112 protein-coding genes and 3 tRNA genes (1 of these 115 only partly in view) are annotated in these 109,890 nt (G+C 70.5%); 45 read left to right on the top strand and 70 right to left on the bottom strand.

The window, feature by feature from the left end; translation table 11 throughout:
* Nucleotides 1-454, bottom strand: partial view of a carbon-nitrogen hydrolase family protein gene (locus Q9G87_RS23720; protein ID WP_305918639.1) — the 5' portion only. 416 nt of this gene lie to the left of the window's left edge; the window shows 454 of its 870 coding nt (coding positions 1-454); its start codon is at nt 452-454; its stop codon lies off the left edge, out of view.
* 161 nt (nt 455-615) lie between these two features.
* Between Q9G87_RS23720 and Q9G87_RS23715 the strand changes: the two genes are divergently transcribed.
* Complete coding sequence (locus tag Q9G87_RS23715; protein ID WP_305918638.1) at nt 616-1,719, top strand: epoxide hydrolase family protein; 1,104 nt, start codon at nt 616-618, stop codon at nt 1,717-1,719.
* 98 nt (nt 1,720-1,817) lie between these two features.
* Here the strand turns inward: Q9G87_RS23715 and Q9G87_RS23710 are convergent, their stop codons facing one another.
* Together Q9G87_RS23710 and Q9G87_RS23705 are read right to left on the bottom strand one after the other, a co-directional pair.
* Complete coding sequence (locus Q9G87_RS23710) at nt 1,818-2,567, bottom strand: MFS transporter (RefSeq protein WP_305918637.1); 750 nt, start codon at nt 2,565-2,567, stop codon at nt 1,818-1,820.
* Between the two features lie 48 nt (nt 2,568-2,615).
* Complete coding sequence (locus Q9G87_RS23705; RefSeq protein WP_305918636.1) at nt 2,616-3,932, bottom strand: RNA-guided endonuclease InsQ/TnpB family protein; 1,317 nt, start codon at nt 3,930-3,932, stop codon at nt 2,616-2,618.
* Nucleotides 3,933-3,956: 24 nt separating this feature from the next.
* Between Q9G87_RS23705 and tnpA the strand changes: the two genes are divergently transcribed.
* Nucleotides 3,957-4,388: an IS200/IS605 family transposase gene (tnpA, locus tag Q9G87_RS23700; RefSeq protein ID WP_305918635.1), complete on the top strand. Its 432-nt coding sequence runs from the start codon at nt 3,957-3,959 to the stop codon at nt 4,386-4,388.
* Between the two features lie 52 nt (nt 4,389-4,440).
* On the opposite strand, the gene Q9G87_RS23695 is transcribed toward tnpA, so the two are convergent.
* Entirely contained in the window at nt 4,441-4,590 is a 150-nt protein-coding gene (locus tag Q9G87_RS23695) for a hypothetical protein (protein ID WP_305918634.1), read from the bottom strand.
* 183 nt (nt 4,591-4,773) lie between these two features.
* On the opposite strand from Q9G87_RS23695, the gene Q9G87_RS23690 reads away from it, so the two are divergent.
* Nucleotides 4,774-5,232: a nitroreductase family deazaflavin-dependent oxidoreductase gene (locus Q9G87_RS23690; protein ID WP_305918633.1), complete on the top strand. Its 459-nt coding sequence runs from the start codon at nt 4,774-4,776 to the stop codon at nt 5,230-5,232.
* Nucleotides 5,233-5,335: 103 nt separating this feature from the next.
* On the opposite strand, the gene Q9G87_RS23685 is transcribed toward Q9G87_RS23690, so the two are convergent.
* The 3 genes from Q9G87_RS23685 to Q9G87_RS23675 are packed head-to-tail and all read right to left on the bottom strand — an operon-like array spanning nt 5,336 to nt 7,672.
* A complete protein-coding gene (locus Q9G87_RS23685; RefSeq protein WP_305918632.1) occupies nt 5,336-5,980 on the bottom strand; it encodes a response regulator transcription factor in 645 nt (214 codons plus the stop codon).
* The gene (locus tag Q9G87_RS23680) at nt 5,971-7,071 is read right to left on the bottom strand and encodes a sensor histidine kinase (protein WP_305918631.1); all 1,101 of its coding nucleotides are present in this window, start codon (nt 7,069-7,071) and stop codon (nt 5,971-5,973) included. Before Q9G87_RS23680 ends, Q9G87_RS23685 begins: the two co-directional genes overlap by 10 nt.
* Nucleotides 7,055-7,672 carry a DedA family protein gene (locus Q9G87_RS23675; protein ID WP_305918630.1) on the bottom strand — a complete coding sequence of 206 codons (618 nt, stop codon included), beginning with the start codon at nt 7,670-7,672 and terminating at the stop codon, nt 7,055-7,057. The genes Q9G87_RS23680 and Q9G87_RS23675 overlap by 17 nt, the downstream gene beginning before the upstream one ends.
* A 101-nt stretch (nt 7,673-7,773) precedes the next feature.
* On the opposite strand from Q9G87_RS23675, the gene Q9G87_RS23670 reads away from it, so the two are divergent.
* The gene (locus Q9G87_RS23670; protein ID WP_305918629.1) at nt 7,774-10,536 is read left to right on the top strand and encodes a DEAD/DEAH box helicase; all 2,763 of its coding nucleotides are present in this window, start codon (nt 7,774-7,776) and stop codon (nt 10,534-10,536) included.
* Nucleotides 10,533-11,660 carry an SWIM zinc finger family protein gene (locus Q9G87_RS23665; RefSeq protein ID WP_305918628.1) on the top strand — a complete coding sequence of 376 codons (1,128 nt, stop codon included), beginning with the start codon at nt 10,533-10,535 and terminating at the stop codon, nt 11,658-11,660. Before Q9G87_RS23670 ends, Q9G87_RS23665 begins: the two co-directional genes overlap by 4 nt.
* Here the strand turns inward: Q9G87_RS23665 and Q9G87_RS23660 are convergent.
* Nucleotides 11,648-12,592, bottom strand: coding sequence for a helix-turn-helix transcriptional regulator (locus Q9G87_RS23660; protein ID WP_305918627.1), 945 nt, complete (start codon nt 12,590-12,592; stop codon nt 11,648-11,650). The two genes, Q9G87_RS23665 and Q9G87_RS23660, sit on opposite strands and share 13 nt — an antisense overlap.
* A gap of 62 nt (nt 12,593-12,654) precedes the next feature.
* Between Q9G87_RS23660 and Q9G87_RS23655 the strand changes: the two genes are divergently transcribed.
* Both Q9G87_RS23655 and Q9G87_RS23650 read left to right on the top strand, forming a co-directional pair.
* A complete protein-coding gene (locus Q9G87_RS23655; RefSeq protein WP_305918626.1) occupies nt 12,655-13,029 on the top strand; it encodes a YdeI/OmpD-associated family protein in 375 nt (124 codons plus the stop codon).
* Nucleotides 13,030-13,050: 21 nt separating this feature from the next.
* Nucleotides 13,051-13,383, top strand: coding sequence for a YnfA family protein (locus Q9G87_RS23650; protein ID WP_305918625.1), 333 nt, complete (start codon nt 13,051-13,053; stop codon nt 13,381-13,383).
* A gap of 6 nt (nt 13,384-13,389) precedes the next feature.
* Here Q9G87_RS23650 and Q9G87_RS23645 read toward each other — a convergent pair whose 3' ends face one another.
* From Q9G87_RS23645 to thrC, 9 genes are all read right to left on the bottom strand, one after another.
* Nucleotides 13,390-14,028: an NAD(P)-dependent oxidoreductase gene (locus Q9G87_RS23645; RefSeq protein ID WP_305918624.1), complete on the bottom strand. Its 639-nt coding sequence runs from the start codon at nt 14,026-14,028 to the stop codon at nt 13,390-13,392.
* A gap of 126 nt (nt 14,029-14,154) precedes the next feature.
* Nucleotides 14,155-14,772 (bottom strand): SRPBCC family protein, encoded by a 618-nt coding sequence (locus tag Q9G87_RS23640; RefSeq protein WP_305918623.1) that lies wholly within the window; start codon nt 14,770-14,772, stop codon nt 14,155-14,157.
* Nucleotides 14,772-15,122 (bottom strand): ArsR/SmtB family transcription factor, encoded by a 351-nt coding sequence (locus Q9G87_RS23635; protein ID WP_305918622.1) that lies wholly within the window; start codon nt 15,120-15,122, stop codon nt 14,772-14,774. Before Q9G87_RS23635 ends, Q9G87_RS23640 begins: the two co-directional genes overlap by 1 nt.
* A gap of 51 nt (nt 15,123-15,173) precedes the next feature.
* A complete protein-coding gene (locus tag Q9G87_RS23630) occupies nt 15,174-15,779 on the bottom strand; it encodes an energy-coupling factor transporter transmembrane component T family protein (RefSeq protein WP_305918621.1) in 606 nt (201 codons plus the stop codon).
* Nucleotides 15,776-16,450: an energy-coupling factor ABC transporter ATP-binding protein gene (locus Q9G87_RS23625; protein WP_305918620.1), complete on the bottom strand. Its 675-nt coding sequence runs from the start codon at nt 16,448-16,450 to the stop codon at nt 15,776-15,778. Before Q9G87_RS23625 ends, Q9G87_RS23630 begins: the two co-directional genes overlap by 4 nt.
* Before the next feature lie 113 nt (nt 16,451-16,563).
* Nucleotides 16,564-17,727 carry a thiolase family protein gene (locus tag Q9G87_RS23620; RefSeq protein ID WP_305918619.1) on the bottom strand — a complete coding sequence of 388 codons (1,164 nt, stop codon included), beginning with the start codon at nt 17,725-17,727 and terminating at the stop codon, nt 16,564-16,566.
* A 1-nt stretch (nt 17,728) separates the two neighbouring features.
* Nucleotides 17,729-19,096: a class I adenylate-forming enzyme family protein gene (locus Q9G87_RS23615; RefSeq protein ID WP_305918618.1), complete on the bottom strand. Its 1,368-nt coding sequence runs from the start codon at nt 19,094-19,096 to the stop codon at nt 17,729-17,731.
* Nucleotides 19,097-19,163: 67 nt separating this feature from the next.
* On the bottom strand, nt 19,164-19,772 hold the full coding sequence (locus tag Q9G87_RS23610) for a biotin transporter BioY (protein ID WP_305918617.1): 609 nt from the start codon (nt 19,770-19,772) through the stop codon (nt 19,164-19,166).
* Nucleotides 19,773-19,801: 29 nt separating this feature from the next.
* On the bottom strand, nt 19,802-20,935 hold the full coding sequence (thrC, locus tag Q9G87_RS23605; protein WP_305918616.1) for a threonine synthase: 1,134 nt from the start codon (nt 20,933-20,935) through the stop codon (nt 19,802-19,804).
* A 65-nt stretch (nt 20,936-21,000) separates the two neighbouring features.
* On the opposite strand from thrC, the gene Q9G87_RS23600 reads away from it, so the two are divergent.
* Nucleotides 21,001-21,888 carry a MurR/RpiR family transcriptional regulator gene (locus Q9G87_RS23600; protein ID WP_305918615.1) on the top strand — a complete coding sequence of 296 codons (888 nt, stop codon included), beginning with the start codon at nt 21,001-21,003 and terminating at the stop codon, nt 21,886-21,888.
* Here the strand turns inward: Q9G87_RS23600 and Q9G87_RS23595 are convergent.
* The 6 genes from Q9G87_RS23595 to Q9G87_RS23570 form a co-directional block, all read right to left on the bottom strand.
* Nucleotides 21,869-22,399, bottom strand: a complete 531-nt coding sequence (locus Q9G87_RS23595) for a GNAT family N-acetyltransferase (protein WP_305918614.1) — start codon at nt 22,397-22,399, stop codon at nt 21,869-21,871. The two genes, Q9G87_RS23600 and Q9G87_RS23595, sit on opposite strands and share 20 nt — an antisense overlap.
* A 41-nt stretch (nt 22,400-22,440) precedes the next feature.
* The gene (locus Q9G87_RS23590) at nt 22,441-23,007 is read right to left on the bottom strand and encodes a helix-turn-helix domain-containing protein (protein WP_305918613.1); all 567 of its coding nucleotides are present in this window, start codon (nt 23,005-23,007) and stop codon (nt 22,441-22,443) included.
* 51 nt (nt 23,008-23,058) lie between these two features.
* On the bottom strand, nt 23,059-23,883 hold the full coding sequence (locus Q9G87_RS23585; RefSeq protein WP_305918612.1) for a nitroreductase/quinone reductase family protein: 825 nt from the start codon (nt 23,881-23,883) through the stop codon (nt 23,059-23,061).
* Nucleotides 23,884-24,139: 256 nt separating this feature from the next.
* Nucleotides 24,140-24,212, bottom strand: a tRNA-Glu gene (locus Q9G87_RS23580).
* A 10-nt stretch (nt 24,213-24,222) separates the two neighbouring features.
* Nucleotides 24,223-24,295, bottom strand: a tRNA-Leu gene (locus tag Q9G87_RS23575).
* A gap of 14 nt (nt 24,296-24,309) precedes the next feature.
* Nucleotides 24,310-24,380 (bottom strand) — tRNA-Ala (locus tag Q9G87_RS23570).
* 369 nt (nt 24,381-24,749) lie between these two features.
* Between Q9G87_RS23570 and Q9G87_RS23565 the strand changes: the two genes are divergently transcribed.
* From Q9G87_RS23565 to Q9G87_RS23545, 5 genes are all read left to right on the top strand, one after another.
* Nucleotides 24,750-25,643: an MIP/aquaporin family protein gene (locus Q9G87_RS23565; protein WP_305918611.1), complete on the top strand. Its 894-nt coding sequence runs from the start codon at nt 24,750-24,752 to the stop codon at nt 25,641-25,643.
* Nucleotides 25,644-25,700: 57 nt separating this feature from the next.
* Nucleotides 25,701-26,924 carry a formaldehyde dehydrogenase, glutathione-independent gene (fdhA, locus tag Q9G87_RS23560; protein WP_305918610.1) on the top strand — a complete coding sequence of 408 codons (1,224 nt, stop codon included), beginning with the start codon at nt 25,701-25,703 and terminating at the stop codon, nt 26,922-26,924.
* A gap of 97 nt (nt 26,925-27,021) precedes the next feature.
* The gene (locus Q9G87_RS23555) at nt 27,022-27,621 is read left to right on the top strand and encodes a TetR/AcrR family transcriptional regulator (protein ID WP_305918609.1); all 600 of its coding nucleotides are present in this window, start codon (nt 27,022-27,024) and stop codon (nt 27,619-27,621) included.
* A 33-nt stretch (nt 27,622-27,654) separates the two neighbouring features.
* Complete coding sequence (locus Q9G87_RS23550) at nt 27,655-28,413, top strand: MerR family transcriptional regulator (protein WP_305918608.1); 759 nt, start codon at nt 27,655-27,657, stop codon at nt 28,411-28,413.
* A gap of 59 nt (nt 28,414-28,472) precedes the next feature.
* The gene (locus Q9G87_RS23545; protein WP_305918607.1) at nt 28,473-31,238 is read left to right on the top strand and encodes a heparinase II/III family protein; all 2,766 of its coding nucleotides are present in this window, start codon (nt 28,473-28,475) and stop codon (nt 31,236-31,238) included.
* Nucleotides 31,239-31,414: 176 nt separating this feature from the next.
* Here Q9G87_RS23545 and secD read toward each other — a convergent pair whose 3' ends face one another.
* From secD to Q9G87_RS23530, 3 genes are all read right to left on the bottom strand, one after another.
* A complete protein-coding gene (gene secD / locus Q9G87_RS23540; protein ID WP_305918606.1) occupies nt 31,415-33,637 on the bottom strand; it encodes a protein translocase subunit SecD in 2,223 nt (740 codons plus the stop codon).
* 38 nt (nt 33,638-33,675) lie between these two features.
* On the bottom strand, nt 33,676-34,026 hold the full coding sequence (locus Q9G87_RS23535) for a hypothetical protein (RefSeq protein WP_305918605.1): 351 nt from the start codon (nt 34,024-34,026) through the stop codon (nt 33,676-33,678).
* A gap of 84 nt (nt 34,027-34,110) precedes the next feature.
* Nucleotides 34,111-34,314, bottom strand: coding sequence for a hypothetical protein (locus Q9G87_RS23530; protein ID WP_305918604.1), 204 nt, complete (start codon nt 34,312-34,314; stop codon nt 34,111-34,113).
* 175 nt (nt 34,315-34,489) lie between these two features.
* Here Q9G87_RS23530 and Q9G87_RS23525 point away from each other — a divergent pair, with 175 nt between their 5' ends.
* Together Q9G87_RS23525 and Q9G87_RS23520 are read left to right on the top strand one after the other, a co-directional pair.
* Complete coding sequence (locus Q9G87_RS23525) at nt 34,490-34,810, top strand: hypothetical protein (protein ID WP_305918603.1); 321 nt, start codon at nt 34,490-34,492, stop codon at nt 34,808-34,810.
* Between the two features lie 30 nt (nt 34,811-34,840).
* Nucleotides 34,841-35,179: a DUF418 domain-containing protein gene (locus Q9G87_RS23520; protein ID WP_305918602.1), complete on the top strand. Its 339-nt coding sequence runs from the start codon at nt 34,841-34,843 to the stop codon at nt 35,177-35,179.
* Between the two features lie 4 nt (nt 35,180-35,183).
* On the opposite strand, the gene Q9G87_RS23515 is transcribed toward Q9G87_RS23520, so the two are convergent.
* Genes Q9G87_RS23515 through Q9G87_RS23490 form a run of 6 tightly spaced genes read right to left on the bottom strand, consistent with a single transcriptional unit; the run spans nt 35,184 to nt 42,626 of the window.
* On the bottom strand, nt 35,184-36,761 hold the full coding sequence (locus tag Q9G87_RS23515) for an ATP-binding cassette domain-containing protein (RefSeq protein ID WP_305918601.1): 1,578 nt from the start codon (nt 36,759-36,761) through the stop codon (nt 35,184-35,186).
* Entirely contained in the window at nt 36,758-38,464 is a 1,707-nt protein-coding gene (locus Q9G87_RS23510; protein WP_305918600.1) for an ABC transporter ATP-binding protein/permease, read from the bottom strand. Before Q9G87_RS23510 ends, Q9G87_RS23515 begins: the two co-directional genes overlap by 4 nt.
* The gene (locus Q9G87_RS23505) at nt 38,451-38,711 is read right to left on the bottom strand and encodes a hypothetical protein (protein ID WP_305918599.1); all 261 of its coding nucleotides are present in this window, start codon (nt 38,709-38,711) and stop codon (nt 38,451-38,453) included. Before Q9G87_RS23505 ends, Q9G87_RS23510 begins: the two co-directional genes overlap by 14 nt.
* On the bottom strand, nt 38,708-39,757 hold the full coding sequence (locus Q9G87_RS23500; protein ID WP_305918598.1) for a cytochrome d ubiquinol oxidase subunit II: 1,050 nt from the start codon (nt 39,755-39,757) through the stop codon (nt 38,708-38,710). The genes Q9G87_RS23505 and Q9G87_RS23500 overlap by 4 nt, the downstream gene beginning before the upstream one ends.
* Nucleotides 39,754-41,163: a cytochrome ubiquinol oxidase subunit I gene (locus Q9G87_RS23495; protein WP_305918597.1), complete on the bottom strand. Its 1,410-nt coding sequence runs from the start codon at nt 41,161-41,163 to the stop codon at nt 39,754-39,756. Before Q9G87_RS23495 ends, Q9G87_RS23500 begins: the two co-directional genes overlap by 4 nt.
* Complete coding sequence (locus Q9G87_RS23490; protein WP_305918596.1) at nt 41,163-42,626, bottom strand: MFS transporter; 1,464 nt, start codon at nt 42,624-42,626, stop codon at nt 41,163-41,165. Before Q9G87_RS23490 ends, Q9G87_RS23495 begins: the two co-directional genes overlap by 1 nt.
* Nucleotides 42,627-42,709: 83 nt before the next feature.
* Between Q9G87_RS23490 and Q9G87_RS23485 the strand changes: the two genes are divergently transcribed.
* Nucleotides 42,710-43,213: a MarR family winged helix-turn-helix transcriptional regulator gene (locus tag Q9G87_RS23485; RefSeq protein WP_305918595.1), complete on the top strand. Its 504-nt coding sequence runs from the start codon at nt 42,710-42,712 to the stop codon at nt 43,211-43,213.
* 13 nt (nt 43,214-43,226) lie between these two features.
* Here the strand turns inward: Q9G87_RS23485 and Q9G87_RS23480 are convergent, their stop codons facing one another.
* Both Q9G87_RS23480 and Q9G87_RS23475 read right to left on the bottom strand, forming a co-directional pair.
* Complete coding sequence (locus Q9G87_RS23480; protein ID WP_305918594.1) at nt 43,227-44,156, bottom strand: TauD/TfdA family dioxygenase; 930 nt, start codon at nt 44,154-44,156, stop codon at nt 43,227-43,229.
* A gap of 116 nt (nt 44,157-44,272) precedes the next feature.
* Nucleotides 44,273-44,839 carry a TetR/AcrR family transcriptional regulator gene (locus tag Q9G87_RS23475; protein WP_305918593.1) on the bottom strand — a complete coding sequence of 189 codons (567 nt, stop codon included), beginning with the start codon at nt 44,837-44,839 and terminating at the stop codon, nt 44,273-44,275.
* Nucleotides 44,840-44,926: 87 nt separating this feature from the next.
* Between Q9G87_RS23475 and Q9G87_RS23470 the strand changes: the two genes are divergently transcribed.
* The 3 genes from Q9G87_RS23470 to Q9G87_RS23460 are packed head-to-tail and all read left to right on the top strand — an operon-like array spanning nt 44,927 to nt 47,050.
* A complete protein-coding gene (locus Q9G87_RS23470) occupies nt 44,927-45,742 on the top strand; it encodes an NAD(P)H-binding protein (RefSeq protein WP_305918592.1) in 816 nt (271 codons plus the stop codon).
* A gap of 49 nt (nt 45,743-45,791) precedes the next feature.
* On the top strand, nt 45,792-46,175 hold the full coding sequence (locus Q9G87_RS23465) for a pyridoxamine 5'-phosphate oxidase family protein (protein WP_305918591.1): 384 nt from the start codon (nt 45,792-45,794) through the stop codon (nt 46,173-46,175).
* A gap of 11 nt (nt 46,176-46,186) precedes the next feature.
* Nucleotides 46,187-47,050, top strand: a complete 864-nt coding sequence (locus tag Q9G87_RS23460; protein ID WP_305918590.1) for a haloalkane dehalogenase — start codon at nt 46,187-46,189, stop codon at nt 47,048-47,050.
* Here the strand turns inward: Q9G87_RS23460 and Q9G87_RS23455 are convergent.
* From Q9G87_RS23455 to Q9G87_RS23445, 3 genes are read right to left on the bottom strand one after another with little or no spacing between them, the layout of a single operon-like run.
* Nucleotides 47,039-47,950, bottom strand: a complete 912-nt coding sequence (locus Q9G87_RS23455; protein ID WP_305918589.1) for a class I SAM-dependent methyltransferase — start codon at nt 47,948-47,950, stop codon at nt 47,039-47,041. The genes Q9G87_RS23460 and Q9G87_RS23455 overlap by 12 nt on opposite strands.
* 15 nt (nt 47,951-47,965) lie before the next feature.
* Nucleotides 47,966-49,180: a cytochrome P450 gene (locus Q9G87_RS23450; protein ID WP_305918588.1), complete on the bottom strand. Its 1,215-nt coding sequence runs from the start codon at nt 49,178-49,180 to the stop codon at nt 47,966-47,968.
* 22 nt (nt 49,181-49,202) lie between these two features.
* The gene (locus tag Q9G87_RS23445) at nt 49,203-49,790 is read right to left on the bottom strand and encodes a TetR/AcrR family transcriptional regulator (protein WP_305918587.1); all 588 of its coding nucleotides are present in this window, start codon (nt 49,788-49,790) and stop codon (nt 49,203-49,205) included.
* Between the two features lie 173 nt (nt 49,791-49,963).
* Between Q9G87_RS23445 and Q9G87_RS23440 the strand changes: the two genes are divergently transcribed.
* From Q9G87_RS23440 to Q9G87_RS23430, 3 genes are all read left to right on the top strand, one after another.
* On the top strand, nt 49,964-50,920 hold the full coding sequence (locus tag Q9G87_RS23440; protein ID WP_305918586.1) for an NAD(P)H-dependent flavin oxidoreductase: 957 nt from the start codon (nt 49,964-49,966) through the stop codon (nt 50,918-50,920).
* A gap of 114 nt (nt 50,921-51,034) precedes the next feature.
* Nucleotides 51,035-53,047: a SpoIIE family protein phosphatase gene (locus tag Q9G87_RS23435; RefSeq protein WP_305918585.1), complete on the top strand. Its 2,013-nt coding sequence runs from the start codon at nt 51,035-51,037 to the stop codon at nt 53,045-53,047.
* A gap of 156 nt (nt 53,048-53,203) precedes the next feature.
* Nucleotides 53,204-54,400, top strand: coding sequence for an FAD-dependent monooxygenase (locus tag Q9G87_RS23430; RefSeq protein ID WP_305918584.1), 1,197 nt, complete (start codon nt 53,204-53,206; stop codon nt 54,398-54,400).
* Here Q9G87_RS23430 and Q9G87_RS23425 read toward each other — a convergent pair.
* Nucleotides 54,339-56,000 (bottom strand): FAD-dependent oxidoreductase, encoded by a 1,662-nt coding sequence (locus Q9G87_RS23425; protein WP_305918583.1) that lies wholly within the window; start codon nt 55,998-56,000, stop codon nt 54,339-54,341. The two genes, Q9G87_RS23430 and Q9G87_RS23425, sit on opposite strands and share 62 nt — an antisense overlap.
* On the bottom strand, nt 56,000-56,764 hold the full coding sequence (locus Q9G87_RS23420; protein ID WP_305918582.1) for an SDR family NAD(P)-dependent oxidoreductase: 765 nt from the start codon (nt 56,762-56,764) through the stop codon (nt 56,000-56,002). Before Q9G87_RS23420 ends, Q9G87_RS23425 begins: the two co-directional genes overlap by 1 nt.
* A 145-nt stretch (nt 56,765-56,909) precedes the next feature.
* On the opposite strand from Q9G87_RS23420, the gene Q9G87_RS23415 reads away from it, so the two are divergent.
* Nucleotides 56,910-57,563, top strand: a complete 654-nt coding sequence (locus Q9G87_RS23415; protein WP_305918581.1) for a TetR/AcrR family transcriptional regulator — start codon at nt 56,910-56,912, stop codon at nt 57,561-57,563.
* Between the two features lie 44 nt (nt 57,564-57,607).
* On the opposite strand, the gene Q9G87_RS60730 is transcribed toward Q9G87_RS23415, so the two are convergent.
* The 5 genes from Q9G87_RS60730 to Q9G87_RS23395 all read right to left on the bottom strand — a co-directional run bounded on the left by Q9G87_RS60730 (nt 57,608) and on the right by Q9G87_RS23395 (nt 60,795).
* A complete protein-coding gene (locus Q9G87_RS60730) occupies nt 57,608-57,712 on the bottom strand; it encodes a hypothetical protein (RefSeq protein WP_371825816.1) in 105 nt (34 codons plus the stop codon).
* A 355-nt stretch (nt 57,713-58,067) separates the two neighbouring features.
* The gene (locus Q9G87_RS23410; RefSeq protein ID WP_305918580.1) at nt 58,068-59,279 is read right to left on the bottom strand and encodes a YncE family protein; all 1,212 of its coding nucleotides are present in this window, start codon (nt 59,277-59,279) and stop codon (nt 58,068-58,070) included.
* Between the two features lie 89 nt (nt 59,280-59,368).
* Nucleotides 59,369-59,767 carry a VOC family protein gene (locus tag Q9G87_RS23405; protein ID WP_305918579.1) on the bottom strand — a complete coding sequence of 133 codons (399 nt, stop codon included), beginning with the start codon at nt 59,765-59,767 and terminating at the stop codon, nt 59,369-59,371.
* Nucleotides 59,768-59,778: 11 nt separating this feature from the next.
* Nucleotides 59,779-60,558 (bottom strand): arsenate reductase/protein-tyrosine-phosphatase family protein, encoded by a 780-nt coding sequence (locus Q9G87_RS23400; protein WP_305918578.1) that lies wholly within the window; start codon nt 60,556-60,558, stop codon nt 59,779-59,781.
* A 33-nt stretch (nt 60,559-60,591) separates the two neighbouring features.
* Nucleotides 60,592-60,795 (bottom strand): hypothetical protein, encoded by a 204-nt coding sequence (locus tag Q9G87_RS23395; protein WP_305918577.1) that lies wholly within the window; start codon nt 60,793-60,795, stop codon nt 60,592-60,594.
* A 139-nt stretch (nt 60,796-60,934) separates the two neighbouring features.
* On the opposite strand from Q9G87_RS23395, the gene Q9G87_RS23390 reads away from it, so the two are divergent.
* From Q9G87_RS23390 to Q9G87_RS23360, 7 genes are all read left to right on the top strand, one after another.
* Nucleotides 60,935-61,846, top strand: coding sequence for a LysR family transcriptional regulator (locus Q9G87_RS23390; RefSeq protein ID WP_305918576.1), 912 nt, complete (start codon nt 60,935-60,937; stop codon nt 61,844-61,846).
* Between the two features lie 216 nt (nt 61,847-62,062).
* The gene (locus Q9G87_RS23385; protein WP_305918575.1) at nt 62,063-65,224 is read left to right on the top strand and encodes a DUF3604 domain-containing protein; all 3,162 of its coding nucleotides are present in this window, start codon (nt 62,063-62,065) and stop codon (nt 65,222-65,224) included.
* On the top strand, nt 65,224-66,183 hold the full coding sequence (locus Q9G87_RS23380; protein WP_305918574.1) for an ABC transporter substrate-binding protein: 960 nt from the start codon (nt 65,224-65,226) through the stop codon (nt 66,181-66,183). The genes Q9G87_RS23385 and Q9G87_RS23380 overlap by 1 nt, the downstream gene beginning before the upstream one ends.
* A gap of 4 nt (nt 66,184-66,187) precedes the next feature.
* A complete protein-coding gene (locus tag Q9G87_RS23375; RefSeq protein WP_305918573.1) occupies nt 66,188-67,378 on the top strand; it encodes a quaternary amine ABC transporter ATP-binding protein in 1,191 nt (396 codons plus the stop codon).
* Nucleotides 67,371-68,288: an ABC transporter permease gene (locus tag Q9G87_RS23370; RefSeq protein WP_305918572.1), complete on the top strand. Its 918-nt coding sequence runs from the start codon at nt 67,371-67,373 to the stop codon at nt 68,286-68,288. Before Q9G87_RS23375 ends, Q9G87_RS23370 begins: the two co-directional genes overlap by 8 nt.
* A 148-nt stretch (nt 68,289-68,436) precedes the next feature.
* Nucleotides 68,437-68,883 carry an SRPBCC domain-containing protein gene (locus Q9G87_RS23365; protein WP_305918571.1) on the top strand — a complete coding sequence of 149 codons (447 nt, stop codon included), beginning with the start codon at nt 68,437-68,439 and terminating at the stop codon, nt 68,881-68,883.
* A complete protein-coding gene (locus Q9G87_RS23360) occupies nt 68,880-69,233 on the top strand; it encodes an ArsR/SmtB family transcription factor (protein WP_305918570.1) in 354 nt (117 codons plus the stop codon). The genes Q9G87_RS23365 and Q9G87_RS23360 overlap by 4 nt, the downstream gene beginning before the upstream one ends.
* A 97-nt stretch (nt 69,234-69,330) precedes the next feature.
* On the opposite strand, the gene Q9G87_RS23355 is transcribed toward Q9G87_RS23360, so the two are convergent.
* Together Q9G87_RS23355 and Q9G87_RS23350 are read right to left on the bottom strand one after the other, a co-directional pair.
* Nucleotides 69,331-70,572 carry a serine hydrolase domain-containing protein gene (locus Q9G87_RS23355; RefSeq protein ID WP_305918569.1) on the bottom strand — a complete coding sequence of 414 codons (1,242 nt, stop codon included), beginning with the start codon at nt 70,570-70,572 and terminating at the stop codon, nt 69,331-69,333.
* Nucleotides 70,573-70,642: 70 nt separating this feature from the next.
* A complete protein-coding gene (locus Q9G87_RS23350) occupies nt 70,643-71,074 on the bottom strand; it encodes a DUF1048 domain-containing protein (protein WP_305918568.1) in 432 nt (143 codons plus the stop codon).
* A 323-nt stretch (nt 71,075-71,397) separates the two neighbouring features.
* On the opposite strand from Q9G87_RS23350, the gene Q9G87_RS23345 reads away from it, so the two are divergent.
* Together Q9G87_RS23345 and Q9G87_RS23340 are read left to right on the top strand one after the other, a co-directional pair.
* On the top strand, nt 71,398-72,126 hold the full coding sequence (locus Q9G87_RS23345; protein ID WP_305918567.1) for a GbsR/MarR family transcriptional regulator: 729 nt from the start codon (nt 71,398-71,400) through the stop codon (nt 72,124-72,126).
* 271 nt (nt 72,127-72,397) lie between these two features.
* Nucleotides 72,398-73,318 carry a cyclase family protein gene (locus tag Q9G87_RS23340; protein WP_305918566.1) on the top strand — a complete coding sequence of 307 codons (921 nt, stop codon included), beginning with the start codon at nt 72,398-72,400 and terminating at the stop codon, nt 73,316-73,318.
* 73 nt (nt 73,319-73,391) lie between these two features.
* On the opposite strand, the gene Q9G87_RS23335 is transcribed toward Q9G87_RS23340, so the two are convergent.
* Nucleotides 73,392-74,327, bottom strand: coding sequence for a LysR family transcriptional regulator (locus tag Q9G87_RS23335; RefSeq protein WP_305918565.1), 936 nt, complete (start codon nt 74,325-74,327; stop codon nt 73,392-73,394).
* 184 nt (nt 74,328-74,511) lie between these two features.
* On the opposite strand from Q9G87_RS23335, the gene Q9G87_RS23330 reads away from it, so the two are divergent.
* Nucleotides 74,512-75,729: an MFS transporter gene (locus Q9G87_RS23330; RefSeq protein WP_305918564.1), complete on the top strand. Its 1,218-nt coding sequence runs from the start codon at nt 74,512-74,514 to the stop codon at nt 75,727-75,729.
* A gap of 35 nt (nt 75,730-75,764) precedes the next feature.
* Entirely contained in the window at nt 75,765-76,265 is a 501-nt protein-coding gene (locus Q9G87_RS23325; protein WP_305918563.1) for a pyridoxamine 5'-phosphate oxidase family protein, read from the top strand.
* Nucleotides 76,266-76,783: 518 nt separating this feature from the next.
* Here the strand turns inward: Q9G87_RS23325 and Q9G87_RS23320 are convergent.
* From Q9G87_RS23320 to Q9G87_RS23295, 6 genes are all read right to left on the bottom strand, one after another.
* Nucleotides 76,784-78,214 carry an MFS transporter gene (locus tag Q9G87_RS23320; protein WP_305918562.1) on the bottom strand — a complete coding sequence of 477 codons (1,431 nt, stop codon included), beginning with the start codon at nt 78,212-78,214 and terminating at the stop codon, nt 76,784-76,786.
* A gap of 581 nt (nt 78,215-78,795) precedes the next feature.
* The gene (locus Q9G87_RS23315) at nt 78,796-80,031 is read right to left on the bottom strand and encodes an RNA polymerase sigma factor (RefSeq protein ID WP_305918561.1); all 1,236 of its coding nucleotides are present in this window, start codon (nt 80,029-80,031) and stop codon (nt 78,796-78,798) included.
* Nucleotides 80,028-80,351: a YciI family protein gene (locus Q9G87_RS23310; RefSeq protein WP_305918560.1), complete on the bottom strand. Its 324-nt coding sequence runs from the start codon at nt 80,349-80,351 to the stop codon at nt 80,028-80,030. Before Q9G87_RS23310 ends, Q9G87_RS23315 begins: the two co-directional genes overlap by 4 nt.
* 52 nt (nt 80,352-80,403) lie before the next feature.
* Entirely contained in the window at nt 80,404-80,997 is a 594-nt protein-coding gene (locus tag Q9G87_RS23305; RefSeq protein WP_305918559.1) for a dihydrofolate reductase family protein, read from the bottom strand.
* A 238-nt stretch (nt 80,998-81,235) separates the two neighbouring features.
* On the bottom strand, nt 81,236-82,075 hold the full coding sequence (locus Q9G87_RS23300) for an MBL fold metallo-hydrolase (protein WP_305918558.1): 840 nt from the start codon (nt 82,073-82,075) through the stop codon (nt 81,236-81,238).
* On the bottom strand, nt 82,069-82,284 hold the full coding sequence (locus tag Q9G87_RS23295; RefSeq protein ID WP_305918557.1) for a hypothetical protein: 216 nt from the start codon (nt 82,282-82,284) through the stop codon (nt 82,069-82,071). Before Q9G87_RS23295 ends, Q9G87_RS23300 begins: the two co-directional genes overlap by 7 nt.
* Nucleotides 82,285-82,445: 161 nt before the next feature.
* Here Q9G87_RS23295 and pdxR point away from each other — a divergent pair, with 161 nt between their 5' ends.
* A complete protein-coding gene (gene pdxR, locus Q9G87_RS23290; RefSeq protein WP_305918556.1) occupies nt 82,446-83,876 on the top strand; it encodes a MocR-like pyridoxine biosynthesis transcription factor PdxR in 1,431 nt (476 codons plus the stop codon).
* Between the two features lie 9 nt (nt 83,877-83,885).
* Here the strand turns inward: pdxR and Q9G87_RS23285 are convergent, their stop codons facing one another.
* Complete coding sequence (locus Q9G87_RS23285) at nt 83,886-85,241, bottom strand: FAD-binding oxidoreductase (protein ID WP_305918555.1); 1,356 nt, start codon at nt 85,239-85,241, stop codon at nt 83,886-83,888.
* Nucleotides 85,242-85,803: 562 nt separating this feature from the next.
* Complete coding sequence (locus Q9G87_RS23280; RefSeq protein ID WP_305918554.1) at nt 85,804-86,229, bottom strand: MarR family winged helix-turn-helix transcriptional regulator; 426 nt, start codon at nt 86,227-86,229, stop codon at nt 85,804-85,806.
* A 105-nt stretch (nt 86,230-86,334) separates the two neighbouring features.
* On the opposite strand from Q9G87_RS23280, the gene Q9G87_RS23275 reads away from it, so the two are divergent.
* Entirely contained in the window at nt 86,335-87,213 is an 879-nt protein-coding gene (locus tag Q9G87_RS23275) for an MBL fold metallo-hydrolase (RefSeq protein ID WP_305918553.1), read from the top strand.
* Between the two features lie 78 nt (nt 87,214-87,291).
* The gene (locus Q9G87_RS23270) at nt 87,292-87,921 is read left to right on the top strand and encodes a type 2 periplasmic-binding domain-containing protein (RefSeq protein ID WP_305918552.1); all 630 of its coding nucleotides are present in this window, start codon (nt 87,292-87,294) and stop codon (nt 87,919-87,921) included.
* A 141-nt stretch (nt 87,922-88,062) separates the two neighbouring features.
* Here Q9G87_RS23270 and Q9G87_RS23265 read toward each other — a convergent pair whose 3' ends face one another.
* Nucleotides 88,063-88,932 (bottom strand): GNAT family N-acetyltransferase, encoded by an 870-nt coding sequence (locus Q9G87_RS23265; RefSeq protein WP_305918551.1) that lies wholly within the window; start codon nt 88,930-88,932, stop codon nt 88,063-88,065.
* Between the two features lie 353 nt (nt 88,933-89,285).
* Between Q9G87_RS23265 and Q9G87_RS23260 the strand changes: the two genes are divergently transcribed.
* Nucleotides 89,286-89,495, top strand: a complete 210-nt coding sequence (locus Q9G87_RS23260; protein WP_305918550.1) for a hypothetical protein — start codon at nt 89,286-89,288, stop codon at nt 89,493-89,495.
* A 19-nt stretch (nt 89,496-89,514) separates the two neighbouring features.
* Here Q9G87_RS23260 and Q9G87_RS23255 read toward each other — a convergent pair whose 3' ends face one another.
* From Q9G87_RS23255 to Q9G87_RS23245, 3 genes are read right to left on the bottom strand one after another with little or no spacing between them, the layout of a single operon-like run.
* Nucleotides 89,515-91,230 carry an ABC transporter ATP-binding protein gene (locus tag Q9G87_RS23255; protein WP_305918549.1) on the bottom strand — a complete coding sequence of 572 codons (1,716 nt, stop codon included), beginning with the start codon at nt 91,228-91,230 and terminating at the stop codon, nt 89,515-89,517.
* Complete coding sequence (locus Q9G87_RS23250) at nt 91,227-92,972, bottom strand: ABC transporter ATP-binding protein (RefSeq protein ID WP_305918548.1); 1,746 nt, start codon at nt 92,970-92,972, stop codon at nt 91,227-91,229. Before Q9G87_RS23250 ends, Q9G87_RS23255 begins: the two co-directional genes overlap by 4 nt.
* The gene (locus tag Q9G87_RS23245) at nt 92,965-93,903 is read right to left on the bottom strand and encodes an alpha/beta hydrolase (RefSeq protein ID WP_305918547.1); all 939 of its coding nucleotides are present in this window, start codon (nt 93,901-93,903) and stop codon (nt 92,965-92,967) included. Before Q9G87_RS23245 ends, Q9G87_RS23250 begins: the two co-directional genes overlap by 8 nt.
* Nucleotides 93,904-93,988: 85 nt before the next feature.
* Here Q9G87_RS23245 and Q9G87_RS23240 point away from each other — a divergent pair, with 85 nt between their 5' ends.
* Nucleotides 93,989-94,546, top strand: a complete 558-nt coding sequence (locus tag Q9G87_RS23240) for a TetR/AcrR family transcriptional regulator (protein ID WP_305918546.1) — start codon at nt 93,989-93,991, stop codon at nt 94,544-94,546.
* Here Q9G87_RS23240 and Q9G87_RS61350 read toward each other — a convergent pair.
* The 3 genes from Q9G87_RS61350 to Q9G87_RS23225 all read right to left on the bottom strand — a co-directional run bounded on the left by Q9G87_RS61350 (nt 94,434) and on the right by Q9G87_RS23225 (nt 97,516).
* Nucleotides 94,434-94,994 (bottom strand): recombinase family protein, encoded by a 561-nt coding sequence (locus tag Q9G87_RS61350; protein ID WP_305918927.1) that lies wholly within the window; start codon nt 94,992-94,994, stop codon nt 94,434-94,436. The genes Q9G87_RS23240 and Q9G87_RS61350 overlap by 113 nt on opposite strands.
* A gap of 521 nt (nt 94,995-95,515) precedes the next feature.
* The gene (locus tag Q9G87_RS23230; protein ID WP_305918545.1) at nt 95,516-96,988 is read right to left on the bottom strand and encodes a DHA2 family efflux MFS transporter permease subunit; all 1,473 of its coding nucleotides are present in this window, start codon (nt 96,986-96,988) and stop codon (nt 95,516-95,518) included.
* 12 nt (nt 96,989-97,000) lie between these two features.
* Nucleotides 97,001-97,516 (bottom strand): NADPH-dependent FMN reductase, encoded by a 516-nt coding sequence (locus tag Q9G87_RS23225; RefSeq protein WP_305918544.1) that lies wholly within the window; start codon nt 97,514-97,516, stop codon nt 97,001-97,003.
* Between Q9G87_RS23225 and Q9G87_RS23220 the strand changes: the two genes are divergently transcribed.
* Both Q9G87_RS23220 and Q9G87_RS23215 read left to right on the top strand, forming a co-directional pair.
* On the top strand, nt 97,503-98,093 hold the full coding sequence (locus Q9G87_RS23220; RefSeq protein ID WP_305918543.1) for a MerR family DNA-binding transcriptional regulator: 591 nt from the start codon (nt 97,503-97,505) through the stop codon (nt 98,091-98,093). The genes Q9G87_RS23225 and Q9G87_RS23220 overlap by 14 nt on opposite strands.
* Nucleotides 98,094-98,422: 329 nt before the next feature.
* The gene (locus Q9G87_RS23215; RefSeq protein WP_305918542.1) at nt 98,423-98,740 is read left to right on the top strand and encodes a hypothetical protein; all 318 of its coding nucleotides are present in this window, start codon (nt 98,423-98,425) and stop codon (nt 98,738-98,740) included.
* Nucleotides 98,741-98,777: 37 nt separating this feature from the next.
* Here the strand turns inward: Q9G87_RS23215 and Q9G87_RS23210 are convergent, their stop codons facing one another.
* Nucleotides 98,778-99,977, bottom strand: a complete 1,200-nt coding sequence (locus tag Q9G87_RS23210; RefSeq protein ID WP_305918541.1) for a coiled-coil domain-containing protein — start codon at nt 99,975-99,977, stop codon at nt 98,778-98,780.
* A 1,315-nt stretch (nt 99,978-101,292) separates the two neighbouring features.
* On the opposite strand from Q9G87_RS23210, the gene Q9G87_RS23205 reads away from it, so the two are divergent.
* Complete coding sequence (locus Q9G87_RS23205; protein WP_305918540.1) at nt 101,293-101,544, top strand: hypothetical protein; 252 nt, start codon at nt 101,293-101,295, stop codon at nt 101,542-101,544.
* A gap of 234 nt (nt 101,545-101,778) precedes the next feature.
* Here Q9G87_RS23205 and Q9G87_RS23200 read toward each other — a convergent pair whose 3' ends face one another.
* On the bottom strand, nt 101,779-102,249 hold the full coding sequence (locus Q9G87_RS23200; RefSeq protein WP_305918539.1) for a DUF6247 family protein: 471 nt from the start codon (nt 102,247-102,249) through the stop codon (nt 101,779-101,781).
* Nucleotides 102,250-102,337: 88 nt separating this feature from the next.
* The gene (locus tag Q9G87_RS23195) at nt 102,338-103,375 is read right to left on the bottom strand and encodes a site-specific integrase (protein WP_305918926.1); all 1,038 of its coding nucleotides are present in this window, start codon (nt 103,373-103,375) and stop codon (nt 102,338-102,340) included.
* Between the two features lie 150 nt (nt 103,376-103,525).
* Here Q9G87_RS23195 and Q9G87_RS23190 point away from each other — a divergent pair, with 150 nt between their 5' ends.
* Nucleotides 103,526-104,629 (top strand): coiled-coil domain-containing protein, encoded by a 1,104-nt coding sequence (locus tag Q9G87_RS23190; protein WP_305918538.1) that lies wholly within the window; start codon nt 103,526-103,528, stop codon nt 104,627-104,629.
* Between the two features lie 679 nt (nt 104,630-105,308).
* Here the strand turns inward: Q9G87_RS23190 and Q9G87_RS23185 are convergent.
* The 3 genes from Q9G87_RS23185 to Q9G87_RS23175 all read right to left on the bottom strand — a co-directional run bounded on the left by Q9G87_RS23185 (nt 105,309) and on the right by Q9G87_RS23175 (nt 107,150).
* Complete coding sequence (locus Q9G87_RS23185) at nt 105,309-106,163, bottom strand: haloalkane dehalogenase (protein ID WP_305918537.1); 855 nt, start codon at nt 106,161-106,163, stop codon at nt 105,309-105,311.
* Nucleotides 106,164-106,200: 37 nt separating this feature from the next.
* A complete protein-coding gene (locus tag Q9G87_RS23180; protein WP_305918536.1) occupies nt 106,201-106,638 on the bottom strand; it encodes a MarR family winged helix-turn-helix transcriptional regulator in 438 nt (145 codons plus the stop codon).
* Nucleotides 106,639-106,736: 98 nt separating this feature from the next.
* Nucleotides 106,737-107,150 carry a nuclear transport factor 2 family protein gene (locus tag Q9G87_RS23175; protein WP_305918535.1) on the bottom strand — a complete coding sequence of 138 codons (414 nt, stop codon included), beginning with the start codon at nt 107,148-107,150 and terminating at the stop codon, nt 106,737-106,739.
* A 107-nt stretch (nt 107,151-107,257) separates the two neighbouring features.
* Between Q9G87_RS23175 and Q9G87_RS23170 the strand changes: the two genes are divergently transcribed.
* The gene (locus Q9G87_RS23170; RefSeq protein WP_305918534.1) at nt 107,258-107,758 is read left to right on the top strand and encodes a MarR family winged helix-turn-helix transcriptional regulator; all 501 of its coding nucleotides are present in this window, start codon (nt 107,258-107,260) and stop codon (nt 107,756-107,758) included.
* Nucleotides 107,759-107,809: 51 nt separating this feature from the next.
* On the opposite strand, the gene Q9G87_RS23165 is transcribed toward Q9G87_RS23170, so the two are convergent.
* Complete coding sequence (locus Q9G87_RS23165; protein ID WP_305918533.1) at nt 107,810-108,271, bottom strand: PPOX class F420-dependent oxidoreductase; 462 nt, start codon at nt 108,269-108,271, stop codon at nt 107,810-107,812.
* A 463-nt stretch (nt 108,272-108,734) separates the two neighbouring features.
* Here Q9G87_RS23165 and Q9G87_RS23160 point away from each other — a divergent pair, with 463 nt between their 5' ends.
* Nucleotides 108,735-109,394, top strand: coding sequence for a recombinase family protein (locus tag Q9G87_RS23160; protein WP_305918532.1), 660 nt, complete (start codon nt 108,735-108,737; stop codon nt 109,392-109,394).
* 13 nt (nt 109,395-109,407) lie between these two features.
* Here Q9G87_RS23160 and Q9G87_RS23155 read toward each other — a convergent pair whose 3' ends face one another.
* Complete coding sequence (locus Q9G87_RS23155) at nt 109,408-109,764, bottom strand: Tn3 family transposase (protein WP_305918925.1); 357 nt, start codon at nt 109,762-109,764, stop codon at nt 109,408-109,410.
* Nucleotides 109,765-109,890: the final 126 nt, after the last annotated feature.

Genomic DNA, 109,890 nt, shown 5'->3' with positions numbered 1-109,890 from the left:
GCCAGCCGCCGACGTCGAGCGAGAGCCCGTGGCGCCCAGGACGGTAGACGTCCCGCTCGGTGCGGAAGAGCATCTGCTTGTCGTAGCGGGTGACCCACGTGCCGTCCAAGTCGATGACGAGGGCGGACACGGTCAGCGCACCGGCGTCGTGCACCGCCGTACCGACGATGGCCACGGTTCCGGTGTCACGGCATGCCGTCAGCAGGGGGTCGAGCCGTTCGTCTCCGCCTGCCTGCACGGCGCAGCGTTCCGGGTCGGCGCGGATGAGGTCCGGCTCGTAGCCGGTGAGGAACTTCTCCGGGAAGACGACCACCTGGGCGCCCGAGTGCTCTGCGGCCTCGCGGACCATGGCCGCGGCGGTAGCGGTGTTGGCCACGATGTCACCTGGCTCTGGGCACGCCTGAGCTGCGGCGATGCGCAGGGGACGGGAGGGCGGCGGCACGGAAGCGGTCACGGCGCGACCTTATCAGCAGCACGCGCGCCAGCCGTTCCACGTCGTTGCGGTTGGTGCGCGTGGTCACCTGCATTCTTCGGCTCTGGTTTCCGATTGCGGAGCGAAATGTTCCTCATTGGTCCATAGCGTGGGATGCGTACCCCCAGCCAACGGAGGATCCGATGACCATCCAGCCGTTCCGCATCGCCATCCCGCAGTCCGACGTCGACGACCTGGCCGACCGGCTGTCCAGGACGCGCTGGCCCGACGAGCTGCCCGGCGCCGGGTGGAGCCGGGGCGTGCCGCTGGAGTTCCTGAAGGAGCTGACCGCGTACTGGGCCGACGGCTACGACTGGCGGGCCGCCGAGGCCCGGCTCAACGACTATCCGCAGTACGTCACCGAGATCGACGGGCAGCCGATCCACTTCCTGCACGTCCGCTGCGACAACCCCGGCGCCCTCCCGCTGGTGCTCACCCACGGCTACCCGAGCTTGTTCGCCGAGTTCACCAGCCTGATCGAGCACCTGAGGCAGGACTTTCACCTGGTCGTGCCGTCGCTGCCCGGCTTCGGCTTCTCCACCCCCGTCCGCGAGGCGGGCTGGGCGATGGGCCGCACCGCGCGGGCCTGGGCCGAGCTGATGAGCCGCCTCGGCTACGACCGCTACGGCGTCCACGGCGGCGACATCGGCGCCGGCGTCTCCGGAGCGGTGGCCGGCCTCGACGGCGAGCACGTCGCCGGCGTGCACGTGGTGACCGACGCCCTCACCGCCGCCAACACGGCCTCCTTCCTGCCCGGCATGGCCGACGGGCTGGACCCGGAGGACGAGGTGGACCGGCTGATCCTGGACCGGATCGCGAAGTTCCGCAGCGAGGGCAGCGGATACCTGGCGATCCAGAACAGCCGGCCCCAGACCATCGGCTACCTGCTCAACGACTCACCGGCCGGGCAGCTCGGCTGGATCGCGGAGAAGTTCGAGGAGTGGACCGACCTGCCCTACGACCGGGACCAACTGCTCACCATCGTGAGCCTCTACTGGTTCACCGGCTCCGGCATCTCGGCCGCCCGCTTCCTCTACGAGCAGGCCCACTCCACCGACTGGGGGGCGCCGGCGGCGGTACCGCAGGGGGTCTCGGTCTTCGGCGCCGACGCCACGGTCCGCAAGCTGCTCAACCCGTCCGCCGACACCTACTGGGCGGAGCACGAGCGGGGCGGCCACTTCCCGGCCATGGAGGCGCCGGAGGCGGTGGCCGCGGACCTGCGGGCCTTCTTCGGCCGGCTGAAGTAGCGTCAGCCGGCGTCGCGCCCGGCCTGGCCTGGTACGGCTGCCAGCGCCGGTGCGGCGGATGAAGACCCTCGCCACGTACGGAGGCGGTGGCGGGGCGGTCAGCCGCGCCGGTGCCGCGGCAGCAGCAAGCCGACCACCGCGATGGCCAAGCCGAGCCCGGCCGCCACGAGGAAGACCAGGTCGTAGCCCGCGGCGAGGGCGGCGGCCGGGGAACTCCCGCCGGCCTCCGTCGCGGCTCTGGCATCGGCGACCGTCGCGAGCACCGCCAGGCCCACCGACCCGCCTATCTGACTGGCGGTGTTGGCCAGACCGCCGATGATTCCCGCGTCCCGCTCGGGAACGTCGGCGGTCGCCGCGGCCATGAGGGTGGGGAAGGTCAGCCCGATGCCGACCGCGATGAGCAGCGTTGGGCCGAGCACGCTGGTGACGTAGCCGCTGCCGGCGTGGGCCTGGGCGAGCCAGCCGAAACCGGCCAGGAAACAGACGGAGCCGGCCAGCACCAGAGGGCGCACCCCGGTTCGCGGCAGCAGGGCGGCGGCCCATCGCGCGATCACCACGAACATCACCGCTGCGGGTGTCTGCCCCAGCCCGGCTCCAAGCGCACTGTAGCCGAGCACGTTCTGCAGGAAGAGCGACGTGAAGTACCACATCGCGATCGTGATCCCGCCGAACAGCAGCAGCATGAGATTGCCGACGGCCACCCCCCGGATCCTGAACAGCCGTAGGGGCATCATCGGCTGGTTGGCGAAACGCGCCTCCACCACGGTGAAGACGACGAGCAGGAGCAGGCCTGCCACGGCCGGCCCGACGACCAGCACGGACGTCCAGCCATGATCGGCGCTTTGCATGACCCCTTGACGTGCTCCTCCCTTGATTGGGGAGGATTCTCATGGCCGCTACGCGGCCACCCCGTGCGGGGTGGTGCGGGCAGTCCCGCCATGAGGTGCTTGACGCTTCACCGGCCCCAATACCGCAGGGCCTCCACGTCCGGTGACCGCCCGTCCGGCGGCTGAGTTGTACCGGTACAACTGGGTGCGGGCGGCGTTGACGTCGGCGTTGCCGATCCACCCGCATGCGGTGTTCTTGCACACGAACCGGGACTGCGTCTCCCTCGACCCCTCGACGATCGTGTGGCAGGCGTGGCATTCCTGGCTGGTGCCCGGTGCTGGGATGTAGACGAGCGTTCCGCCTTTGCCGGTGGCCTTGTAGGTGAGGAACTCGGCGGTGCGTCCCCATGCCTGCCCGGCGATGGCGCGGTTCAGGCCGCGTTTTTGGGCGACGTTTCTGCCCGGCGCTTGGAGGGTGCCGGCGGCGCTCGCCATCATGTTCGTGACCTTGAGGTCTTCGAGCACGATGACGGAGAACCGGTCGGTGAGCTCGGCGGTGGTCTGGTGCTGCCAGTCGATGGCCCGGCGCTTGGCTGTCGCGCGCAGGCGGGCGATCTGGTCGTAGGTATGCTTCAGCCGGTTACTGACAGGCTGCCCGGGTTTCGCCGCTCGTTTCTGGCGGGCGGCCTTGCGCTCCAGACGAAGCAGGCGCTCCTGCTCCCCGCCGGTCAGCCACTGGTCACGGTGGAAGATCTTCTCCCCGGTGGACAGCGCCAACGGCACGGCGATGCCCCGGTCGATCGCGGTGCGCGGCCCCGGATGCGGGGCGGGCACCGGCTGTTCGGTCTGGATACGGAACACGATGTGCCACCCGGTGGCCTCCTTCACCAACCGCGCCCCGGTGATCTTCCCGTCCGGGCCGCCCTTCGTGACCCCCGGCAGGTCTTTGGTCCATCGGAAGCGGACCTGGCCGAGTTTGGGGATGGTGACCGCGCCCCACCGGCGGTTGATCCGGGTGATGTTCAGGTCCCGCGCCTGGGGGACGTCCACCGCCATCCGGGAGCGCAATCGGCTTTTGAACGTGGGGCGTCCGGCGGGGTGGTCGGGGTTGAAGTAGTTCGCCCACGCCTGCCGGTAGGTCTTCAGCACGGCCTGCGCCGCTTGGGCGGGCAGGTCGTTGAGCCAGTCGATCTCTTTGCGGGCGGCCCGGATGGCTTCGTCGCATTGGGCCAGGGAGGCGAACCGGCCCTGCCGGAAGGTGAAGAACTCGTGCAGCAGGTTCCACAGCGTGCGCGCGTTGTGCGCCTGGCCGTCCACCACGGCGCTCTGCCGCTGGTCCAGCTCCAGGCGGGCGACCTGAGCGCGGTTGCGTTTCTCCCGCTCCACGCGCCTCATTCTATCGTTTGGTGTATGTCACCGCGATGGGAACCGAACCCCGACATCAGAACAGGACGTCACTGCGTCCACGATCTGAGTGCGCATTTGGTGTTTATCACGACATATCGGCGAGACGCACTCACCGGCCCCATGCTGGAACGCTGCGAACAGATCATGAAAGAGGTGTGCGAGAAGTTCGACTGCGAGCTGACCGACTTCAACGGCGCACACGACCACGTCCATCTGATCGTCCGCTACCCGCCCAAGGTCGCCCTGTCCTCCCTCGTCAACTCCCTCAAAGGCGTCTCGGCCCGCTACCTCCGCCAGGAATACAGCGCTCATGTCCGCACACACCTGTGGGGCGGGCATTTTTGGTCCCGCTCCTACTACGCGGGCTCGACCGGCGACTCCAGCCTGGCCACCGTCCACACGTACATCCAGTCCCAGGACCGGCCCCAGAAATGAGACAAGACCAGACGGGGTCACGACCGGTTCCAAAGCTCGGGATAGGGCACGCTCACGCCCTTGGGGCCTTCCCGCGCGGGCCTTCACCTCGGTAGAAGACGTTGCCCAGCGACAAGATCGTGGCCTCGCTGCCGCCGTGCCGGTTGAACGCCGAGGTGAAGGCCGCCACCAGCTTGCCGGCTAGTTTCCCTTCCTGCCACACCCGCAGGCCTGGTCGGTGAACGGCTTGATCTATGCGACCGGCGTGCCGAACCGGTGGCGGAACTACCCGGCATCCTCCAGACCTTGACCGACAACGTGGATACCCGGCGCTCCCGCCACCCGGACGGCCGCCGGCACGGTCAGGTCGCGGAATCAGCGACGAGCCGGGCACGTTGATCAGGGCATGTCATTGACTGGTGATTACGAGCCGAGCGCGTGGGGATGGGTCCGCGAGCACGTCGAGCAGATCATGCGCACCGGCACCACCGACGGCGTCACGATCCGTGACCTGCCCACCGTGCTGATGACCTACCGGGGCGCCAAGACCGGCAAGGTCCGCAAGACGTTGGTGATGCGTGTCGAGCACGAGGGGCGCTACGCGGCTGTCGCGTCCAAGGGTGGCGCGCCGGCCAACCCGCAGTGGTACGCCAGCCTGGTCGCCGAGCCGGTCGTCGAGCTTCAGGACGGCGTGGTGACCCGGGAGTACCGGGCGCGCGAGGTGTTCGAGGATGAGAAGGCCCTGTGGTGGCGCCGGGCGGTGGCCGCATACCCGGACTATGCCGACTACCAGCGCAAGACCGACCGCCAGATCCCGGTCTTCGTCCTCGAACCGGTCAACGAGGGCACACCGGCCGAAAGCTAGCGGGCCTCGGCATGACCTGCGCCGTCGCCGAGCGCGCCGGCCGGTCCACGATGCCGGACGGACGGCCAAGTGGCGCCCGTGCGGCCTTGGCGTCGCTGGACCGTCAGGACTCCAGGAAGTGCAGCACGGCCAGCACCCGCCGGCTGTATCCGTTGGTGTGCGACAGGCCCAGCTTGTCGAACAGCGAGTTGACGTGCTTCTCCACGGCGCTCTGCGACACGTGCAGCGCCTGGGCGATCGAGGCGTTGGTCAGCCCCTGCGCCATCCGCTCCAGCACTTCACGCTCACGGGCGGTCAGCCGCGCCAGCGGATCCACCTGCGTGGTACGGGCCAGCAGCTGCCGCACCACCTCCGGGTCGAACGCCGCTCCCCCTGCGCCCACCCGCTCCAGCGCGTCCAGGAAGTCGCCCACCTGCGCCACCCGGTCCTTCAGCAGGTAGCCCACGCCCTCGACGTCGGCGCTCATCAGCTCGGTGGCGTAGCGCTTCTCCACGTACTGGGACAACACCAGCACCTTGACCGCAGGCCAGCGGCGCCTGATCTCCAGCGCCGCCCGCAGGCCCTCGTCGGTGTGGGTCGGCGGCATGCGCACGTCCACCACCACGACGTCCGGCTCGTCCGCCGCCACCGCCGCCACCAGGGCCTCGGCGTCGCTCACCGCGGCCGGCACCTCGTGACCCTCCTCCAGCAGCAGCCGCACCAGACCCTCGCGCAGCAACGTGGAGTCCTCGGCCAGGATCACCCGCACGGCAGCACCGCCGTGATCGTCGTCGGCCCGCCCGCCGGGCTGTCCACCTCGAAGGAGCCGTCCAGCGCGGCCACCCGCCGGGCCAGCCCGGACAGCCCGCCGCCCGCGGGGCTCGCGCCGCCCGCCCCGTCGTCACGCACCCGTACGACCACCGCCGCATCCTCCTCGCGCACCTCGACCCTGATGAGCCCGGCGCCGGCGTGCTTGGCGGCGTTCGTCACGGCCTCGCACACCACAAAGTACGCCGCCGTCTCCACCGCCATCGGCGGCCGCCGGCGCAGGTCGCACGCTACCGTGACCGGCACGCTCGAGCGTTCGGCCACCCCCGCCAGCGCCTCCCCCAGCCCGAGCGAGTCCAGCCCGCTCGGATAGACCCGCCAGGCCACCTCGCGCAGCTCGGCCAGCGCCTGCTGCGCCTCCTGGTGCGCCTGATCCAGCAGCTCCGGCCGCCCCCGGCGAGCGCGCCCGACGAGCATCGACAGCGCCACCAGACGCTGCTGCAGCCCGTCGTGCAGGTCCCGCTCGATGCGCCGCCGCTCGGAGTCCACCGCCGCCACGATGCCCGCCCGGCTCTCGGCCAGCTCCGCGATCCTGCGCTCCAGCACCTCGGTACGGTCCGGGCCCAGCATCCGCATCGCCAGCCGCCGCTCCAGAACATGCACCCCCGCCACGCCCGACAGGGCGACGAACAGCAGCACGCTCCCGAAGGTGCCGGTGTAGAGGGCGAGGGGCAGCGAACGCGCCATCCCGTCGAACTCCTCACCCCACAGCCACGCCCAGGCCAGCTGGCCGCCCTGCCACGCGCCGAAGACCAGCAAGATGATCACCATCCCGCCCAGCAGGCCTACGGGCGCCCGCGCGGCCAGATAACGCAGCGGCCGCCCGTCGTTCCCGCTGAGCGCGTCGAGGGCGGCGGCGTCCACGCGCAGGCGGCGCGCCTCCAGCCGGGCCAGCCGCCGCGCCGCCGCACCGGCGTGGGGATGGCCCGCGAACGGCAGCGCCGGCAGCGCGAACGCCAGGCCGCCCAGCGCGGTGACGGCGCCCAGCGTCACCGCGCCCAACTGCCGCAGGCCCTCAACGACGAGACGCATGCCGGCCCTTACGGCGCTCGGCCAGCCGCACGCCCACGAACACCAGCACCGCCGCCACCACCATGGCGATCACGATGTTGGTGCCGACCCCGACGTAGGCCTCGACCAGCGACCAGTTCTCACCCAGGACATAGCCGGCCAGCACGAAGATGGTGTTCCAGATCAGGCTGCCGGCCGTCGTCAGCAGCGTGAACGTGGGCAGCGGCATCCGCTCCACCCCCGCCGGGACCGAGATGAGGCTGCGGAAGATGGGGATCATCCTGCCGAAGAACACCGTCTTGCGACCGTGCCGGGCGAACCATGCCTCGGTCTTCTCGATGTCGGACACCTTCACCAGCGGCAACCGGGCGGCGATGGCCAGCACGCGCTCGCGGCCCAGCAGCGCGCCCACCCAGTACAGCGCCAGCGCGCCGACCACCGAGCCCAGCGTCGTCCACACCAGCACATCCAGCAGGCCCATCTCGCCCCTGCTGGCGGTGAAGCCCGACAACGGCAGGATCACCTCGCTCGGCAGGGGCGGGAACAGGTTCTCTAACGCGATCGCGAGGCCCGCCCCCGGGGCCCCGAGAGTCTCCATCAGTCCAACGAGCCAATCAGTCATGGGCTCAAGGCTATGGAAGATCAGATATGCCCGGAATGAGGCGAGCGCCCGATCAGCACTGTGGTAAACCACACCTCTCTCGTACCGTACACTGTACGGTCATGCTGGATCTGTACCGTCACGCAGCAGTTTTCGAACCCGGCGACCCGCCCAGGTCCGGCCACGTGAGCTTCCTCGACCCCGCAGGGGCCGAGGCCGTGACCGTGGCCGAGCAGCACGACGGCAGCGTACGCGCCCGCCGGGTCGCCGCCACCCGCGTGCCCGTCGCGGCCGCGGTGGCGGCACTGGCCCGGGCGCGCACGGACGAGCAGGCCCATCCTGCCGCCCGCTTCTGGGGTGCGGCCGCGCTGGTCGCCCTCCAGCTCGTCACCCGCGGCCGCATCCTGCCCGGCGTGACGGCCGGCGACCACGACTCCTGGCGCGCCGGCCCCTTGGACGCGGCCGACGTGCAGCGCATCCGCGACCTGGCCGCCGCCATGCCCGCCACCGCCCGCGCCATCCCCCTGCCCGCACCGTCCGACGCCGCAGCACCGGACGCCGCAGCACCGGACGCCGCAGCACCGGATGCCATGGAGCTCTGGTTGCCCGATGCGGAAAACCTCCTGCGGGCCTTCCTCGATGCCGTCGCCGACGCCATACCCCGCTCGCCCGGCGCCGTACGCGCCACCGGCACCACCGCCTACGCCGCCGTCAAACCCGTCAAAGTGCCTCACCTGCGCCGCTGGGCCGAGGAGGTGTCGGCCGGGCTCGACGCCGGAGTGCGCCTGTCGCTGCGGCTGGAGACCAACGACGACATGGCGGCGGCCGAGTTCCGCGCGGTGGTCCAGCTGCACAGCCTGGCCGATCCGTCGCTGGTGGTCGACGCGGCCGAGCTGTGGCAGGGCAGGGACCCCGGGTTCGGGGCACGGGCCAGGATCGACGCCACGCTCGCCATCCGGCGGGCCGCCCGCGCCTGGCCACGGCTGGGACAGCTGCTCGACAGCGCGGTGCCGGACGAGCTCGCCCTGTCCGACGGAGACGTTGAGGACCTGCTGGCCGGGGCCGCGCAGCGGCTGGCGGCGGCCGGTGTGGAGGTCCACTGGCCCAGGTCGCTGGTGCGCGGCCTGACCGCCACCGCCGTCCTCGGCGAGCGGGACGCCGCGCCCTCCGACCTGCCGTCCTTCCTCAGCGGCCCCCACCTGACCAGCTTCAACTGGCAGCTCGCCCTGGGCGGGCAGCGGCTGACCGCGGCCGAGATGGACCGGCTGGCCGAGGCGCACCGGCCCGTCGTGCGGCTGCGCGACCAGTGGGTGCTGATCGACCCCGACCTGGCCCGCAAGGCCCGCCAGCGCGACCTCAAGCCGCTGACCGGGCTGGAGGCGCTCGGCGCCGCGCTGACCGGGTCGGTCGAGGTCGAGGGCGAGCAGGTGCCCGTCGAGCCCACCGCCTGGCTGCGCGAGCTGCGCGACCGGCTGGCTGAACCGGAGGAGACCGGCCCGCCGGACGGGCTGGCCGCCACACTGCGGGACTACCAGCTGCACGGGCTGCGCTGGCTGGCCAGGATGACCTCGCTCGGGCTCGGCGGCTGCCTGGCCGACGACATGGGCCTGGGCAAGACCATCACCCTGATCGCCCTCCACCTGCACAGGAACAGCGGACCGACGCTGGTGGTATGCCCGGCGTCGCTGCTGGGCAACTGGGAACGGGAGATCGCCAGGTTCGCGCCCGGCGTACCGGTACGCCGCTTCCACGGCGCCGGCCGCACGCTGGCCGACGAGGGATTCGTCCTGACCACGTACGGCACGATGCGGCTCGACGCGGCCCGGCTGGGCGCGCACCCGTGGGGCCTGCTCGTCGCCGACGAGGCGCAGCACGTCAAGAACCCGGCCTCCGGCACCGCCAAGGCGCTGCGGGAGATCCCCGCCGCCGCCCGCGTCGCGCTGACCGGCACCCCCGTCGAGAACAACCTGACGGACCTGTGGGCCATCCTCGACTGGACCACACCGGGACTGCTCGGCCCCCTGGCCCGGTTCCGGGCGCGATGGGCCAAACCCGTCGAGTCTGGCGACAGCGAGGCGGCCGCCCGCCTGTCGCGGCTGGTGGGGCCGTTCCTGCTGCGCCGCCGCAAGAGCGACCCCGGCATCGCGCCCGAGCTGCCGCCCAAGACCGAGACCGACCGGCCGGTCGCGCTCACCCCCGAGCAGGCCGGCCTGTACGAGGCCGTCGTGCGGGAGATCATGGCGCAGATCGCGAACGCGAAGGGCATGGCCCGGCGCGGCCTGATCGTCAAGCTGCTGACCGGGCTCAAGCAAATCTGCAACCACCCCGCCCATTACCTGCACGAAAGCACCCCCAGGCTGGCCGGCCGCTCCGGCAAGCTGGAGCTGCTCGACGAGCTCGTCGACACCATCGTCGCCGAGGACGGCGCCGTGCTCATCTTCACCCAGTACGTCGCCATGGCCCGCCTCCTCGACACCCACCTGACCGACCGCGGTGTGCCCACCCAGCTGCTGCACGGCGGCACCCCCGTCGCCCGCCGCGAGGAGATGGTCCGCCGCTTCCAGGACGGCCAGGCGCCGGTGTTCCTGCTGTCGCTCAAGGCCGCCGGCACCGGGCTGAACCTCACCCGCGCCGACCACGTGATCCACTACGACCGCTGGTGGAACCCCGCCGTGGAGGACCAGGCCACCGACCGCGCCTACCGCATCGGCCAGACGCGCCCCGTCCAGGTGCACCGGCTCATCGCCGAGGGCACGATCGAGGACCGCGTCGCCCAGATGCTGGCCGCTAAACGCTCGCTCGCCGAGGCCGTGCTCGCCTCGGGCGAGGGCGCCTTCACCGAGCTGACCGACGCCGAACTGGCCGCACTCGTGGAGCTGAGATGAACGCCGTACGCGGATTCGCCGCCTTCCCGCCGCAGCGCGCCGGGGCCCGCTTCGCCACCACCTGGTGGGGCCGCGCCTGGATCAAAGCCTTGGAGGACACCTCGCTCGACCAGGGCCTGCTGCGCAAGGGCCGCGCGTACGCCAAGACCGGTCTGCTCGGCCCCATCACCGTCAGCCCCGGGCGCATCGCCGCCGTGGCCGACAGCGAGTACGACACCGTCGTACGCGTCGAGCAGCTCACCGACGACGAGTGGGAGCGCTTCTGGGACCAGGTCGCCGCCAAGAGCGGGCACATCGCCGCGCTGCTCGACCGCGACATGCCGCACGAGCTGGTCGAGGCCGCCGAGGACGCCGCCGTGCCGCTGCTGCCCGCCGTCGGCGACCTGGAGCCGGAGTGCTCCTGCCCCGACTGGGGCCACCCGTGCCAGCACGCGGCCGCGCTGTGCTACCAGGCCTCCTGGCTGCTGGACGCCGACCCGTTCGTGCTGCTACTGATGCGGGGACGCGGCGAACGGCAGCTGATCGAGGCGCTCCAGCGGCGCGACGCCCCCGACACCGCCGAGGCCGCGCGCGGGGTGGCGGCGGCGCAGGCGTTCGCGGCAGGCGTGCCGCCGCTGCCCGAGCCGCCCCCCTGCGACGTCCCCTTCTCGCCGCCCGCCCTGGAGCCGGGGGCCGGCGTGGATGTAGCCGCGCTGCGGATGCTGGCCACCTCCGCCGCCTCCCGCGCCCGCGAGCTGCTGGTCCGTGGCCGCCTCCCGGAGCTGACCGAATACCAGGACCGGGTACGCCTGGCCGCCGACCACGACCTCGACCTCGGCCTCGAAACCGCCGTGGCGGCCTGGCGCCAGGGCGGCGCCGACGGCCTGGAGGTGCTGGAATCGGCCTGGACGCCGCCCCGCCGGGAGCTGGCCAGGGCGCGGACGCTGCTGGAGGCCGGCTGGGAAGGCGAGCGGCCGCCCGCGATCGAGGCGTGGCGCAACCGCTGGACCCTCGGCTCCCTGCAACTGCGCTACGGCCGCGACGGACGCTGGTACCCCTTCGTCGAACGAGACGGCCACTGGTGGCCCGCCGGCCCGCCCGAACGCGACCCCTCGGCGCTCACCCACCACGCTCAGGAGGCGTAACGCGCGACCAGCTCCGCGCCGATCCTGGCCAGCTCGGCGCGGACCTGCTCCGGCTCCACCACTTCGACCTGGGCGCCCCACCCGGCCAGATGCTCGGCGATCGACAACGCCATCGGCGCGGCCACCCGCACGCGAGTCCGGCCGCCGGCCTCCTGACCGAGCACCTCGCAATGGCGGCCGAACTGATCGCGCAGCACCCGCACGTGCCGGTCGTGAACCAGCACCACCGCCGAGACCAGCGAACGCCGCCGCTCGACCTCGTCGACGACCCGCTCCCACTCCGCCGACAGGTCGAAGTCATCAGGCCGCTCGGCCGGCAGGTCCGTCACCTCGGCGCCGGCGACCCGGTCGACGCGGAACGTGCGCCGCCCGCTCTCGGTGCCGGCCAGCAGATACCACACACCGTCCTTGTCGACCAGCCCCAGCGGATCCACCAGCCGCTCCGTCGAGCCGCCGCCCCTGCTGGTGTAGGCCAGCCGGACCTTCCGCCTGCCCACGACGGCGCCCTGCAGGTCCTCGACCAGAGCGGGCAGCTGCCTGCCGACCTCGCCCCACCGTGCCGAGTCCGACACCACAGCCCGGGCCGCGGCCTCGGCGTCGGCGCGGAACGTCGCGGGCAGGGCCCGCATCAGCTTGCGCAGCGCCGACGTCAGCGGGGCCGCGGCGGTCGTCGCCGGGCCCAGCAGCAGGAACAACGCCCGGGCCTCGGCCGCGGTCAAACCGCTGAGATCGGTACGGGCGCCGCCGATGAGCTGCCACCCGCCGCCGCGGCCCTGCTGCGGATACACGGGGATACCCGCGGCCGACAACGCCTCCAGATCGCGGCGGGCGGTGGCGACGGAGATCTCCAGCTCCTCGGCCAGCTCCGCGGCGGTCACCCGGCCCCGGGCCTGGAGCAGCAGCAGGGCGGCTACGAGACGATCGGCACGCATGCCCCCATCCTCCCAAACAAAGTGCTCAATTGATGAGCGCTTTGTTTGGGAGGATACAGGTCATGAACCTCTTCACCGACGCCGCCGCGTGGCGGGACTGGCTGGCCGGCCACCACGACTGCGAGAGCGAGGTGTGGCTGGTGATCGCCAAGAAGGGCACCACCGAGCCGACGACCCTCACGTACGGACAAGCCTTGGAGGAGGCGCTGTGCTACGGCTGGATCGACGGCCAGGCGCGCTCCCGCGACGCGGCGACCTACCTGCAGCGCTTCAGCCCGCGACGTGCGCGCAGCCCGTGGTCCCGGCCCAACATCGCCCGCGTCGAGCGCCTGCAGCGCGAGGGCCGGATGCGCCCGCCGGGCCTGGCGGCGGTCGAGCGCGCCAAAGCCGGCGGTCGCTGGGCCGACCTGCCTGAGTCTGATCAGCCCGTGAGGTGATCGGCCCTTAAAGTCATCCCCATGACCGTGCTGCGCTCGATCGCCCTGTTCGTCCTGGCCGCCCTCGCCGAGATCGGCGGCGCCTGGCTGGTCTGGCAGGGCTGGCGTGAGCAGCGCGGCCTGCTGTGGATCGGCGCCGGCATCCTGGCCCTGGCGGCCTACGGCTTCGTCGCCACTTTCCAGCCCGACCCGAACTTCGGCCGCGTCCTGGCCGCCTACGGCGGCGTCTTCGTCGCGGGCTCCCTGGCCTGGGGCATGGTCGCCGACGGCTTCCGCCCCGACCGCTGGGACGTCATCGGCGCACTGATCTGCCTGGCCGGCGTCGCCGTCATCATGTACGCGCCGCGCGCCTGAGCGGCCCTAGGATGCCACCGAGATGACGTGCCGCACCGACGTGCGGTCGCCGATCAGCTCCAGCATGCAGTCGGCCACGTCGGCGCGGGTGGTGCTCATGCCGCCCCGCACGCTGAGGTCCCTGGCGGTGCGATAGCGGTTGGTACGGCCGGCGTTCGTCAGCCGCGAGGGCCGCACGATGGTCCAGTCCAGATCGGCGGCCCGCACCAGCTCCTCGGACGCGGCCAGGTCGGCGAAGGACTGCCTCAACAGCCGCTGCACGATGAGGGGCTTGAGCACGTACCGGGTGAGCGGGCCGTCGCCCGCGTCGGCCACCATGCCACTCGCGCCCACCGTCAGCAGCCGCCGCACCCCCGCCCGCCGCATGGCCTTGATGATGGAGGCGACGCTGTCGGCGTGGACGGTGGTCGCGTCGCGTCCGCGCGGGCCGATCGCGGTGATCACGGCGTCGCGGCCCTTGACCGCCGGCGTGATGGCGTCGGGGTCCATCACGTCGGCCTCGACGACGTCGAGCCGCGCATGCAGCTCGGCGGGCAGCCGGGACGCCGAGCGCACGACGGCGGTGATCTCATGGGCCAGGTCGAGACCTTGGCGGACCACCTCCAGCCCGATGCCGCCCGTGGCGCCGAAAACGACGAGCCTCATGAGCTTTCCCCTTCCGTACAGTGGTGAGTAAGCATTCACTCACCACTGTACTCAGGGAGGCCCGAACGTGGCGTGCTCGATCTCACCTCGGAGCCCCAGGCGGGCGATGTGGACGGTCCAGCGTCGTCAGGACGACTCCCCTTCGGGAGCGTAGAAGGCGGTGGTGCTGGCGACGGCGGCGGCGACCTGGTCTGGCGGGGCGCCCGCGGCCTCGTAGGCCCGGCCCCACGCCTGGCTGCTTTCGATGATGACGCGCCGGCCCTCGTCGGTCAGGTGGAAGGTGTTCTCGTCGAACTGCGGCAGGCCCGCCAGGTGCAGGCTCAGGCCCAGCAGCCCGAGGTCCCAGCCCACCCCGACCGACCCGGGACCACCCATCGCCCAGAACTCGGGCGGAACCTCGGCGGTGTGGCGCAGCTCGAACAGGGTGCCGTCGTCCTCGGCGGACAGGTGCACCTCCACCTCGGAGAAGCCGGGGTTGTCGCCGAACAGCCAGCTGACCTTCAGCAGACGAGGCGGCTCGCACCGCAGGATCTCGCCGCCCGCGTTGCCCTCGAACTGGTATTTCCCGCCCAGCTGCAGGTCCCCGGTCACGGGCAGGAACCAGCGGCTCAGGCGCTCGGCGTTGGTGCAGGCATCCCACACGTCCTCGACGTCGGCGTCATAACGCCGTCGCAAGGTGATGACCTTGCGCTCGCCGTCGAGCAGTTCGCGGTGCGCCCGGGTGATCTCGTCAAGCAAGTCCATCAGGTGTCCTTCGTCTCGCCTGTCATGCGGCGTTCGCGCTTGCCGCGAGCCAGCTCCGTGGTCAGCGCGTCCAGGCGCTGCGTCCAGAAGCCGCGGAAGAGCTCCAGCCATGCGTCGATCTCCTGCAGCGGCCCTGGCTCGACGGCGTAGAGGCGCCGCGTGCCCTGGGCCCGCACGCTGGCGAACCCGTTGTCGCGCAGCACCCGCAGGTGCTGCGAGACGGCCGGCTGGGAGATCCCGAACTCGCGCTGGATGACGGCGGTGAGCTCACCAGAGCTCTGCTCGCCGTCGGCCAGCAGCTCGAGGATCCGGCGCCGGACAGGGTCGCCGAGAACGTCGAATGCGTGCACGGCATCAGCCTTTCAGTGACTGCTTATATAAGTCAAGCCTGGGATAGGAGGTCAGTCATCCAGACCTCGGGCGCTGAGCGCCTCGCCGAGCGCGTCGGCATGCCGCAACGCGCTGACCACCATCGGCACCGCGAAGGCCCGCAGGCTGCGCTCGACGCCCCTGGCCCGCTGGGCCTCCCGCACGCGGGCGGCCAGCCCGGCCATGACGGGCACGCTGCGCACGGTCAGCGACAGCAGCAACGACAGCCGGAACGGGTCCAGCCCGGCGAACCTGGCCGGCGCCAGGCACCGTTCCAGCGCGGCCATCATGGCCGACGTGCGGGTGGTGATCGTGACCAGGCCGGCCAGCGCGACCGCGAGCACCACGCGCAGGGTCGTGGTGGCCGCGCCCGAAAGGTCCACGAAGATCCACTGCATGCCGAACAGCGCCACCGCGAACCAGCGGACCGGGCGTACCTGCGCCCAGGCCGCCGCCACCCCCACCCGCGACACCGCATAGAGCCCGGCCACGACGGCCGCCGCGCCCGCCAGGGCGGGCGGCGTGCGCAGCAGCACCAGCACCGTGCACGCGAGTGCCAGCCCGGCCAGCTTGGCGCCGGCGGGCAGCCGGTGCAGCGGGGAGGCGCCGGGGACGTACGCGCCGGTGAGCCCGTTCACGACATGATCTTGCGGTAGTGGGCGATGGCCTCGCCGGGCGTGCCGTCGGCGACGACGCGGCCCTGGTCCAGCACCAGCACCCGGTCGAAATCGGCCAGCAGCGGCAGGTCGTGGCTGACCACCACGACCTGCTGGGGCAGCTCCCGCAGCAGGGTGGCGACCTGACGCGAGTGGCGCAGGTCCAGCAACGTGGTCGGCTCGTCCATGACCAGGACCTCCGGCTCGAGCACCATCACCGAGCACAGGGCGAGCAGTTGCTTCTGCCCGCCGGACAGGTGGTGCGCGGGGTGGTCGGCGTGGCCGGCCAGGCCGTACCTGGCCAGGACGTCCGCCACGCGCCGCTCGATCTCCGCGCGGGGCAGGCCTTTGCGGCGCAGCGAGAAGGCCACGTCCTCGGCCACCGTCGGCATGACGATCTGCGCGTCCGGGTCGGTGAACAGGAAACCCACCCCGCGCCTGATCTTCGCGGCGTGGCGGCGGGTGTCCAGGCCGAGCACGGTGACGCTGCCCGACGTCGGCAGCGCCAGGCCGTTGATCAGGCGGGCCAGCGTGCTCTTGCCCGAGCCGTTGGCGCCGACCACACCGACGCGCCGCTCGGGCAGGGAGGCGGTGATGCCGCACAGCACGTCCCGCAGGCCGAGGCGCACGTGCACGTCAGTGAACTCGATCACCTCACGCCACCACCCGCGGGCCCGAGGCGCACAGGCACGCCGGCGAACTCGATCACCTCACGCCACCACCCGCAGGGCGAGGCGCACAGGCACGCCGGCGAAGTCAATCACGCTCATACCACCACTTCGAACAGGGCGGCCACCCCGAGGCCGCCGCCGACCGCCGCCGCGGCCACGCCGAGCGTCCCCGGCGGGGCCCCGGCGCGGACGAGCCGGGTGAACAGCCTGGTCACCACGACCGCGCCGCTGGCCCCCCACGGATGACCCAGCGCCAGCGCACCGCCGTCGGGGCAGACCCGCTCGCCGTCGGCGCCCAGCGGGTCCAGCCCCAGCGCGTCGGTGACGGCCAGCACCTGCGCCGCGAACGCCTCCACGATCTCCACCGCGGCGACCCGCGCCACGTCCACCCCCGAACGCTCCAGCACCCGGCGTACCGCCGGCACCGGCCCCCAGCCGGGCAGCTCGGGATCGCACCCGACGACAGACCCGGCCACCAGCCGCATCCCCGGCAGGCCCGCGCGTGACCGCTCGGGCACGATGGCCACGGCCGCGGCGCCGTCACTGATCGGGGAGGAATTACCGGCCGTCACTGTACCGCCCGCCACGAACGCCGCCGGCAGCCGGGCCAGCGACGACGGCCGCAGCGGCCGCGGCCGCTGATCATCGGCCCGCCCGCCGACCGGGACGATCTCCTCGGCGAACCGGCCCGCCTCGCGGGCGGCCAGCGCGGCCGCATGGCTGCGGCAGGCGTAGGCGTCCTGCCGCTCGCGGGTGATCCCACGTGCCGCGGCCAGCGCTTCGGCGGCCGGCCCCATGTCGGGGTCGGGGTGGCCGGCGGGCGTGAACGGCGCGCGGGCGTACGGCTCGGCGGCCCCCCGGTGGGTACGCAGCGGCGCGGTCGAGCCGCTCTCCGCTCCGCCCGCGATCACCAGGTCCACCTCTCCGGCGCGTACGGCCTGCCCGGCCAGCAGGATCGCGGCCAGCCCGCTGCCGCACTGGCGGTCCACGGTGATGCCGGGGACGGCGTGCCCCAGCCCGGCCGCCAGCGCCGCCACCCTGGCCACGTTGCCGCCCGGACCCATGCAGTTGCCCAGCACCACGTCATCCACCTGCCGGCCGGCGACGTCGCGGGCCACGGCCTCGATCACGGGCGCCGCGAGCCGGTCCACGGTCAGGTCCTTGTACGCGTGCCCGGCCGTGCCGATGGGCGTGCGCCGAGCGGCCACGATGACCGGCTCGTCGCCGCCTGCCGGTGCGCCGGTGGAGCTGCCGGCCACGTCAGGTCAGCCGCCGCAGGTCGGGGTCGCCGGCGGCCATGCGGGCCGCGACCAGGGCACGCGCGGGCTTGCCCGCCTGGGTGCGCGGCAGGCTCGGCACCGCGTACCAGCGGCGCGGCCGTTGCGCCACGTCCAGCCCGCTCCTGGCCACCGCCTCCAGCAGCGCCCGCCGCGGCGGCGCGTCCCCGTCGGCCTCCAGGATGGCCGTGACAATCGAGCCCAGCGACGGGTGGGGCGAGCCGATCACCACGATGTCCCCCACGCCGGGCACTTTCCTCAGCACCTCCTCGACGTCTTCGGGCACGACGGTGGCGCCGCCGGTCTGGATCGCGCCGTCGCCACGCCCGCGCAGCCGCAACACCTCTCCTGCCCGGTACGGGTGCGCCACGTCGCCCACGGTCATCCAACCGTCACCGTCGCGCCGCAGGGGACCCGCCGCCTCGCCCAGGTAACCCTCGGCCAGCCAGGGCGAACGGGCCCACACCTCCCCCAGCGCGCTCCCGGGAGCGGTCCTGACCTCGATCTCGACGCCAGGAAAGGGACGCAACCCACCCCCGTCGGCGTCGGCCGCGACGAACGAGAGCTCGGTGGCCCCGTAATACGACACGATCCGCACCCCGGCCCGCACCGCCGCCGTCCGCCACCGGGGGTCGAGCGCCGCGCCGCCTGCCACGACCGTACGCAGCGCGCCTGGCCGGGCGAGCACGGCAGGCAGCAGGTGCGGCACCAGGTGCACGACCGTGGCCTGGTCGAGGTAGGCGGGCAGCGATCCCGCGGGCCAGCGGCCGGGCACGACGGCGGTCGCGCCGGTGGCCAGGGCGTGTACGGCCGCGAAGGCGTACAGGGAGGACGACAGCGGACCGGGGACCAGCACGACGTCGTTGGGCCCGATCCCGGCCAGTTCGCCGAGGTGCGGGAACGACGCCGTCCACGAGGCCCGCGTGCGGACGACGGCACGCGGGCGGCCCGTGCTGCCCGAGCTGAAACACGCCCACGCCAGGTCGCCGGGCGCCGCCACGTGCTCGACGGCGGGGCCTGTCTCGTCCGGCAGCGGCGCGTCGACCAGGAGGTCCACCGTGGTCGTGCCGGTCATCCGTGCCCACCGCCGCCGGTCCCAGGCGTGGTCGCCCACCAGCGGCGTCGCGCCGGCCAGGTCCGCGGCCAGCACGGCCACCAGCAACGCGACCGGATCGGCCACCCCGATCGCCACCCGCCACCCCGGGCCTGCACCGCGGCGCAGCAGGTGCCGGGCGGCGCCGTTGACGTGCTGCGCGAGCTCGCCGTAGGTGAGCTCGCGCAGCGGCCCGCGCAGCGCCACCCGTGCCGGGCGTGCCGCGGCGTGCCGCAGGATGTGGTCGGCTACCGGCACCGGCCCGCCTCAACGCTCTCGGCCGGGCGGGGGCCTCGCGGCACCCCCTCGGCCGGGCGGGGGCGGCTCAACGTGTTCCGCCGGCCCGCAGCCGCTCGCGGTACACCGTCGGCACCGCGTCCGGGTAGGCCCGCTGCGTGCCCCTGACCACGACCGCCGCCAGCACCGCCTTGATCACGTCGCCCGGCAGGAACGCGGTGGCGAGCAGCGCCGTCGTGCCCAGCGACGCCCCCGTGACCATGGCCTGCACGGGAATCCCGAACAGGTAGATCACCCCGACCCCACCGGCCAGGCACGCCAGCACGAGCTGGACGATTCCGGGGTTGCGCCCCGCCCGCTCGACGAGCCAGCCGGTCAGCGCCGCCCCCGGGATCCAGCCGATGAGGAACCCGGCCGAGGGCCCGGCGAAGACGCCCAGCCCGCCGCGCCCGCCGGACAGCAGCGGCAGCCCCGCGGCGACCAGCACGAGCAGCACCACGACCGCCAGCGCGGCCCGCCACGTGCCGAGGATCGCGCCCGCCAGCATGACGCCCAGCGTCTGCAGCGTGATCGGGACCGGGTTGCCGAAGACGTTGAACGAGCCCGGGAGCCCGAGCACGGCGATCAGCGCGGCGAACACGGCCACTCTCGCGAGGTCCCCCGTGCGGAACACGCGCTTGCTGTCTTCATTCTTCATGAGGCGATCCCACAACACGTCGGCATCCTTCACGCATGGAGGTATCCCACAACTTTCCGGTCGATCGTCTGCGAGCGAACGATACTTGCCGCCACTCGAGTCTCGGTCAAGCGCAGGGCGCGGGCCACGTCCGCGGTGACGGCGGAGGTTTCGGTCGTGGTGTAGCCGTCACGCAGGGAGGCGTCGAGGTCCTTCAGGCCGTTGCCGCTGAGCGTGATCACCACGCGCAGGCCCGGCTCCAGCAGGCCACGCGCGTGCTGGTCGAGCAGCCCCGCCACCCCCGCCGCCGAGGCCGGCTCGACGAAGACGCCGTCGCGGCGGGCCAGCTCCCGGTATGCCGCGAAGATCTGCTCGTCGCTCACCGCGGCGATCAGCCCGCCGGACTCCTCGCGCGCGGCGACGGCGCCGTCCCACGTGGCGGGGTTGCCGACGCGGATCGCGCTCGCCTCGGTCCGCGGGTCGGCGACCGGCGCGCCGTGGACCAGCGGCGCCGCGCCCGCCGCCTGGAAACCCCACATGCGCGGCAGCCGGGTCGCCACGCCTGCCTGCCGGTAGACGCGGTAGCCGCCCCAGGTCGCGGTGATGTTGCCGCCGTTGCCCACGGGCAGGCAGTGCACGTCGGGCGCGTCGCCCAGCGCGTCCACGACCTCGTAGGCGACGGTCCGCTGCCCGGCCAGGCGCAACTCGTTGCCGACGGAGTTGACCAGCGCGACCGGGTGGTGGCCGGCCAGCTCGCGGGCGACGCGCAGGCAGTCGTCGAAGGTGCCGTCGATCTCCACGATGCGGGCGCCGTAGCGTACGGCCTGGCTCAGCTTGCCCAGCGCGATCCGGCCCTTGGGGACGAGCACGGCCGCGGACAGGCCGGCGCGGGCGGCGTAAGCGGCGGCAGAGGCGCTGGTGTTGCCGGTGGAGGCGCAGATGACGGTCTCGGCGCCGCGCTCGGCCGCCCTGCTGATGGCCACGGTCATGCCGCGGTCCTTGAACGATCCGGTCGGGTTGGCGCCTTCGACCTTCAGCCACACCTCACAGCCGGTGAGCGAGGACAGGAACGCCGAGCGCAGCAGCGGGGTGTTGCCCTCGTTCAGCGAGACGGCCGGGGTGTCGTCGTTGACGGGCAGCCAGCGCCGGTAACGGCTGTCGATCAAACCATGCCAGGTAGTCATGTCCCGCACCGTAACATTCGTTTCGTCAAGCCGCATTTATAGGGCCTGATGTAACATGTGTCATCATGGAGAACGATCCGGTGGCGGGCCGCCTCAGCGCCGTCTACTCCGAGTTGCCGCCCGGCGAACGCGCGATCGTGCGGGTGCTGCTCGACGACTACCCGTTCGCGGCGCTCGGCTCGCTGCGGGCGCTCGCCGAGCGTGCGGGGGTCAGCCCGCCGACGGCCTCGCGGCTGTTCGACCGGCTCGGATACGCCGGGTTCGCCGAGTTCCAGGCCGCCGTCAGAGACGGGGCGCGGGACCGGTCGCGGCTGCTGGAATTCGTCACCGCGCCGGAGGCCGCCAAGAGCGCCACCCGCGAGAGCGCGCCCGGCTCTGAGGCGGCCGCACCCGCCGAGACCGGGCCGTCCGAGCTGCGGCGGGCCGCCGACGACCTGCGTTCTGGACTGGACGGCACGCTTGCGACTCTCTCCGAGCCCCTGCTCACGGCCGCGGCGGCGCTGGTGGCCGAGGCCCGCACGGTGTGGGCGCTGGGCGGGCCGCTCAGCGAGCTGGCCGCCGAATACTTGATCCGCCAGCTCGCCAGCCTGCGCTCCGGCGCCCACCGGGTGCCTGAGCCGCCGCAGGCCCGCGCCCGTACCCTGCTGGACCTGGGGCCCTCTGACGTGGTCGCGGCCTACGACTTTCGTCGTTACTCCCCCGCCACCGCCCGGTTCGTGCAGGCCGCCCGTGACCGGGGCGCGCGGCTGCTGCTTGTCACCGACGCCTGGGGCTCGCCTCTGGCCCCACAGGCGGAGGTGCTGGTCAGCCTGCCGCGCGAGGCGGCCGGGCCGATCGCGCCGCTGGCACACGAGATCGCCGTCACCGAGCTGCTGCTCGTCGCCACGGCCGCGCGCCTGTCACCTGCCCAGCGTCTGGCCGACCTCGACGCGCTCACGCAGAGCCTGGGGTGAGCCGCTTGTAGAAGAAGCTGCAGTCCCGCAGCTTTCCGTCAGGGGATCCGGCGTACTCGGGGACGATCCCGTAACGTGTCCAGCCGCCGGTGAGGTAGACGTGCTCGGCGGTGCTGCCGGTTTCGGTGTCCAGGAGCAGCAGGTCGGCCCCCGCCTCCAGGGCGGCCTGCTCGGCGGTGGCCAGCAGGGCACGCGACAGACCCCGGCCGCGGGCCTCGCGGTGCACCATGAGCTTGACGATCTCGCCGCGGTGGCGGGCATTGGGCTTGGCGGCCAGGGCCAGGCTGACGGTGGCGTTGATGCCGCCGCCGTCGCGGCAGACCCACACCATGAGGCGCCCGTCGGCCACGGCTGGGGCCTGCGCCCGCCACCAGGCGGCGGCCGCCTCGTGATCGAACGGCGCCAGGAAGCCCACGGAGGCGCCGTCATCCACGGCGTCGACCAGGAGATCGGCCAGCTCCTTCAGGCCTGCGTCGAACTCCTCGGCGGACAGGCGGTCGATGGTGTGCATAGGAGATCCCTCGGCTTTCACGGCAAGCAGCGTGTGACGGTTCACGGCAGGACGATGAGCAGCGCGTAACGCGCCGGGTCCGGTCCCGGGCAGCGGAAGCGGGAGGCGCCCCAGAGCCGGAAGCGCAGGCAGTCGCCGGGTTCGAGCGTGTGCGCACCGCCGTTCGCGGTGATCTCCACCGTGCCCTCCAGCGCCCAGATATGCTGCTCGAGCCCCGGAACCGGGGGTGCGTCGTAGACGATGTCCGCGCCCGGCCGCAGGACGCCTTCGACGACCTCGCCCCGCAGGCCGGGGTGCGGCGGCGACACCGACCTGCGGACGAAGCCCGACTCCTCGTCCCGCCACACCGGCTGGGCCTGGCCCCGCAGCAGCTGCGGCGGCTCGGACTCGACCTCGGCCAGCAGCCGCGACATCGTCCGCTCATACACCGCGCAGAGCTTGTTGAGCAGCGCCGCGGTCGGGCTGATCTCGCCGCGCTCCAGGCGCGACAGGGTCGAGCGGCTGATCGCGGCGCGGCGGGCCAGCTCATCCAGCGACCAGCCGCGCTCCACGCGTAGCTCCGTCAGCCGTTCGGCCAGCCGGGTATCCAGCTCCTCCACCTGTCTCATATCCGGGAATATATCCCAAATACGGGACACCGGCCTGCGTGACTCCCGGACCTACGCGCCGTTGAGCAGCTGCACGAGCTGCTCCTCCTCGTAGTCCAGGTGCGCCTCGAGCTCCGCGGTGAGCCGGCTGACCTCGCGCGACAGCTCCTCGGGAGCGACGTCGTCGGCCGCGAGCAGCTCCTGGAGTTGTTCGAGGAGTCGCTGGACGACCAGGTGCTCGGCCCGCAGCCGCTCGAACACCGCGGCCAGCTCCGGGTGGCGGCCCTCCAGCGCGGGGAACATGAAACCGTCCTCGCGCGAATGGTGCCCGTGCAGACCCTGGCACATGGTCAGGCAGTTGACCCGCAACTGCGCCGTCAGACGGGGGCCCGAGGAGCCGACCTCCTTGCGGAGCACGGCCAGTTCCTTGCGGAAGGCGCCGTGGATCTTCTTGAGTGCGTCGCCCATGCGCCCGGCGGGCGGCCCGTAGTCGATCGGGACGAGCGCGACCACCGGCAGGATCCGGCCGGAACCGGTCTGGTACGCGCCCCAACCCGGCTCTTGCTCGACCGCGCGGGCGAACAGGCGATCCCGTTCCTCGCCTTCCAGGACGACCGCTTTGGCCTGATAGGTGAAGCTGCCGTCCTCCACGGTGACCTGCGGGTTGGCGCGCAGGTTGTGGTACCAGGCCGGGTGCGCCGGCGCGCCGCCGGCCGAGGCGATGATGAGGATGCGCTCGCCATCGGGCAGGTAGCCGAGCGGCGTCGTACGGCGTGCGCCGGTCTTCGCGCCGACGGTCGTCAGCAGGAGCAGCCTGGCTCCCTCGAATTGGCCGCCGACCCGGCCCTGGTTGGCGCGGAACTCGTCGATGATCTGCTGGTTGAAGTCAATGGGCATGCGTGTTCGCTCCAGGCGGGGATGTGTCGATGACAACGAAAACCCGCGCGGAATGCCGAAGGGAACGACGGGTCGACTACACCGCCGAAGGCATGGGACGACGCGCGGGGGCTGGGTGCTCAGGCACGACCGATGAAGGTAGTCACGGTGTCATCCCCCTTGATTCGGCGCCTCCATGCCACCGCCGTCCACCCGGTCGGCGTCACGCGACGCGACCGCTATTACACGATCTACCGCGAAAACTGTCAAGCTGTCGTACCCCGTACCGGACTCGAACCGGCGATTTCCCGGGTGAAAGCCGGGCGTCCTGACCGCTGGACCAACGGGGCGTCGCATGCGTACGTCCGGCGGGATTCGAACCCGCACCGTCCGGTACCTGAGACCGGTGCCTCTGCCGTTGGGCTACGGACGCTTATATTCCTGGCGTGGACCGACGGGATCTCGAAACCCGAATTCCTGCTTGCAAGGCAGGTGTGATGCCTTTTCACCATCAGCCCGAAGATAAAGAGAAAGGCCGCCCGGACGTGTCCCCGGCGGCCTTTGGATCCTCCTCCGTGAGGATTATCCCGAGGCCGGCCCGATCAGCGCGCAGCCGAACACCGCGGCTCGGCGACATAGACGCCGTTCCCGCTCCAGCGCGCCGGCTGCGTAGCACATGACCTGGCCCTTCCTGACATTCCTGCGTTCGACGTGAACCACGGTAGCCCCGGTATTCCGCGAATGCCACTTATTTATGGCCGGCCCGGTGCCTTGCGGTCACGACACCGTGCCGTGACCCGGCTTTTGCCGCCCTGCCCCGGGAGCCGTCGCAGTCACCGGGTTATATTCGAATATTGGGAGGAAACCTTCGTCATCGGGGGTTCACGATGGTTGGTGACCTGCCGCGGCGGCTTGTCGCGGAAGCCATCGGAACGATGTTGCTCGTCCTCTTCGGCGCCGGCTCGGTCGTGGCGGCGCTGGTCTTCGGCGACGGTCAGCTGAACTATGCCGGGCTCGGCTTCATCGCGCTGTCGTTCGCCGTGGTCGTCGCGATCGTCATCTACGCGTTCGGCAACACGTCGGGAGCCCACATCAATCCCGCGGTGACCATCGCTCTGGCCGCGGGGCGCCGGTTCCCGTGGGCCGAGGTGCCGTTCTACATCGTTGCCCAGCTCGTCGGCGCGTTCGCCGGGGCGCTGCTCATCGTGGGCGGATTCGGCGGGCGGGCGATCGATCCGGGCGGTGTCGGGCTGACCCAGCTCGGCGAGGGTGTGAACTATGCGCAGGGAATCTTGCTCGAAGCACTCGGCACGTTCCTGCTGCTGCTCACGATCATGGCGATGGCGGTCGACCGCCGGGCGCCGGCCGGCTGGGCCGGGCTGATGATCGGACTGGCGGTGGCGGGCGAGATCTTCGTGCTGGGCCCGTCGACGAACGGCTCGGTCAACCCGGCTCGAACCTTTGGCCCATACCTGGCCAACAGCTTGTTCGGCGGCGACACGCCCTGGGCTCAGATCGGCGTCTACCTCGCCGGGCCGATCATCGGCGCGGTGCTGGCAGTCGTCGTGTACGACGTGGTCGCCCGCCCGGCCCGCGAACTGCCCGAGACGGCCGCGCAAGGGGCAGCCGGGGAGATCACGGGTGCCAGGGAGCCGCGGGCCGAGGCCGTCCGGCAGGAGCTCGCCGGTCAGGTGCCCGGGGCCCGTGCGCCGCAGGACGACCAGATCAGGGACCGCGTGGGACACGGCCGCAGACGCTGGCGTCCCGGCGGGAGGAGGTGATCCATGAGCCCGTGACCGACCGTACGTCCGCAACTTCCGAGCAAGGGAGAGATCGCCATGCCTGGCAACAGGGGAGTCACATATGAAGGCCCAGGCAAGGTCGAGGTGCGCGAGACCGACTATCCCGAATTCGAGCTCAAAGACGGCCCGGGCGTGAACCCGGCCAACGTCGGCCGCAAGCTGCCGCACGCCGCGATACTCAAGACGGTCGCAACGAACATCTGCGGCAGTGACCAGCACATGGTCCGCGGCCGCACCACGGCGCCCCAGGGCCTCGTCCTCGGTCATGAGATCACCGGTGAGGTCGTCGAGACCGGTCCTGATGTGGAGTTCGTCAAGACCGGCGACCTCGTGTCCGTGCCGTTCAACATCGCCTGCGGCCGCTGCCGCAACTGCAAGGAGGGCAAGACCGGAGTCTGCGAGAACGTCAACCCGGACCGTCCCGGCTCGGCGTACGGCTACGTCGACATGGGCGGCTGGGTCGGCGGGCAGGCCGAGTACGTCCTTGTTCCCTACGCCGACTGGAACCTGCTGAAGTTTCCCGACAAGGACCGGGCGATGGAGAAGATCCTCGACCTGGCCATGCTCGCGGACATCTTCCCGACCGGGTTCCACGGCTGTGTGAGCGCGGGGGTGCAGCCGGGCTCGAGCGTCTACATCGCCGGCGCCGGCCCGGTCGGGCTGGCCGCGGCCGCCTCGGCGTTCCTGCTCGGAGCCGCCGTGGTCATCGTCGCGGACCTGAACAAGGAGCGCCTCGACCAGGCGCACAGCTTCGGCTGCGAGACCATCAACGTCGCCCTGGGCGAGCCGAAGGACCAGATCCTGCACATTCTCGGCGAACCGGAAGTGGACTGCGCCGTCGACGCGGTCGGCTTCGAGGCACGCGGTCACGGCCACGAGTCGGAGGTGGAGCGTCCCGCCACCGTGCTCAACTCGCTCATGGACGTCACCAGGGCAGGTGGCGCACTCGGCATCCCGGGCCTGTACGTGACGGGCGATCCCGGTGCGGCGGACGAGGCCGCCAAGCAGGGCTCGCTGTCCATCCGGATAGGCCTCGGCTGGGCGAAGTCGCACAGTTTCGTCACCGGCCAGTGCCCCGTCATGCGGTACAACCGCCAGCTCATGATGGCGATCCTGCACGACCGGGTGCAGATCGCGAAGGCGGTCAATGCCACCCCGCTCCCGCTCGACCAGGCGCCGCGGGGATACCACGAATTCGATGAGGGGGCTGCCCGCAAGTACGTGCTCGATCCGCACGGCATGCTCAGCAGAACGTCCTGACCACACGGCCGCCGGCGACCCGCGCCCTGCGGGTCGCTGGACGTCAGGAGACACGTGACGCAACGTCTCGTCTCGTCGGCGTGGTAGGATGCCGGGCATGCCCAAGCAGCCCGACCCTGCCCGCCGCAACGAGCGATCCCGGCAGGCCATCCTCACCGCCGCCCGCGAGCTGGTCTCCGAGGTGGGATACGCCAAACTGTCGATCGAGGCCATCGCCGCACGGGCCGGTGTGGGCAAGCAGACCATCTACCGATGGTGGCCCTCCAAGGGGGCGGTGATCTTCGACTCGTTCCTGGCGCTGAGCGAGGCGGGCCCCGAGGAGAGCGTGGCGTTGCCCGACACGGGCGACCTCGAGGCCGATCTCAAGATCGTGATGCGCGCGACGGTGGCCGAATTCGCCGATCCGGCGTTCGAAGCGCCCATCCGGGCGCTCAACACCGAGATCATCAACGATCCCGGCCTCGCCGCCCAATACCGCGAGAAGCTGGCCGACCCGGTCGACGAGGGCAAGAAGGCCAGGCTGCGCAGCGCGCAGCGGGCCGGGCAGATCCGCGCGGACGCCGACCTCGACCTGGCGCTGGAGCTGCTGTATGCCCCCCTCTACCAGCGCTGGCTGCTCCGCTCCGGCCCGCTGACCCCCGAATACGCCGACGCGCTCGTCGACCTCTTCCTCCAGGCCATGAGACCCCCGGTTTGACCGTGACGCCACGTCAACGTCTTTACTGGTGACATGCGGATCGGAGAGCTGGCCGCGCTGCTCGGAGTGTCCACCCGGACGGTGCGCTACTACCACCACCAGGGCGTCCTGCCCGAGCCGCCCCGCCTGGCCAACGGCTACCGCGAGTACGGCATGCGCGACGCCATCGCCCTGGCCCGCGTCCGCCGCCTCGTCGCGCTCGGGCTGAGCCTGGACGAGGCGCGCGACGTCATCGCCGAGGACCGGTCCAGGGAACTGCCGGAGATCCTCGCCGAGATCGACGCCGACCTGGCCAGGCAGGAGCAGGAGATCCGGGACCGGCGGCGGCGCCTGGCCCAGGTGCTCCAGCGGGCCGAGGCTGGGACGCTGGGCCCGCAGGACACCGCCTCGCCCGATCTGCTGGCGTTCCTGAAGGCGGTCGACCTGCCCTCCTCGCAGGCGGCGGCTTGGGATCGCGAGCTGCTGGTGCTGATGGACACCGTGGCGGCGGCGCCCGAGCGGAAACGCGCCTTCACGATGCTCGACGCGCTCGCCGCCGATCCCGAGCTGACGGCGCGCGGCCACGAGTTCTACCGCAGGCTCGACGAGCTGGCCGGCGCCGAGCCCGACGACCCCCGGATCGTGCCGCTGGCGGCGGAGCTCGCCGAGTACAGCCTGCGGCACCTGATGACCGACGGTGCGCCGATCGGGCCCGAGTGGGACGCCGAGACGATGGAGCCGTTCCTCGACGGGCTCGCCCCCGCTCAGGCGGAGGTGATACGGCAGGTGGTCCGGCACATCGCCGGCCCCTGAAGGCCGCCTCCTGCGCCCGACATACCGCGGACATACCGGGAACCCCTACTTTGGCGTGCATGTATCCCTCGTGGCGGCGGCTCGCCGTCCTTATTCTGTTCGCTGCGTTCCTGGTGCCGGTCCCTCCGGCCGCCGCGGCGGCGTTGTCCGACGCAGGCTTCTTCGGCAGGTGGAGCGCCGGCGCCTGGACGGTGGGGCCGCGACTGAACTACGCGCACGCGGGCCTGAAGCCCGTGGAGAGCGCGGTGATGGCGGGCGACTACGCGCTGGCCAAGCAGCGGCTGCTGGATTACTACCGCGCGCGTCCGGCCATCGAGGCGGGCAGCTTCTCGCACACCACCTGGCCGGGCGCACTCGAGCTGACCGCCAGCCACATCTGGACGCTGGGATCGGGCGAGGCCTACATCAAGACGCTGACCTTCGGCCCGGGGGAAAAGACGGTCACGGCAGACGTCACGAGCAGCATCACCAGCGGTAAGCCCGGATTCTTCCTGATGAGCCGCTACAAGGACGCGGTCATCGCCCTCATCAACAGCAGGAGCAAGGGGTCGGGCAAGCCCACCCTCCGCCTGACCCTGGCCGACGGGTCGGTGAAGACCCTTCATCCCACGCACGACACCTACATCTGGGCGGCCAACCCGGGCAGCGTGTACGGCACCAAGTACTACATGCAGGTCAGCGACCAGGGCACGGGGCCGTTCACCGGCGAGACGCGTAAGGCGTACCTGCGGTTCGACCTCGGCGGCCTCACCGGCGTGAAGAAAGCGGAGCTGACGCTGACCGGCACGGCCGACACCGCGAAGGACATCATGCTGTACGGCAACGCCGCGACCTTCGACGAGGCCATCCGCACCTGGTCCAACACCGTGCAGAACACGTTCTCCTGGGAGGGCGACCCGGGCGGCTTCGACTGGAAGCTCCCCGGCGGTGCCGATCGCATCGCCGACGACGAGTTTCTCTACCAGCTGCCCCGCTTCTTCTTCGCCGGCCCGCTGGCCCTGGAGTACCAGAAGACGGGCAACGAGCAGTACTCCCGCACGCTCATCGGCCTGATGACCGACTTCATCAAGGACGCCGACGCCTACGACGCCGATCAGGGCGCCGGTTCCTATCCGGGCAACCTGCACGCCGCGCGGCGCCTGCACAACTGGATCGCGGCCTACGAGATCCTGCGCAAGAGCCCGTCGCTGACCGCCGACGCCAACGCCGCGATCCTCAAGACGATGAACCGGGCGGGCCTGTACCTGCAGGAGAACGTCAACGGCACGCCGAACAAGATGCAGTCGCAGAAGATCACGCTGCTGCACAACTCCATCTACTTCCCGGAGTTCCGCGCGGCGTCGGCGTGGCGGACCAACGCCGCCAACTTTCTGTCGACCCAGCTCAACGACTCGACCTACGCCGACGGCGGCTACAAGGAATCCACGGACGCCTACCTGCGGGGCTACCTCAGCCAGTACGTGGACGTCGTCGCCTACATGCAGCGCAACGGCATCGCGTTCACCGCCACCGCCAAGCTGCGACAGCTGGCCCGCTTCCTCATGGACCAGAGCTATCCCAGCGGGTACGGCCCGGCCTACGGCGACAGCGACTCCCTCGACCTGCGCAGCACTCTCAGGAAGCTGGGCCAGCTGCTCAACGACCCCGAACTCCTCTACGTCGGCACCTCCGGCACGTCGGGCGAGAAGCCGGCGCACACCTCCGTCCTCTACCCGGACACCCGGGTCGCGGTCTCCCGCTCCGGCTGGACCGCCGACGACTCCCACCTCCGGATCAACGCCGACCGCGGCAACCATAGCCACCCGGACGAGCTGGCGATCACCGCTTACGCGTACGGCCGGCCGCTCCTGCCCGACATGGGCACCTTCACCTACAGCACGGACGCCCACGCGCAATGGCTGCGGAAGACCACGGAGGCGCACAACACGATCGAGATCGACAACAAGCCGCAGATCTCGACCGCGGCGGGCGGGATCTCGCATCTGATCACCAACCCCGCCTTCGACCTGATCGGCGCGAACACCGAGAGCTCCGCCGGTGTTCGCCACGAGCGATCCGTCCTGTCGCTGCACTCGGGCCTGTGGGTGGTCTCCGACCGGCTCAAGCCGGTGGACGCCGCCGCCACGCACCGCTACGAGCAGAACTGGCACTTCGCCTCGGACGCCAAGCCCTCGATCCGCTCCGGGACGGAGGCCACGACCACCGCCTTCGCGACGGGTGCGAACCTCACGATCGTCCCCGCCGACCCGGCCGAGGTCGCCTCCGCCCTGGGCGACGGCTACTACGCACCGCGGTTCTACTCGGTGGAGAACGCGAAGTACGCCTCCTACGTCAAGACGAACGCCACCGGCCAGAAAACCTTCGACACCCTCCTGGTGCCGTCCAAGGGCGCGGCCGACACGTCCGTGACGGTGGAACGTCTCCCCGTGGGCACCATCCCGTCGTACCAGGTGACAGCCCTCAGCTTGAACGGCGGCGCAGGGGTCTACTACAAGTCCTGGACGACGAAGGCGCCGCGCGCGTTCGGGTCCTACACCTTCGACGGCAAACTGCTCTACGCCGACTCCGGGTCCATCGTGATGGTCGACGGCTCGTCGGTCGAACGTGCCGGCGCGACCCTGGTCAAGGCGCCGGCCGCGGTCACGGACCTGGCCGTGACCTTCGGCGGGGACGGCACCGTACACATCGACGGCAGCGGGCTGACCGCGAGCACCGACCCGGCCAAGGCCATCGCGATCGCGGCGCCGAATGCCGCCAAAGTGATCCTCAACGGCAAGGTCGTTCCCTTCGAACGCGCGGGCGCGCTCATCTACGCGGCCGCCTGAAGGAGAACTCCGGCCCGGATCGTCGAGCTGCCCGGCCTGCGGTAGGCGTCCGCCGGCGCGCTGGCCTCGGCTAACCCCCGCGCCCCTGCTCCGCGACTCCCAGGAGGCGCGGGCAGGGGCACGGAAGGTGGCACACGCAGCACGGCCAGGGTGGGCGACGCGCTATGCGCCGTGGATCAGACCACCGCCCCGGTGCCCGTACGGTCGCGTGGCGCGGTGCGCCTGGCCGGCGGAGCAGGTGGGCGGCGGTCGAACCGGGCCAGCACAACGGCCGCCGGACCGGCCACGAACGCCGACGACAGCGTCCCCATGACGATCCCGGCCACCAGCGCCATGGCGAAGTCCCGCAGCGAGTCCCCGCCGAAGACCATCAACGCCACCAGGATGAACAACGCGCCCAGCCCGGTGTTGACCGTCCGCGGCAACGTCTGCACGATCGCCCCGTCGACCGCCGCCGCCAACCCCCGCTGGGAGGTCCACAACTCCCGCACGCGGTCGAACACCACGACCTTGTCGTTGACCGAATACCCGACGATCGTCAGCATCGCCGCCACGAAGATCCCGTCGATCGGCTTGCCCAGCCACGCGAACAACCCGACCACGACGGTCACGTCCACCAGCAGCGCCAGCACCGCCGCCGCCCCGAACGTCCACCGGAACCGGACCGCCAGATACACCAGCTGCATGGCCACGGCCACCCCGAGCGCGACGAGGGCGTTACGCCGTAGCTCCTCGCCCAGGCTGGGCCCGATGAACTCCTCGCGCGTCTTGCTCACCTCGCCCCCGTGAGGCTCCAGTGCCTGCTCGATCCGGGCCACCTCCTCCAGCCCGAGCCGCGCCGCCCGTACCGTGACACCGTCATCCGTGGACTGGACCACCGCCGCGGGGAACCCGGCCCGTGCGACCGCCTGCCCGGCGACGTCGGCGGGGACCGGCTTGGACGTGGCGAACTCCACGAGCCGCCCGCCGGTGAACTCCACGCCGACGTTCAGCCCGCGAACCAGCAACCCGGCCACGGCCACCACCGCCAGCCCGCCGGCGATCGCCAGCCACACCCTCCTGGCGGCCATGAGCCGCGGCTTCCTGCGCGCTAGCCAGGTCCTGACCACGCCCTGCGAGGCCAGCCCGGACGCGCGCGGCCCGATCCTGCCGATGACACCCTGGACGAGCACACGGGTGATCAGCATGGCGGAGATCAGCGAGGCGAGCACGCCGATCGCCAGCGTCACGCCGAAGCCCTTGACCGGTCCCGAGGCCAGCCAGAACAGCAGCCCGGCCGCGATCAGGGTGGTGACGTTGGAGTCGGCGATCGCGCTCCACGCGTTCTTGAACCCCAGGTCCAAGGCCCGCCTCAGCCCGCGCCGGAAGTCGTGCTCCTCCCTGGCCCGCTCGAAAACCAGCACGTTGGCGTCGATGGCCATGCCGATCGCCAGCACGAACCCGGCCAGCCCCGGCAGCGTGAACGTCGCCCCCATCGCCACCAGCGCCGCGTACGAGATCAGCCCGTAGCAGGCCAGCGCCACCGCCGCGAGCAGCCCGGACAGCCGGTAGACCGCCACGATGAACACCGCGGTCAGTACGAGCCCGGCCACCGCCGCCTTGGCGCTCGCGTCGATGGCCGCCGCGCCGAGCGTCGGTCCGACCGTACGCTGCTCTACCAGGGCCAGCGGGACGGGCAGTGCCCCGCCCTTGATGAGCACGGCCAGATCGCGGGCCTCCTCGTGGGTGAACGACCCGGTGATGTCCGCGCGGGCGTCCGGGATGCCGGTACGGCACGGGATCGACAGGTCCAGCGGCGGCGAGGAGATGATCTCCGCGTCGAGCACGATGGCGATCCTGCGCTTGGGATCGCCATGCGGCTCGCACGCCGCCGCCCCGGTCAGCCGCTGCCAGGCGTCGGCGTCGCGGAAGTCGATGGTCACCCACCAGCCGGGACCACGCTGGGGATCACTCTGCTCGACCGCATCGGCCACGCCGTCGCCGGTGATGGCCGCGGGCCCGAGCGTGAGCGGTTCGCCGATCTCGTCGCGTACCCCTGAAGGATCGCCGGCGCCGAGGACAGGATGGAAGGCTAGCTGCGCGGTCCGGCCGATCACCTCGGCCGCCTGGCGCGGGTCGAGTACGCCGGGCAGCTCGACGATGATCCGTTTCTCGCCGGAGCGGACCAGGGTGGGATCGACCACGCCGAGTGCGTCCGCCCGCTGGCGGAGCACGTCGAGTGCGCGGTCGGTGGCCGCCGCGTCGGCCTTGACGGTCGGCGAGTTCTTCGCCTCGAACACGAGCTGGGTGCCGCCGCGCAGGTCCAGGCCCAGGCGCGGCGCGGTGGTGAGGGCAAGTGCTAATGAGATCGCGATGACGGCGAGCGCCGCCACCGCACGCCAAACAGGCGCACGGTACATGAAGCCTCCACAGGCTCAGATGTGCAGAAAAGGGAATCTCAGAACCCTGTGGAGGGAGGCCCGCGCGCCGGCGCCGCAGCGGGCCGGCGGCCGGCCGGAGCGTCCGTGCCGGGACGTGCGACGACGGCGGCCCACGCGGCCGTCGGGTACGGAAGGCCGGACGGGAGCACGGCGGGGCCGCCCGGACCCGCCAGACCGAGCAGGCCATGCCGGACCTGCATCGCGGTGTGGCGGTAGGGCTCCTGGCCCAGCCCTTGCTGCTCCTGCGCCCGCCAGGCCGCCACCACGTGCGGGGTCGCGCCGTGGTGCGAGGCGGGCTGGGCGTGAGAGGCCGCGGGCAGGAACCAGGACAGCAGGAGGAGCAACGCGGCAGAGAGCCTCGTCCGCACCGTCCCCTCCCCCGGATCGCCCTGCCCTCACCGTAGCGCGCCGGAGCGGCCGGGAAGAGTGGAGCCGGTCTTCTCGCGGGACGATTAGGACGCCCTTTGCGGGGAGTCCGCCCCGAGGGGCCGCGAGCCGGGGTGCGTGGAGGCACGGGCCAGGACGTCGCGGATGAGGGTGACCACCTCCCCGGGCGTGAACTCCATGGCGTTGTCGCCGATGCTGATCTCGAAGCAGCATCGGTCGGGATCCGGTGCGGACCGAACGCGGCCCCAGAGCTGGATGCCGGCCGGCACTCGTCCGATGAACCGGCCGAAAGTATGATCCTGGCCGCGGCGAACCGTGCTTTCGACCCGTGCCGCCCGGGTGGCGGGATCCGCAGGATGAGGCCCATGCCACGAGGAGCTGCTGCTCGACTCCGCCGGGCAGCGCGTCCCCCGTCCCCGCCTGCTCCTGCTGCGCCGGCTCCTGGTGCTGCTCGCCATCGGCCTGGCCAACATGTTCCTGCTGTGGTGGGGCGACATCCTGACCGTCTACGCCCTGGCGGGACTGGTGGTCCTGCTGCCGTCGACCTGGCTGCCGCGCTGGGCCGTGGCCGGGCTGGCCGCCGCGCTGATCGCGACGTCGCTGATCGTCCAGGGCGGGCACTACTCGCTGGTGCCCGGCCTGTTGTTGCTCGGCTCGGCGCTGACCAGGTACGGCGTGATCGGCCGGATCGAGCGGGCCACGTGGGGCCCGGCCGTGTTGTGCCTGGCCTTCGCAGCCGCGGCGGCGCCTTTTCTGTGGGCGTAGATCAGCACGGGCAACACTCTCGCGTTCACCGTGTCCGGGCTCCTGCTGGCAGGCGCGTACCTCTGCGGGCTGGCGGTCCTGCTCAGAACCCCGTTGCGGCCGGTGCTGCAGGCCGCCTTCGCGCCGCTGGGACGGATGGCGCTCACCAACTATCTGACCGCCACGCTCCTCGTCCGGGCGGTGGCCCGTTTCATGGACGGCCCGCCGGCGGAGTGGCCCGCCACGACGGTGCTGATGATCGCCGGGGGCATCCTCGCCGTCCAGTGGCTGTGGTCCACGCTCTGGCTGCGGCGATACCGGCAGGGACCGCTCGAATGGCTCTGGCGCTGGGCCGCCTGGGGGCGCCGCCCGCCCCTGCACCTCTCTTAACGGGTCAGTCGAGCGGCAGCGTCGACACATGATCGAGAGAGCGGAGGGTTTCCGGCACCTCGTGTGCGGCGATGACGACGACGGTGTCCGGCAGGTTCGCGAGGATGCCGAGGACGTGCCGCGCGGTGTCGTCGTCCAGACCGGTCACCGGCTCGTCGACGATCAGCACATGGGGGCGCGTGGCCAGGGCCCGGCCCAGGTAGACGCGGCGCAGCTCACCGCCCGACAGCTCTCTGCCGCCGGGACCGACGGGAGTCCTGGCCGTGAGTCCGCTGCGATCCAGCCTGAGCGCGGCGAGGCGCTCGTCAACGTACTCATCGGTCAGCGCCGGGTCGGCCAGCCGCCAGTTCGACCCGAGCGTCCCGGTGAAGAGGTAGTCGTCGGCGGCGACCGCGGTGACGGCGGGCCGGTCTCCGTCGGCCTCGAGCGATTGGTGTAGCGACGTGGCGAGGGCGCGCAGCAGGGTGCTCTTGCCACTGCCGGAGCGGCCGGTGACGACGAGGACTCCCCCGCGGATGGCGCGGCCGCCGATGACGCGCCCTGGTCGCCAGAGCGCCGGCGGCAGACGATAACCGCCGAACCCGATGCCTCGCTCGGCGGCCCAAGACCGCATCGGCGGCACACTCGCCTCGTCCAGGGCGTGCGGTGGCGGAGCGCTCCCCAGGAGTCGCCGCCGCGCGGCTGCCGCCGCACTCCGGGCTTCGGCGGCGCCTGCCCATTGTTCGGCCTGTGCGACCACGCCGACCGCCATCAGGGCGACGAAAACGAACGTGGCGGGGTCTGCGCCGATCCCACCGATGATCGCGGCCGCCGCCACGGTGGCCACGCCTGCCAACCCGGCGACCAGGGCGGTGCGCAGCCGGCGCCGGCTGACCGCATCGCGTGCGGCGTCGAGCTGCGAGAACCTCACCGTCATGCGCGCCGCCAGTTGCCCGGCCGCCCCCAGCGACGCCATCTCCGCCCACGCGTCGGTGACCGTGACCGTTTCCGCGCGGAGCGCCATGCGTGCGTGCTGCTCGGCCACCTGGGCGGCGCCGGAGGTCCGGTACGCCATCAGCGCGACGATCGCGACGCCGGCCACGAGCACCGCCGCCGGCACGAGAGACGTGGCCAGCGCGACGGCGAGGACTCCCATGGCAGCCGACGCGGCGGCGACGACGGCCGGTGCTGTGGAACGGATCAGCGCCGTCCCGGCCTCGTCGGCATCGGCCATGCTGCGATCGAGCAGGTCGCCCGACCACACGTGGTCCAGCGAGCCCTGGGCCGAGGTCGCGGCCCTGCGGAAGAGGTCGGCCCGAGCGGTGGCGACACGTCGCAGGGCGGCCGCGTGCAGCGTGAGGCGCGTGCTGTAGTTGCCGGCGATACGGGCCAGGGCCAGGGCTCGGACACCGCCGCTGGGCACGATGAAGGAGAAGGAGCTGAAGGTGGCCGCGCCGGCGACGGCGCAGGCACTGACGAACCAGCCCGACAGGCCCAGCAGGCCTGCGGACGACAGCTCGGCGAGGACGGCGAGCCCGAGCCCGGCACCCGCCAGGGCACGCGCTCGACGCTCAGGGCCACTGCCGAAAGGGGTGCCGCTCATCGTGCGCTCACCAGGTTCGCGTGATGGAGGCGGCCGTTGTCAATGGCCAGCACGGTGTCGGCCGCGGCGGCGAGCGCCGCGGAGTGGGTGGCGATGATGACCGTGCAACCCCGCGTGGCCCGCCGCAAGGCCTCGACGACATCATGTTCACTGTCCGCGTCGAGATGAGCCGTCGGCTCGTCGAGCACCCAGAGCCCGGCTCCACGGACGAAGGCCCGGGCGATCGCGATCCGGCGGACCTCCCCGGTCGACACGCCCCAGCCGCCCTCGCCGAGCCGCGTGTCGAGCCCGCCGGGGAGACGCTCGATCACGGGGCGCAGCCCGGCGGCATCGACCGCCTGTTCAAGCTGGTGATCGGTCGCGTCCGGCCGGCCGAGGCGGATGTTGTCCCCGACCGTCGCGTCGAGGAGCACGGTGTGCTGCCCCACCCACGCGGCGGCGCCCAGCGCCGGCGCCTGCCACCCCGAGGCGGTCATCCACCGGACCGCTCCCGTCGACGGCGGTCGCTGGCCGGCGATCAACGACAGCAGGGTGCTCTTGCCCGCGCCGGACGCGCCGGTGATCACGGTCCACGTCGCGGGCGCGATGTCGGCGTCCGCGGCGATGGCGTCGTACGCCGCGCCCGGGTAGCGGAACCGGACCGCGCGGAGCGAGACCCCAGCCGGTGCGCTCAGCCGCGGACGCACCGCCCGGGGCGCCTCGGCCGGCAGGTCCTCGACGAGGGCGCCGATGGCGCCGGCCGCGACGGCGGCGCGTTCGCGCTGGTGAAACGCCGAGGCCAGGGCGCGCATCGGGGCGAAGTACATCGGGCACAGCAGCAGCACCGTCAGTCCGGTGAACAAGGTGAGTCCAGGGGCGTGCGGCACACGGACGTACCCGAGCAGCGACAAGCCGATGTAGGTCGCGTTCACGGCGATGGAGAAGGTGAGGACGACGTCCATGACCAGCCCGGAGAGGAACGCGCGGCGCAGCACACTCATCGTCGCCGTGTTCAGCCTTTCCGCGGCCGTGCGCAGGGTTCGGCCGCGCCGGCCGGTCGCGTGGAGTTCGCGCAGGGTTCGCAGGCCGCGGAAGCTGTCGAGGACGACGGCGTTGAGCCGCTGGGTCGCGGCCCACTGCCGGTCCGCGCCGTCCTGGGCGAACAGCCCCGCCAACCGCATGTTGACCGGGAGGAGGGCGCTGGTCAGGATGAGCACGATCGCCGCCGGCCAGTGCAGCACGGCGACGACCGCCAGGACGGCGAGCATCGACAACGGGGCCGACCGGCGCAGCGGCGCGATCTGAGCGTGATAGTCGGCGACGCTGTCAACGAGGTCCACCATCGTCAGCGCCGCCTCCGCAGGTTCAGTCTCGCGGATACGCCGAGCCGTCGGCACGAGCGCGCCGGCGAGTCGCCGCCGCAGGTGACCGGCCACTGTGCGGGCACCGCGCCGGCGGAGCTCGCCCGCCGTCCAGCCGGCCACGAGCGCCAGCACGCTCGCCCCGGCGAAGACCGCCAGGCACTGCACGTCCTGTGCGGTGCTGTGGTCCATCACGCCCTGGGCGATCCACGCCAGGGCGCCCCAGCGGACGACGGTGAACACGGTCTCCAGCGCCATCAGGACGCCAGCCAGACCGAACCAGCGCCCTGCTGCCGCGGCGTACGCGGCGAGCAGTGCGTCGGCCGATCTCCCCGCCGGGGCGGTGCGCTCATTCGTCGCCATGAGAACGCCGTTCGTCGATGATCCAGGCGACACCCCCGGTCAGGGCGATGGCGATCATGCCCAGGGTGGTGAGCAGCTCCGAGTGGACCTGCGGGTAGCCGCCGAACATCCCCTGGCAGACGACGTACGCGAATGCTCCGAGCAGGGTCCATGCCGTGGCGGAGAGCAGGCGCAGCAGGCCGCGGACCGGCGCCGGCGGGACGGATGCGCGGCGAGCGGCGCCGAGGTCAGCGCTATGGGCGATCATGATGAGGGTGCTCCTGTCACGACAAGGTGGTCCGGGGCGGGCTCTTCGCCGGCCCGCGATCCGGTGTCGAGCTTTCCGGCGAAAGCACGGTGCGCGAACACGTTGTACGCCAGCACCAGCGGCATGTTCAGCCCGATGCCGACGAGCACGAACACCATGGTGTTGTGTGGGCCCACCGAGCCGTCGACCGTGAGATCCGGCGGCATGAAGACCGGATAACGTGCCACGCCGAGGGCGAGGAACACCGAGACGACCGTGACGACGAGCCCACCGAACGGCAGGGTGTCGGCTGCGCCGGTCTGCCGCTGTCGCGGGAACGCGGCCAGCGAGGTGACGGCTCCCGCGGCGGCGAACAACAACAGGCCGCCGAAGGCGAAGGCGCGTCCCGGGCTGGTCAGGTTCAGCGGCGCCGCCGTGGCATTGATGGCGAACAGCACCACGGTCAGCAGCGCGACGGTGACGGCCGTGGTGACCCCGCCCCTGCGCGCGGCCGTCGCGCGCAGCCGCCCGGACGACTTCCGCTTGGTGTAGGCGTACCCGAGTGCGGTGTACGCGGCGGTGACGGTGGCGCCGGTCAGCACCGCGAACCAGCTGAAGGCGCCGAAAGCGGTCCCGGCGAAGGCGTTGTCGTGCAGGCGTAGCGGTGACGTCAACGTGCCGAGCGCGAAGCCTTGCGCGAACGCCGCCGCCAACGAGGCCACGCCGAAGGCGGTGGTCCAGCGAGGCGCCGGCGGCGACTGGGACGCCAGTTCAACGCTGACGCCGCGCACGATGAGCGCGAACAGCACGACCGTGATGGGGAGATAGGCGTGTGGCAGGACCGTGCCGAACGCCAGCGGGAACCCGGCCCACAGGGCCACACCGAGCAGGATGAGCCATGTCTCGTTGCCGTCCCAGCCCACCGCGACGGACTCCAGCATGTGCCGGCGGTGGGCGGCGTCGCGATCGAACAGGGTGGCCACGCCCACTCCCAGGTCGTAGCCGTCCAGCACGACGTACATCAGCAGGCAGAGCACCACGACGCCGAGCCACAGAGTAGTGATCATCGGGCCGCCACCTCCCGCGGGCCGAGCAGAGCGGGGGCGCCCGCGTGTGGGATCGAGGTCGGGTCCGGCGCGGGCGGGCGGGGCTCGCGTCGAGGATCGTCATGCTCGGGGCCTCGGTGCACCGTGCGGACGATGTAGGCGATGTAGGCGACGAGCGCGACGAGGTAGAGGGCCGAGAATCCGATCATCGAGAACAGGACTTCGCCGGAGGCCAGGTGCGATACCGCGTCCGAGGTGCGGAGCCGGCCGAACACGATCCACGGCTGCCGGCCCGCCTCGGCGGTGACCCAACCGCCGAGGATGGCGAGGACGCCGGCGGGCGTGCTCCAGAGGACGAATCTGTGGAAACGACGCGCGGTCCACAGGCGGTTGCGCAAGCGCAGCACGGTTGCCGCGAAAGCGGTGCCGAACATCAGCACGCCCGCGAGGAACATGATGCGGAAGCCCCAGAAGGTCGCGGCCATGTCCGGCCGGTCGGCCGCCGGGGTCAGATCCAGGCCGGGCATCGCGGTGCCGCAGCTGAGGTCCTTGGCCGAGATGGCGCTGCCGAGGCAGGGGATGGTGAGCTCGGCGATGTTCCGGGCGGCTTGCTGGTCGGGGATGGCGAACAGGACGAAGCCGGTGTTGCCGTTGCCCCAGTTGCCTTCGATCGCCTCGAGCTTGGCGGGCTGGCTGAGCAGTTCGTGGCCGGCGACGTTGTCACCGAGGTAGAGCTGAACGGGCATCAGCACCGCGGCGACGCCGAGGGCGATCGACATCGAGCGGCGGGCGAAGCCTACGGCGCGTCCCCTGACGAGGTACCAGGCCGAGATCCCGGCCATGAAGAAGCCGGCCGAGATCAACACGGCGGCCACCATGTGCGGCCAGCGCCAGATGAACGACGGGTTGAAGATGACCCGCATCCAGTCCGTCGGCTCGAATCGGCCGTCGATGAGCTGGTATCCGGCCGGTGTCTGCATCCACGAGTTGGCCGCGATGATCCACGTGGACGACAGAAGGGTGCCCAAGGCCACCATGACGGTGGACATGAACATGGTGGCCTTGCGGACGCGCCCTTCCCCATAGAGCAGGACCCCGATGAACCCGGCCTCGACGAAGAAGGCGGTCACGACTTCCATGCCGAGGATGGGCCCGAGGACTGGGCCGGTCTTCGCGCCGTACACGCCCCAGTTCAAGCCCATTTCGAAGGTGATGACCGCACCGGCGACCACGCCGATCGCGAACCCCACGGCGAAGATACGCCGCCAGAACCGGAACATCTGCAGATAAACCGCCCGGCCGGTGCGCCAGTACATGCCGTAGACGACCGCAAGGAAGATCGAGAGTTCGACGGTGATCGCCGGAAAGGTCATGTGGAACATGACGGTGATGGCGAACTGCCACCGGGACAGGTCGAGAAGACTCATCAGCCCTCCACCACAGGTGTGTCAGCGGAGGCCTGGCGGAAGCGCGGCAGGGCGGCGACGCCGACCCCGAGCAGGGCGATGATGGCCATCTGCACGTATTCGACAGTGGCGAAGGCGTGGGGGACGTCGTGCGGTTCCAGCACGAGATAGAGGGTGCCGAGGGCGGCCACGCCGAGGGCCAGCCCGCTCTGCTGCACAGTGATCAGCACGCCGCTGCCGATGCCGGCGAGGTGGGTGGGAACGTCGGTCAGCACGCTGCGGAACAGCCCGGTGAACAACATCGACTGCCCGGCGCCGGCCAGGGCCAGAGGGACGGCCATGGCCCAGAGGCTGACGTGCGGCCAGTTCCGCACGAGGACCATCACCAGCAGGGCCAGCCCCGCCAGCTGCACTGCGGCTCCCGCGGACAGCGCGGCCTTGCCGAAGCGGGAGATCAGGCGCGGTGCCAGCAGGGAGCCGGCGAAGAAGAGCAGAGCCATCGGCAGGATCGCCAGTCCGCCGTGCAGCGCGTCCTGGTGCAAGCCGTTCTGCACGGTCAGGGCGAAGACGAACATGAATGCGCCGAAGCCGATGCTGAAGGCCAGTACCATCAGCAGGCCTCGCGACATCGACGGCAGACGTAGCAGGGACGGCGGCAGGAGCGGGGTCTCACCGCGCTGCTCGGCACGCTTCTCCACGACGAACGTGACGGCGCCCAGCACGACCGCCACGGCGAACAGCGCCCACGTCCACCAGGGCCACCCCAGGGAATGGCCCTCGGTCAGCGGGATGAGCAGGGCGGTGAGGGCGGCGGCGAACAACACCGTGCCGGGCAGGTCGACGCCGACGGGTCGGTGCGAGCGGGTGTCCGGTACGATCCGCGCCGCCACCAGCAGCACGACCACGCCGATGGGCACGTTGACGAGGAAGATCGGCCGCCATGACGTCCCAGCGATGTCGGCGGACACCAGCAGCCCGCCGACCAGTTGCCCGACCACGGCCGCGATGCCGGAGGTCGCCCCGTACATGGCCACCGCGCGGGCCTTGCGTTCCCCTTCCAGGGTGTGGTGGAACGTGGCCAGCACCTGCGGGATGAGCAGCGCCGCGGTGGCGCCCTGCACGATGCGAGCTCCGATCAGCACCTCGACGCTGGGGGCGATGCCGCAGGCCAGGGAGGCGGTGATGAAGCCCACCAGCGCGCCGAGGAAGATCCGGTGCCGGCCGTAGCGGTCGCCCAGCCTGCCGCCCAGCACCAGCAGGGCCGCGTAGGCGACCCCGTATCCGGCGATCACCAGCTCCAGGGACGACGCCGAGGCGTGCAATGAGGCGTCGATGCTGGGCAGAGCGACGTTCGTGATGAAGAAGTCCATGATCGGCAGGAACGCGCCCGCCAGCAGGATCAACACCCCGAACGGGTGCAGCCCGCCTCCCTGTGCCACGGCATGCGGGGACCCCGTGCGCCCTGCGGAGAGTGTGGCCTTCATGACACCTCCGGTAGATAGTTATGAGGCCATTACAAATATGACCATATAACTATTTGGCGTACCGTTTACTCTTTGGAGGTGTGATGTACGACCAATCGCAGCGGCCGGACGAAGAGCTCGGCTCGGAAGCCGACGCCCGCTGGGCGGATCTGGCGGACCTTGTGCTGATCATTGCCCGGGAGATCCAGTTCCGCGGCTACACCGACGAGCGGGCCGTCCCGTTGTCGCCGTCGGAAGGCATGGTGATGCGCCACCTGCAAGGCGATCCCGCCGCCCCGCCCAGCCGGATCGCCGCCGCCACCGGGCTGCAGCGTACGAACCTCTCCACGGTCCTGCGCGGGCTTGAGAGCAAGGCCCTCATTGAGCGGCGCGTCTGTCCCGATGATCGCCGCGGGGTGACCGTGCACCTGACCGAGCGCGGCAGGACCAACTACGCCGTCGTCCGGAAGGAGTGGGCCGCGGCCGTCGCGGCGGCCGCCGGTCACGACACCAGCCGGCTGGACGCGGCGCTCACGTTGCTCAAGACCGTGGAAGCCGGCATGGTGGCCGCCCGGCCCGGACCGCCGACCACCAAGCCGGCGGCGTGAGCCCCGAGCTTCGTCAGGTCGTCTCGAGCCGGCGCGCGTCGATGGTGAGCCACAGGCGCAGCAGGTGGCGGCGGCGCTCCAGCTCCGGGTGGTCCTCGTAGGCCGTGCGGCTGTGCAGGACGACATGGTTGTTGAGGAACTGCATGTCGCCGGCCCGTAGATCCATGGTGAGAGCGAAACGTGGGTCGTTGGTCAGCCGGTCCAGGAGGTCCATCGCCTCCTCCTGCGCGTGGGTGAACGGTGGCACGTGGGCGCCGCGCTGGGCCGAGCGCAGGTAGTCGGGTCCGTACGAGACGGACAACCGGCCGTCGGCGCGGGGAACGCAGATCGGCTTGGTGAAGAAGCTGTCGGGGCCGTCGCCGGTGCGCCGGTCGTGCCACCACGGCTGGTAGAGCAGCTCCGCCAGGTCCGGACGGGTCCGCACCAGCTCGTTGTGCACCGCCACAGAGCTGACGATGGCGCTGAGGCCCCCGGCTTTGGCCGGCCGCACGCACAGGAGCGCCACGATGTCCGTGGGGTCGCTGTGGTAGCCGAGCCTCCCGCTGTGCTCGTAGCTCCTGGTCCGCGCCTGCGCCGGGTCGGCGCCCGTGTCCCGTACGTGCATGAGGGGTGCTTGGTCCGGGCCTTGCGGGACGATGCCGCCGACGTGGCACGCGAGGCCGAGCGCGGCGATCTCGCACTGCTGCTCGCTCATTCCTTCGGTCGGCACCCCCTGGACCAGCACGAACCCGCGGCCGTCCACGAGCTCTTCGCGCGCGCGCCGCAGGACGGGGCCGAGCGTCGGCAGCGGGAAGCTCTCGCGGGCGATCTCGCCCGGCGCCGCGCGTACGGCGGCCAGCACTTCCTGCCGATGTCCCTCATCAAGCGAGACCCGCCAGGCGTCGCTGTCACGGATCTCCGCGCCCAGCCACTCCCCCGGTCCCAGCACCTGTGCGACCGTCATCGTCCACGCACCACCTCTCCGTCAGCGATCTGTGGGATCACCATCCCGCCCGCCGGCGCCTGTCGCACCCCCTCATCGCCCACGGCGGAACGTCTTCACCCACAGCGCAAGCGTGGTCAGGCCAAGGAGTCGATCCAGCGTTCGAGGCGGTGGCCCTCCATTTCCATGAGGGCCGGGTCGCGGAAGGTGTTGGTCAGCAGGGAGATGCCCTGGTAGGCCGCCATCAGGGCGACCGCCAGCTCGCGTGCGTCCTCGCGCCCCATGGCGGCGAACTGCCGTTCCATCCAGCCGAGCAGCTCTCCCATGACCTTGGCGATCGCGCGGTCGAGGCCGTCGTCGCGTTTGTCGAGCTCGGAGGCGAGGGTGCCGGTGGGGCAGCCGTACTTGGCCGCGAGGTCGCGCTGCTCGACCCAGCTGTGCACGAGGGCCTTGAGTCGCTCCTGCGGGGTGGGGAGTCTTTCCAAGGTGGCGATCACCGATTCGAGGTGGTGGCCGTGCGCGGCGATGGCGGCCTCGATGAGCTGGTCCTTGGTCTTGAAGTAGTAGTAGACGTTGCCCACCGGGACGTCGGCCGCGCGGGCGATGTCGGCGAGCGTCGTCTTCTCGACTCCCTGCTCGTGCAGCACCCGTACGGCAGCGCCGGCCAGACGGTCGCGCTTCCCCGACCGTGTTGAGTTAGTCACCTGACTCACTATAGACAAGCACCCCGGTCGCTCGCTATGGTCTCGGAACTAAGTCAGTCAACTAACTTACTGCGTGGAGGTAGAGAGATGATCGTTGTCACGGGTGCGACGGGCAAGGTCGGTGGAGAGCTGGTCCGGCTGCTCGCCGCCGCGGGCGAGCAGGTGACCGCGGTCTCCCGGCGGCCCGCGCCGCTTCCCAAGGGTGTCCGGCACAGCGTGGCCGACCTGGGCGAGCCGGCCGGGTTGAAGGCCGCCTTCGACGGCGCGGACGCGTTGTTCCTGCTCGTCGCCGGGCAGGAACCGCAGGCCGTCCTGGAGGCCGCCGCGGCCGGCGGGGTCCGGCGGGTCGTCCTGCTCTCGTCGCAGGGCGCCGGGACCCGGCCGGAGGCGTACGGCCACCCCGTGGCCTTCGAGGAGGCCGTTCGCGGGTCGGGGCTGGAGTGGACGATCCTGCGGCCGGGCGGTTTCGACTCCAACGCTCTGGCGTGGGCCGAGCCGATCCGCGCCCACCGTACGGCGGCCGCGCCGTTCGGCGACGTCGCGCTGCCGGCCGTCGACCCGGCCGACCTCGCGGAGGTCGCGGCCGTGGTGCTACGGGAGAGCGGGCACGCGGGACGTACGTACACGCTCACCGGGCCGCAAGCGGTGAGCCCGCGCGACCGTGCCGCGGCGATCGGGGCGGCGCTGGGCGAGGAGGTGCGGTTCGTGGAGCAGAGCCGGGAGGAGGCGCGCGAGCAGATGCTGCGGGTCATGCCGGAGCCGGTCGTCGAGGGCACCCTTGCCATCCTGGGCACGCCGACCGTTGATGAGCAGCAGGTCAGCCCGGACGTGGAGCGGATCCTGGGCCGTGCGCCGCGTGCCTTCGCCGACTGGGCCGCCCGCAACGTCGCCGCCTTCCGATGACCGCCCCGCCTCGAGTTTTCGCCATGAGCAGCCCGACGGAGCCCTCACCATGAGCGGCCTGGCCGGCTCGGTGGAGTCCTTTCTGGCCGAGCCCCGGGTGGCCACGCTGACGACCCTGCGGCCCGACGGGTCCCTGCACGTCGTGGCCGTGCGCTTCACCTGGGACCGCAACGCGGGAACGGCTCGCGTCCTGACCGTCGCCGCCTCGCGCAAGGCCCGCAACCTGGCGAGGGGCGCCCGCGCCGCGCTCTGCCAGGTCGACGGGTTCCGCTGGATCACCCTCGAAGGCACCGCCACGGTGTCCGACGATCCACGCCGGGTGGCCGAGGCCGCCCGGCACTACCGCCGACGTTACGGTTCGCCGCCGCCCGCGCCGCCCGGCCGGGTCGTGATCGAGATCGCGGTGGACCGCACCATGACACTCAACACCTGAACGGATCCGACATGCCCCTCCAGAACGTGCTCGACTCCACCATGCACTACCGGGAGCTCGGCGCCGGCGCGCCGATCGTCTTCCTGCACGGCAACCCGACCTCCTCCTACCTGTGGCGCAACGTCATGCCCGCCGTCGGGCACGGCCGCCGCCTGGCCCCCGACCTGATCGGCATGGGCGAGTCGGGCAAGCCCGCCATCGACTACACCTTCGCCGACCACGTCCGCTACCTGGACGCCTGGTTCGACGCCCTCGACCTCGACGACGTGGTGCTCGTCGGCCACGACTGGGGCGGCGCGCTGGCCTTCGACTGGGCCGCCCGCCACCCGGGCCGGGTGCGCGGGATCGCCTTCACCGAGGCCATCGTCAAGCCGATGAGCTGGGAGGAGCTGCCGGAAGGCGGCCGCGAGCTGTTCCGGGCGATCAAGACCGAGGGCGTGGGAGAGTCCATGATCCTCGACGACGACGCCTTCCTCCGGCGGGGCCTGCCCACCACTGTCACCACCCTGCTCACCGAGGAGGACATGGCCGCGTACACGAACCCGTACCCGACCAGGGAGAGCCGCCTGCCGCAGCTGCGCTGGGCCCGCTCGTTGCCGCTGGGCGGCGAGCCGGCCGACGTCGTGGCCTGGATCGAGGCGTTCGACCGGTGGCTGGCGACCAGTGCCGAGGTGCCGAAGCTGCTGATCGGCTTCCGTCCCGGCCTCGGGACGATGTGGACGGACGAGACCCTCGCCTGGTGCGCGGCCAACGTGGCATCACTCGAGATCGTTCAGCACGAGGAGATCGCCGGGCACCACACGCCGGAGGACTGGCCCCTGGTCATCGCGGCGGACGTGGAGACCTGGCTGGCCAAGCTGCCGTCAGCCGGCTAGCTGGAACTGCCAGATCACCATCGACGGCGTCCCGGCGACGGCCGCCCGCGCCGCCTCGGGCACCATGTCGCTCAGGGCCCACGGCCACAGGTGCCACGGCCCCAGGGTCTCGGTGGCGGGCGGCACGGCCTCGTCCCCGGTGTGGAGCGGTGGCTCCTCGCAGCGGCGTACCTGCAGGCCCGCCGCCAGCGCGGCGCGGATGTAGTCGCCGATCAGATGGCGGTATGTCGCGACCCGCGCCGGTCGTCCGTCGGCCAGGCGTACGGGAGGACTGATGCCGCGTGCCACCCCTTCGGGATGCATGTCCGAGATGACCACGTGCCCGCCGGGCCGCAGCACCCGGGCGAACTCGGTCAGCACCGGGTCCAGCTCGGCCACGTGCGTCAAGGCCAGCGAGCAGACCACCAGGTCCACCGCGTCGTCGGGCACCGGCAGGAGACGCAGGTCGCCGAGGTGGAACTCGCCCTGCGGCACGCGTTCGCGGGCCCGGGCCAGCATGTCGGGCGAGCTGTCCACGCCCAGGACCTGGTGTCCGCGACCGGCCAGGTAGGCCGCGAGGCGCCCCGTGCCGCAGGCGGCGTCCAGGGCGACGCCCGCCGGCAGCGCGTCGACGATCTCGTGGACGATCGGCTCATCGATGTCGAACGCCGAATTCGGGCCGTCATAGGTTGTCGACCAGATCTGGTAGCCCTCGACGGTGTCCACGCGGACGACGTCCACGGCGGCGTTCGCCAGCGTGTCGTCGTCGAGGAGCTTGCGGATCTCGGTGAGGCGCGCATCGACGAACCCGCGGTCGTGCTCGCCCGTGAAGGACCGCAGCAACGCGAGCCCTTCCATGCCAAGCACGTAGGCCAGGGGATGCTCGTAGATCACCCGCGTCAGGCTAGTGAGGTCGGCCATGCCGGTGCCAGCGAATTATCGCTCCCGTACGGTGAAGCGGACCGGCATGTGCTTGATGCCGTTGATGAAGTCCGAGCGCATCCGCTGGACGGGACCGGCGTGCTCGGCCGACGGGAAGCGGCGCAGCAGCTCTCTGATCATGCAGCGGATCTGCATCCTGGCCAGCCCGGCGCCCAGACAGAAGTGCGGCCCGCCACCGCCGAACGTCACGTGGTCGTTCGGGCTGCGCCGGATGTCCAGGACGTGAGGGTCGGTGAAGACGTCCTCGTCGTGGTTGGCCGAGGCGTAGAAGGTGACCACCTTCTCCCCCGCGGCGATCGGCTGTCCGTGCAGCTCGGTGTCCACCGTCGCGGTGCGCCGGAAATTGTGGATCGAGGAGCCCCAGCGCAGGAACTCCTCGGTGGCCGTGCGCCACAGCTCCTCGTCGTCGATGCCCGCGGCCAGCTCGCGGTAGCTGCCGGGGTGGCTGATCAGGGCGTTCATGGCGTGGGCGATGAGGTTGCGGGTGGTCTCGTTCCCGGCCACGAAGAGGATCACGAAGAACATGCCGATCTCGTCCCTGGTCAGCCGGTCGCCGTCCACCTCGGCCTGCACCAGCGCGGTCAGGATGTCGTCGCGCGGGTGCGCGCGCCGCTCCTCGACCAGCTCGTCGCAGTACGCGAACGCCTCCGCCGAGGCGATCTCGCCGTCCTCCGGCGTGGTGCGGAAATCCGGGTCCTGGAAGCCGACCATGCGGTTGGACCAATCGAAGATCCGGGCGTGGTCCCGCTCGGGCACGCCGACCAGGTCGCAGATCATCTGCAGCGGCAGGTACTGGGCCACGTCGCCGACGAACTCCACCTCCCCGCCCTTGTCCAGCACGCCGTCGGCGATCTTCTCGGCGCGCCGCTGGATCTTCCCCTTCAGCTGGGCGATCATTCTCGGCGTGAAGCCGGCGCTGACCAGTTTCCGGTAGCGGGTCTGCTTGGGCGGGTCCATGTTGAGCAGCGTCAGGCTCGCCAGGGCGATGAACTCGGGCGTCTGGGTACGGATGAACGCGGTGCCGAGCTCCGTGGACCACGTGTGCGCGTCCCGGCTGATCGCCTTCACGTCCTGATATCTCGTGACGGCCCAGAATCCGGTGTCGCCCGGCACCTCGTGCCAGTGGACCGGCGCGTTCCGCCGTAGGTAGGCGAACTGCTCATGCGGCACCTCGCGTTCCCAGGTGTCTTCCAGCAGGTCGATCTGCATCTGGCCCTCCTTCTCCGGGCTTCTACGACAGTCCGAGCAGGTCGCGCAGGTTCTCCACCACGGCGCGGGCCTCGACCGCCGGCGGGTCGAGCCGGTGTTGCACGGCGCAGCCGATGAGCATCGCCAGCACGCCGGCGGCCGTCTGCTCCGGTGGGCGGCGCAGGGGCACCCCGGCCGCCGCGGACCAGTCGGACAGCCCGTCGGCGAGCCGGGCGCGGACGTCGGCGTACCGCCTGGCCAGGGGCTCGCCGATGGCGGGGTCGCGGGCGCCGTGCAACCACAGCTCCATCTCCAGCAGGAGCCACGGCGCGCTGCGATCGCGGGTCAGCACGCCGAACATGGCGGCCAGGCGCTCGTCGAGCGCGCTGACCTCCTCGAACCCGGACAGCAGCTCGGCCGCGGCCTGCTCCTTCCACACCTCCAGCAGGGCCAGCAGCAGGCCTTCCTTGCCGCCGAAGTGGTCGTACAGCGCGCCCGTGGTGCGATCGGCGGCGCCGGCCACCGCCTCGGCGGAAACGGCGTGGAATCCCTTGCGGGCGAACAGGTCGGCGGCCGCGTCGATCAGCCGGATCCGCGTCTCGGCCCGCCGCTGGTCTTGCGTACGTCCCACCTGGGCCTCCAGGTGCTCATCGGCCCGTCAACATATATCCGCTTCCCTATATATCTCTTGAACGAGCGCTTGGTCAACAGGGCCGCACGTGCTCTTCCGCGGCGCCTGGGACGTACACGTGCAGGTGGAAACGCCTATTGTCGTGACCTGAGTGTTGAAGGAGACGACAAACGATGCCACGCACCTGGCTGACCGAACGGTTCGGGCTTGACGTGCCGCTGGTCGGCGCCCCGATGGCGGGGGTGAGCGACGGGCGGCTGGCCGCGGCCGTCTCCGCCGCGGGCGCGCTCGGCATGTTCGGCGTGCCGGCCACGGCCTCGCCCCCATGGATCACCGAGCAGGCCGCCGTCGCCGCCGGGAGCGGCCGGCCGTACGGGATCGGGCTGATGGCCTGGGCGCTGCCGGACCATCCCGGCCAGCTGGACGCGGTGCTCGCCGCCCGTCCCAGCCTGGTCTCCGTCAGCTACGGCGACTTCGCCCCCTACGTCGAGCCGTTGCGGCGGGAAGGGATCACCGTCGCGGTCCAGGCGGGCACCACGGACGAGGCACGCGCGGCCGAGCAGGCCGGCGTGGACGTGATCGTGGCCCGCGGCGGCGAGGGCGGCGGTCACGGCCGCGACGACGTGGCCACACTGCCGCTGCTGCAGAGCGTGCTGGACGCGGTCGGCGTCCCGGTGCTCGCCGCGGGCGGCATCGCCACGGCCCGCGGGCTGGCCGCCGTGCTCGCGGCAGGCGCGGAGGGAGGCTGGGCCGGCACGGCGTTCCTGGGCTGCGCCGAGACGACCCTGTCGGAGCCGGCCCGGCAGCGGGTGCTGGACAGCGGCGAGACAGGGACCGCGTACGGCCGGGTCTTCGACGTCGCCCAGCGGCTCGCCTGGCCACCGGAGTTCGGCGGGCGCGCCCTGCGTAACGCCTTCTTCGACCGCTGGCACGGCCGGGAGCCGGAGCTGGCCGCCGACGACGCGGCACAGGCCGAGCTGGAGGCCGCCCGCCGCGCCGGCGACTTCGACACCGCCTACGTCTACGCCGGCCAGGCCGTGGGCCTGGTACGCCGGCCACGCACGGCCGCCGACGTGGTCGCCGGCTTCGCCGCCGCCGACGAGCTGCTGGGCCGCTTCAGCGGCCCGTGAAGGCCGGCACAGTGATCCCGTCTATGCCGTGATAAGTCCCGGTCAAGAATCGCCGCAGGTCAGCGGTGCTTATCCTGGCCGGAAGGGCTTGGTCGGAGCAGGATGGATGTCGCCATGGCCACACCTGAGAGCACGTCGGTCATCATGATCGACACCGAGGGCACGGTGATCGGCTGGACGCCGGCCGCGGAGGCGCTTCTCGGCTACCGCGCGGCCGACATCCTCAACCGTCCCGGCGCGCTGCTGCTCACTCCGGAGCGCGCGGCGGCCTGGGACGCGGCGTACGACGGCCAGGAAGACTGGTCCGGCTTCGGTGTGGCCCGCCACCGCGACGGCACCAGGATCCTCGTGTACGTCGAGGGCTCCCGGCTGATCACGCCGGAGGAGAAGGCCGCCTGGCTCGTCGCGGTGACGCCGGCGAGCGCGGGAGCCTCGGGACGAGCGTCCTCCTGGCTGGAGCCGCTGCTCACGCGTACTCCGGTGGCCGTGGCCATCTGGGACCGCGACCTGCGCTGCGTGTGGCTGAACGCGGCGGCGGAGCGCCTGCGGCCGGTGTTCCCCCATTACCAGCTCGGCCGCTCGCTGGCGGAGCCGCTGCCGGGTTTCCACACCGAGGCCGCGCAGGAGGCGATGCGCAAGGTGCTCTCCAGCGGCGTTCCGCAGCTCGACCGCGAAGCCCGCTGGAGCTCGCCGGACCAGCTCGAGGATCGCACGTTGTCGACCTCCCTCTTCCGGCTGGAAGGCGTGGACGGCCGGCCGCTCGGCGTGTGCACGGTGGCCATCGACATCAGTCACAGCCGCTCGCGCGATCGGCTGGCCCTGCTCCGCGAGGCCAGCGTCCGCATCGGCAGCACGCTCGACGTCGGCAAGACCGCACAGGAGCTGGCGGACCTGGCGGTGCCGGCTCTCGCCGACTACGTCACCGTCGACCTCGCCGCATCGGTCCTGCCGGACGCCGAACCCCTGCAGCGGCTGGCCGCCACGGAGGTGAGCATCCCCGTGTTCCGCCGTGCGGGCGTGGCCTCCGTCCACGAGGAGATGCCCGAATCGCTCTGGTCGCGCGGGCAGGCCGTGTTCGTGCCCCCGTCGTCGCCCTTCACGGAGGTCCTGTCCTCGGGCCGCGCCCACTTCGAGCCCGTCCTGGACACCGCGCCCGGCACCTGGCTCGACCAGGACCCGGACCGGGCGAGGATCATTCGCCGCACCGGCATGCACTCGCTGATCATCGTCCCGTTGAAGGCCCGCGGCGACATCCTGGGCATCGCCGTGTTCGTCCGCAACGACAATCTGGAGCCGTTCACCAGGGACGACCTGCTCCTCGCGGAGGAGCTCGGCGCCCGTGCCGCGCTGAGCCTCGACAACGCCCGCCAGTACACGCGCGAGCGCACCGCCGCCCTCGCCCTGCAGCGCAACCTGCTTCCGGGCTACCTGACCGGCGGTGGCGCCGTCGAGGTGGCCTCGCGCTACCTGCCCTCCGACGTGCACGAGGGTGTCGGCGGCGACTGGTTCGACGCGATCCCGCTGCGGGACGGCCGGGTCGCGCTGGTCGTCGGGGACGTGACGGGGCACGGCATCAACGCCGCGGCGACCATGGGACGCCTGCGCACCGCCGTACGCACCCTCGCGTACATGGGCCTGCCGCCCGACGAACTGCTCGCCCACCTCGACGACCTGGTCGCGCGCCTGGAGGAGGAGGACGCCGGTCCCGGCAGGCTGCCGCTGGACACCACGGGAGCCACCTGCCTGTACGCGGTCTACGACCCGGCCACCGGGCGCTGCGCCATGGCCGGAGCCGGGCACCCGCCGCCCGCCATCGTCGCCCCGTCCGGCGAGGTCGCCTTCCCCCGCCTGCCCAGCGGCACCCCGATCGGCCTGGGGCTCGGCTCCTACCGGTCCCTCGAGGTCGAACTCGCCGAGGGCAGCGTGATCGCCCTGTACACGGACGGCCTGATCGAAACCCGCGAGGCCGACATCGACGCCGGCATCGATCGCCTCGGCGCCGCCCTGGCCCGCGCCGCCGCCCTCCCGCTGGAGAAGGTGTGCGCCAGCGTCATCCGGTCCATGGTGGGCGACACCGGCTCCGAGGACGACGTCGCGCTCCTCGTGGCCCGTACCCGCGTCTTGTGATCCGCTGGCGGGACGGCGCGTCATCCCGAGGTCAAGTTCTGCATTCCGGAAACAAAGACCTGCCAGGAGGACATCCCCCGCCTTCCTTCCGAGCCAGGAAGGATTACTATGTGTCGCATATTGACTACTTTCTGTCACGCGACACGGGGGGCTCGTGTGAAGGTGGCCTGCGTCGGCGGCGGACCCGCCAGCCTGTACTTCTCGGTCCTGATGAAGCTTGTGGACCCATCCCACGACGTCACCGTCTATGAGCGCAACCCGGCCGGTTCGACGTACGGATGGGGCGTGACCTACTGGGAGGAGCTGCTCGAAGATCTGCACGGCGCGGACCCCGAGTCCGCGCGCGCCATCAGAGACGGTTCGGTCCGCTGGGACAGCTGGAGCGTGCACATCCAGGACCGGGTGACCGTGACACTGGATCACGGGGACGTGAGCTTCGGCATCGGCCGGCACGACCTGCTCGGCATCCTCGCCGAGCGGGCCCGCTCCCTCGGCGTGCGCATCGAGTACGAGCGCGAGATCGCCGGCGAGGAGGAGGTGGCCGATGCCGACCTCGTCGTCGCCGGCGACGGTATCAACAGCGGGCTGCGCGAGCGCCACGCCGACCACTTCGGCCCCGAGGTGGCGGTCGGCCAGAACTTCTACACCTGGCTCGGCACCACCAAGATCTTCGACACCTTCACCTTCGCCTTCGTCGAGACCGCGCACGGCTGGATCTGGTGTTACGGCTACGGATTCGGCAAGGACCACAGCACCTGCGTCGTCGAGTGCTTCCCCGAGGTCTGGCGGGGGCTCGGGCTCGACCAGGCGAACGAGGCCGACAGCCTGGCCATGCTGGAAAAGCTCTTCGCCGACATCCTCGACGGGCACGCGCTGATCGGCCGGGCCCAGCCGGACGGCAGCGCGCACTGGCTGAACTTCCGCACCCTGACCAACCGGAGGTGGTACCGCGGCAACCTCGTCCTGCTCGGAGACGCCGCGCACACCACGCACTACTCCATCGGCGCGGGCACCGCCCTCGCACTCGGGGACGCCGCCTTCCTGGTCGACGCGCTGCACAAGGACACGCGACTCGACCACGCCCTCGCCCGCTTCGAGCGGCAGCGCAGATCCGCGATCCGCCCCACCCAGCGAGCGGCCCGCTACAGCGCCCGGTGGTACGAGAGCCTTCCGCGCTACATCGGCCTTCCACCGGAGCAGGTGTTCGACCTGCTCGGCCGGCGGCACTCTCCGCTGCTCGCCCATCTGCCGCCGCGGCTCTACTACGCGATGGACCGGACGGGCGTGCAGCTCATGTCGCTGGGCTCGAAGATCGTGCCGCGGCGTGGCGGCCGGCGCGATAGCCGAAGATGACCGCGGGCGCGATGGTGGAGCCGGGCCCGGGGTACGTGCGTCCCATCACCGATGCGGTGGTGTTGCCGGCGGCGTAGAGCCCGGCGATGGGCTGCCCGCCGGTGTCGAGCACGCGGGCGTCGGCGTCGGTGAGCAGGCCGCCCTTCGTGCCGAGGTCGCCGGGCACCAGCTGGACGGCGGTGAACGGGCCCTTCTCGAGCGGCCCGAGATTGGGATTCGGTTTGACCCTGGGGTCACCGTAGTAGTTGTCGTACACGGTGCGGCCGCGGCCGAAGTCCTCGTCGACCCCACGGCGGGCGAAGCCGTTGAACCGGTCCACGGTGCCCCGCAGCCGGGCCGGCTCCATGCCGAGCACGCCGGCCAGCTCCTCGATCGTCCCGGCGGAGCGGACGATGCCGGCCTCACGCAGTTTCTTGCCGCCCTGCATCAACGCCGTGAACAGATACCGGCGGCGATGGCGGGCATCGACGATCAGCCAGCTCGGGATCGCCGAAACGGTCTTGTTCCGCTCCAGCATCGCGTGGCCGAAGTCGATGTAGCTGGCCGACTCGTTGGTGTAGCGCTCCCCGAGTCCGTCCACGATGATGCCGAACGGCATCGACCGCTCCGCGAGCATGAACTGGGCCGTCCCGTCCGGCATCGGCACGGCCGAGCCCCACCACGCGTCGTCCATGAGGGCCAGCTGAGCGCCGATGGACTCGGCGATCCTGATCGCGTCTCCGAGATCGCCGTCGGCGGCGGAGCTGTATCCGGGCACGCCGTGATACTTCTGCCGCCAGTCGCCGTGGTGCGCGAACCCACCGGCCGCCAGCGTGACGCCGCCGCGGGCCCGGATGCGCAGCGGCCCGCCGTCCGGCCCGGCGACCATCGCACCGGTGACCTCGCCGTCGTCCACGATCAGCTCGGTCAGCGGCGCGCTGAGCAGAACCTCGGTGCCCTGCCGCACGACGATCGACATGAGGCTCGCCACGAGCCCCGACCCCAGGCCCGACAGCCGCTTGCCTCTCGCCAGGCCCCACAGCGTCCGGAACACGAACCGCGCACCTCGTACGAATCCATCCGGAGTGGACCAGGCCCGGGCGAGCAACCACACGTCATCGGTTTTCAACGGTATGGGCGGCAGCGCCTCGCCGGCGCGCGAGGTGTCGCGCCACGCACCCAGCGTGCGCAGGTCGAAGGGCTCGGCCTCGATTCCCCGGCCCACCATCCCGCCCGGCCGGTCGGGGTAGTAGTCCGGGTAGTCCTTGTCCGCGGCCCACCGCACCCCCAGCCGCTCCAGGAACCGGAACACCTCCGGAACGGTCTCGACGAAGGCACGCCGCCGCTCAGGGGAGCTGGCCGGGCCGGCGTCCCCGATGGCCGCCGCCATGTAGGTCAGCGCCTTGTCGACCGAGTCCTCCCGCCCGAACGTAGCCATCAGCGGGTTCGTCGGCATCCACAGCCCGCCTCCGCTCAGCGCCGTGGTCCCGCCCCACTTCGACGTGCTCTCCACCACCAGCACCCGCTGCCCGGCGTCGGCCGCGGCGGCCGCGGTGGCCAGGCCGGCCGCGCCGGTGCCGACCACCAGCACGTCGACCTCGCGGTCCCATGGCGCGCCCATCAGACCGCGGCCCAGCCGTTGTCGACGGCGAGGATGACACCGTTGATGTTGCTGGCGGCGTCGGAGGCCAGGAACACGATGGCGGCGGCCTGTTCGTCGGCCTCGGCGATGCGGCCGACGTTCTGCATGTACGCGCCGAGCGTTTTCGGGCCGTGCGCGGCCGGGTCGACGTCGAGGGCGATGCCGGTCTTGGTGCCCCCGGGAGCGATCGCGTTGGCGCGGATGCCGGAGTCGCGGTACATGACCGCGATCGACCGGGTGAGCCCGGCCACGCCGTGCTTGGAGACGGTGTACGCGGTGCCGGCCGCGCTGCCGCGCAGGGCCGCCTCGGATGCGGTGTTGACGATCGCGCCCTTGCCCTTGGCGAGCATGTGCGGCAGGGCGGCGCGGGTGAGCAGGAACGGCGCGGTCAGGTTGACCCGGATGACGCGCTCCCACTCGGCATCGGAGACGTCGGCGGCGGCCGACATCCGGTCCATGATGCCGGCGTTGTTGACCAGCACGTCCAGGCCGCCGAAGGTGTCCACCGCGGTGGTGACGACCTCCTCGACCACCGCGGGGTCGCTCAGGTCGCCCGCCACCGCCACCGCGGTGCCGCCGGCCGCCTGGATCTCCGCCACGACCGCCTTGGCGGCCTCGCCGTTGAGATCGGCCACCACCACCTTGGCGCCCTCGTGGGCGAAGCGGACGGCGGCGGCACGCCCGATTCCCGATCCGGCACCGGTGACGATGACGCTGCTGTCCTGCAGCCCACTGCTGCTCATGCTCTGCTCCTCCGCGGTCGTGTGCCATGACGGTCTCACCAGCGCTACGGGCGCCCGCCGCCAAGGCCTGGTCAGGACCGTACGACTTTTTGGCGCTTTGCGCCAGATAGTCAGAGAAAGACAATAAGTGGTAGCGTTGTGGAACGTGTCCCGCGAATCACCGGCGCTGATCCAGGCTCGCCCGACCGGGCGGACCGGACGTCCGCCCCTGACCGAACGGCGCAAGGCCGCGACCCGGCTGGAGATCGCCCGCGAGGCCGTCCGCCTGTTCACCGCCAACGGCGTCGCCGGCACCTCTGCCGAGGACATCGCGGCGGCGGCCGGCATCTCCTCCCGCACGTTGTGGCGCTACTTCCCGAGCAAGGAAAGCTGCGTCCTGCCCCTGCTGACCGGGGGGATCGAGGTCGCCACCCAGTGCTTGCGCTCATGGCGCCCCGACCAGGGTGTGGCGGAGCTGCTCGAGGCCATGCTCCGCAGCGCCGGCGAGCTCGCCCCCGACCGAGTGGCGCTGCTGGACTTGGTACGCCTGACCGGCAGCGAGCCGGGACTACGCGCGGTGTGGCTGGAGGCGCACCGGGAGGCCGAGCCGGTGTTCGCGGCCGCGCTGGCCGAGCGCGCCGGGCTGTCCAGTCCTGACCTGGACATCACCGTGCAGGCGGCCATGATCAACGTCGCACTGCGGACGGGCGTGGAGCACTACGCCTCCCGCACCGACCCGGCGGCTGGGGAGGAGCCGGGCCTGCTGGAGGCGACGGTCGGCCAGGCGCTGCGGACCGCCGCCCGCGGCTTCTCGCCCTGAGGTCACCGATGCCGGGTCGCCGGGCGAGCCGGCGAGCTCCAGGCCTACGGGCCCGGCTTGACGTTCTTCATTGTGAAGTGCGAGGCGATGCCCTTGACCCGTGGGATGGTCATCACGCGCCGGCTGAGGAAGGTCTCGTAGGCGGCCAGATCGGCGGCGGCTGGTCGGCGTCGTCATCGGCACGGCCCTGCCTGCGCCGATCAAGGGCCTGGAATTCGCCCTGTGCGCCCTGTTCACCGCACTGCTGCTGTTCGTCGCCCTGCTGCTGGCCCGCCAGGCCCTCACCGCTCGCCGGACTGCTCGCCGGCCTGCCCCTCGGCCCGCCTCGGAGACCGCCGATGCCTAGCACCGCCTATTCTCATCGCCGTCCTCGTGATCGTCTTCACCATCACCTTCGCCCTGCGCGCCGTGCCGTTCGCGGTGCTGCGCACGCTGCGCACCTCGGCGATCGTGACTGAGCGTGGGCATCGGCACCGCCGTCTACGTCGTCCTCGTCAACGCCTTCTAACCCGTTGGGGCTGCATGCCGTACCGCCTGCAGGCCGGGAAGCGGGAAAGCACCGAGCCTGGCCCCCGTGCCAGGGTCCAGCCGGATCACTTGATCGCCCGCCCCGGCCAGCAGTTCGTCCGCGGTCCAGAGCACGCCGCGGGCGGGACCGGGAAGGGCCCAGGCGGCCAGCGGTGCGAGCGTCTGACCGTCGGCCACCAGCACCCGCGAACCCATCGCCAGGTAGAGGCGCTGACCACCGGCCGCCGCGTACGCCTCCCCCGCGGGCTGCTCACCGAGCCGGCCGCTACGCCGGATCGCCTGGTCGTCGGTGGAGGCCACCACGACGCTGCCGGTGGAGGCGTCGAAGGCGTACAGCCGCTTGCCCGCCGCGTCCAGCGCGATCGTGTGCGCCTCGGGCGGGCCCAGCCCGAACGGCGCAGGCAGGTCCAAGCAGTAGGCCCACCGTTGGTCCAGGTTGAGCACGTGCACGAACGCGTGCACGCCGGGGCTCTGGTCCCGCCCCGCCACCAGGTCGCGGGTGTGCAGGTGGTCGTCCTGGTGGGTGTAGAGGGTGTAGAGCACGCCCGCGGTGGAGTCCAGCACGGCCTGGCGGCCCCGCCCGCGCATCTCCTCCTCCGCGCCGGGCGGGATCTGCGTCTTGTCACGCGTCTGGAGCGGCCCCATCTCGCCGGTCTCCAGGTCGTACATCCGCACCCGGTAGCGGTCGGGGCGCTCGGGCGGCAGGTGGTCCAGCAGGTACATGGCCCGGCCGTCGCCGGAGAACGCCTCGGGCTCGATGTTGCCGTCCAGCTCGAGCGTCCGCGTCTCGTTCTCCCCGACCAGCGTGATCCTGGTACGGCGACGCGGCCCGGGCGGCGGCCCCACCGCGATCATCCGGGTGGAGACGGCCTTGATCTGCCGGCCGGTGACCGGTTCGTCGGCCAGCAGGTCGCCGGTGCCGGCCCGGTAGCTGCGTAGGCGGCCGTCCGTCAGCTGGTGGACCGTGGTCCAGGCGCCGTCGGCCACGGCGGCGGGATAGGCGGCCTTGACCGTGCCCGTGGCCAGGTCGACCAGGGCCAGCCCGGCGGCGGTGCTGGCGAACAGCCGGCCCGGTTTGGGGGCGGGAGCCGCGGGCGCGGCCCTGGTGGCGGGCCGCTCGGCCGCGCAGGCCGACACGGCGGCGGCAGCGCCGAGCGCTAATGCCTGACGTCTCGTGATGGAGGACACGCTCTCCTTACACCGCCCGTGCCCGCCGGGTTCCCTCGACCGTATCTTCTGAGGCTGTCCCCTGCTTCCTCAGGAGCGGTTAGGCAGGCCTACGTGAGCGGGTCCGGCCGGTGGGCGGGCTGGAAGAGTTCGATCAGGTTGCCGGCGGGGTCGGCGAGCAGGATCTGGCGCCCGCCGGGCCCGGCGACCACGTCGCTGCGGAAGGACAGGTCGGCGTCGCGGAGCCGGGTGATCTCTTTATCCAGGTCGTCGACGACGAGGTGGATACGGTTGCGGCCGGCGGTGTTGGACTCGTCGGGGGTAGCACGGGCGCCGGAACTGGCGGGCCCCGACAGCAGCAGGCGCAGCGGGCCACGGACCACGTCGGCGAAGGCGGGTGCGGCGCTGGTGTTCAGCTTGAAGCCGAGGTGGGTGGTGTAGAAGTCGATGGCGGCCTGCACATCGTCAACGAGGTAGCGGACGCTGGCGTGGTGATCGGGTGCGGTCACGGCGGAAGCTCCTAACTGTTGGTGGCGGCGAGCACAGGCAGCAGGTGCCGGATGCGGGTGTCGATATCTGCTGCGGTGCGCTGGAAGGCGGGATATCCGGCCTGGTCGGTGTCGCCGGCCGTGGCAGGCTCGGGGATGCTCCAGTGGGCCTGCCGGGGATGGTGGGCAAACTCAGGGCAGACTTCGCGGGCCTTGTCGCACAACGTGATCACGTGGTCGAACGTGTGGCCAGCGAGCGTGTCCAGGTGCCGGGGGCGCTGGCCGGAGATGTCGATGTCGAAGGCCTCGCGCAGCACCCGCACGGTGTTGGGGTGCAGCCGGGCCCGGGGCCGGCTGCCGGCGCTGGTCACGGTCACTCGGCCGGCCGTGTGGTGACGCAGCAGCGCTTCGGCGATCGGCGAGCGGGCACTGTTGCCCGTGCAGACGAACAGCACGGCGATACGTCGGGACCGCTGCTGGTCGACCGCAGGGATCGACGGCGCGGTCTTCGGGCGCAGCGCCGGGTGCAATGCGGCGCCGCTGTCGATCAGCGCGTCCGTGCAGCGCTCCAGATCCAGGTGGTAGTAGCTGTCGCGGCCGTCGAAGCTGCTGCGGGTGGCGGTGACCAGTCCGCCGTCGCGCAGCAGCCTCAGGTGGTAGGAGACCAGGTTTTGCGGCTGGTCGACCTGTGTCGCCAGCTCGCGGACCCGGTAGTCGCTGTCGGCGAGTGCGGTCAGCAGCCGCCAGCGTAGCGGGTGGGCGGCCAGCCGGACGAACGCCGGCGGGGTGAGGCCCTGGCCCGAGAGTGCCATACGCACGACCATACATCAAACTCAGTTGATGTATCAAACTGGCTTGGTGGACTCCGCTCCCTCGTTCCAGCGCCACGGCACGGCCCGTCCTGCCAGGTGGACGCCACCGATCCAGCGGTCCACGCCGTTGAGCGTGACGTGGTCTTGCCGTCCGTGCAGCACGTGGCGGCCCGCGCCGATGAGGCTCAGGCGGGCGTCGCGGTCGACCGGGGCGGTGGCCGGGCGGGTCTCGAGCAACGGCCCCTTGGACGGACCCGTAAGGCCAGCGTGCGGCCCGTATCATCTCAGCTACGATTGACCGATCGCACCCCCGAAACCCTGCGGGAATCCCCTGACCGTACGGCGAGGTGGGCGGCGATGATGGTGGGAGGCTCGGGTGGATCGGCGGCAACTCGAGTGCTTTCTCGCGGTGGCATCGCACGGCAGCTTCACGAGTGCCGCGTCCGCCCTGCGCATTGCGCAGCCATCGTTGTCGTACACGATCCGGACGCTGGAGCGTGAGCTCGGTACACCGCTGTTCCACCGGCTTGGCCGCGGAGTCAGGCTCACCCCTGAGGGGCAGGCACTCGTGGGCTCCGCGCAGCAGGTCCTGCGTGCCTTCGCCTCCGCGCTGTCGTCGGTTCAGCAGGTCACCCGGCTGGAGGCGGGACGACTCGACATCGTCGCTTTGACCACGTTGGCCGTTGACCCGCTGGCCGGACTCGTCGGCATGTTCCGTCGCGCCCATCCGGGAGTCGATATCCGAATCGAGGACCCCGAGCATGCGGCGGCGGTCACGGAAATGGTTCGGGTCGGCGAATGCGAGCTCGGTCTCGCGGATTTCTCCGTGCCATCGGCGGGATTGCGGGCTTTGGAGCTCCGGGAACAGGAGATGCTTGCGGTTCTCCCGCCCGATGCCGAAATAGCGACAGGCCGGGCGGTGAAGATGACCGAGGTTGCCGCAATGGATCTGATCACCACTCAGCCGGGCACGACGACGCGGACACTGCTCGAACAGTCACTGGCGGGGGCGGGCATCCCCCTGCGCATCGCCGTGGAGACGCCGCACCGCGCGGCGATCGTCCCCTTGGTCCTCGCCGGTGCGGGTGTGGCGCTGCTGCCACGTCCGATGGCGGAGGACGCAGCACGTCAAGGCGCCCGCATCGGGGCGATCGATCCGCCCGTCGTACGCCGTGTCCGGTTGCTGTGGCGTCCCGAGCCACTGTCGCACGCGGGACAAGCGTTCGTCGAGATGGTGCGGAGAGAGACCACGTCCGGCCGCATCGACCAGTCCCCCGTTCGGCCATAGAGAGCCTCTATAGCAGCGGTTAAAAGCCGGTCTGGCTTGCCCGCCCGTTTTTTATTGACTCCCGCGGTCGTGGCGCAGAACGATTTAGCAATCAGCGGTCACGAAATTGCGTGTGGACCGGCGTCGTTTGTTTCTTCGGCATTTCATCGGCATTTCCATTATGCCTGCCCGCGGTGCGCGAGAGGCAGACGACCCGAGTTTCGGAAAGGGCATGGCGTGGGCGGACAGCACGGCGGACATGGCGGCCACGGCTGCTGCGGGATCGACCACCACACCGGGGAGTACACCGCGGAACAGCGGATGGATCTGGAGCGTGTGCTCGCGTTCAACCGGCGGATGGCGACGGCGATCGAGGACTGCCTCGACGTGTCCGGCGTGGAGGCGCTGCTCGATCCGGACCCCTTGCGCTACATGTGGGTCGACGAGGGCGGCGGCCGGCTCACCGAGTTCCTCGAGCGCGCCGAGGCGGCGCTCTCCTCGGCGCCACGTCTCGACGGGCATCGCCGATCGGCCGGGGCAAGCGTGTGGGCGTCGGGGGCCGCCACCCGTCCCAGCGTCGCGACCACACCGGACGGTCGTGTTCTCCACGCCTGGATCGAGTGGGAGAAGGATGTCGGCGATCGCGTGATGGCGCTGCTCCTCGACGGGCTCCACGAGGGCACACAGGCCGAAGGGGACCCCATCGTGCTCTCCGGCGAGCCCGCCGACTGCTTTCGCCCCACCGCGCTGTTCGACGCCGACGGCCGCCCGTGGGTCTTCTACGCTCGCGGGCACGAGGGCGAGGTGTCGGTCTTCTGCCGCCGCCGTGAACAGGGTGGCTGGACCCGTGAAGAACGGGTCAGCACGACCGGTCACCCGTCGTTCAACCAGGAGGCGATCGCGCACGTCGACGGTGGCGTCGAGGTCTGCTGGCAGGGTCCGCTGGGCAAACGGTTCGGCATCTATGCCCGCCGGTGGCGCGACGGCGCGTGGTCGGAGACACGCCTCGTAAGCGAGCGAAGCGACGGGGTCGACGGCAATGTCTGGGATCCCGCGGTGGCCGCTGCGCCGGGGGGCGGCAGCATCTACGCCTGGTGCGAGTACCGCCAAGGCGCCTACCGCATCGTGGTCCGCCGCTCCGACCCCACCGGCGCACTCGCCGACCCGCGTCCGGTGACCAGCGGGAGCGACTACGCGTTGCATCCCAGCCTCGCCGTCACTGCGGACGGCGCCGTCTGGTGCGGCTTCGACGTCATCACCGTCGCCGGCCACGGCGGCTCCGGTCCTACCCGGCTACGGCCGGCCGACCGGCTCGCGGACGCGCCGCGCGTCCTGGGAATGCGGGAGAGCGGGGAGTTCATCCCTCCGGAGTTGCTGCCGGAGATCTCCGCCTCGATTCGCGTCGTACGCCTCGACAACGACGGCTTGTACGAACCGGAAGGCCGGCTCGCGCCCGGTCTCGACGTCGTGCCGGGTGGGCTGCCCCGTCTGGTCGCCGACCCCGCGGGCGGTTTGACCGTGGCGTACCGGGTCCACCGGAGGCTTCCCCTGATGACCTACTACTGGGAGGTCGCCGCCCAGACGCTCGGCCCGGACGGCTGGTCACCGCCGGCCACACTCGCCGCCAGCGACGGGACGCTCGAGGAACCGGCGCTCGCCCCGCTGCCGAGCGGCGCCCTCGTGGCGTGGCAGACCGACAACCGGTTGGAGCGCGCGCTGGCCTGGACCGAGGGTTTCGGCGGCCGGGAGTGCCCGTTCCTGCTGGAGCACCACGGCGAGGTCATCTGGCACGGGATGCACGGGACCGGCTCCATCAGGGCTGCGACGCTGACCGCGGCGGGGCGGGCGATAGCGACGCGCAGGCTCGAGATCGTCCACAGCGACGAGCGACGAGAGGCACGCGGATGGGCCGATGCCGACCGGACCCGTTACCGGACGACCGTGGACGGCAAGGATTATGCGCTGTACTGGGGCGACCTGCACCGCCACTCCCTCATCAGCCGCTGCACCTCCGGCGACGAGCCGTCCCTTGAGGACTTCTACCGCTACTCGTGGGACGTGTGCGAGTACGACTTCTGGGCGGTCACCGACCACTCCGAGAACAGCACGGAGTATCAGTGGTGGTCGATCCAGAAGATGGCCGACCTTTTCCGGGTCGACGGGCGTTTTGTGCCGTTGTACGGCTTTGAGTGGACCGGGCTCATGGGCCACCAGAACGTCATTTACGGGGACGTGCGACGCGGCGCACCGATCTTCTCGGCCTACGCGCAGGGATCGGAAACGCCCACGGGGTTGTGGGACGGCCTTCGCCGGCATCCGGAGTTTCCGGCGATCACTATTCCGCACCACCCCGGCTCGGCCATGGTGCCGTTCGACTGGGACTACCACGACCCGCAGTTCCAGCGCGTCGTGGAGGTCTTCCAGGCCTGCCGCGGCAACTACGAGGACGATGGCTGTTTCCGGCAGTACGCCGACGGCACGCTTCCAGGCACGTTCGTCCTGGACGGCCTGCGCCGCGGGCAGCGGTTCGGACTCATCGCGTCCTCCGACCACGGGCACGGTGCCAGCTACGTCGGCGCCTACGCCGAACGGCTCGACCGTGCGGCGGTGTTCGACGCGCTCTACCACCGGCGCGTGTTCGCTGCCACCCAGCGCGGCATCGTCGTCGATGCGCGCATCGGCGACGTCTTCATGGGCGGCGAGGCCGAACGGAGCGATCCGGTGGAGCTGGACGTGTACGCCCGCGGGTACGGTGACCTGGCCCGCATCGAGGTCGTCCGCAACGGCGAAGTCGTCCACACCGTGCTTCCCGACCTCGGCCTGCCGCCGCGCCGGATCGCCGTCCCGGTACGGGTCGAGTGGGGCATGAGCCCGGTGACCACGGACTGGAGCGGGGCCGTCAGCATCCTCGGCGGCGAAGTGCTGCAGACACCGTACTGGAGTCCGGAGATCACCGAGGTGGACCGCCAGCGCGTCTGCTGGGCGAACACGACCAAGAGCTTCGGTGAGCCGTACGGCGCACAGCGCGGCGGCGTCGAGTTCACCCTGGTCGGGCCGCCCGGCGCCACGGTGGTCGTGAAGACGCCGCAGGGCGAGGTCACCACGACCCTGGGCGCGCTCGATGGCCGTGTCGTCGATGTGCCGCTCAAGGGGCCGGGGCGGCTGCGGCTGCAGCCGGGCGTCGGCGGGCTGACCGGCCTCGGCGACCGTGAGCAGCGCGTGCGCTGGACCGACATGCCGGGCTCGGGCACACACCAGCACGTGCCGGGCTCGGGCACACACCAGCACGTACCAGACGCGCCGGCCTGGTACTACGTGCGCGTCTACCAGACCGACGGCGAGATGGCATGGTCCTCGCCGATCTGGATCGGCGCTCCTGTGGAAGAGAGGTCTCAGTGATGCCGAGGAAATCATTCGGCCCGATCGCGCTCGCGGTGCTTGCCGCGTTGCTCGCCGGGTGCAGCGGTGCGGACAGCGACGGGTTCGCCAATACCTCCAGCTCCGGCGGCAAGCAGGTCGCGCGGTTCGTGCAACAGCCGTGGAGCGACCTCGTCGTGGAGACGAAGATCGCGACCCAGGTGCTGGATCGGCTCGGCTATCAGACCAGCGCCCAGGAGGTGTCGGTGCCGCTGGCAGGGCAGGCCCTGTCGACCGGGCAGGCGGACGCCTATCTCGGCAACTGGTGGCCGAGTCAGCAGTCGGTGTTCGGCAAGCTGCTGGACGACAAGAAGGTAGAGGTCGCCGGGACTCTGCTCACCGGCACGGAGTACGCGCCGGCGGTGCCCGGGTACGTCACCGAGAAACTCGGGGTGCGTTCGCTCGCCGATCTGGACAAGCACGCGGACGCGTTCGGCCGGCAGATTCTGGGGATCGAACCGGGCACACCCGGCAACAAGATCATCAGTGATGCGATCGCGAAAGACGCCTACGGGCTCGGCGACTGGAAGCTGGTGCAGAGCAGCACCGAGGCGATGCTTGCCGAGGTGACGCGCCGCGCGGCGAAGCAGCAACCGGCCGTGTTCCTCGGGTGGAGTCCGCACTGGATGGTGCCGGAGTTCAAGCTCAACTTCCTCGACGACCCGAAGCGCGTATGGCCGGGCGCCGGTGAGATCCGGGTGCTCACGCGCCACGGCCTCGCCACCGACGATAAGAACCTGTACCGGTTCCTCTCCCAGATCCGAGTCGAAGCCGACACCGCGTCGCAGTGGATCTCGAGTGTGGACAAGGAGAAGAAGCCGGCCGAAACCGTGGCTTCGGACTGGATCCGCGCCAACCCCGACGTGCTGCGGACGTGGCTCAACGGGGTCACCAGCGTCGACGGCAAGCCCGCGGCCGACGTGGTCATCGGAAAGGGGTGACCAGATGATCGAGGCCAGTCACCTCAGCAAGGTGTACGGGCTGCCGCGAAACCGCGCGCTGCCGCTGCTGACGGGTGATCGGCGACACGAGGCCGTACGGCACGCCGGCGGCTTCCTCGGCGCCGACGACGTGAGCTTCACCGTCCATCGGGGAGAGCTGTTCGTCATCATGGGCCTGTCCGGCTCGGGGAAGTCGACCGTGGTCCGTATGATCAACCGGCTGGTCGAGCCCACGGACGGACGGTTGGCCATTGACGGCCAGGACGTGCCGGCCATGGCCGCCGACGACCTGCGGGAGCTCCGCAATCGCCGGATCAGCATGGTGTTCCAGCACTTCGCGCTGTTCCCGCACCGGACGATCCGCGAGAACACCGCATACGGCCTGAAGGTACGCGGCGTCCCCGTCAGGGAACGGCTCGAGCGGGCCGACTGGGCGCTGCGGCGCGTGGGGCTCGGGGACCGCGGCGATGCCCACCCGGAGGCGTTGTCCGGCGGGATGAAACAGCGCGTCGGCCTCGCCCGCGCACTCGCGACCGACGCCGACATCCTCCTCATGGACGAACCGTTCAGCGCTCTGGACCCGCTGATCAAGCGGGAAATGCAGGAATTGCTGCTGACGCTCCAGGCCGAAGACCAGCGGACGATCGTCTTCGTCACGCACGACCTCAACGAGGCGATGCGGATCGGGCACCGCATCATGGTGATGAAGGACGGCCGCGTCGTGCAGTGCGACACCGGGCCGGATCTGCTGTCCTCGCCGGCCGACGACTACGTCAGCGACTTCGTCGCCGACGTCGACCGATCACGTGTGCTCACCGCCGCCTCGGTGCTGCGCCCGCCGTGGTCCACCACACGACTGTCGGACAGTCCCGGCGAGGTGTTGCGGTGTCTGGAAGCGGCCGAGATGAACGGCGTCTTCGTCCTCGACGAGGTGGGCCGCATCCTCGGCGTCGCCCGGGACGACCTGCTGGCGAACGCCCTGCGAAACGGCGAGGAAGACCTGCGGAACTGCCTTGTGCAGGACTACGACACCGTGCCGGTGGATCGGCCGCTGGTCGAGTTCTGTCATCTGGCCGGGCGGCACACGGTCCCGATCGCCACGGTCGACGAAGACGGCCGGCTGCTCGGGGTGGTGCCGCGCGCCGCCATCCTCTCGTCCCTGGCGAGCCCGAAGAAGGTGACGGCTCATGCCTGACCTGCCGGTGGACACGTGGGTCGAGAGCGCCGTCCGTTTCCTCCAGGAGCACTTCTCCGGCGTGTTCGACGTCGCCTCGGCACTGATTCTGCAGCTGGTCGACGCGACGTACTTCCTGCTGATCCGCCCCCATCCGCTCGTGCTGCTGGCCTTCTTCACCGCGCTCGCGTGGCTGGCGACGCGCCGGTGGCAACCCCCGCTCACCGCCTGCCTCGCCTTCTTGCTCATCCAGTCGATGGCGATGTGGACCGCGACGATGCAGACCCTCGCGGTCGTCATCGTCGCCGCCGTGGCGGCCGTCGCCGTCGGCATCCCGCTCGGCATCGCCGCGGCGCGCAGCACACGGGTGAGCGCCGGTGTCCGCCCTCTGCTCGATTTCATGCAGACGCTTCCCGTCTTCGTCTACCTGCTCCCGGCCGTCTTCTTCTTCGGCATAGGCGTCATGCCCGGTGTCGTCGCGACCACCGTGTTCGCGATCCCGCCCGCCGTACGGCTCACCGAGCTCGGCATCCGCCAGGTGGATGCCGAGATCATCGAGGCCGCGCACGCCTTCGGATCGCGGTCCCGGCAGATCCTGCGTGAGGTCCAGCTGCCGCTCGCGATGCCCACGATCATGGCCGGGGTCAACCAGGTCATCATGATGGCGCTGTCCATGGTCGTGATCGCCGGCATGGTCGGCGGCGGCGGCCTGGGCGCGGTGGTCGTGGAGGCGGTCACCCAGCTCGACATCGGACGCGGCTTCGAGGGCGGCCTGTCCGTCGTGATCCTCGCGATCTACCTCGACCGGGTGTCGGCCGCGTTCAGCAACCGCCGCGGCAGGGCTCGACGCCGGCGGACGCGTCCGCTCCCTGACTCCGTTCCGACGCCCGAAGAGGGCCTCCTCCTCCCTGTGGCCCCAGCCCCGAAATAACGGCGAGCAGCCTGTTCCTGTGGCTGCTGGGCGAGCCCAAGGCACTGTCGGCGGCGCCCGATCGAAGTGCAACTCCGGGGTTGCGCATGAATGACTCGATGTGCAACCCTAGAGTTGCAATCGCGCGCAACGACGAAGGAGTCTTCTCATGGCTGAGGATCGCATCGAACGTGACATCCTGATCACGGCATCCCTGGACCGGGTCTGGTCGCTGGTGACCCAACCCGGGTTCTGGGTGGCCGACGAGGCCAGCCTGCCTGGCACCGTGGCCAGAGAGGGTGAGTCGATGGTGGCGAAAAGCTCCGAACACGGCGAATACCCGGTGCGCGTGGAGAAGGTCGAGCCGCCGACGTATGTGGCGTACCGCTGGACCAGCGCGTTCCCTGGGCAAGAGCTGCGCGAGGACAACAGCACTCTCGTGGAGTTCACCCTCACCCGGGAAGGCGACCAGACGCGGCTGCGCGTCGTAGAAAGCGGGTTCGCGGCGCTGGCCGGTTCCGAAGAGCTGATCAGCCAGAACCTGAAGGACCACACCTCCGGCTGGCCCCAGTGCCTGGACGCGCTCAAGACGCGCGCGGAAGAGTCATCCGTGTGACAGACGAACCTCGCGGCGACGCCGAGGCGGTCGACAGCGTGCTCGTCGCGCTGGCCGACCCGACGCGACGTCAGCTGCTCGATCTCCTCGCCGCACACGGCGAGGCCACCGCGACGACACTCGCCGAGCGACTTCCCGTCTCCCGGCAGGCGGTGGTCAAGCACCTCGTCGTCCTGGACGCCGCCGGGTTGGTTTCCAGCAGCCGGGTGGGACGCGAGGTACGGTACGCGGTGCGGCCCGCGGCACTGAACGCGACGGCGCGGTGGATGGCCGCGCTCGCGTCCGACTGGGATCGGCGACTGGCGAACATCAAGCGCATCGCCGAGGCGGCAGAGCGGGATTCACGCTAGACAAATCGGTCGCTCCGCGATGACCTGCACGAATACCTTTCCGAGCGGCTCTCGCACGCACCCACGAGGTGGGACCGCCCACGACCAGGTGGGCAGGTCAGCCGTCGATTGCCTGGTAGAGGGTGGTCCAGAAGTCGTGGTTGACCCGCGCCGAATCCGGGGTGGACATCCCGGTCTGGGTGAGCAGGATGCCGACGAGCTGGTTGTCCGGGTCGGCGTAGGTGGTGGTGCCGCTTCCGCCGTCCCAGCCGAACTGGCCGACGGGCGCGTAGTCGCCGCGGTAGGTACGCACTGCCATCCCGAAGCCCCAGCCGCCGTGCTGCCCCAGGCCGTACGCCAAATGGACGGCGTTACGGCCCCAGACCTCTCGGGCGGCCAGCTGCTCGGGCGTGAGGCGGTTGGTGGTCATCAGCTCGACGGCCGGCCGGGACAGGATCCGCTCGCTCCCATGCATCCCGCCGTTGAGCAGCATCCGGAAGTAGGCGTGGTAGTCGTCGACAGTGGAGTCCAGTCCGCCGCCGCCTGACTGGAACGCCGGAGGCTTGCTGTGGTGTCCCCCTTCGGCCTTGTCCTCCACGATGAACTCTCCGGTCTGCGGATCGGGGGCGTAGAGGGGCGGCAGCCGGTCGATCTTGTCGGCGGGTACGTGGAAACCGGTGTCGGTCATGCCCAGCGGATCGAAGATGCGTTCGCGCAGAAACGTCTCGAACGATTGGCCGGTGACCCTGGCGACCAGTACGCCGAGCACGTCGTTGCTGATGTTGTACAGCCACCGTTCGCCGGGCTGGTACATCAGCGGAAGCGTGCCGAGGCGGCGCATCCACTCATCCGGCTCTGGTGCCGGCAACAGCCATCCGTCGTCCTGGCCGTAAACCCCCTGCTCGAAGAGCGCGCCCATGATCGGAGTGCCCGGCGAGGTCATATCCATGCCGAGCCCATTCGTGGAGGTGAGCAGGTCCCGTACAGTGATCGGCCGCCGCGCCGGCACGGTGTCGTCCAGCGGGCCGTCGGCCCTCTTCAGCACCTGCCGGTCGGCGAGCTCGGGCAGCCACTTGTCCACCGTGTCGTCCATCCGCAGCCGGCACTCATCCAGGAGCACCATCGCGGCCGCCACCGCGACCGGCTTCGACGTGGACGCCATCCGGAAGATGGTGTCGTGGCGCATCGGCGCGCCACCGTCATGGCGCATCGTCCCGAGCGCTTCGACATGTGTCTCTTCGCCCCGGCTGACCAGGGCGACCAGCCCGGGAATCTTCCCGGACTCGACATGCCGTGCCAGCACCTCGCGCAGTCTGTCCAGTCCGGCCTTGGAGAAGCCGCTGTTGCCGTGTCCCATCATGAATTTCCTTTACGTACAGTGTTCGATACACACAATGTTTGATCTTGCGAGACCCGTGCCGGCGTGGCGCTCACGGGCGGCTGTCGTGGTCTTGACGACCGTCGCCGGCACGCGGCGAAGCAGTCGGGCGGATGTCTTCGCCGGCGGCGCGCGCGATGGCGTCGGTCAGCTGCTTGCGCGCACGGGCGGGGACGTACCCACCCTCCGAGTAGCTCCGGACGAACGCCTCGGCGAACTTCACCGGGTCCTCCCCGACGATCTCGCAGATCGGCGTTCCGTCCGCCGCGGCCTGTTCGAACAGGCCGGCGAGGTCTTCGAACCTCGACGCATCGCGGTCGCCATCGGTCGACACGAAGTGCATCATGTAGCGCTCGATCGCTTCGACCGCTGTGCGGTAGTCCTCGGGGAGCTGCTCCCTGCGCGCCTTGTACTCACGCCACCGCCGCTTGGGGCCGATCATCTTGGCGATGAAGCCACCCATTGCAGTGTCGGACATGGTCATCTGCCTCCTTTGCGGAGCTGTTCGAGCCGTTCGGGAAATGCCCGTCTCTGGGCGTTGAGGTAGTGCACCTCACGTCCATGCCGGGCGTTCATGCATCTCTGAACTTCTGCGACCGTACATTGCATTCAAAGTTCGGTCAACATATATAAAGAGCTAACTAGCCTGTTCAGCCGCAATTATGGACTGACATTGCAATGAATATGACACTGAATGCAACGGGTGATCAAGGGTCGTATTGCAATGAGACTCGAGTGAATGCATACTGTGCGGCGGGGGTGCGGGCGCCGAGCCCGCACATCCCGGCAGATGGGAGACCAGCACCGATGCCCGGAGACAGACTCACCAATGAGGACCGCCAGCAGATTGCTGCGGGGCTGGCCGAGGGGCTCGGATTCACCGAGATCGGCCGGCGTCTCGGGCGGCCCGCTTCCACCATCATGCGGGAGGTCACCCGCAACGGCGGACCCGACGATTACGGGGCGCAGCAGGCGCAAGCGGCCACGAAGCAACGTGCGCGCCGGCGCAGGCGGGCTCAGTCTCCGGCGCCGCCGGTCGGCGACAGCAGCCATGGACGTGACCCCCAGGCGGTCCAGAACCTCACGGAATCCTTCGCCACGCTCCTCGAGCAGCAGGGGATGCCCCGGATGGCCGCCAGGGTGCTGGCCTGCCTGTATGTCACTGACTCCGGCACCCTCACCGCCGCTGACCTGGTCCAGCGGCTTCGCGTCAGCCCCGCGTCGATCTCGCAGACCGTCGCCTTCCTCGAACAGCAGGGACTACTCAAGCGGGAGCGAGCTCCCGGCGGGCGCCGCGAACGCTATGTCATCGACGACGAGCTCTGGGTCCGGTCCACCCTTGCGTCTCTGCAAATGAACGACACCCTGGTCGCCGAGTCGCAGCGCGCGGCGGAGATCCTCGGGGCCGCGACCCCGGCCGGCGCCCGCTTCGCCACCTCTGGTGAGTTCCTGCTCCTCGTGAACGCGACCCTCCGGAAGGTCATGGAGCAGTGGCAGCAGAGCCAGGCCGACCGGAACGCCGGGCGCCAGTCATGATCTCTCGCGGCCTTCGGCGGGGACCGTTAGTCCTGCGGGGGCAGACCAAGTACCGGAGTAGTGTCCAGTGCATCACCATGCCACGTCGCTCAACTCATGTACCACTTCCGTGGACGCAACCGGCCCGCTGATCTAGTACCATGCCCGCTCAGCGGACCTTGGCATGTCAAAGGAGAGGGCGGGACACCCTGCCTGCGGTGCCTCGAACCGCGTGACCGGAGGAGCCGATGCTGGGATGACGGCAGAGCGACCGATGCCCACACAGGACGACGTGCTCGGGTACTTCAACACGCTGTCGAACTGGGGACGGTGGGGCGACGACGACGAGCTCGGCACTCTGAACCACATCACCGACGACGTCCGGCTGGCGGCGGCACGGGCCGTGCGCCACGGCAGGAGCGTGTCGTGCGCATGGGAGGTTGCCGTACCGGAAGACATGGAGCGGTCGACGACGACGTGCCCGTGCGCCGCCGACATGCCGGGTGCCGAGAACATGCCGGTGCCCGGATTCCGCAACGACCGGCGCTGGGGCTTTTCGAACGAGCGGCTCGGCATGATGTTCCACGGCAACACCATCACCCACGTCGACTCGCCGTGCCACATCTTCTGGGACGGCACGATGTACAACGGGCGGTCGCACTCGTTGGTCGACGCCGCAACGGGATCGGCGTGGGCGGCCGTCACGGCGGCGGCGAACGGGATCATCACGCGTGGTGTCCTGCTGGACATTGCGAGGGTCCGCGATGTGCCGTGGTTGGAACCCGGGCAGGGTGTGTTTCCCGACGATCTCGAGGAGGCCGAGCGTCGCCAGGGTGTGCAGGTGCGATCCGGCGATGCGGTACTCCTGCGGACCGGCTATGGCCGCGTACGGCAGGAGACCGGTGAGGCCAGCGGTTTCACGCAGGCCGGATGGCACGCGTCCTGCCTGCCATGGCTGCATGAACGGGAGGTTGCGCTGATCGGCGCTGACACCCCCCAGGACGTTCAGCCGTCGGGGTACGAAGACGTGTTGATGCCGGTTCACGCCGTGAGCCTCGTCGCGATGGGTCTGTGGATGCTCGACAACTGCGACCTGGAGGTGTGCGCGACGACGGCTGCCGAGCTCGGTCAGTGGGACTTCCACCTCGCAGTCGCGCCGGTCCGCTTCGCCGGTACGTCCGGCAGCCCAGTCAACCCGATCGCCACATTCTGACCTCGGTTCACGAGGGGGTGCGACGCCATGAAGAACCCGGCGCACGCGACCGCGCCCAACTGGTCGTCTACGCCTACGAATCCGGCCTCGTCACCCCCGGCTCCCACGACTGACCCGTCTTTGCAGAGGGCGTCTCCCCCAGCTGGAGGGCGTTGGTGGTGGTGCGCAGGGCGGTGATGAAGGCGGTCGTGGCGGGCGGGTCGGGTGGTTCGCCGAACGTGGCGAGGTAGATGCGGCGCCGGAACTCGGTCAGTTCGCTGGCGACGACCCCGTCCGCGTGGTGCGAGCGCAGCGCGAGGCCGGGCATGGTGGTGACCCCGAGCCCGGCGGCGACGAACGCCTGCTCGACGACGATGTCATCGCTGGTGTAGGTGATGCGCGGGCTGAACCCGGCGGCTTCGCAGAACTGGAGCAGCTCACCGCGGCAGTTCTCGCAGCCCGCGATCCACGCCGAGTCCCGGTGGTCGGCGAGCGTCTGGCCAGGGTGCCGGCTGAGCAGGTACATCGGGTCGTCGAGGAGATAGGAGTAGCGGATGCCGTCCTCCGGCACGGCGTCGTCGTAGCGGTGCACGATGGCCAGGTCGGCTGAGCCGTCGCGCAGTCGCCGCTGGGCCACCGTGGGATGGGCGTCGGCCAGGTGTAGCTCGATGTTCGGGTACGACTGGGACAGCGCCATGGCCGCGGGCGGGACCAGGACGCTCAAGGCCGAACTGAAGGCCGTGAGGCGGACCCGGCCGGTCTGCAGCCCGAGCTGGGCGGCCAGTTCGGCGCCGGCCGCGTCTACCCGGCCGACGATCTCCGCCGCGCGGCGGGCGAGCAGCTCTCCTTCGGGCGTGAGCCGGATGCCACGCCCGACGCGCTGGAGCAGCTTGGCTCCGGTCGCCGCCTCCAGCCGGGCCAGATGGTGGCTGATCGAGGGCTGGGAGTAGTGCAACGTCTTGGCCGCCTCGGTGACCGAGCCGTGGGCGGCGACCGCCGCCAGGACGCGAAGCCGGACGATATCGAGCATTCATCAAGCCTATCGATGGATTCTCGCTAAAGGTGGCATTAGACGCATAAGCCCTCTTGGGTGCAGGCTCGACGGTGAGCCGAGATGGGCTGGCTGACCGGGTCAACCTCAACGGCCGAGCCAGTGGCGGCCGCCGGATGCTGTGAAGGCCCGACGGCGGACGAGAGTAAGGGAATCCACAGCAATGCGTACGTACCAGGACCTGTTTCGAACACCCGAGTTCACCCCGCTGTTCGCGGCTTCGTGCGCGCAGGTCGCCTCGACCACGCTGAACGGGCTGGCGCTCGCCACGCTGGTATATGCCCGCACGGACTCCCCGCTGCTGGCCGCGTTGAGCATGTTCGGGCCGTCGTTCGCCGAATTGGTCGGCGCCACCACGCTGCTGTCGGTGGCCGACCGGGTGCGACCGCGTGCGGCGCTGACGCTGACCGCGCTGGCCGGCGGCCTGGCCGGCTTGGCGCTGGCCATGCCGGGCATGCCGCTGTGGGCGATGTTCGCCGTGATCTTGGCTCTGGGCCTGGTCAGCTCGATCGGCGGCGGTGTCCGGTACGGCCTGCTCAACGAGATCGTGCCGCCGAACGGGTACGTGCTCGGCCGCTCGGCGCTCAACATCTCGGTCGGCGCGATGCAGATCGCCGGCTTCGCGCTCGGCGGCATCCTGCTGGCGGTGGTGTCGCCGCGTGCGACGCTGGCCATCAGCGCGGCGCTGGCCTTCGTCGCGGCTCTGGTGCTGCGGTGGGGACTCAGCGCCCGGCCGGCGCGGGCGTCCGGCCGCCCGTCCGTCGCGGCCACCTGGCAGGTCAACCGGCACCTGCTGTCCACGCCGGCCCGCCGGGCCGTCTACCTGGCGACGTGGGTGCCCAACGGCCTGGTGGTGGGCTGCGAGGCGCTGTTCGTGCCCTACGCGCCGCGGTCCGCCGCCGCGCTGTTCGTCGCGGCGGCGCTGGGCATGCTGTTCGGCGATCTGGCCGCCGGGCGGTTCATGTCGCCACAGGGGCGGCGGCGGTACGTCACCCCGCTGCGATTCTTGCTCGCGCTGCCGTACCTGCTGTTCGCACTGCCGCTCAGCACGCCAGTCGCGGCAGGCGTCGTCGCGGTGGCGTCGATCGGCTTCGCATCCACACTGCTGCTGCAGGAACGGCTGATCGCGCTGATCGGCGAAGACGTCCGCGGTCAGGCGCTGGGCCTGCACGTGACCGGCATGAAGGCGATGCAGGCGGCCGGCGCCACGCTGGCCGGGCTGGTCGCGCAGTACCTGCCCGTGGGTGCGGCGATGGCGGTGATGGCGGTGGCGTCGCTCGCTGTCACCGCGATGCTCAACCCGGCCCTGCGCCTGTCGAACGGGACCCCGCCGCCCAGACCACAACCGACCACTGCGCAAGCAGTGGCCGAACGCCCCTGAACCGACGCTGAGAAACAACAATGAGAGGAATTACCGTGGAATCGCACGAGGTCACCGAGATTCTGAACCGGCCGCTCAGCCGGGAGCTGTTGGCCCGCGACATGACCCGCCTGGCCTACGTCGCCAAGGACGGCACACCCCGCAACATCCCGATCATCTTTGCCTGGAACGGCTCGGAGATCGTCATGTGCACCCCGAAGAACGCTCCGAAGCTCCAGGCCCTGCGCGAGAACCCGATGGTCGCCCTGACCATCGACACCGAGGTGCACCCGCCCAAGATCTTGCTCATCCGCGGCCGGGCCGAGCTGGACTTCGTCGATTGCATCCCGGACGAGTACCTCCAGACGACCAGCACCTACGAGATGACGCCCGAGCAACGGGTCGCGTGGGAGGCGGAGGTGCGATCGCTCTACCACGACGGCATGGTCCGGATCGTCGTGACCCCGACCTGGGCGAAACTGATCGACTTTGAGACAACCCTGCCGAGCGCGGTCGAGGAACTGATCCGGCAGCGGGAGGAGCGTCAGTCTGCCTGAGCGGCGCGAGGTCGCCCGCGTTGGGTGGATCGCCCACGCCGTATCCCCACCGCGGTGCGCGGAAAGGCCTGCTCCTGCCGACCGCACCGGGTGCCGATCGAGAAGAGGCGATCCGACGCGGCTGATTGTGGGGCACCACCATGTCCTTGGCGGGCCTGGGACGCGAAGTGGCCGTCCCCGTGCCCGATTGTGGCCGCCTCGGAGTGCGCGGATTCGTTGAAGTTCGCCAGGAAATGTCGAGGTAGGAGGTCGATAACCCGCGCGCGGTTTCGTCCTCGAAAGAAGAATCGCTCTAGTTCCTCCGGTGTCGGATCCGTGATGCGAAACCTCATAGTCCAGCAGTGGGTTACCGTCGACAACATCGCCGCGGAGGAGACGACGGGCTCAGTTTGTGTCGGGGGAGCCCTTTTCCGAGACCACCAACAAAGCCTTCAAGGCAAGCGTGATGGGGTTCGTCGACGCGGTAGACACGCTGATTCTCGGTGGTGGTCAGCCAGGCGGCGAGGATGGCCGGTTGCTCACTGGTGGGGTTCTGATGGTGCCTTGCGGGGCATCAGGGCGACGATCGGGAGGCTGAGGGCGGTGACGGCCAGAACGACGATAAGAGTGACTTTCATCGCATGAGCCAGTCCGGAGGTTGCGGCTTGGAAGAACATCGACGTGACCGCGGCCGAGCCGATCGCTGAAGCGAGTTGCTGGATCGAGCTGAGCGAGCCGCTGGCGCTGCCGGCTTCCTCAGGGCTCGCGTCGCCGAGAGCAACGGTGGGGATCGTGGCGAAGCAGAGGCCGGTGCCGATGCCGATGACGATCAACGCCGGGGCCAGCGCCCAGAGGCTGACGTTCGTCCCGGAGTGATCGACGAGGGCCAGGACCCAACCACAACCGACGAGGGAGACGGTGAGGCCGATGAAGACGAGCCTGCGACCGAGCTTGGCAACCAGGCCACCCATGGCGGCGAACGCGGCGGCGATGAGCCCCAGGGTGAGCGGCACCAGGCCGAGCGAGGCGTCCCGCGGGCTGGCGTGCAGCCCCTCCTGCAGGAACAGCGACAGCACGAAGAACAGGCCGGTGCCGGCGGCGAAGACGGCCAGGCCCACGAGCATTCCGGAGGTGAAACCTCGGTTCTTCAAGAGCGAGGGCGTGATGAGCGGGTGGGTTGCGGTGCGCTGACGGTAGGCGAAGGCAGCGAAGAACAGGACGCCGACGGCGATCGCGACGACAGGGACGGCGCTCCAGCCGTTGGTCGAGCCCTCGATCAGACCGTACAGCAGCCCGAGCATGGTTACCGCAAGCAGGCCGGAGCCCCAACCGTCGACGACGGTGGACCGGTCGCCGTCGTCGTCACGCGGCAGGATCTTGACGGCTATGCCCAGCCCAACAGCGCCAAGGATGATGTTTGCGAGGAAGATCGGGCGCCAGGACAGGCCGAACAGGTCGGCGTTGATGATGAATCCGGCCAGGACCGGGCCGCCGACACTGGAGATACCGAGAATCGGGCCGAACAGCCCGAACGCCTTGGCGAGCATGTCGCGGCTGAACGCCTTCGTCATGATCGCCATGCCTTGCGGGATGAGTAGAGCCCCGAACGCTCCCTGAGCAACCCGGGCGGCGATGAGCGGAGCCGGGTCAGGTGAGAACCCGATGACTGCCGAGGCCAGGGTGAACCCACCCATGCCGACCAGGAAAAGCCTGCGTTGGCCGAACTTGTCACCCAGCCGTCCGCCGGTCAGGAGCAGGACACCCATGGCGAGCATGTACGCCGGTCCCAGCCACTTGATCAGACTCTCACCGCCGTTGAGCTCGCGCGCGATGGTGGGGGCCGCGATGTTCGTGATCGTCCCATCGATCACGTCGATAGCGTCGGCAAGCAGCACCAGCCCCAGGATCGCCCACATCCGGCGGCTGGAGCGGCGTGTGGTGACTGTGCTCGGCTCCGTCAAGCTAGTCATGAGGAACGTCCTTCCCTTACCCCGGGGCGCCCCTCCTGGGCGGCCTCTCACCCCCACTACGAACACCCCCGACCCGATCCGACACCGCCCACAAAATGTCGTCGAGATCTTCCGGCGCGTGTGTCGTTGGCGAACCGACCACGGTGGTGTGGAGGCACCTACGCACGCTTCTCAGCCGCGTGCGACAGCTAGAGATGTCGCGGCGCTCTCCGGATCGCCCACGTCAGGCCCGGTATGACGATCGCCGCTGCCAGTACATGACCACCTGCGAGCAGGAGCCTGGCCGATGTAGTCGTGTGGCTCGGAGCAAGAGGGAGCGCGAACCAGACCATGGTCAGCGTGAGTAGGCCTGCCGGGACGGCGTCTGCATTGGCGTTGGCGTGCGACTTTCCGGGCCGAGCAGTACCGCGCGAGTCGCGGCCGGTCGAGAACAGGCCGCGTCTCTACGGCCGCCGCCACCCGGCGCCCCCGAATCCTGCGCCGTTGCTCGGCGAGAAGGGTTGGCGTCTGAACATGTCAATAGTGCCGCGTTCCGCGTCGCCTTTCATCGCCGTATCACGTGCGCTCTTCAAGCGCGGGCGCTACTGCAGTTGGGCGCGGCGGCGGGTGAGGTAGGCGGTCTCGCCGGTGTTGCCGGCCAGCTCGATGGCCTGGTCGTAGGCCGCGCGTGACTGCTGTCTTCGGCCCAGCCGGCGCAGCAGGTCGGCGCGGGTGGCATGGTAGGCGTGATAGTCGGCCAACGCCTCGGCGAGGCGGTCAACGATGGCCAGTGCCACGTCCGGCCCGTCGAGCTCGGCCACGGCGATGGCCCGGTTGAGGGCGATGATCGGCGAGGGGTCGAGGCGGACGAGCTGGTCGTAGAGGGCGAGGACCTGCGACCAGTCGGTGTCGCGGATGTCACGTGCGGAGGTGTGCACCGCGTTGATCGCCGCGAGAATCTGGTAGCGACCCGGAGCCACCCCGGCAGCGGCAGCGGCCAGGCGCTCGCGCACCAGCCGATGACCTTCGGCGATCAGTTCCGCGTCCCAGGCCCCACGGTCCTGCTCGTCGAGCGCGACCAGTTCGCCGTTCGCCGAGATCCGGGCGGTGCGGCGGGCCTCGGTGAGCAGCATCAGCGCCAGCAGCCCGGCCACTTCTCCGTCCTGCGGCAGGAGCGCGCGGATCAGGCGGGTGAGCCGGATCGCCTCGGTGGTCAGGTCGTGTCGTACGGGATCGGTGTCGGGGCCGCTGGCCAGGTAGCCCTCGTTGAAGACGAGGAACAGGACGGCCAGGACGCCGGAGACACGAGCCGGCAGATCGTCGGCGGACGGCATCCGATAGGGGATGCGAGCCGCCTTGATCTTGGCCTTCGCGCGGGTGATGCGCCGCTCCATGGTGGTCCCCTGCACCAGGAAGGCACGGGCGATCTCGGGCACGGTCAGACCGCCGACCATGCGCAGCGTCAACGCCACGCGTGCTTCCACCGCCAGCGCCGGGTGACAGCAGGTGAAGATCAACCGGAGCCGGTCATCGTCGATGGCGCCCAGCGGCTCGGGTGGGGTGTTGTCGTGCAGCATCTGAGCCTCCTTGTGTTTGTCGTCGCGTTTGTTCTCGCGCCGGATCCGGTCGATGGCCTTGCGGTTGGCGGTGGTGGTCAGCCAGGCGCCGGGGTTGGGCGGTACGCCGTCGGCCGGCCACCGCTCCACGGCGGTCGCGAACGCCTCAGCAGCCGCCTCCTCGGCGATGTCGAGGTCACCGAAACGCCTGGTCAGGGCGGCCACCACCCTCGCCCACTCGTCGTGGTGGGCCCGGGTGATCGCCTCCTCGACGTCGCTCACAGGAACGGCCGCACCTCGATCTTCCGATCGCAGACCTTCGACGCCTCGGCGGCGAGCTTGAGCGCCACATCCAGATCGGGGGCCTCCCACACCCAGACGCCGGCGAGGTACTCCTTCGACTCCACGAAAGGCCCGTCGCTGAACACCGCCTGCTCGCCCCGGTTGTCGATGACCGTGGCCGCGTCGGTGTCCGCGAGTCCGCCCGCGAAAACCCAGTAGCCCTCGGCGATCAGTCGTTCGTTGAACGCGCTGATGGCAGGCCGCCTGTCCGTGCTGCCGGGATTGCTCTTGTCATCGATCACGGAAACCAGGTACTGCATCTGAAGATCATCTCCTGTGGTGTCAGGACAGCGTGGTTCGGTGGGAGGGACTTCAGCCCCGTGCATACCGCGGGCGCCCGGCCGGCCGGTAGACCTGGATCGTCACGCCCTTCGAGTCGACCCGCGACTCGACCAGGTCGAGCGCAAGATCCGGACCGGTCTCCGGGAACAGTCTCGCGCCCTGGCCGAGGATCACCGGGATCACGATCAGAATCATCTCGTCGACCAGATCGTTCTCCAGCAGCCACCGGGTCAGGATGCCACTGCCGTGCACCTGCAGCTCACCCCCGGGCTTGGCCTTCAGCTCACTGATGGCCGCCGCGAGGTCACCGCGGAGAACGGTCGTGTCCTCCCAACGCGGCGCGGTGAGCGTGGTCGAGGCAACGTACTTGGGGGCCTTGTTCAAGGCCACGCCGATGGGATGTGTCTGGTCCCAGGAGGTGAACAACTCGTAGGTGCGCCGGCCGAACAGGAACGCCTCGGCGCGCTGGTAGGTCTGCGTGATGAACGTCCTGGTCTCGTCGTCACCCGCCCCCCGGGCCCATCCGCCGCGCTCGAATCCGTTCCTGCGGTCCTCATCCGACGCACCGCCGTTTCCCTGCATCACTCCATCGAGGGTGACCTGAGTCACGGTCGTCAGCTTCATGATCGCGATTCCTTCACCTTGGCGTCGCCCCTTGCGGGCGGCCTCATCCCTGCTACGAACGCCACCGCCCCGATCCGACACCTCCTCCCGGACTTCTTTGGAGAACTTTCCGGGACGCCGGTCGTCGGCGGCGTCCACAACACCCTCGAAGACGCCCACCTTGCTGCGGCAGAGGGCAACCCCCGCTGACCAGCCCGACTGGCGACCCGCGCGTACTAGCTGTGTCGCACACCGATCGCTAGCGGGGCGTTCCGTCGCGCTCGCTTCTTTGGGCGAGGCTCCGGAGTTGCCCTGTGTGCACGTCGCTCACCCATTCCCAGCCGGGCTTGGCCGATGGGCCGATCCGCGGGTCGCTGGGATCCCGGCCGTCACGCAAGGCGTGCACGTACGCCTGATCTTGATTGATCCGTGCGCGTACCTGATCAGCTTCGCCGACGGACCCATGGCCAGGGACGACGACATCGACATCGTCCGCCACCTCCTCGAGCAGCCGCAGCGCTGCAAGGTAGTCCTCGATCGGGTCATTGGTGCTGTTTAAGTCGTCAAGCATCGGAATCAGGACATCAGAGAGCATGTCGCCGGCGATGAGAACCCCGCGTTCTTCGATCAACAGCGCCGCGTGGCCCGGGGCATGCGCTTGATGCTCGATGATCCGGATGTGAGGGCCGTCCCAAGGAATCTGCGCAGTTTCGGCGGGCAGGCCGGTGATGAGGCCGAGTAGGTCCAGCGGTACCTGCCCGGCGATTTCCGTCTCGAGCAGGTGGTCGGCGATGCGGGCCTTCGCACCTGCATCCGACAGCAGATCTCGCATGTAAGCCGCGCAGCGCGCCGTGCCGTAACGGGGCACCTCGCCGAGCCGGGCGTGCCAGAGCACGTGATCCCAATCCGGATGCGTCGAGAACCCTGCCACAACGGGCTGACCCAACTCGCGAAGGTCGTTCGCGAGGCAGTCGATCTCAGAGCTGGTCACCCCGGGGTCGATGAGCAACACACCGGCCCAGCCCTGCACCACAACGGCGTTGCTCTGCACGAACTCGCTCTCGTGGACCAGCACACCCTCCGCGACTTGCCTCAGCACGGGCACGCCTCGCAGTTCAGGAACGTGACGTCGTCGGCGGGCGTGGCATCCTCGGGGTGGTGGGTGTATTGGTCGATCAGGCCCGGACGAGATGACATCCGGGTCATCCAGTCCGTGGTGTGGTTCGGCACTGCCACGAAGCCGTCCAGGGACATCGTGAAGTGCCAGAGCACCTTCCCGCCTGAGGTCTGCGGCTCAGTGTCGTTCATTCGTCGCCTCCTGCGATCTGCTTGCGATTTGTGACTTGTCGAAGAGAGATGGCCCCAGTCCCCGTGGCCCCGGGTCAGGAGCTCATCTGGATAGTTCGCCACCGACCACCCAGCCTGGCAGGAATTGGTACACGCCGGTAAGGTCCGATCCTGTGGGGCGATTGAGGACCAATTCCGGACCGGTCGAGGACCTGCTCATTGAGCTGGACCGCGACGCCGGGGTGCCACTGCACCGGCAGATCGAGGCGTCCATCCGCGCAAGCATCCGGGCCGGCCGGCTGCGAGCGGGCGCGTCGCTGCCACCCACCCGCACCCTCGCGACCGGGCTCGGGGTTTCCCGCGGGGTGATCGTGGAGGCCTACCAGCAGCTTGTCGCCGAGGGCTACCTCGCCAGCCGATCGGGCGGTTACACCCGGGTCGCCGCGTCGATGCCGCCGGCCAACGCCGGCGCGGGCTCCGCGGCTTCGACGGCGCAGCCGGCCGCGCGCAGCGTCGGCTTCAGGGTCGACTTCGGGTACGGGCGCACCGACGTGTCGCAGTTCCCGCGGGCTGCCTGGCTGCGCTCGGTTCGTACCGTGCTCACCACCACGCCCAACGACCGGTTCGCCTACCTCGACGGGCGTGGCGTGCCGGAACTGCACGAGGCCCTGTGCGACTACCTCAACCGGGTGCGCGGCACGCTGGCCGTCCCCGGCAATGTGGTGATCTGCAACGGCTACGGGCAGGGCATCGCGCTGCTGATCCAGGTGCTCGCGCGGCGCGGCGCCAGGCGGATCGCCCTGGAAGACCCGTCGTCCGACGACGACGCCCGGGTCCTGGCCGGGGCCGCGGGACTGGACGTGGTCGGCATCCCGGTGGGTCCGGACGGCGTTCAGGTCGACGCGCTCCATCGGGCCGACGCCGACGCCGTCGTGCTCACGCCGTCGCACCAGTGGCCAACCGGCGGGGTGCTGTCGGCGGCGGCCAGGGCCGAGGTGATCCGCTGGGCGAAACGCCGCGGCGCGATCGTGATCGAGGACGACTACGACGCGGAATACCGCTACGACCGCTCGCCGGTGGGCGCCATGCAGGGCCTCGCGCCCGATCACGTCGTCTACTGCGGTACGGCCAGCAAGACGCTCGCGCCGGGGTTGCGGCTCGGCTGGCTGGTGCTGCCTGCCCACCTGGTGACCGACGTCTCCACGGCCAAGCTGCTCGCCGACCGCGGTTCGTCGGTCATCGACCAGCTGACGTTCGCCGACTTCCTCGCCCGCGGCGAGTTCGACCGTCACCTGCGCCGGATGCGTCCGGTGTACCGGCGCCGCCGCGACGCACTGCTGGACGCCCTGCGCACCCATCTGCCCGATCTGGAACCGGCCGGAATCGCCGCCGGGCAGCATGTGGCCGCCTGGCTCCCGCCCGACCTCGATGAGGCGGCGGTGGTGGCGGCAGCCGCCCGGCACGGGCTCGGCATCCAGGGCGTCGGGCCGTTCCGGATCGACGGCGCCGGGCCCGGTGGCCTGATCTTCGGCTACGCCATCCTCGGCGAAAGGGCCATCGCCGAGGGGGTCGCGCTGCTGGCGACGGCCATCCGGGAGGTACGAGGATCCTGACGCGGCCCGTCACAGTGCCGGACGGATGTTCTGGTTCAGGTGGAACACGTTGGCCGGGTCGTACGCGGTCTTCACCGCGGTCAGCCGGACCAGCTTCGCGGCCGAATACGCCCGCCGGACGCCGCGCTGCCCATCGGCCAGCTCGTCGGCCGTCAACGAGTTGACATACACCCCACTCGCGTACGGCTCGAGCGACGCACCGGCGGCGCGGGCGGCACCCATCCTGGCGTCGTCCTCGGCCGGGTCGGTCCAGCGGGAGCCGGCACCGAACTCGAACATCGTGCCGCGGTGACTGAACGCCGCGTCCGCATCCGGGACATCGTCGATCGCGCCGCCGTGCGCCTGCAGGCCGACGCCCGGCAGGTCCAGGCTCGCGCTCAGGTCGGCGCCGCCGCGCAGCAGGAACGCCTCGATCGCCGCGGTGGGAAAGCTCCGCAGGTAGTGCCCCTTGGAGTAGCGGCGGTAGGCGTGACCGCCGGTGGAGTCGTCACGTTGCTGAAGTTCGAGGTAGGAGGGTGTGGTGACGCGCGACGCGACGGGACGCCCGAGCGCCCGCATCGCGGGCAGCAGCCGGCGGCCCTCGTCCGGGTCGCCGACCCACACGAACCCCAGCGTGGCGATCGGGCCGGCGGGACCGCTGCCGACGCTGGCGGTGAACGTCGCCTGCCGGGGCGCGACGGCGTTCAGGTCGCGCCAGCCCTCGATGACCGGGACGGCGTCCTCGGCGCGGAAGTCGAACTCGGCGACCAGCGTCCGCGTGCCGATGCGATGCAACTGGAACTCGAACTCGGTGACGATGCCGAAGTTGCCGCCACCGCCGCGCAGGCCCCAGAACAGGTCGGGGTTCTCGGTGCGGCTCGCGGTCACCACGTCCCCCTCGGCGGTGACCATCGTGTAGGAGACGACGTTGTCGCAGGCCAGGCCGTACTGGCGGGCCAGCCAGCCCATGCCGCCGCCGAGCGTGAGCCCGCCGACGCCGGTGTGCGAGACGTTGCCGGCGGTGGTGGCCAGGCCGTACGCCTGGGACGCCCGGTCCAGCGCGCCGAGTAGCGCGCCGCCCTGCACCCGAGCCCGGCGACGGGCCGGGTCGATCCGCACGCCCCCCATGAACGTCAGGTCGATCATGAGACCACCGTCAGGCACGGCGAAGCCGGCGACGTTGTGGCCGCCGCAGCGCACGCCGATCTCCAGGTCCAGTTCCCGGGCCATCCGCACGGCGGCGACCACGTCGGCGACGCCCGCCGCGCGGACGATCATGCGCGGATGCCGGTCGACCATGGCGTTCCAGACGGTACGGGCGGTGTCGTAGCCGGCGTCGCCAGGCGTGAGGAGCCGGCCGTCGAAGCGGGTCGCTGTCGTTGTCATGCCACTCAGCCTGGCAGGAATCGGTACACTCGATAAGGTCCGATCCTGTAGGCCGATTGAGGACCAATTCAAGGGCCGGTCGGGATCTGCTCATCGATTTCGCACCCGGTGTCTGTCGGGTCCCCGTGCCCAGCGCGCTGGTCGCGGTGGGACCGCGGCCGCGCGAACAGCCAGTGACGATAAGAGGCGTCCGCCGGGCTCCTGGCCGTGACTGGCCGTTCGGTTGCTGCTCAAGCCCCGAATCGCGCGCACGGCCCAAACGAGTGGGGTCGCCGCAGGTCACGGTGCGCAACCGCGCAATCCGCCGAGGGTTGGTTTCGGTCCGGACGTTCGGGGATGAGTCCGGCGCTCTGCGGCGCGATAACGCTGAATCGAGCGTTTGCACAGGTCGTATTGCTTGCTAAATGGCCGCCCGGGAACTCCCGGTCACGCGCGGTCGCCTTTGGGCGTCTGGCTCGATTCTTACCGGCATCCCGTGGAGATCGGCGACCACGTGATGCGGCCGACCCCGGACGGCCGGGGAGGCTTCGGATAAGGAGTCCCTGATGATGGTCCCGGGGGATCAGTGGACGACGGCGCGGGCGAGGAGGTGTTGCAGGGCGTCTTGCTCTTCGGGGGACAGCGGGGCCAGCGGGGAGTCCTTAGAGAGCAGATCCAGGAGGCGCTCGCGGAGTTCGGCGCCCGCGGACGTCAGGACGAGCTGCTTGGCGCGGCGGTTGCCGGGGTGTGGATGGCGTTCGAGGTAGCCCTGTTCCTCGAGGCGGTCGGCGACGAAGGTGGCGTTGGAGGGCTCGCAGCTCATCCGTTCGGCGAGCTCACGCAACGTCATGGGACCGGTCAGCTCGCGCAACGCGACGCCCTGCGAGGCGGTCAGGCCAAGCGTGGCCGCGCGGACCCGGACGTGCGCCTCGATCTGTTTGGCCAGGCCGTTGATCAGGCCGCAAAGCTCACGGTCGGCCTGGACCTGGGTCCCACGCTCGTCGGTCATGGCCAGAGTCTACTACAACTCAAACAATTGCAATTAGAATGGTTCTAGTTGTAACGTCTCCTGTGCCGCCGTCCGGTGGTGTCTCTCTGAGCACGAGGCAGGAACATGGCCACGACGACCGTTTTCGACCGCGCGCGACTGAGCCGCGCGCCCCGCGTCCGCTCGCTCCAGTTGGGCGACCTAACGATCACGTACGTCCCCGACGGGGTGGTCCGACTCAAGCCGCGCGGCTGGTTGCCCACCGCCACCGCCACCGACTGGGCCACCCACCGCGACCACCTCGACGACGACGGCTTTCTGGTCGCCGGGATCGGCGGGCTGCTGGTCGAGCGAGGCGACCAGGCGCTGCTCATCGACACCGGGTTCGGACCCGAGTCCCACCCCGACGACCCGGCCAACCCGCTGCTGGGGCGGTTGTACGGGGGTGAACTGCTGGACAGCCTGCGGCGGCTGGGCCGTACGCCGGAGCAGATCGAGGCCATCGCCATCACCCACCTGCACAGCGACCACCTAGGTTGGACGTGGAGCACCGCCCCCGGCGACGACGCACCACCCTTCGCGCACGCCGCTCATCTGGTCGCGGCGCCCGAGTGGGAGCGGCGCGACCTCGCCGCCGAGCAGCGACTCGCCGTCATGGAACCCCGGGTCCGCACGATCAGGGACGGCGAAGAGATCTTCCCCGGCGTCCGGGCCTCCTTCGCGCCCGGACACACCATCGGCCACACCACCTACACCATCACAGGCGGCGACCGGCGGCTCATCGCGTTCGGCGACGCCCTGCACGCGCCGGTCCAGGTCACCCACCCCGAATGGTCCTGTGGGATCGACCACGACCCGGCAAAATCCGCCAAGCATCGCCGCCGCCTGGTCGAAGAACTGAGCCGCCCCGACACCATCGGCTACGGCGGCCACTTCGCCGACGTGGTCTTCGGGCGGGCCGAACCTGGTCCCGACGGCCGGTTCGCCTGGATCCCCGTCGCCTGACCGCCTGCCACCGGCGGCGCGGTCTCCGATCTCACGCTGGAGCAGGCCGTCCTGGGCGAGGCCGGGCTGACCTCGCAGATGCTTCAGGGACCCGCGGCGCTGGGACTGGAGGGGATCGGCATTCTGCCCGGCCCGCTGCGCAGGCCCGCCGGCGTGGAACGACGCTTCCTCGGCCCGGCCGACTACAAGGGCGCGGGGATCGCGATCTCCGCCGGGCAGGTGGCGGCGCGCAGCCTGGCGGCTTTGGGGGCCACGGCGGTGCCCTACGCGTTCGAGGGCGCGCCGGTGGACGGCTTCGACGGGGTGGAGCTGCAGATCGCGGCCGTGCGGGGCAACCGGTATGACGGGACGCTGCGGTCGCTGACAGCGGACGTGAGCCTGTGGCCGCGGCCGCTCACGATCGTCGCAAGCCGCCACGCCCTCACTCCGGACCAGCGGGACCTGCTGCGCCGTGCCGCGCTGGCGGCGGTGCCGGAGAGCATCGAGTTCATCAGGTCCTTCGAGCAGGAGGCGATCGGCGCCCTGTGCCGGCGCGGTGCAATCGAACTGGTGACTGCCGGCCCCGAGCGGGTGCGGGAGCTGCGCGCCGCGTTCGCCCCGGTTTACACCTGGCTGGAGGATGACCGCCAGACCAAGGACCTCCTCACCCACATTCGCGCGCTCCGCGACAGCACACCGGCCGAGATGGCTCCCGCCTGCCCGGCTTAAGGAAAGATCCCGTGAGTTCCTCTACGCCTCTTCGGCCTCTCTGGCTGCAGGACCTGAACTTGTCGGCTGGGGCCAGAAGCCGGATGGCGTCGTACACCGTGGCGTGCGGGCGCCGGACTGGGCGGGGTCCTCCAGGAAAGCTCAAGAAGCGTTGCGGTACAGGTCCCGTCTCTTGGGCAACTGCTCGAGGCCGGCCGACCGGTAGGTGGCGACGGCGCCGACGTTGGAGCTCGGCGTGCACACGTCCACGCTGGACGAACCCAATTCCTGGAGTGCGCGCGCTGCGGCGACTGTGATCGCTTTGCCGAAACCGTGACGGCGGTGTGCCCGGTGCACGCCCATCGGCTCGATCAGCCCGGGCTTGCCTGCACCCGCCGACCACGCCGTCACGGCCGCCACCGCCTCGCCCTGCTCGTTGCGAGCGAGCAGGCACCGCGCGTCGACGTACGGCGCACCTGCCGCCATCGCGTGCCAGCGCTCGTCGGTGAACGTGGACCCGTCGAACGACGCCCGCAGGATCGCGGCCCACTCGTGCGCCTGTTCCGGCCCGATCACCTCGACGCGTACGCCGGGATCCGGCACAGGCGTGCCGAGGTCGCGCCGAAGCGGTGTCCACGGCTCGCCACTCTCCCAGCCGTCCTTGAACAACAGGTCCTGGACCAGCGCACCCATCGTCGCCTCGACGTACACCTCGCCCTCGGGCAGCACACCACGCTCAAGCGCCGATACATCCTCGACCACCGCCTGCGCCAACTCCTCGTCCCGCAACGCCTCGGGCGCGAACGCCAATCGCAGCAACTCCGCACCATCCAGCAGCCCGACCGCCAGAACCTCCCCAGCCCGGCTCCAGATCCGCGTAGCCTCCGCCGTCCGCTCCGCGCCGAACCGCCAGAACCACCCCACATCCCCCGGATGCAACTGCACGGGCCCTCCGTCGTACTGCCACTCCCCCAACACCCGCACCACGTCACGGAGCCCGTCGACCCCCGGCCTGCCCATCTCGATCGCCATCCCCCGATCACACACCACCCCACCGACCCTCCGCACCGGAATTTCCCGTCGGCGGTCACTCTGAACAACGGCGTGCAGATGCCGATCCTCGGCTTCGGCGTTTTTTCAAGTCCCCGCCGACCAGACCGAGCAGGTCGTAACCGATGCTCTGGCCGCCAGCTTCCGCCACCTGGACACCGCCGCCGTCTATGGCAACGTAGGCGGGGGACCTTCCAGGAGCGCTGACCGGTTCTCATCCGGCCCGAGGCATGTCTCACTGATCATGAGTCTCATCGACCAAGCCGGCCGCCTGGAGGCCCCAGGCGGCCGGCAGGAGACATGCCACCCCGGATCACTTGGTCAGAGAGCGGCCGGTGACCTCAGACCGCCAGGCCCGCGACGGCATCGAGGATCGCGTGGCCAGGCCGAGCAGCGGTGCTCTGTCTTCGGCGTTGCCGGCGGCATTGGCCGCCACCATCCAGCAGGTGTTGATGCTGGATGAGGTGACAGGTTGCGGCAGGGCTGGGAAGAAGCTCGCCTGCCTCGGCATGCGCGCGGGCGTCCGCGATCCCGTCGTGCGTTGACCCGAGGGGACATCGCCCCCTATTCAGGCGCTGCCGGCACCATGGAGATGTCCCAGAAGGCGGCATAGCGGCCGCCGCGGCGGAGCAGCTCGTCGTGCGTGCCTTCTTCCACCACCCGGCCGCCGTCCAGGAAGGCGATGCGGTCGGCGTTGCGCACGGTACGCAGCCGGTGCGCCACCATCACCACCGTCCGGCCCGCCATCAGCCGTTCGATGCCCTGGTGGACGGCCGCTTCGTTCACCGGGTCGAGGGCGGAGGTCACCTCGTCCAGCAGCACGATGGGGGCGTCTTTCAGTAGGGCGCGGGCGATGGAGACGCGCTGGCGTTCGCCGCCCGACAGCAGGGTGCCGCCCTCGCCGACGGCGGTGGCCCAGCCGTCCGGCAGGCGTTCGATCACCTCGTCCAGGCGGGCCGCGGTCGACGCCGCGCGGACCTCGGCTTCGGTGGCACCGGCGCGGCCGAGCCGGATGTTGTCCTCGATGGTGCCGTCGAAGAGGTAGACATCCTGGAAGACGATGGCGATCCGGGCCATGAGCGCCTGCGTGTCGATGGCGCGGACGTCCGTGCCGCCGATGCGGATCGCGCCGGTGTCCACGTCGTGGAAGCGGGCCAGGAGCTGCAGCAAGGTGCTCTTGCCCGCACCTGAGGGGCCGACGACGGCCAGTCGCCGGCCTTCGGGGAGGGTCAGCGAGAGGTCGTCGATCACCGTGCGGTCGCCGTGGCGGAAGGTGACGGAGTCGAACTCCAGGTCGTGTCGGGCCGGTTCGATCGGCTCGCGGGGTTCGGGGAGCGGCGGGGTGCGCAGGAGCGTGTCGAGTTTGGTCAGCTCGGCGCGGGCGCCGCGGAGCTGGCCGCCGATGTCGCCGAGGGAGAGGAGGGGGTCGGCGCAGCGGGTGGCCAGGACCAGGATGGCGAGCACCTCGGCCGGGCCGATGGTGCCGCCCAGCGCCAGGTACGTGCTCAGGACCAGCAGCGCGGTGAGGATCGCCTGCACCGTGAGGGACAGGCCGAGGATGCCGGGCAGCGCCGACAACATGGAGCGGCGGGAGGCACGCTGGAGCTCGCGCAGCGAGTCGTCGAGCAGGCCGAAGCGCTCGACGGTACGGCCGCCTGCTCGCAGCACCGGCTGGGCCTGCAGGTATTCGATGACCCGACCGGCGGCTTGCTGGTCGCGGTGGTGGCGTTCCGCGTCGGCGGCGGCCGTGGCGCGTCCCGTCCAGAGCTGGATCCCCGCCACGACGGGCACGGCGAGCAGCGCGGCCAGCCCCAGCTGCCAGTTGAAGGCGAGCATCACCGCGACGATGGTCAGGGGAGTCACGGCGGCGGAGACGTACGGCGCCAGCACGTGCGCGAGCACACTCATCGCCTGGAGCACGCCCCTGCTGGCCAGGAGCGACACCTCGCCGACGCGGCCGGGGCCGTACCACCCGATGGGCAGGCGGGCCAGGTGGCCGCCGAGCCGCCGGTACGTGCCGCGCAGCAATGTGGTTCCGACGCGGAAACCGGACAGGTCGCTGGCGTAGCGGAGCACGGCGTAGATCGCGCCCGCCGCGCCGAACGCGATCAGCCAGGGGCGGGCGGTGGCGGCGTCGTTGTCGAACAGGGCCCGCAGCACGGGGACCAGCAGGGCGTACGACAGGCCCTCGACGACCGCGGTCGCCGTCATGAGGGCCACGGTGCGGCGCACCGGTCGCGCGTACTGGTGTCCCAGGACGCGCAGGAGCATGCGGATCATCGGGGCTCGTCTCCTCGGTGGGATCGCCAGAACGCGGCGAACCTGCCGCCCTGGCTCAGCAGTTCGGCGGGCGTGCCGCGCTCGATGATCGCTCCGTCGTCCAGCATCACGACGGTGTCGGCGTCAGCGATCGTCTCCAGACGGTGGGCGATGACCACGATGGTGCGATCGCCCTGCAGCGTGGCCAGCGCGTGCCGTACCGCCTGCTCGGTCTGTGGGTCGGCGAACGCGGTCGCCTCGTCCAGCACCAGCACGGGGGTGTCGGCGAGCAGCGCGCGGGCGATGGCGATCCGTTGCGCCTCACCGCGCGACAGCCCGGCCTCCTCGTCGAGCACCGTGTCGTAGCCGCGCGGCAGCTGCAGGATCCGGTCGTGGATGTTGGCCAGCCTGGCGGCCCTGACCACCTGGTCGCGGTCGGCCTGCGGGACCGCCAGGGCGACGTTGTCGGCGACGGAGGCACGCAGGAGGCGGATGTCCTGGAAGACGAAGGAGACTGTCCGGTAGAGCTGCCTGCTGCCGAGCTCGCGCAGATCGACGCCGCCCAGGGTGATCGAGCCGTGGGTGGGGTCGAAGAACCGGGGCAGCAGCTGGACCAGCGTGGACTTGCCGCTGCCCGAGGAGCCCACGATCGCGGTGATCGTGCCGGGTTCGAGTACCAGGTCGATGCCGCGCAGCACCCTGCGGTCGGTGTCGTAGCCGAAGTGCACGTCCCGCAGCTCCACCCGGTGCCCGCGCGCCTCGATCGGGCGGCCGGGCTCGGGCAGCGGCTCCACCGCCAGCACGTCCCTGATCCGGCCGACCGCGCGCCGGGCCGCCTGCATGTCGTCGAGCCCGTGCCCCAGCGCCGCCACCGGAGCGGTCAGCCCCAGGCCCAGCAGCAGGAACGGCAGCAGGTCGGCCGGCGACAGGCCGCCGCCTGCGATCAGGAGGGTGCCGCCGACCAGCACGACCAGTAGCACGAACGGCGGCGCCAGCGCCGTCTGCATCCCGGCGGCGATCGGCGCCAGCCCGCGCGCCCACCGCAGGAACGTGTCGGCGAACTCGTCCGTGGCCGTCAGGAACTTCCGGTGCGTACGCCCGGCCCCGCCGAACGCCTTGACCACCGCGATGCCCTGCACGAACTCCACGACCGATCCGGCGATCCGTCCCATGGCCGCGTCGAACTCGCGCTGCTCCCGCTGCCGCGCCGGGGTCATCATCAACGGGACCAGCGCCACCGCCAGCAGCACCGGGATCAACGTGATCAGCGTGAGCCGCCAGTCCACCGTGAACAGGTAGACCAGCGACACCAGCGGCACCACGAACGCCGAGACCAGCTCGCCAGGCGTGTGGGCGATGAATGGATGCACCGCGCTCACGTCCTCGCCCACCACCTTGGCCAGCTCACCCGTCCTGCGCTGGGAGAACCACCCGATCGGGACGCGGCCCAGGTGCGCGGCCAGCCGCCGCCGGAAGGCCAGCTGCACCTGGCTGTCGAGCAGGTGCCCGATCCCCGACGATGCGGCGGTGAACAGCAGCCGGACCAGCAGGCCGGCGACGCCGGCGAGCACCACGAACCAGACATGAGCGCGATCGACCGGGCCGGGCGACAGTAAGGCGCGCCCCAGCTCGGCCACCGCCAGAAGCGGCGCCAGGCCCGCCACGGCGCCGATCACCTGCAGGATCACCAGGGCGGCGAAACTGCCGGCGTGCGGGCGCAACAGCCCGGCCACGGTGCCGGAGTCCGGCCGGGTGTCACTCACCGAGGGACTCCCGGAGGAAGGCGAGGATCTCCGCCCGGGCGGGCGTCGCCTGGGGTGCCATGCCTGGCATGCTCAGGAACGCGTGCCCCGCCTCCGGGTACTCGCTGAGCCGCGCGGGCGTCCCGGCCGCCTGGAGCCGCTCGGCATAGCGGCGGCCGTGGTCGGCGATCGGGTCGGAAGTCGGCACCACCACGAGCGCTGGGGCCAGCCCGTTCAGATCGTCGGCGTACAGCGGCGACAGCGCGCGGGCGTCGGCGCCCTCGGGGATGGCCAGCCGCTGGAAGAACCGCAGCAGCGGCACGGACAGGGTGGGCGTGTCCGCGTACTGGGTCGTCGAGTCGTACGTCCAGGCCGTCGAGGTCACGTCGACCGCCGGGTTGACCAGCACCTGCGCCCGCAGCCCCAGGCCGGCCCGCCTGGCCCTGATGGCCGCCAGCGCGCTGATCAGCCCGCCGCAGCTCTCGCCGAAGACGGCGACGCGGGCCGGATCGATGTCCCACGTCCCGGCGTGCTCCACCACGTGCCGGAGCACGTCCCAGCCGTCGTCGGCGGCGGCGGACAGCGGCGTCTCCCAGTCGAGGAGGCGGTGCTCGACCGAGACGACGACCGCCGGCAGGTGGGCGGCGAGGTGGCTGTTGACCCAGTCGCTCTGCGCGGCCGTGCCGACAAAGGCGCCTCCGTGCACGTGGATCACGAGGGGCAAGGCTCCTGCAGCCGAGGGACGGTACACCCGGACGGGAAGCTCACGGCCGGGCAGCGCCACCTGCTGCCAGCCGATCGTGGCACCGGAGTCCGGCTCCCCAGTGATCACCCGTGCCGCCGTCGACGCTCGGACGCGGTTCTCGGCGTCTCGGAAGGCGATCAGTTCCTCGGGCGTCACCATGGACCAGTCCGGCTCCGCCGGCCGCCGCATCGCGGTGATGTCGTTCATGGGCCTCTCCTCTGGTTTCGCTACCTCTGGTTTCGCTACCTTTGGTTTCGAAACCTACGGTAGCGCAACTCGGTATCGTGTGAGCATGACTTCGAGCACACCCGCCCGCCCGCCCGGCCGTCCGCGTTCCGGCATCAACGACGTGGTCTTCGCCGCGACGCTGAGCACGGTCCACGAGCTGGGCTACGCGCGTGCCACGGTGGAGCGCATCGCCGCTGCGGCCGGCATCGCGAAGACGACGATCTACCGTCGCTGGCCGACGAAGGGGGCGCTGATCGTGGACTGCCTGCTCGACGCGTTCGGCCCGGCGCCGCTGGAGGGCGGCAGCCGGGCCGAGATCATGTCCTCGGCCATCCGCTGGACCGCGGGCAAGATCGGCGAGCCGGGGGTGGGCGACGCGTTCGCGGGCGTGTTCAGTGACGGTGTCAGCGATCCGGAGCTGCGCGAGATCCTCTCCTCGCGGCTGCAGGACCCCTACCGGCTTGCGCTCCAGGACGCGCTCGGCGAGCCGGAGCACCGGGTCCTGTTCTTTATCGACGTCGTCGTCGGGACCCTGCTCCACCGAATGGGCATGACCGGCGAGCCGATGGTCGACGATGACGTCGACGCGCTGGTGGAGATGGTCCTGCCGTTCTTCCGCTGAGGACGCGAGGCCAGGCTAGAGGTCGCGGACGCGGAAGAGGGGGGTGCCGGGGCGCGATCCGGCGGAACTCCGACAGGGGAGCCGCCGGCCCCAGCCCCAGGTGCGGCCGGGCGCCGGGCGCGTCGGCGAGGTAGCGGCGCAGGATCTCGGCCCGATCCGCTGACGGGACCGCCTCCAGCAGGATCGGCGCCTTGCGGCCCTGGCGGCGCAGCGCGGCCTTCCCACCCGCGGCCCTGACGTTGCGCACCCAGCCAGTGTCCGCAGCCACGATCGAGATGAGGTCCTGCAGGGAGCGGCCCAGCCGATCCAACGAGGGCACCACAAGAGTGTCGCCGGGGCGCAGGTAGTCCAGCGCCTTCCACAGCTCCTCGCGCTCGGCGTTGGCCCACCGGCGGGGGAAAGCCGATCGCCGGTGCCAAGGATGGCGGGAAAGGTCAGCAGCCGGTATTCGTCGATCAGGTCCTCAGCCATCAGCGCATGCACGACGCTCAGGCTTCCGTAATGATCACATCCCGATGCTCGCGCTTGACGGCGTCAATGAGGTCGCCATCGATGACCTGCGAGTTGGCCCAGGCCGAGGTGTCGATCAGCGACCCGCTTACCTGGACTATCTACGGTGCCGCAACGGCGTCAGGCATGTCAGGCCAAGTGCGTTCCCGACGAACATGCCTGACACGTGATCTGGGGTTGTCAGGCATGTTCGTCACCTGCGGATATTTCCTTCTTGAGAATCTCACTCAGACTCGGTCGAACGTGTCGTACGTCAGCGTTTCCCTCCACTCCATGAAAAAGGCCGGCTCCGCCGAAAGCTGCGTCCCGGCCACTGTCAACTCATCTGGGATCAGCCCCGGCCTCTGTCCCTACGCCCTCATCAGGCACCTCCTGCGGCACTCCAACATGCCGGTCACTTCGAAGAGCACTGGGTTCAACGCGGGCAAGATGATCTGCCTGGGAAGGGTAGCCACAAGCTCACCGGATCAATTGGCGGCTCGTGCGTTCGGGTGCCGAGGATCGCATGCCCCAGATGGTGGCCACGAAGGCGACGAGGATGAGTGTGGCGGGGGTGGCGTAGCTCAGGCCGATGGTGCTCGCGAGCTGGTGGGCCAGCGGTGCACGTTCGGCCTGTTCGAGCGCGACGATGGCGGCCAGACCACCACGCCCGTCGGTGTCGAGGCCGTCGACGCGGGCGGTGATGAGCAGCGTGATGGTCGATGCGACCAGGGCGGTGCCCAGGGCGTTGCCAAGCTGGGAGAACAAGGCGAGCACGGTGGAGGCCTGGGGCAGTTCGGGTCCGTCGAGATTGCTGGTCGCCGCGACCGTGGTGGGCATCAGGGTGGCACCGGAGCCAACGCCGACCAGAATGCTCAGCGCACCGATCACCATGTAAGGGGTGTCGAGGCTGAGCGCGATGCCCAGAGCGATGGCGCCGGTCAGGGCGGTGCCGGTGCCGAGCATAATGACGCGGCGAGGATGGATGCGGTCGATGAGACGGGTGGCGATCTGCAGGGTGAGCCCGACGGCCAGGCCGGCGGGAACGGCGAGGATGCCGGCGACTGAGACTGGGTCTCCGCGGACTCCCTGGACGAAGGCGGGGAGGATGGAGCTGGCTCCGAAGTAGCCGCCCGCGAAGCACAACGTGATCACGGCCCCCGCGGCGATCTCGCGGCGGGCCAGCAACCGGACGTGCACGAGCGGGTGTGTGATGCGCAGACTGCGGCGGGCGAACCCGGCCAGGAGCGCGAGCCCGGCCAGGACCGCGACGCCCGTTGTCAGGGTGACGCGCCCCGAGTCGCCGATGGAGGTGCAGGCCAGCACCAGCCCGACGCATCCGGTGGTGACCATGAGCAGGCCGGGCCAGTCCACGCGTCCGTGGTCTTCGCTGCTCTGAGGGGCGGCCAGGTGGCGCAGGCACAGGATGAGGGCGAGGACACCGAGGGGTAGGTTGATCCAGAACAGCCACCGCCAGGAGGCTGCATCGATCAGCAGACCGGTCAAGGGTGCGCCGAGGGCCGGACCGATGAGGATCGGCAGCCCGACCAGGCTCATGATCCGCCCTCGATAGTCCTTGGGCACTGAGCGCAGCGCGATCGCTATTCCGAGGGGGTTCAGCACACCGCCGCCCATACCCTGGAGCACCCGCAAGGCGACCATAGTCTCCACGTTCGGGGAGAACCCGGCAGCGACCGAGGCGAGAACGAACACCGTCAGGCCGGCGAGGTAGACGCGGCGATCTCCGAACCGTCCGGCGAGCCACCCGGTCAGCGGGATGACCGCGATCAGCCCGAGGATGTACCCGGTGGTCATCCAGGCGCCTCGGGGCAGTGTGGTGTCCAGGTCGGTGACGATCGCCGGCAGGGCGACGATGGTCACGGTTGTGTCGATGATGACCAGCAGTCCGGCGAAGGCCAGGACCAGTCCGATGCTGCGTGCGCGCGTATCCATGCGGAGTCTCTCTCAGGCGGGGAAGGGACGGTTGGTACGGGCGTCGGTGAGCACATCGGACCACCAGCTCAGCTCTGCCAGGGCGCTGGTCAGGGCCTTGGTCACGCTGTCGGCGGGCGCGTAACGGTCGGCGTCGTCCAGGTTCTCCCACGGGGCAGGCAAGCCCATGCATCGGCGGGTGGTGATCATGTTCAGCTCGGCCAGCACCCCGCGCAAGTGCTCGATTGCGGCGTGCCCGCCCTGGACGCCGTAGGCGACGATCGTGGCGGGTTTGAGCTTCCACTCCCGGTAATGCCAGTCGATCAGTCGTTTCAGCGAGGCAGGGTAGGAGTGGTTGTACTCAGGCGTGATGAAGACGAACGCCTCGGCGGCCTCGATACGTTCGCCCACTGCGGTTCCCGGCCCGCCGCCGGGGTAGAGCCGACTGTCGTCAGGCAGCGAAATCGCGATCAGGTCGATCAGGTCGACCTCGACGCCGCCGGTCTGGTCGAGGGCGGCGACGACCCAGTCGGTAATGATCGGGCTCATCCGTCCGTCGCGGACGCTGGAGGAGATCACCGCGATCCGTTTCCGCGCCGGCGCCGAGGTGGTGGATGGGCTGCTTGGGTGCTGTGTCTGTGTGGTCACAGCCATCACCCTGAGGGTTAAACATATGTTGAAGTCAAACCGGATCGGGCATAACGTGGAGTCCATGACGCTCACCACACCGCGACCCGCTCCCCCTCTGGCCGTTCCTGCGGGCGAGGTGTTCACGGTCAGCGACGTCGCCGCTGAGAGCGGCGTGGCGCCCTCAGCCGTTCGGTTCTACGAGAAGTACGGCGTGATCACCGCGGTGCGCACCTCGGGCAACCAGCGCCGATTTGATGAGTCCGCGGCCTGCCGCATCCAGATCGCCAAACTCGCCCAACGCGTCGGCCTGACCGTCCGGGAGATCGCCGACCTGTTCGCCGATCTTCCCGCCAACCCCGAGCTCGACGACTGGGGTCGGATCGCCGATCAGCTGATCGCCGAAGCGGAGGGTCGCGTGGCACAGCTCAAGGCCTACCTCGCAGAGATCGAGACCGGTAACAAGCTCTGCGATATCGGGGCGAACCTCGACACCTGATCCCCCGGACCTGGCCCTGGGCCGGGCGACTCCGCCCTCGTTCGGTGTCGTGGGTAGTGGTCGATGAGGGGTCTTCGGTTGTATGTCGAGGCGTGCGCGTACCTGGCGTTCAATAACGAGAAAACGTACGCAGGCCGGATCGCCTTGTACTTGTCCTACTGCCTGGGGGGCCATAGCCGAACCTCGGCTCGTCATCGCCCACGATCCCCACCGTAGACGCCTCGCGACTGCCGTCCAGGCCCTTAGTATTGCCCCAGGTCAGGCAAATCCCAGTTACTTTGGGGCTCATCGCTCGGACCCGAGCGGAGGGCCCAGAAAGCAGTCACTCGGTGACGCTCGCCGCGGCACTGGCCCTCTCCGGCGGGGTGGCCCTGTTCCTGTTCGGCCATTGCTGTTTCCGCTGGGCGCTCGGACTGCCCTGCCCATGGCTGCGCCTCACCGGCGCCGTCGCGGCACTGGCGACGGCACCGATCGGTATGACCTGGGCGGCCTGGGGCCATCTGACTCTGCTGCTGATAACCAGCGCGTTCGTCGCCGCAGATGACACTCTCGTTCGCCGCCCCCTGATGAACAAGGCCACAGTGCCATCTTCGGCAGATGATTGCCCTCGGCCCTTGTTTTGTGGCGGTTGGTCGCAGAGTTCTTAACGGTACGTCCGCCCGAGTCCGGGGCCCGGTTGGAGGGTCAACCCGCTCGCAACTCTGCGGCGACCGCCCGTTCCCGCAGCTGAGCCGCCTCGGCGCGGGCCGCCTCCAGTTCGGCCCGCAGGTCCTCGAGCCGTACCCGCTCCAGCCGCAGCTCCGCCCGCGCCTGATCACGCTCCTTGACCGCGGCATCGGCGCGGGTCCTCTCCCGCGTCACGAGCTTTCGTTCCCGGCTCAGCGCGGTCGCGGCCTCCGCCTCGACCTCAGCCGCCCGTCTCGTCAACCGCGCGGCCTCGGCCGCCGCCCTCTCAGCCTCCTGCAGTGCCACCGCCCGATCACGGCCGGCCTCCGCCGCGGCCCGCTCGGCCGCGACCGCCCGTTCCACGGCGCGTTCCCGCTCCTGCGCCGCCGCCTCCTCCCGGGCTCGGGCCGCGATCACGTCCCGTTCGGCCTGCTCACGGGCCCGCACGGCCGTCGCCGTGTCTGCCCGGGCGCGATCCGTCTCCGCCCGTGCCCGGTCGGCCTCCTCCTGCGCCTGCATGACCTGCGCCCGCGCCTCCGCAGCCTTCCGGTCCGCCAGCTCCACCCGTTCGGCCAGCTCCTGCACGGCCTGATCCCTGGCCCGTTCGGTCAGCTCAGCCTGGTGTGCCGCCTCCTTGGCACGCTGCTCGGCCGCATCCGCGCGCCGCTGCGCCTCCTCGGCCGTCTGCAGGGCTTGCCGTTCGGTGCTGGCCGCCTCCCGCAACGCGGCCAGCGCCTGCTCGCGCGCCCGCTCGGCGTCGTGGAGCGCTGTCTCCCGCTCGTTTTCCGCCTCCTCGAGCTTGGCCCGCATCTCGGTCGTCTGCCTGCGGGCGTGCTCGGCGGCCTCGCGCGCCAGCCGTACCTGCTCGAACGCCTGCTCCCGCTCGGTACGCGCGATCGCTACCCGTGTGTGCGCCTCCGCCTGCACGGCGCTGAGCTTGGCCTCCACCCCCGCGGGGCTCAGCTCGTCGGCAAGGGCGCGCGCCAGAGGTTCGATGGCCGACGCCAGCCCGCTCTCCATGCGGTCATACAGCTGCTCGGCCCTGGCCAGCGCGCCCTCCAGACCTGGTGTGGCCCGCCGGAGCTCCCGCTCCCGCTTGGCGGCCGCCTGACAGTCCTTTTCGGGACAGTACGCCTTGGGCCGCCCTCGGCCCCGTCGTTGCTCGATCGGCGCCCCGCAATGCTTGCACGGCGTCACCACACTGGTCTCCGCAGTCACAGCAGGAGCCTATCATTTTCGATTTTCTAGAAAATGCAAATCGAAAAATGTGGCTTGTTGCGTCCCTCCTGACGCGGGATAACTTGCGAGAAGCGAGATTCCCGCAAGTTAGTCGCGGGCATTCTTCGCCTGTGGTCATCGCGACTGCGAATCCGGCCTCGGGACTGGTAGGAGTCGTTGATCAAGTGAGACTTGTTGGGACCCGCCACTTAAATTTCTTGGGCGTTCGTCACAGGGTTTCAGCGCATTGGTCACATGATTGCACCGCTCAGATCGTGACAAAGTAACTCACAGTGCTTGTTTCTGCCCTGCATGATCTTCGCGTCTGCGATCTCGCGTCTGCCTGAGCTGGCCGTGACGCTGACCCCTAAGCGCGGCCGCGAAGCGTCGGCCAGCTGAATCTCGCCATGCGCGACGTGGACGGGGCATGAACTGTCGTCTGATGGACCTTCTCCCCGTCTCCTGGGCTGCTGGCCAGTGCAATAGACGTGACCAATTCCATTGAAATCGGGATGAAAACGATGCCCCGACCAGCGCTTTCGTCACGTGATTGCAGTGGTTGGTCATCACGGCTGCAGCGGAATCTGCCACCGTATCGCTGGGATGACGGCCGGGACTGACGTGGCGTGGCCGTGCCGGCTGAACGACTGCTGTTTGCGTGGACGTGTGAGCCCCCGGAGGCACCTCTGCTTGCACGCACCCTGGGGCACCGCTGTGTTGTGCGCGCAGCGCCTCACCCGTGCGGAAAGTAATCGCCATGCAACGCCAAGTGGCTTGACCAGCCTTACCAGCGCGCTGGTAGCGTTCATTTCGATTCCCCTACCTGCTTCGGTGGGTAGGTGCGGGCCCCGCCTACCGGCGGGGCCTTTGCGTTACCACCCCCTGGTCGGCCGGCATCTCTGCCGGGATGCTCCACCTGCCCCATATCTCCGCGGCGCTGTCCTCCGGCTCGCCAGCAGCGGTCCAGCTACGCTGGCCTGGTGACTGAGCATCGGCAACCTTTCGGCGCAGATCAGAGTCCCGTCCCGTGCGGCGACGTGGTCGCGCTGGTGGACCCGCTCGGCGAGCACCGGCGGCTGCTGGTCAGCGCTCCGTGGCGGCACAGCCAGGGCCCGGTGAGAACGTTTCCTGGCCGTGTCCGGGCTTCCAGACCATGAACAGCAACTGCTACGGGAGCGCTACCGCTGGGACGACAGCCAGGCCTGACGTGGCAGACGGCGCCTGGTGGGGACTGGACGAGCGCGTGATCTACACGGGCGATGATGTGGCCGAGGCGACTCGGTGCGCACTTGAAGATCGAATGTAGGAGGTCGGGATGCAGGGCACACTGACGCGACAGGTCGAGGAGTACCTCCGGCCGTACGGCATGTTCCAACTCCCGGACACACCCGGGCAGGCGATCACCACCAAGCGCGGCGGCGCGATCTACCTCGATGAGCGTGATGGCGCGTTCTCCACGCGCATTGTGCGCCGCGATGGCTCGGCTGTGGAGGACGTCCGGCCCATTGCCGATCCCGGCGAACTGGCGATCGCGATCCGCTCCCTGGCGTTCAAGGCACGAGCCTGATCGGCCTGTGATCAACGGCCCGCGACCACAGACGAGGGCTTGTCCAGGCGATGGCCGCGCTCCGAGGGGAGAGGGCGCCACGGCCATGCACCCACAAGACCTCAGGCGACTATTGCGGCACTCCCTGTCGCGCTCTCGTACGGTGCCGTCCCGGCTCCGCCTGCAGGTGCACGCCCAGCGCCGCCGTCCGTCCGCGTGCCACCAGGGCGGTGGCGCGCTTAGGCGCCTGAGGGATCATGAGCGTTCGCCGTCCGGCGTGGGCGTCTCCCGGCGGGCGGCCCGCCTGGCGAGCACCTCGTCCAGCGGGACGCCGGGGATCTCCTCGCCGCGCTCGATCTTGCGTTGGATGTCGTCGACCGTGTCCCAGACCCGCTGCCGGTCCTCGGGGTCCTGCATGCTGACGCACGCGATGATCCACCAGGTCTGGGTGAATTCCTCGACTCCGCGCCAGTCGCCCGCGGCTTGGGCCTGCTCAACGACCACCGGCAGCCCGGCGTCGAAGCCCTCCCGGTCGCGCGGATGAGACAGCGCCGCGCGGATCGCCGGCAGTGTCCTGTCCGGCCTCGGCTCCGGTGCGGTGATCACTACTTTGGCCTCCTCGCCGATCGGTTCGCGCGAGGGCAGGTTAACGCCGGTCGGGAGACTTCCCGTGCGGAGGGGCCTGGTGGCGCGGACGCCTTTGCCGGGCGCGGGGAGGATGAGCATGGCCCGGGCGGCTGTCCTCGCCTGGCCTGGCGCGCATGCCGGACAGCACGGCGAGGTCCCGGCCGGGGGTGCAAGGTGGCGGATTGGGTTAAAGACCCACGTTGCGCATCGCGTTGTCGCGCCAGCGGTCCACGGCCCGGATGTAGCGCAGCACAACGGGGGAGGTCGGGGCCCAGCGGCCGTGCTTGGCGATGACCGCGACCGGGACGCCGGCGGCGTAGGCGACGGTGGCGCCGCCGGCGCGCAGGCTGTGCGCGGTAACGGTCTCCGCGGAGGGCACGCCGGCGCGGACGGCCAGGTCGCGGACGATGACGTTGACCGCGTCGGCCCCGAGGGAGGGCCCGACGGCGCCGTGCCGGTCGATGCGGCGCAGCAGCCGCCCGCCGGTGTGTCTGGCCTGGTCCAGCACCTGGAGCCAGTCGCGCCAGGAGGCGACCGGGTCGGTGAGCGGGTGGCTGCCGCGGGGGATGGCGACGGTCTCGCCGGCCGAGTCCTTGTCGGTCTTGGAGGTGCGGATGGTCACCTCCAGGCCGTCGGCGACCTCGCGCACGTCGTCGCGGGTGAGCGCCACCAGTTCGCTGCGGCGGCCCATCAGCGCCAGGCCGAGCACGAGCAGCAGCCGGTCGCGCAGCCCTCGGCCCGTGGCCAGGTCGCAGACGCCGACCATGGCGCGCAGCGCGTCGATGGTGATGGGCGGGGCCTCGCGCTGGCCGCGGCCGCCGTCCTCGGCGCGCCGGCGCTTGTAGGCGCGCAGCGCGAGCCGGGCGGCCTCGGTGGCGGGCTGGCCGGGGTGGCCGGACAGCCGGTGCATGGTGCGGACGGCGGCCAGGGCCTGCTCGATGCTGGCCGGGGCCTGGCCGGCGGCGCACAGCTGGGCGGTGTATTCGGCCAGGGTGGCGCCGGTGGCGGGCAGCGCGAGGCGGCCCTGGGTCGTGCACCAGGCGGTGAAGGCGGCCCATTGGCGGGCGTAGGCGCGGCGGGTGTTGGCGGGCACGCCGTCGGCGATGAGGCGCCGGGTGTCGGCGCTGAGCGCGTGGTCGGCGGCGGTGTGCGCGCCGCCATTTTCTGGAGTCCCGGAAATCAGCGGCCGCTCCCCCGCCGCCGGCAGCCGCCCGCCCTCACCCATGCCCACTTTGTCCCCTTTCCCGGAGTGTCCGCGTGATCGCCGCTGACCCGCGATAAGCGAGATTATCACGGGTCAAGAGGTGCCAGAGACACGTTTGCGAACGATCGGAACTGCTGCGTTCGCACGCTGTGAACGGTAAGGTGTGGCGGCATGACCGATGATCCACAGGCGGCGGCAACCGACGTGGTGGCCGAGACCAGCGACACGGGCACCGCCGTGCAAGAGCCAGAGCCGCGCTGCGCCGGCCCCGGCTGCGCCAACACCCTGCCCGGGCGCAGCAGCCGCGCCAAATACTGCAGCGACGCCTGCCGCGCCGCCGCCTACCGCGCCCGCACCACCGCGCACGCTGCTCCCCTCGCCAACGCCCTGCAGCGCGCCCAGGACCTGCTCGCCCCGCTCCTGGTCGCCGGTGAGCAATGGCAGGCCGCCCAAGACGCGCTGCGCGCCCAGCTGGCCGAGCTGAGCACCGGCGCGCTTGCCCAGGTCGAGGCCGCCGAACAGGCCGCCGAGGAAGCCCGCGCGGCCGCCGCAGCCGCCGAGCAGCGCGCCGTGACCACCGCCAACACCGCCGCCGCCGAGATCACCGCTGCCCAGCATGCCCTCGCGCAGGCCGAGGCGGCACGCGACCGTGCCGAGGAGCACGAGCAGGAGGCCTGGCGCCAAGTCGGTGAACACCACAGTGCCCGAGCCCAGGCCGAGCAGGCCGCCGCCGACGCCGCCGCCCGGCAGCACCAGGCGGAAAGCGACCGCGACGCGGACCGGCAGCAGGCCGCCCAGCTCACTGAGCTGCACACCGCCGCGACGGCGCGCATCACCACGTTGCAGGAGGAGGCTGCCGACCGGCAGCGCGAGGTCGCCGAGCTGCGCCGTCAGGTGCAGGCGCAGGAGACCCGGGTACGCGCGGTCGAGCAGGAGCGTGACCGGGCCGTCGGCGTCGCTGCGGCACATGCCCAGGAAGTCGAGCGGCTCCGTCAGGCGCTAGCTGCCGAACAGCAGCGGCGCGAGCAGGCGGTCACTGCGGCGGCTGTCGCCGACCGGGCGCGAGCCGACGCCGATCAGGCCAGGGCTGCTGCCGTCGGCGAGGCCGAACGGCTGCGCGGTGAGCTCGCCGATCTCGCGGCCGCGCTGACAATCGCCCAACAGCAGCGTGAAGAGGCCGCCACTACTGCGGCCGTGGCCCGGGCTCTGCTGCGTGAGCAGGACTCCGCCGTACAGCCCGATACTCCTGGCCCGGCTCCCGTGACAGCCGAGTGACCCCCTACCGGCATGGCTGGAGCCGAGGAGATGGCGCCGGGTGCAGTCGGGCGCCAGCCAACCGCCAAGGGCTCGGCGACATGGTGCTGTCCTTCGACGAGACCGGACGGCCGGACCTGCCGGCCGCCCAGGAGACGGTCGCGGCCTACACGGCCCTCCGCTCCCGAACATGTCCCCAGCCGTCAGGTAGCGGAGTGAGAGATCACGATTGCGGTTCGTGATCATTTCGGAGCGGTGAATGTGACTGACTGGGTGGGCCTCCTGCTTGATCGTGTTCGTTCGCGGGGTGGACGAAGAACGGGTCGCTGTCGCGGGCGCCATGCTGGCGGCGGTAGGCCAGGTGTGCGGCTGGCGGCCACGTGGCCGCGACAGGTAGCCGCACCGGGATCCCCAGTGACAGCTCGCGGCGGCGTCTTGCAGGGACCTGACTCTGATGATCATGGGGAACGGCTTCTTGTAGCGGCCGGCTTGGCGGTGGCGGGTAGCAGGTCGTCGTCGATCCGGCGGGGAGGTCTCCCTCGGCAGGTGAACCCGATGGGGAATCCCCTGAACGCCGGGATCCCGCCCGATCGCGATGATCGGACGGGATCCCGGCGGCTTCGGTCCAGCCCTTTCAGGGAACGGCTCCTTGCGCGTCTCGATTCTCCGCCCGGCTCGAACGGATTCCTGATGGGGCGGACTATCGGAGGGTCTGCTGGTCCAGCCAGGTGGCGAGCGCCGCGGCGATCGCTTCAGGCTGGTCCTCCGCCGCGTGGTGCCCGGCTGGGCCGCAGTGTTCGACCTGCAGGCCCGCGACGTTGTCCTTGCACCAGGCGGCGACCTCCGGAGTGATGAGCAGCGTGGGTGAGGAATCGAAGGTGAGCAGGAGCTTGGGGACATCCCGGCTGTCGGCCAGCCAGGTTCCGTACGCGCTGATCCTGGCGGTCACATCGGCGGGGTCGCCGTCGATCGGCAGCGACCGGGTCCAGTTCAGCAGGGGGCGGCGACTCTCTCGAGTGGGGTACGGCGCGCGGTAGACGTCGAGGTCCTCGGCGCCGAGCGGGTGCAGCACTCCCCCGGTGTAGGCGGCTTCGACGAAGAAGTGCGAGTCGAGTACCAGCGCCTCGCCTTCGGCGGTGCGGAACCTCGCGGTGTGGGCGCGGGCCTGCTCGGAGAGCTCGCTTGGGGCGATGGGGCGCACGATCGTCTCGAAGAAGGCCACGCCACGCACCCGGCCGGGGTTGCGGGCCGCCCAGTGGAAGGCGAGCGCGCCGCCCCAGTCGTGGCCGACGAGCACGATGTCGTCCAGGCCGAGGGCGTCGAAGAAGGCGTCCAGGTAGCGGGCGTGGTCGTCGAACCGGTAGTCGCCGGCCGGCTTGCCCGAGCGGCCCATGCCGATGAGGTCGGGGGCGATCAGCCGTCCCGCGCCGACCCGCGGGAGGATGTTGCGCCACATGTGGGAGGAGGAGGGGTTGCCGTGCAGGAAGACGATGGCGGGTCCGCTGCCGTGGTCTTCGTAGTGAATCCTCGATTCGAGCACGTCGATGCTGGGCATGATGGGCGTTTCCTTGTCTGTGCTGGTCTAGGGGGTTTCAGGCGCCGGCCAGAATGGCGTTGGCCCGCTCCAGGACGGTGCCGAGGACACGGCCCGCGACGGCGAGGTCCTCAGCGGGCAGGTCGCCCCACAGTCCCTGGATGATCGGGCCGAGGGCGGTGCGGACCTGGGTCCACTGCTCCTGGCCCGCATCGCTGACCTGGACATCGCCGTCGCCGCCGACGCGCAGGAGGCCCGCGGCGATCAGTTCGGTGATGCGCTCGGCCACGGAGGCCTCGCTGAACTTGGTGGCCTTGCTGACCTTGTGGATGAGTTCGGCGCGGTCGATGGTTCCGCCGCTCACCACCGTCAGCGTGAGCGTCACCCACTGGGGTTCGGTGATGCCGGTTCCGTCGAGCTGACGCTCCAGGATCGCGTTGAGGGCCTTCTCGGTCTGGCCGATGAGCGCGGTGCCGAAGGGCAGGGTGGGGGCCATGATGAAGTCCAATCCATTCAAAGGATAAACGTTTAATTAACTAACATTTTCGGCGACCGGGCATGACCAGCACGATCACCTGACTCGCCCCCGGGAGATCAGTTCTCGCGGGTCCAGAGGGGCGCGATCCGCTGCTCGCGGAATCGCCAGCCCGCCGGCGTCCGCACCAGGGCGCCGGTCATCCGCAGGCCACCCGTGAAGTGGGGCGCCTGGCCGTCGCGGTAGTAGAACACGAGCGAGTAAGCCGAGACAGTCGCCCGATCGCCGTCGACCTCCGCCAGCAGGTCGGTGGTCAGGTGCTGGGCCCGCTGCCCCTCGACGTCACTGCGTCGCATGAAGTCGACGATCGCGTCGATGCCGTGGAGCACGCCCCCGCGCGGCGAGTGCACCGCCACATCGTCGGCGAAGACGGTGGCAACGTCCTCCCATCGCTTCTCATCGAGCAGGCGTGCGAAGCGGGCGAACAGCTCGGCGATCTCAACGCGGTCGGCGGTCAAGGTATCCGTGGACATGGCGTCCTCTTTCATTCGATGGGCTAACGTTCATGTCTCTAATGTTTCCGACGCGAACGAATCTACATCGTTAGTGGGACTAACGCAACAGGGGTATGATCAACATCATGAGCAGCAGAGACGAAGCCGCTGACATGCCACACGACGGCAAGACGAAGACGCCGGAAAGACTGCGCCGACGGGCCAGCCGCCTGCTGTCGGGCATGACCGCGCAGTCGGACCGGCTGGTGAACGAGGGACTGGCCAAGGCCGACGCCCGCAAGTGGCACTACGCCGTGCTGGCCTCGTTGCAGGAGCACGGCCCGGCCAGCCAGGCGACGCTGAGCCGGCGCACCGGCATCTACCGCAGCGACATGGTCGGCGTCCTCAACGAACTGGCCGAACGCGATCTCGTCGAACGGACCCTGGACCCCGACGACCGCCGCCGCAACGTCATCACGATCACCACCCAAGGCCGCCGGCGCCTGCGCTACCTTGACCAGGTCCTCGACGACCTCCACGACGAGCTGCTCGCCCCGCTGACCCCCGCCGAACGCGACCAGCTCGTGCAGTTGCTCACTCGCCTGCTGGACCACCACACTCAGGCGCCGGAGCCCCCGAGTTCCTAACCCCCTCCACCCTCCTGGGCCGGCCCCGGGTAGAGATCGACGTCGGCATCCCTATGCCCCCGCGATGTCCAGGGCTGTGCCGTACAGGCGCTTGACGTGCAGCCTGATCACCACTCGGCCCTCCTCGACCAGCTGCCGCAGGAAGGCGGCCTCCTCGGCCGGATCCTGGAAGCCCGGGACGAGGGCCAGCAGTTCCCTGCCGGTGGCATCGCCCGGCTCGGTGGTCACCTCCGACACCTCCGCCTCCCCCTCGGCCACGGCGAAGGACCAGATGTCGGGCCCGTTCACATGCAGGGAGACGTGCGGGTTGTTGCGCACCTGGCGGGCCTTGAGGCGTTCGGTGGTGGTGGAGACTCGGATGATCCGTTCGATCGGGTCCCAGCCGTACATCACGGTCGACATGTGCGGGTGGCCGCTGCGCTTGACCGTGGCCAGCACACCGAACTGCTGGCCGGCGAGCAGGTCGCTGAGTTCCTGGTCGGTGAGGATACGGGGCTCGGCGGGCTTGGTCATGTGGATCAGTCCTTATTGGGGCGAAGCGGCCGGTCAGGCTGTCGGGACGGGCTGCGGGGCCTGCTGGGTAGTGTCGGTCTTGGGTTGGCGCAGGATGAGCCAGAGCGATCAGGATGACCTGGTGGTTCGCCTGCACTCCTTAGGGGAAGCAAGAGAGACCATAGCAGATAGTTCTGTTGTAGACGATCCACTGTAGACCTATTTGGCCTCCGCTCCCGGATGCGCCCCCAACCGCCAGGCTGCGGAGTGAGCGAGGGCCTGTCTTGATCATGATGTTGGGTCGCCGCCGAGGTGTCGGGATTAGAAGATTTAACGACACCCTCTGATCGGGTCTCGCCAGCCCTCCCGGAAGCCGGACATCGAGTGACAAACCGTGACGTCGGATGGCCGGTTCTGCACACGAATTGACGACAGGATTTTCCGACAGAAGAATCGGGCTCCACCCCTTCCCGAGGAGAGCTCGGTGCAGATCGTCTACTCCCGCGTCTCCACCGCGACCCAGTCCCTGCTGCGCCAGCGCCACATCCTCACCGAGGCCGGCCTTCTTGTGCGCACCGAAGGCGTCGCCGAGGGATTCCGGCCAGCCGACGGCGTCCTGTTCTTCGAGGACCCCGCCACCACCTCCAAGATCCCCGCCCTCGACCGGCCCGCGTTCGGCAAGATCGCCGCCAAGGCGCACCCCGGCGACACCCTGACGGTCTCGGAGCTGTTCCGGCTCTGCCGCGACCTGCTCGACATCCACGCCGTCCGCAACTGGTGCCAAGCCCGCGGCGTCGCCCTGCGCGTCCTGTCCGGACCACTGTCGAACTTCCACGACCTGGCCGCAGGCGACGCCACCACCGCCGTCATCATCAACGTGATCACCGCCGTCGGCCAGTTCCAACGCGACATCCAAAACGAGCTCACCGTCGAGGGGATCGCCGCCGCCGAGGCCGAAGGCCGCTACCGCGGCCGGCCTCCCGCGCTGGACGGTGATCGGCGCGAGGACGTGCGGGCGGCCTTCCACGAGGGCACCTCGATCGCGGCGCTGGCACGGGCTCACGGGGTGAGCCGGGCGGCCGTGCGAACCGCCCTGGCCGACCTGCTACCCGGCCAGGGCGTCCTGCCTCGGCCTTCGGCGTGATCGACGGGAAGGGTCAGGCGACCAGGTCGAGGTCAAGGCGGCGGCCCATGTCGATGTCGATGGTGCCGTAGAGGTTGGCGTTGGACCAGAACAGCGGCGAGAGTCCTCGTTTGTCGGCGTCGGTCATCTTCTTCTGCCAGGCCGGGTCCTTGAGGACGGACTGAACCAGCAAGGTGTTGATGAAGACCAGCGCCGACTGGAGCAGATGCAGGCTGAGCATGGAGACCTCCTGGTGCTCCTTGTCGCTGCCGGGGATGGTGCCGGCGCTGCCGTAAAACAGATCGGTGTTGGCCGAATTCCAGTTCTCCACGACCTGCAGGCCCTCGTGGATCTCGCGGCGCAGCCCCTCGGAGGCGACGTACTCGGCGATTATGTGGAATCTGGTTTGTCAAGCCGCGTCGATTAGTCTGGTCAGTAGGGTGCCGGATCTCCGAGCAGGACGACCTTGCTGACAACGGGGTCGAAGCCGAGGACCGGGTGTTCTTGGCTTCCGCCT

The organism is Nonomuraea turcica, assembly GCF_030718205.1.
Classification (GTDB): Bacteria; Actinomycetota; Actinomycetes; order Streptosporangiales; family Streptosporangiaceae; genus Nonomuraea.
This window is presented reverse-complemented; position numbering and strand designations above follow the sequence as displayed.

Bases quoted from the DNA above. Each gene is read 5' to 3' on its own strand.
- Q9G87_RS23715 (WP_305918638.1), top strand. From the start codon at position 616: ATGACCATCCAGCCGTTCCGCATCGCCATCCCGCAGTCCGACGTCGAC.
- Q9G87_RS23710 (WP_305918637.1), bottom strand. From the start codon at position 2,567: ATGCAAAGCGCCGATCATGGCTGGACGTCCGTGCTGGTCGTCGGGCCG.
- tnpA (WP_305918635.1), top strand. From the start codon at position 3,957: ATGTCACCGCGATGGGAACCGAACCCCGACATCAGAACAGGACGTCAC.
- Q9G87_RS23690 (WP_305918633.1), top strand. From the start codon at position 4,774: ATGTCATTGACTGGTGATTACGAGCCGAGCGCGTGGGGATGGGTCCGC.
- Q9G87_RS23680 (WP_305918631.1), bottom strand. From the start codon at position 7,071: ATGCGTCTCGTCGTTGAGGGCCTGCGGCAGTTGGGCGCGGTGACGCTG.
- Q9G87_RS23675 (WP_305918630.1), bottom strand. From the start codon at position 7,672: ATGACTGATTGGCTCGTTGGACTGATGGAGACTCTCGGGGCCCCGGGG.
- Q9G87_RS23670 (WP_305918629.1), top strand. From the start codon at position 7,774: ATGCTGGATCTGTACCGTCACGCAGCAGTTTTCGAACCCGGCGACCCG.
- Q9G87_RS23665 (WP_305918628.1), top strand. From the start codon at position 10,533: ATGAACGCCGTACGCGGATTCGCCGCCTTCCCGCCGCAGCGCGCCGGG.
- Q9G87_RS23660 (WP_305918627.1), bottom strand. From the start codon at position 12,592: ATGCGTGCCGATCGTCTCGTAGCCGCCCTGCTGCTGCTCCAGGCCCGG.
- Q9G87_RS23655 (WP_305918626.1), top strand. From the start codon at position 12,655: ATGAACCTCTTCACCGACGCCGCCGCGTGGCGGGACTGGCTGGCCGGC.
- Q9G87_RS23650 (WP_305918625.1), top strand. From the start codon at position 13,051: ATGACCGTGCTGCGCTCGATCGCCCTGTTCGTCCTGGCCGCCCTCGCC.
- Q9G87_RS23645 (WP_305918624.1), bottom strand. From the start codon at position 14,028: ATGAGGCTCGTCGTTTTCGGCGCCACGGGCGGCATCGGGCTGGAGGTG.
- Q9G87_RS23640 (WP_305918623.1), bottom strand. From the start codon at position 14,772: ATGGACTTGCTTGACGAGATCACCCGGGCGCACCGCGAACTGCTCGAC.
- Q9G87_RS23610 (WP_305918617.1), bottom strand. From the start codon at position 19,772: ATGAAGAATGAAGACAGCAAGCGCGTGTTCCGCACGGGGGACCTCGCG.
- thrC (WP_305918616.1), bottom strand. From the start codon at position 20,935: ATGACTACCTGGCATGGTTTGATCGACAGCCGTTACCGGCGCTGGCTG.
- Q9G87_RS23600 (WP_305918615.1), top strand. From the start codon at position 21,001: ATGGAGAACGATCCGGTGGCGGGCCGCCTCAGCGCCGTCTACTCCGAG.
- Q9G87_RS23595 (WP_305918614.1), bottom strand. From the start codon at position 22,399: ATGCACACCATCGACCGCCTGTCCGCCGAGGAGTTCGACGCAGGCCTG.
- Q9G87_RS23590 (WP_305918613.1), bottom strand. From the start codon at position 23,007: ATGAGACAGGTGGAGGAGCTGGATACCCGGCTGGCCGAACGGCTGACG.
- Q9G87_RS23585 (WP_305918612.1), bottom strand. From the start codon at position 23,883: ATGCCCATTGACTTCAACCAGCAGATCATCGACGAGTTCCGCGCCAAC.
- Q9G87_RS23565 (WP_305918611.1), top strand. From the start codon at position 24,750: ATGGTTGGTGACCTGCCGCGGCGGCTTGTCGCGGAAGCCATCGGAACG.
- fdhA (WP_305918610.1), top strand. From the start codon at position 25,701: ATGCCTGGCAACAGGGGAGTCACATATGAAGGCCCAGGCAAGGTCGAG.
- Q9G87_RS23555 (WP_305918609.1), top strand. From the start codon at position 27,022: ATGCCCAAGCAGCCCGACCCTGCCCGCCGCAACGAGCGATCCCGGCAG.
- Q9G87_RS23550 (WP_305918608.1), top strand. From the start codon at position 27,655: ATGCGGATCGGAGAGCTGGCCGCGCTGCTCGGAGTGTCCACCCGGACG.
- Q9G87_RS23545 (WP_305918607.1), top strand. From the start codon at position 28,473: ATGTATCCCTCGTGGCGGCGGCTCGCCGTCCTTATTCTGTTCGCTGCG.
- secD (WP_305918606.1), bottom strand. From the start codon at position 33,637: ATGTACCGTGCGCCTGTTTGGCGTGCGGTGGCGGCGCTCGCCGTCATC.
- Q9G87_RS23515 (WP_305918601.1), bottom strand. From the start codon at position 36,761: ATGAGCGGCACCCCTTTCGGCAGTGGCCCTGAGCGTCGAGCGCGTGCC.
- Q9G87_RS23510 (WP_305918600.1), bottom strand. From the start codon at position 38,464: ATGGCGACGAATGAGCGCACCGCCCCGGCGGGGAGATCGGCCGACGCA.
- Q9G87_RS23505 (WP_305918599.1), bottom strand. From the start codon at position 38,711: ATGATCGCCCATAGCGCTGACCTCGGCGCCGCTCGCCGCGCATCCGTC.
- Q9G87_RS23500 (WP_305918598.1), bottom strand. From the start codon at position 39,757: ATGATCACTACTCTGTGGCTCGGCGTCGTGGTGCTCTGCCTGCTGATG.
- Q9G87_RS23495 (WP_305918597.1), bottom strand. From the start codon at position 41,163: ATGAGTCTTCTCGACCTGTCCCGGTGGCAGTTCGCCATCACCGTCATG.
- Q9G87_RS23490 (WP_305918596.1), bottom strand. From the start codon at position 42,626: ATGAAGGCCACACTCTCCGCAGGGCGCACGGGGTCCCCGCATGCCGTG.
- Q9G87_RS23485 (WP_305918595.1), top strand. From the start codon at position 42,710: ATGTACGACCAATCGCAGCGGCCGGACGAAGAGCTCGGCTCGGAAGCC.
- Q9G87_RS23480 (WP_305918594.1), bottom strand. From the start codon at position 44,156: ATGACGGTCGCACAGGTGCTGGGACCGGGGGAGTGGCTGGGCGCGGAG.
- Q9G87_RS23470 (WP_305918592.1), top strand. From the start codon at position 44,927: ATGATCGTTGTCACGGGTGCGACGGGCAAGGTCGGTGGAGAGCTGGTC.
- Q9G87_RS23465 (WP_305918591.1), top strand. From the start codon at position 45,792: ATGAGCGGCCTGGCCGGCTCGGTGGAGTCCTTTCTGGCCGAGCCCCGG.
- Q9G87_RS23460 (WP_305918590.1), top strand. From the start codon at position 46,187: ATGCCCCTCCAGAACGTGCTCGACTCCACCATGCACTACCGGGAGCTC.
- Q9G87_RS23455 (WP_305918589.1), bottom strand. From the start codon at position 47,950: ATGGCCGACCTCACTAGCCTGACGCGGGTGATCTACGAGCATCCCCTG.
- Q9G87_RS23450 (WP_305918588.1), bottom strand. From the start codon at position 49,180: ATGCAGATCGACCTGCTGGAAGACACCTGGGAACGCGAGGTGCCGCAT.
- Q9G87_RS23440 (WP_305918586.1), top strand. From the start codon at position 49,964: ATGCCACGCACCTGGCTGACCGAACGGTTCGGGCTTGACGTGCCGCTG.
- Q9G87_RS23435 (WP_305918585.1), top strand. From the start codon at position 51,035: ATGGCCACACCTGAGAGCACGTCGGTCATCATGATCGACACCGAGGGC.
- Q9G87_RS23425 (WP_305918583.1), bottom strand. From the start codon at position 56,000: ATGGGCGCGCCATGGGACCGCGAGGTCGACGTGCTGGTGGTCGGCACC.
- Q9G87_RS23420 (WP_305918582.1), bottom strand. From the start codon at position 56,764: ATGAGCAGCAGTGGGCTGCAGGACAGCAGCGTCATCGTCACCGGTGCC.
- Q9G87_RS23400 (WP_305918578.1), bottom strand. From the start codon at position 60,558: ATGGCACTCTCGGGCCAGGGCCTCACCCCGCCGGCGTTCGTCCGGCTG.
- Q9G87_RS23380 (WP_305918574.1), top strand. From the start codon at position 65,224: ATGCCGAGGAAATCATTCGGCCCGATCGCGCTCGCGGTGCTTGCCGCG.
- Q9G87_RS23375 (WP_305918573.1), top strand. From the start codon at position 66,188: ATGATCGAGGCCAGTCACCTCAGCAAGGTGTACGGGCTGCCGCGAAAC.
- Q9G87_RS23370 (WP_305918572.1), top strand. From the start codon at position 67,371: ATGCCTGACCTGCCGGTGGACACGTGGGTCGAGAGCGCCGTCCGTTTC.
- Q9G87_RS23365 (WP_305918571.1), top strand. From the start codon at position 68,437: ATGGCTGAGGATCGCATCGAACGTGACATCCTGATCACGGCATCCCTG.
- Q9G87_RS23355 (WP_305918569.1), bottom strand. From the start codon at position 70,572: ATGATGGGACACGGCAACAGCGGCTTCTCCAAGGCCGGACTGGACAGA.
- Q9G87_RS23350 (WP_305918568.1), bottom strand. From the start codon at position 71,074: ATGACCATGTCCGACACTGCAATGGGTGGCTTCATCGCCAAGATGATC.
- Q9G87_RS23345 (WP_305918567.1), top strand. From the start codon at position 71,398: ATGCCCGGAGACAGACTCACCAATGAGGACCGCCAGCAGATTGCTGCG.
- Q9G87_RS23335 (WP_305918565.1), bottom strand. From the start codon at position 74,327: ATGCTCGATATCGTCCGGCTTCGCGTCCTGGCGGCGGTCGCCGCCCAC.
- Q9G87_RS23330 (WP_305918564.1), top strand. From the start codon at position 74,512: ATGCGTACGTACCAGGACCTGTTTCGAACACCCGAGTTCACCCCGCTG.
- Q9G87_RS23320 (WP_305918562.1), bottom strand. From the start codon at position 78,214: ATGACTAGCTTGACGGAGCCGAGCACAGTCACCACACGCCGCTCCAGC.
- Q9G87_RS23310 (WP_305918560.1), bottom strand. From the start codon at position 80,351: ATGCAGTACCTGGTTTCCGTGATCGATGACAAGAGCAATCCCGGCAGC.
- Q9G87_RS23305 (WP_305918559.1), bottom strand. From the start codon at position 80,997: ATGAAGCTGACGACCGTGACTCAGGTCACCCTCGATGGAGTGATGCAG.
- Q9G87_RS23295 (WP_305918557.1), bottom strand. From the start codon at position 82,284: ATGAACGACACTGAGCCGCAGACCTCAGGCGGGAAGGTGCTCTGGCAC.
- Q9G87_RS23285 (WP_305918555.1), bottom strand. From the start codon at position 85,241: ATGACAACGACAGCGACCCGCTTCGACGGCCGGCTCCTCACGCCTGGC.
- Q9G87_RS23280 (WP_305918554.1), bottom strand. From the start codon at position 86,229: ATGACCGACGAGCGTGGGACCCAGGTCCAGGCCGACCGTGAGCTTTGC.
- Q9G87_RS23275 (WP_305918553.1), top strand. From the start codon at position 86,335: ATGGCCACGACGACCGTTTTCGACCGCGCGCGACTGAGCCGCGCGCCC.
- Q9G87_RS23270 (WP_305918552.1), top strand. From the start codon at position 87,292: ATGCTTCAGGGACCCGCGGCGCTGGGACTGGAGGGGATCGGCATTCTG.
- Q9G87_RS23265 (WP_305918551.1), bottom strand. From the start codon at position 88,932: ATGGCGATCGAGATGGGCAGGCCGGGGGTCGACGGGCTCCGTGACGTG.
- Q9G87_RS23255 (WP_305918549.1), bottom strand. From the start codon at position 91,230: ATGATCCGCATGCTCCTGCGCGTCCTGGGACACCAGTACGCGCGACCG.
- Q9G87_RS23245 (WP_305918547.1), bottom strand. From the start codon at position 93,903: ATGAACGACATCACCGCGATGCGGCGGCCGGCGGAGCCGGACTGGTCC.
- Q9G87_RS23240 (WP_305918546.1), top strand. From the start codon at position 93,989: ATGACTTCGAGCACACCCGCCCGCCCGCCCGGCCGTCCGCGTTCCGGC.
- Q9G87_RS23230 (WP_305918545.1), bottom strand. From the start codon at position 96,988: ATGGATACGCGCGCACGCAGCATCGGACTGGTCCTGGCCTTCGCCGGA.
- Q9G87_RS23220 (WP_305918543.1), top strand. From the start codon at position 97,503: ATGATCGGGCTCATCCGTCCGTCGCGGACGCTGGAGGAGATCACCGCG.
- Q9G87_RS23225 (WP_305918544.1), bottom strand. From the start codon at position 97,516: ATGAGCCCGATCATTACCGACTGGGTCGTCGCCGCCCTCGACCAGACC.
- Q9G87_RS23205 (WP_305918540.1), top strand. From the start codon at position 101,293: ATGCAGGGCACACTGACGCGACAGGTCGAGGAGTACCTCCGGCCGTAC.
- Q9G87_RS23200 (WP_305918539.1), bottom strand. From the start codon at position 102,249: ATGCTCATCCTCCCCGCGCCCGGCAAAGGCGTCCGCGCCACCAGGCCC.
- Q9G87_RS23195 (WP_305918926.1), bottom strand. From the start codon at position 103,375: ATGGGTGAGGGCGGGCGGCTGCCGGCGGCGGGGGAGCGGCCGCTGATT.
- Q9G87_RS23190 (WP_305918538.1), top strand. From the start codon at position 103,526: ATGACCGATGATCCACAGGCGGCGGCAACCGACGTGGTGGCCGAGACC.
- Q9G87_RS23185 (WP_305918537.1), bottom strand. From the start codon at position 106,163: ATGCCCAGCATCGACGTGCTCGAATCGAGGATTCACTACGAAGACCAC.
- Q9G87_RS23180 (WP_305918536.1), bottom strand. From the start codon at position 106,638: ATGGCCCCCACCCTGCCCTTCGGCACCGCGCTCATCGGCCAGACCGAG.
- Q9G87_RS23175 (WP_305918535.1), bottom strand. From the start codon at position 107,150: ATGTCCACGGATACCTTGACCGCCGACCGCGTTGAGATCGCCGAGCTG.
- Q9G87_RS23170 (WP_305918534.1), top strand. From the start codon at position 107,258: ATGAGCAGCAGAGACGAAGCCGCTGACATGCCACACGACGGCAAGACG.
- Q9G87_RS23165 (WP_305918533.1), bottom strand. From the start codon at position 108,271: ATGACCAAGCCCGCCGAGCCCCGTATCCTCACCGACCAGGAACTCAGC.